The following is a 114,587-nucleotide window of genomic DNA, read 5'->3' as shown; positions in this document are numbered from 1 at the left end:
TACGCGCCAGGCGCCGCCGCAGTGGCGACAGCCCTGCGAGAAGTTCACGTTCCGCGTCCTCGCGCGCCGCTGCCGCCGCCTGCGCACGAGCGGCCACATCACTCGACTGGCGAGCGGCCACGGAACGGGCGATGGCATGTAACGGTGTCGGGTCTTCCCTCCATGACGATGTCCATACCATCCCCTCATTGGGACCGTAGTAGCCATGTCGCTCGATGAAGGTCGAGAGGTCGAGACTGCCGGACCCGAGCGCCCAGATGTCCTCTGCCAAAGCAGATTCACTGACTTCGCCGAATCCAGCGAATACGGACAACGCGAGGTCGGGCCTTCCCGCCTTCTCGGCCAGCGACACCAGACCGCCCTGAACACCTTGCAGGAAGGTGCGCACCCTGATGTGCATGCTCATGGTCCGCCGGAAACACTGTGCGGCCGCGTGCAAGTCAGAGAGCGGATCGTTGCTTCCGACACCATGCAGTACATTGTCGCGCCACCACGTCAGAATCTCGTGATGAAGCTGCTGAAGCTGCGAGTTGGTCCGCCTGTAAGCCCCGGGGAGCTTCCTGAGCATCGCCGGCGCACGATGGTACGAGCCCTTCTCGTCTGGCATCCCCTCTCTCACTGTGCCGCACACGTCACGCTCGAAGTCGTTGGGAGATGCACCCGGCACCGAGCCCATGAAGTTGCGGACGTAGTCGACATTGAGCGCGTGCCGGCCGTAGAAGACGTACGTCTGCCGCAGGTTGGGATCGGTTGGCAGGTACACGTCACGCTTGTTCATGATTCCGAGGTCGCACCATGCCTGCCGGACGGCGAGTTCAAAGTTGTCCCAGACACTCCAGTCCAGGGCGGCAAGGATGCCCGGAGTCACCTCGCCGGTATTTGCGAGTGTCCAGAATCGGTTCGGCTCGGAGGTGCCGTGCACCGTGTCGAACAGCTCTTCCGTAGCAGAAGTGAGGGCACTCATGCCGGTTTGCCGTCAGGTCCGATGCGATTGGTGAACCCTTCGTTCCACGTGAGCCCGTCTGCAAGGGTCCGCGTGTCACCGTCGAGGCGGGTCTGACCGAGTTGCGCTCGATAATTTGCCCACCGAGACTCCGAGAATTCGGTCATACGTCCCGTATTCGGACCCTCGAACGTGTATGTCTTGTCGTCCACCAGCCACGTCGTCTTCGTCGGCCACGCACCGTCCGCCAGCTCGAAGGTGGGATCGGTCTTACTGGTAGCGGTGACCTCACCCGTGCTCTGCACGACGACTCCCGGGCTGAATCCCTCGCGACCCGAGACCAGGTGGCCCCATTCGAATGACCCATCGTCGAACTTGTTGCAAAACACGTGCCACATGATCTGGAAGTCGTTGAAGTATCCATACTCCTTCCATTCCAGGCCGTGGTTCCAGTAGGCGTTGTCGAACCAGATCGGTCCGGAAACGTGCTTGCCCTGGAACTCGCCCTCCATCCAGAAGCACGTAGAGGTGTACAGCAACGGGCGGTCGAGCGAGGGGATGAAGAATTGCACTCCTCGACCGACGGAAGGACCCTCGAGTGAAAGAATGTCACCTTCGTTGTAGACGAGTCTCTCGCGAGTGAACTCCAATTCCATCGGTTGCTCACCGTTCGGCAGAACGTCTTTCGGCAGACGCTGGAAAACCGGGTCGGACCAGCGGCGTGTCTTTCCCTCGAGAACACGTCGCAACTCGCCACGTGCACTGCGGCCCGAGTCCTTGTGCACGTTGAGTTCGTTTGACGCGTCCCCATGCTGGGTCATCACGAAGCAGCCCGAAGTCAAGGACCCGACGAACTTGCGTTCGGCGCAATAGGTCAGTCCGTCGGCATCTCGGAAGAACCCGTAAAGCCACGTCGCCTGCAGGCCTATCCCGTGCTTCGACGCGAGCAGTTCCATATCCTCCGGGTCCGGATCGAAGGCACCTACGACCGGATGCGCACCGAAGTCTCCGAGTTTGTACGAAGTCATTGCTCTCCCTGATACGAAGTGTGATGTTGAGTATCGAGCTAGATGTGATGCTAGTCACGACGAGACCAAAAGTCTAGCCTCAGATCATCGACGGTCCGACTTATGTTGCGCCTGTCCACCACCGCGCCGCTGAACACGGCTCGGCCCGGATGCGATGCCGCGGCCATCCCAGCGCACTTCCCGTCGAGTATCGGCGGTAAATGCTCGCGCCGAACACTTTTCATGATCCTCGACTATCGAACGATTCCCTCGTGCCATGCGACTCTGGACACCGTCGAGGAGACCGGTGGTCGGGTGTGCACACCAGGCGGCCCACCAGAAATCGAAGATCGGAATCGCGCATTTGGTGGAAATCGCCATGATACGGATATAGGGTTCACGTATCACCTCCCGGTCCGGGAACACCCTTCGCCGGCAGGAGCCGATCAACACCCGAACTGCGACAGGGCACACACGCGCGAACCGCATGTTCGCCACGAACAGACAGGACACACACAGTGACGGCAAGAGCAGAGGCAGTAACCCCCGAATTCGGGGAGTTCGACTTCCATACCGTCGTAGGACCATTCCGGCCACGGGTGGCGACAATGTTGCCGACGTCGACCTATCACGGATTAGGAATGCAGGTCCAATACACCTATGCATACCTCGGCGACGACGATGGCAATTCCTATGTCGTGGAGCGGAAGTACATCGGTTCCATGACCGGCGGACTCTACATAATGTGCGACGAGTTCGGAGCCCTCAGCCTTCGACCGGAGACGAGCCAGAGCGCCAGAGGTGAGCTCCGCCGCTTCAGCTCACCCGAGCTTCGGCGATGGTCGGAACCCGTGTTGCAACGCACGCGTGAAGGGGTTGCGCCGCGCGATGAACGGCCACTGACAGTGGAACTGACAGACACCTCGGTACTGTGGGACGAGGGGGACCTCCTGCATCTCGAGGGTGTGCCAGGCGCTCTGGGCGTGCAGGGATATGCGCCCATGCCGACGGATCCATGGTTCTACTCCGAGTACCCCTGCCGCGTTTCCGGAACGGTGCTCGGCCGGCCGTGCCGCGGAATCATGGTCGTCGAAACGGGCTACTGGAGGCATGGGGTCGAGCCGAAGGAAGCGAAGTTCTTCACAGAACTCGAGCACAGCTTCAACGCGTTCGGGAACCTACTGGATGACGGGACGATGCAATGGGGCACGCTGGTCCGTGGCAGTCGGGGAATGTGTGTGGCGGCCGTGGTCGAGGACCTCGACGGCGTAGGTACCGTCGTGTTGTCGAACAATGAGCTCGACTGCCGCTACCGCATCGAAGAATCCGGCCAGATCCATTACGCACAACAGGAGTCGGCGGGACAGGTATGGGAGTACCGCTCCGATAAGACGGGTCACATGGACGACTTCGAGGCCTCACGCTGGGACGGCTATGGGTCGATGGCCGGAATCACCACGCTCCGGGGTGACCCACGCACGGTCGAGTTCGGATATGGCTGGTTCGAGTACTTCCGCGACCGCATTCCCGCAGACAAGAGGATCACGGATTGAGATGGGCGGACGGGAAGTGAATACACGTCGCCAGGCAATCATCGAGGCCGCACGCGTGACGCTGAGGGAGCGGGGCTTCGAGGGAACGCGGATGGACGACATCGCGGGGCAGGTCGGGATTGCAAGGCCCAACCTGTACCGGTATTTCGCCAACAAAGAGGAGCTCGTTCGCGCGCTCCTCGAGGCCGAAATTCTGGCGGTCAACAATCAGCGCCGGCATCGGATACCCGTGTCCGGTCCTGTCCGTGATCTGATTGTCGAGTCCCTACTGGTCGGCGCCGAACTCACAATGAGAAACGAACTGCTCTCCGTGATCTTTTCGGAAGAACTGGGAGAAGTAGCTGCCCGCCTCGTCGCCGACGACAGCAATCTCATGTCGATGGAAGTCGATTATTGGCAACCCATACTCGACCACGGTCGTCGTCGGGAGGAACTGGATTCCGACATGCCCGACGCCCGGATTCTGCACTGGTTCATGACCAACCATTATGTCTTCGTGACACGGCCGGAGTTGATCGACGGTGACATCCGGGCTTGGATCGAGGACTTCGTCGTCAAACCTGTACTGGCTACGCCAAGGCGTCCCGCCCCCGACAGCCCGGAAATGAGAGTGGACTCATGACATCGACGTTACCGACGTTCGATCCTGTCCGTGGGGCGAGCGACCCGGACCGGTTCTGGTCGACCACCAACACCGCCGAGGCGACACCCCGAATCCTGACGCCACTGTGTTGGAGCGTGTGGGGAGCCGGACTGGAATCCGCGTGGCTCAGGTCGATGGGCGATTTCGGGGTCTTGTCACGACACGAACAGATGATGTCGGCTGACATGAATCAGAGATCGACCGCCGCCATCTACGGACGCCAAGCAGTCAACGTCGATGTTTTGCGGGCGGTCCTGGCTCGGTTGCCCGGGGTCAAGCCCGACGATGTCGAGCGCGATCTGCTGGGGAGTGTCCGGGACGGCCTCGAACCTGAGGCGTCTGCGCCGAGACGTATACCAGTGATCATGACGAAGCTGCCGGTCGCCCTTTTGCGCCTCGAATCACGATTTTCGAAGATGTACCGCGACCAGGCTGGATGGTGGCGGCGCGAGGTGTACATGGGAAGCACCGATTCCGGTGCGGCCGGTCAGCCTATCGAAATGCTGCGCAAGGCATCCCATCGTTTCGGTGAGGCGATGTACATCCATTCCCAGGTTCGATTCCTGATTCCTGCAGCCGAGGGCTCGGTGAACAATGCTGCAGCGAGATCCGGCGTGCCGGACCTCGCTGCACGGGCTCTGCGCGGGTACGGCAACGTTGCCGAGACTCAGATGGCTGACGCGCTATGGGAGGTCGCCAATGGTACGGGAAGTCTCGAATCATTCATCGAGACATATGGATTCCATGGCCCGTATGAAGGCAACGTCTACACACGATCGTGGCGCGAGGATGACGCACCACTTCGCAATCTCATCAAGTCGTATCGGAACCGACCGGAACTGGTCCGGCCAACCGATCGCGAATCACACTCGATCACTGAGCGCATTTCTGCCGAAAAGGAACTGCTGGCGGCATTACCGCCGATACGGCGGCAATCTGTACTGTTCATGCTTCGGCGAGCGGCGGGACTCACGCGAAAGCTCGAACTCACCAAAGCCGCGTATCTCATGGCCTTGGACGGATGCCGCGCTGCGGCTCGAGCTCTTGGATCCGATCTCGTGGCGCGTGGTCGACTCTCCGACTGCGACGACGTCTTCTTCCTGACGATCGACGAGCTCGACGAAGTTCTGAATGATACTTCGAGGGACGTTCGAGGCGTGATCTCGTTCCGCAAGGCAGAACGTCGCAAGTACGAGCAGATCACCCTCCCTGTTGCGTTCACGGGTATGCCGCCGGAGGACACCGGATTCGCCGCGGCCGGTCCTGCAACCCCCACATCACTTATCGGAAAGGCCTCAGGAGGCGGCGTCGTCGCAGGAACCGCTCGCGTTGTGACCGATCTGAATGACGATGTCGACCTCGGAAGTTCCGACATTCTGGTCTGCCGATTCACCGATCCCAGTTGGACGCCGATGATGGCGCTGGCATCTGCGCTGGTGGTGGACATCGGCAGCCAGTCGAGCCACGGGGCAGTCGTGGCACGCGAGCTCGGAATCACCTACGTGATCGGTACCGACATCGGGACGAAAGTGATACACGATGGGGACCACCTGGTCGTCGACGGCGTAACCGGGACGGTCACGGTGGATCGCGCACGTCGGGCGACTGACAGCCCTCGAGCGGGAGATTGAGTTGCACTGAGTCCTCTTGCAACGGTTTCGAGGCGCCGCATCCGGCGGGATGCGGCGCCTCGGTCCGCGAGCGGTGGGCGCAAGAGTCGGATCGCCCAAGAATCGCCCGAGTCAGTGCACCGTGACGGTCCCGGCACCACCGTCGACGGTCAGCAGCATGCCGTCCTTGATTCGCTTTGTCGCCTGTCGGACACCGAGAACGCACGGGATGCCGAGCTCCCGGCTGACAATCGCCGCGTGGCTCATGGAGGATCCGACGTTGACGACGACGGCGGCCGCCGAGGTGAAGATCGGCGTCCAACCTGGATCGGTCAGAGGAGCCACGAGAATTTCACCTGGCTCCAGATCCGGTGCGTCCTCGGGGTCGGTGATGAGGCGCGCAATTCCTGTAGCGACGCCTGCACAGGCGGGCAGTCCCGTCAGAACCTCGCCGGACGTCGCGAGCTCGGCGCTGGGGTCTGTCTTCTTAGGCCATTCGCTGACCGGGGGTACTTTGCCTGCCTCCAACATGAAGGGCGGTTCGAGTTCCGACAACTGATCGAACCATTCCCAGCGTTCGACGATCGTCTCGCGGAAGGACTGGGGATCAGCGACGAGTGCGTCGAGTTCGTCCTCACGGATCATGACGATGTCGTCGGGTCGTGCGAAGACTCCCTGTGCTGCATACCTGCGCCCGAGTTCGGCCATCGGCAGCCGGGCTTCGTGGAGAATCCTGATCGTGTTGGTCTTGCTCTGCTCGCGGGCCGGCGAGTAGACGGCCACCGACCGTAGCGCGGCCTCGAGGTTTGCGAGCTGCTCCGGCTGGTCCGCCAGCTTGTCGCGCATCTGGGAAACGCTGAGTTCGCGCTCTTCTCTGAGTCGCTTGCTCTGTTCGACCGGGTTCTTGTCCTCTCCTTGGAGGCGCATGCGGTCGATCATTCCCAACGGGATGGTCGGGAACGCTTCCCAGGTTCGCGCGTTGGCTTCCCATTCCTGAGTGGAGCGCGAACCGAACTCGTACAGGAACTCGTCGAATGCGGCGACGAATTCTTTCGCGTCCGAGTCGGCTGCGGATCGGAGCCTCTCGTCGAGGGTCGCGATCCCCTGATCGAACAGGGCAGTCAGGTTCGCACTCCCCCGCACCAGGCGGCCCAGTTTCCACATGGCGTGATTGGGGGCGGCCGAGGCGATGTTTCCGAGGCCGGCGGTGAGCCGTACCGCGAGCCCCGGATCGCCGAACGGTGCCACTGCGTCTTCCAGGGCGCCGGTGACGATAGAGCCCTCGTACACCATCCGCAGATGGGTGCGGGTGAAGACCGGGTAATGCTCTCGCATCACTGTGCGCTGGTAGGCGACCAGGTCAGCCTCATTCATCGACGCATAGTCGGGGCGTGCCGCGCGCAGTTTTTCCGCGGCCTTTCGGAATTCCTCGATGTCCGGCCGTTCGGTTTCGCTCATCACCCGCTGGACAGTAGCCAGGATCCGATCGGTGTACTCGGGCTTGTCGTCGTCGGGGTGTGGGATGTAGGGCGGCGCTTCCCGGTCTCCGAGATAGGTGCGGTCCATCAGATCTGCTGTTGCACCAGGCATCCGGGCCCCGAAGGTGCGCATGTTGGAGAGGTTCAAGTACACGTATCCGTGCACCAGCCCTTGGATGTCGATGACATCGCCACGAAACTCGTCGAGGTCGAATGCGCCGAATTCGGCGAGCGCCTGCTGCCACTCACGTTCCGAGGGCGGGCCGCCGATCATGCTCCAGAACAACGGTGTCGCAACGGTAGACGACACTTCGCCGACATTTCCGCGGGTGTACACAGGCCACCGCGTACTCAATTCGTTGTCGACTACCCAGGGCCGCGTGATGTCGCCCATGATTCTCCTTCCGGCGACTCCGAGTGGCGCCGCTCACAGAGAATACTAGTGTAATCAACAATCGGATACTAGATCTATTTACCCGTTCTGTCGGCTCATGTCACCACTGCGCCACATGATCGGCAGGTGGGCGAATCCGGCCTCACCGTCGACCTCGATCGCTGCCAGATTCTCCCGATGACCAGGCTCGATCGGATGCCCGTCGCACAGGACAGCACCGGAGTCGACCAGGTCGTAGACGTCGTATTCGGCTACGGCGCCGCGACGAGCGCCGAAGCCCGAGCCGTCGTTGAAACCGCGGTTGTAGCCGCCGCCCCGACTGGCCCAGGCTTTACGCGGGCGTGGCGTCGCACGCATCGTGAGTTCACTGCCACCCTCCAACGTGAGGCGTAGCAGAGCTTCACTCCAACCGCCGGGCACCTTTGTCACGTTGTGGCCGATCGCCGTAACCGCGAGCGAGGAACCGTCATTCGCATAGATACGCCCGTCGACATATGGGGGCCGGCCGTCGGCATACTCGCGCAGTTGGATCAGCCCGTACCGGGTCGGAGTCGAGAAGTTGCACCAGATCGTCAAGCTACCGACGCGGCGTGACAGTGGCGGCGGCTCGAGTCCTCCGACGTCGACGCGAACACCCCAGGAATGGTCTCGGTCGCCCCACCAGTCCTTGACCTCGATGCGCTGGCCCTCGACCTCCACCCAACCATTCCAGGACCCGACCTGGTCGTAACGGGTCTGCTCTTGAATGAGTCGGTGGCTCGCCATTTCTCGATGCTTGGCCTCGAGATGGGGATGGCGGGCGGTGGTGAACTCGAGTTCGGCCCGTACGGGCTGAGACGGTCCATCGATCGTCAATCGGATTATGCGGAACGGTTCCTCCACATTGATTCTGAAGGGTCCGACCTCGGCGTGATGGACGTGGGCCGCATCCGCGATCACGTCGATCTCTGCGGCCAGGCGCAGATTGTGCTGTCGGGATCCGATCAGCACGTTGACGAAGGCGTCTCGCGTCTCCATATTCGGGTACCGGCCCGTGCCGGCGAAGAACGCGCACGCGCCGTCGGGGTCCAACCCCGAGAACCAGTACCGGTCGAAGAATCGGTGGTCCGGTGTCGCCACCACGGCGAAGGGGTCCGAAGTCTGATGGAACAGGCTCTCGTCGAGTGGAGTCAGCACTTGGTGGCTCCCGACGAGAGCATCGAAGACACGGAAAGCGCTGCTCGCGTCAGGAAACGAGGAGCAAGCAGCAGCCCTGAGATGCCGTAGAGCACTTGCTCGGGCCGCTGCAGGAAGATGCTGCGCATCCGGTAGGCAGAGACGGCCCGCCAGAAGTCCTGCCACACGATGTACCACGCGAGCGCGTCGCCAGAAGGTTCCGCTCCGCCTGCTGCAACATACTCGCGCAGAAACTCCGACCACGATTCGTCGTCGAGCGTGGGTCGCAAGTACGCGAGATCTTCGACCGCAAGTCCGATGTGACTACGTTCCCAGTCGAGCACGCCCGACAGTTCCTCACCCTCTAGGAGGAAGTTGTGCGGCCCGAAGTCGCCGTGCACCAGCACCGGCGCGTCAGTCTGTTCGTGGACCGCGGCTTCGAGCCATTCGAGCACCAGGTGGAATACCGGTGCCCACGCGTCGTCACCGTCAGCCCATAGACCTTCGAGGACGCCCCGTCGTTCGGCGAGCGCCTCCCGACGGTCGTCGACGGACACCAACGGCGGCAGCGGGGCCGAATCGATCGCTTCAACGCCGACCCGGTGCTGGCCGGCGACGGCTCGTGCCACCGATGCCAACACCGTCGCCGACGGTGGTTCGAGCCACCCGTTCGGGTCGCCGGCGGGAACGCCGGCGACGGCAGACGTCGCGATCGCCGGGGCACCCAGTATCTCGGCGTCGTACCACCACGGTTCGGCCACCGGACACCCGCGGTGAAACGCCGACCGCAGGACGTCATATTCGGCGCGAAGGCCGTCTGCCCGACGTCCCGGGGCCACTTTGCGCACGACGAATCGTTCGCGGGATCCGTCGGTGTAGGCCGCCGTCGCCATGACCATCTCTTTGGAGAAGCCACCGGACAGTCGTTTCACGTCCTCGACGGAAGTCACCGTGCGCCCGCCTCGCGGATGGTGATCGAGTGCGGCGCCGAGGTTCGCAACGGTCACGGTCAGTTCCGCGGAGGTGCCGTAGTCGATCGGCACCGGTGCACCGTCCAGTTCGTCGCCGACCGACGGCAGCTCGAGTGCGAGAACCTGATCGACGTTCTGGGGCGATGGAGTTGCGGCACGCCTGCGTCCGAGGTCGTCGTCGAGCTCCGCACGCCTCAGCAGAGCACACCCGACCGTCACCAACTCCGCGACCCGACCCGGGTCGGTGCCGACGAGCGCCAGCTCTGTTTGAAGGACTCGAGCCACCTGTGACGTTACCGAATGTCGCACTCCCGCACCGTAGCACCGAACGGCAATAACATCTAGAGTTAGACTATCGATGCTTCGATTATCCGCTCCTGCCCTCACGAGGTGACCAGTGATTGACGAACGCTCTCTCCATCCTGCGGACGAGACCCTGCTCCACCAGGCGCCGTGGCCCTTCCTGTACGCCGCAACCAGCGATCACCGATTCTTCGATCGCTACTGGTTCGCAGGCGTCGACCCCTCTGGCGGTTTCGGATTCGTCGCAGGGCTCGCCGTCTACAAGAACCTGGGCGTTTGCGACGGCTTCCTCTGTATCCTCGAAGGCGACCGACAGCACAACTCCCGGTTCTCCCGCGCCCTGAGCGATGACGTCCTTACCACGGGGGTGGGTGGGCTCAGAGTGGACGTGGTCGAGCCGTATCGGCAGATCACCGTCCGCCTTGACAACCCTGATACGCCGATTGCCGCGGACCTGACCTTCACCAGCGACCATGCGCCGGCGTGCGAGGCTCATTACGTCGACTCGCGCGGTGGACGGGTCGGCCAGGAGATCACGAGATATCACCAGCCCGGCAATTGGGAGGGCTGGATTCAGTACCCCGACAACAAGGTCACGGTGAACAACTGGTGGGGTACCCGTGACCATTCCTGGGGTGTCCGGCCCGGAGTCGGTGGATTCGATCGCTCGGTCGCGGATCCACAGGCCGCCAAAGCCGCATCCCCAACCGTGCCTGCCGCATCGCTGCTGCACATCGCTCTGGTCGTGGAGCACGGAGATCTTTGGGTGTCGCTCCAGCAGCGTGAGGACGGCGAAGGGAGGATCACTTTCAGCGACATCATCGCCATGACACGGGAGGGTCTGCGCCTGCCGGTCAGCGTTTCGGCATTCGACATCACCTTCCACCCCGGAACCCGGCAGTACGACGAGGTACGGCTGGAACTCGTGATCGGTGACGGGCAGGAACTCACCGTCCGCGCTACACCGTTGATCCATGCCTGGGCGTATGCCGGTACGGGATACGACGGCGGCTACAGGGATGGTCGTGGACTCGGCGCCTGGCGCGGAAACGTCGCCGAATACGACGTCTACTTGCATGCCGATCGCGAGCAGGTCCTCCTCGATGGCCGGCCGACTCCGACTGGACATCGGGAGCAACTCGCAAAGATGACGGTGAACGGAATCGATTCCACCGGCTACTGCGCCGTGATGACGCGAGGGGCGCTGCCGCATCGCGGCCTCGCCGAGTGAACGGCGACCCCGCTACGCCCGGGCGTAGCGGGGTCGAATGGCGTTTCGCCCGATATCAGCTGCGGCCTGCAGTCGTGCGATCCGCGAGCATCTCCGGCCGAGGCGTCTGCCAGGGCATGAGCGAACGCACCCCGACACCGCCGTCCACCGGTAGGACCGCACCGTTGACGTAGCGCCCGGCGCTCGAGCTGAGATACAGCACTGCGTGCGCGATATCCTCTGGCGCCCCTGCCCTCGGAAGAGTGGGCTCCCGCCAGGCATCGGGATCCTCCTCGGCCGGGTCTGCGGCCGCTCCGAGCCCTCCACCGTGATCTACCGCAATTCGACCGACACGGATTGCGTTGCAGCGTATGCCGAGATGCCCATAGCTTCCCGCGATCGCACGGGTCATCGACTCGATCGCTCCCTTCCCGGTGGCGTAGGTGTCGAAGCCTGGCATCGCCTGTGCTGCGGCCATGGACGAGATCATGATGATGCATCCGGCACGCGCACCGACCATGTCGCCCAGCGCTTCACGAGTCGGGAGGTAGCTCGACGTGACGGTTCTTTCCATCAGCGTTGCAAACGCAGTCGGCTGCACCGCACCCAACGGACCATCGACATCGCGCGAGTGCAGAAGATCGGTCGGGCCGGCATTGTTGACGAGAACACTGACCGCGCCGTAGCGAGAGCGGACCTCGCCGAACAGATCGGTGACCGAAGCCTCGTCGCTCACGTCCGCCCTGACGAAGTGGACGTCGCCCACCGTTCCCAGTTGCTCGACCGCATGCTGCCCGCGATCGGAATTGCGTCCGCACACGACGACCCTGGCTCCGGCAGCGAGCAGCACCTTCGCGGTCTCGTACCCGATCCCCGCGGTGCCACCGGTGACAACCGCGACTTCACCATCCATGCGAAAGGGAGCGGTGATCATGACGTTGCCTCCTGGCAGTCGATTCAACTCAATGGCACAGCGTGGGGATCCGAAAATGCGGATCCCCACGCAGCGATCAGGTCAGGCGCTGACGGCCCCGTGGCCCATCTCCTGAGCCAGCGACTGCAACTGAGTTGCGGTACCGAGACTGTCCAAGTAGTCGGTGTATCGGCGAATCTTGCCGTCCCGCACCTCGAGAACACCGGCGACACGGAAGTCCATGATCTTCGACCCGTCGCCCCGGTACATCGTGTCCACCCGTTCGGTGAAGACCAGGTCGCCGGCCGAACCGATGTTGATCACGTTGATATCGCAGTAGGCCATTCCGGTTTGTTCGGCGAGCGTGTCGAGGTACTTCAGGGAGTCCTCCAAATTGGGGTGGTGATCGAACCCCACGCTTTCCCACTCCACGTCCTCGGCGAGGTACTCACGATAGGTCTTCTTGAATGACTCCAGGTCAGGCCCCATCCCCTTGAAGAAGTCGAGGACGAATTGTTCCTTGTCGTTGCTGGCCGAGACCATGTCATCTCCTTGAAAGATCGAGAGGTAGATATTCCACTACGAGAGTATCAGCTTAGTGACGTGGATTACAGAGAGAATTTTCGACAGTGACCCGATCACAGGAAGCCCGCGTTACAGCGAACGCCCTTCGCGATCGGCGATCGCCAAGCGGCGCTGCCGATCTCGGATCCCGACTCCAGATGAGTCGGTCAGCCGATGATGCCGGGAATCACCAACGGATTGTCACGGAGAACATCACGGTTGCCGGCCTTCCAGGCCGCCAGCTTGTCGGCGATCGAAGGCGACTGCAGCGCAACACGATCGAAATAGTGGGCGTACCGCTTGACCGCGAGGGCAACCTCCGAATCATCGGTCGCCACCCGAGATAGCAGTGCACCCGCCTCCATATCGTCGGCGGACGGTCTCTGCACCCCGATGAGCTCGGCGCCCTCGTACGCCCCGTCCGTCGACACCGCCATCGCGAAGACGATGTCGATGACTTCCTTCATCGCCGTCTGCGCGCGCTGCGCGAGCCCGGCGGTCGAGGAATCCTCGGACAGGCTGCGCGACAGGGCCACTGCTTCGCAGGCGGCCACCGACATGCCTTGGCCGTACAACGGGTTGAATGCCATGACGGCGTCGCCGATCAGGAGGTGGCCGTCAGGTCGGTGGGTGAGATCCTCCCAGACCCGCCGCCGGCTGCCGCGCACCCGATAGGTGGCAATGTCGGTAAGGAACTCCGCCTTCCGGGCAATCTCCCCCACAATGGGACTCGGCGCGGCGTCGAGATGCGCCATGAACCCGTCGAGGTCTCGGGGCGGATCCTGATTCATCATCCCGAGGCCGGCAATCAGATAGATCCCGTTGTCGGCGGGTACCACCGCGGCGCCCCGGCAGTTGCCGGGATGGGGGTGCGCCAACACCCCTGCCACACCGTCGTCGAAGGCGTCGTCGGGCAGCCGCACCTCGACCGTGGCGTAACCGATGTGTGACCGCATCTCCTTTTCCTGGGGAGCGTCGTACCCGATGTCGCCGAGCCACTCCACCGATCGCGAAACTCTTCCGGTGGCGTCGACGACGAGATCCCCCTCCAGCGTGGTGCCGTCGAGCAGTTCGAATCCCGTTACGCGTGACCGGTCGTCGGTGACCGATATTCCGGTGACGGCCGATGACCGGAGGGTGACATTCGGCAGGTCCAGCACCCTGTCACGCACCACGTGCTCGAGTACGGGTCGGCGCATCATCACAGTTCGAGTTCCGCTGCGCACGCGACCGGCCCAGCCGAAGCGTCCGTAGACGGCCAGGTCGGCGGGTGAGTCGACCATGCGAGCCCCGGCCGCCTCGAAGTCGTCGACGATGCCTGGCAGCAGCTCGGACATGGCGTTCTGACCTGCGCCGAGCAGCGCGTGGACCTGCCGTCCCTGGGGGACTCCGCGTCGAGGTGCCGGTTCGACCGGTATCTCGTCCTTTTCGATGATGGTGACGTGCCGCGCGAACGGGCTCGCCGCAGCGGCAGCGAGCAGGCCCGCCATACCTCCTCCGGCGATGACAACCGAGTCCGGACCCATTGCGCCTCCCAGGCATCTCTCTGCACTTACGTTGACGATCAATAGTCTTGCATGCGACTATCGATGTGACAAGGAACATAGGAGGACGAAAGTGATCATCCACCCCGGAGCGGAAGCACGGACCGACGCAGAGAAGGCAGTCGTCGGGTTTCTCGACGACTGGGGACCTGGCGCCTGGCCGCACATGCGCGACTGCTACGACCACTGGATGACCGAAGACGTTTCCTGGGAGAACACCGGGTCGCCGGCCACCAAGGGGAAGCAGGCAGCGATGGACTTTCTGACCACGCTGCACGACACCCTCGAGATGGAGTACTGCACCGCCGAGCTGCTCAACATCGCCTCGCGCGACAACCTCGTGCTCACCGAGCGGATCGACCGGGTGCACACCGCCGACGGCAGCGTCGCGATCGAAATACCGATCATGGGTTCGTTCGTCGTCGCAGACGGAAAGATCGCACGCTACTCCGACTACAACGCGGACTCGCCTATCCGGGAACGATTCCCGCGGCACACCCACTAATTCTTCGTCGTACAGGGGACTGAACAATGACCGTTGAATCCATGGAGCAGGCTGTTCGTCGACTCGTTGCCATAGAGGACATTCGCCAACTCAAGGCTCGATACTTCCGTTGCGTTGATTTCCGACTCTGGGACGAATTCGCAGACCTGTTCACCGACGACCTCATCGTCGACTTCGCCGAATCGACCTCCTCCCCTCGCGGCAAGCAGGAGTTTCTTGCAAGCGTGGCCAGGCACTTCGAAACCGGCTACTCGGTCCACCACGGACACGTACCCGAGATCGACATTGTCGACGAGACGACAGCAACGGCCATCTGGCCGATGTACGACCGCGTAGAGTCCCCGGCCGGCAGCGGCTATGTATCCCATGAGGGGTGGGGCCACTACACCGAGACGTACCGGCGATGCGACGACGGGCGATGGCGCATCTGTCGCAGTCGACTCTCCCGAATCGAACGACACGAACTTCCGAAACAGGAGACGGGAGTTACCTCGTGACAACAATTGGACTCACACTGCCACAGCTGGGGCCGGTCGTGACGGCGTCGTTGATCCGTGACTTCGTTCAGCAAGCCGACGACATGGGCTTCGACAACGTATGGGTGCAGGACCACTTCCTCTACGCACTCCAGCAGTCGGGCGATTACGGCGGCAGCGCAACCGACCAGCCCGATGTCTACCGTTCAGTGTGGGCGCCCACCGAGTTGCTCGCCGCCGTTGCCACCTGGACGGATCGCCTGCAACTGGGAACCAGTATTCTCGTCGGCGGAAATCACTGGCCTGCGCAATTGGCCAACCGACTTGCCACCGTCGACCGAATCAGCGAAGGCCGCCTGTCCGTCGTAGGCCTGAGCGTGGGATGGTCCGAGGAAGAACATCGGGCCGTCGGAGTCGACCCCCGTACGCGAGGCAAGCGTATGGATGACTTCATTCCCGCTCTCCGTGCGTGCTGGAGCGACGATCCGGTGGAACACCATGGCGCGTTCTTCGACATCGGACCGGCCATCATGCAGCCGAAGCCCACACGGATCCCCCGCTTGATGTCCGGCATGTACTCCAAAGCAGGCCTCGCACGAACTGCTCGCGACTTCGACCTGTGGAATCCCGGTTCCATCCCCATCAGTAATGTGGTGGGTATCCTCGAGGACATCAACAGTCAACGGCCGCAGGACAAGAACCCGGTCGGAGCGATCTACCGACTCGCTCAGCAATCCACCGCCGGCAAACGAATGACCGTGGACGAAATGACCACCCGAGTTGCGGAGTGCGTTGCCGCAGACCTCGAAGGAGTCATCATCGAGACCAACTTCTGCTCCGAAATCACAACATCAACAGGATGGCTCGAGGTTCTCACAAACCTGAAGCCGCTTGTCGAAGCCGCGAAGGGCTGATCACATGATCACCACCATCGAAAGCCTGACCTTGCGCGTCACCAATGTGGCCGAGGTCGCCGACGACGTCATCGAAGTATCGTTCGCAGATCCGGAAGGGCATCCCCTGCCGACCTGGGAGCCGGGGGCTCACATCGAAGTGCACCTGCCTTCGGGCCTGTCTCGTCAATACTCGCTCTGCGGGAACCGAGACGATCGATCGAAGTACACGATCGCCGTTCTGAGGGAAGAGAACGGCCGCGGCGGTTCGAAGGAACTGCACGATGCCGCCGAGGCCGGCGTCGAGCTGAACATCCGCCTTCCGCGGAACAACTTCCACCTGGTCGAGGCGGACTCGTACATCTTCATCGGCGGGGGGATCGGCATCACACCACTCATCCCCATGATCGAGCAGGTGCGCAAAGCGGGGGCACGATGGACTCTCGTTTACGGTGGCCGTAGCGCCAGTTCGATGGCGTATCGCGAGCAGCTCGGTTCACTCGGAGATCAGGTGGATTTGTGGATCGAGGAGGAGCGCGGCTATCCCGATCTGCCGTCCATCCTCGCGAGTGCGCCGGGCGGCGCCGTGATCTATACCTGCGGTCCGAGCGCGATGATCGACGCGGTTGCGGCGGAGTTCTCCGCGCACGACCATCTCGGCGGTCTGCATTTCGAACGCTTCTCGGCCAGCGGGCCCGTGGACACCAGTGGCGATTCGTTCGAGGTGGAACTACGACGAACCGGTGCCACGTTCACCGTCCCCGAAGGAGTCAACATCCTGGACGAGGTGCGAAAAGTGCTCCCCGATCAGCCTTTTTCCTGCGAGGAGGGATACTGCGGCGAATGCGAGACCAAGGTACTCGACGGCGAGCCTGACCACCGCGACGACTACCTGACTCCCGACGAGCAGGACAACGGCGACATGATGATGATCTGCGTGAGCCGCTGCAAGGGAAGAAAACTCGTACTCGACCTATGACAGTTCTGCGTCGCTCGCGTATAGACACGTCGCCGCGCAGTCAGATACTCTAGCAATCAATATTCTAGCAATCGTGCATGAGGAGTTTGCGGTGACAGATCGAGCGGACACAACAACCTGCCCCGCCGCCACATTCGATGACCTGCTAGCGCTGCGTCCTGACGTCGTTCGGTGCCCCTATGGTGCATACGCCGCCCAGCGCGACAGCGACCCGGTCTCATACAATGAGCAGTTGGGCGCTTGGATTGTCACGCGGCACGAAGACGTTCTGGATGTGTTGCGTGATGCCACCCGGTTCTCGAACCGCATGGCCAGCGGGCCCAGTTCGGTATCAGGTATCGCCCAGCAGATACTGCAGAATGCCGATCTCCCGGAGCGCACCCGGCAGCAGGCGGCCCGGCGCATCGAACTGAGCAAATCGCGCGTCCTGCTGTTCTCCGATCCGCCCTTGCACAAGCGTCAGCGCTCACTTGTCAATGCCGCTTTCACGCCTCGCCGGGTAGCAGAACTCGACGGCGCCGTGAAAGAGCTGACCAATCAGCTCATCGACAACTTCGCCGCCGACGGCCCCACCGACGTCGTCGCCGGCTTCAGCATGCCCATTCCGATGACAGTAATTGCGACCCTTCTCGGGGTGCCGCCTTCCCACATGGCGACCTTCAAAGAGTGGTCCAACGCCTTCACCCGTGGCGTCGGCGCACTCTCACACGACACGAATGCCATCATCGAGATCTTCGACCAGGTGGACGCCTTCTACGATTACTTCACCGAGGAACTCGATCGGCGGCGCGAGCATCCTGTCGACGATCTCTTGAGCGACCTGCTGGCTGCGCGACTCGATGGCGAAGCTCCCCTGACTCTCGCCGAGTTACTCCAGATGCTGGTGCAATTCCTGGTCGCCGGCAACGAAACGACGACCAACCTGCTGACCAGTGCACTCTGGATGCTCGCCAAGGATCCCGCGTTGCAGGAATCCCTGCGTGAGGATCACGACAAGATCACCAACTTCCTCGACGAGGTGCTTCGCCTGGAACCGCCCGTACAAGGAATCTGGCGGGTCGCCGTCGACGAGGTGGAGGTCGGAGGCACCCGCATTCCTGCCGACGGCCTCATCTACCTGGTTACCGGTTCCGCAAACCGAGATCCATCGGTGTACAGCGAGCCCGACGAAGTCGATCTCGACACCGCACGGGCCCGCCACCTGACGTTCGGTCGCGGCGAGCACTCCTGCCTGGGTATGAATTTGGCCAAGATGGAGTCCAAGGCGGCACTGACGGTTCTGCTGGAGCGTTGCCATTCCATCGCTCTGGCCGACCCAGACGAGGAAGTGACGTTCCACCGGAGCTTCGTGCTGCACGGCATCGAATCGCTTCCGATTACCTTCTCGTCGCCCTCGCGCTGAGCCTCTCACACTGAGCCCTCGGCGACGAGCCCGACTCTTCAGCCCACACGACAGTGCGAGTCCCGCCCGGGACTCGCACTGTCGTTCATTTATCGCAGGCCGCTTTCATTCGGCACTTCCCGCCTCACGCGGTCGCGGTTTCCGCCGCCTTCGCGCGTGTGAGCACGCTGACCAGGTTCGCGGGACCATCCACCCGGATGTGATCCCCATCGTGGATGACCCTCGTCCCGCTCTGCGTGCCGATCACGAACGGAATGCCCAGTTCGCGGGCGACCACCGCCCCGTGGCTCGCCGACCCGCCAATGTCGATCACCAGGGCGTCAGCCAACGCCATCAGGGGAGCCCAGCTCGGGTCGGTGAATCGACACACCAGAACATCGCCCGCGTCGAGTTCGATTTCCTGGTCCGGATCGACCACAACCCGCGCCCGACCCTCCACGCTTCCGCCGCCGCTCGCAGCGCCGGACAATTCGGTGACATCCACAACGTCGACCTCGACGGCGCCCACGAGCGGTTCCGGCATGCCTCGAAAGGCGACGGGAAGCGCCATTGCCTTGTACTCGGCACGGGTCGCGCGGCGGACCTCGACGACCTCCTGCACGTTCGGTACGCGCCCGCAAACCAATTCCTGGCATTCCTCGATCGTGACGAAGAAGATGTCGTCGACCTGCTGGAGCACGCCGCGTTCCACCAGTTGCGCGCCGAGGTTTCGCGCCGCCGCTCGAGCCGCGTCAATTGCCATGAGATACGCCGCCTTCCCGACCTGCAGCGTTCGGATGATATTTCGCATCCGATGCACCAACCAACGCGTCGCCGGACGGCGAGACCATGGAGTCGCGGCGAGAAGACGGCGTTCCGCCTCGATGCCGACTTCCCGGGCGCGCGCTGCGCGCACCGCGGGTCGTTCGGATCGCTGTGCGTATGCCGCCGCCAATGCACGGATGGGTGCAGGGTTCTCACGCCACACCGTGGTGTAGGGATTTCCTTCATTCGGTCCGTGGTAGCCCCAGCTCTCCAGGAACTCGCCCTCGGTCAGCTCGTCCTGACCCAATCGCCAGAGGTCGTCAGCCATCCTCGTCTCGTTGACATCTCCCACCCCCGACAGCAGTTGATCGGCAAGTGTTGCATCTCCGGCCTTTTCGGCGGCTTGTGCCACCGCGCTCTGCGCGCCCTGGAACACGAACCTCCATACACAGTGAACGGAAAAGATGCGCTGGAACTGATCGCGCGCTTGCACCAGAACATCGATGGGCTCGCTGTTCGATTCTTTCCGCGGGTAGACCGACGCCGTCCAACGCTCGTGCATCTCGTCGTGCAGAGATTTCAACCTCGGGCCGGTTCGCAGCAGAGCGTACGGCGCCTTGAACATGAGCACGGGAACACGGGCGTAGCTCGACTTGAACTGCGGCGCATCCGGTCGCACGCTTCCCATGAGGTCACGCTCGAAGTCGTCGGCATCGACGCCAGGCAGTGCCGACATGATCTTTTTGATGGCGTCGACGTTCAGCGCTTGCCTTCCGAAGAAGCAGGACAGGCCGCGATCGTTTACATCGGGGGAGACGGTGACCTTCTTCTTCGGGAGCACACCGAACGCGTACATCGAATAGAGCCAACCCAGCTCAGCTGACCGTTCCCACACACTCCAGCACATGGGTGACATGACCTCGGGGCAGGCCTCGCCCAGGTTGGTGCTGGTCCAATACCGATCAGGTTCAGACGTTCCGCGAATCGGGTCGGTGACGTTGGTGTACAAGAGCTTCTCCTCATCGTGAGCGCCGATGCTGCCGTGCCGACGAAGGCCGGGACAGCCCTGGGGGCAGCACCCTCCGGCACAGTGATGCCGCACGCTTCTGCGGCGGCGAGTGACGGGCACCACAATTAAACTCTACCCTTTGACTATAGAGCAATAGATTGTCTAGATATCGCATCAACAACAGTCGGGGTCTAGACTTTATTGTGGCGCATGTCATAGAGTCGACCTAGCGACGGTCACCATCCCAGGCTTCCATTCCTCGGACCCTTCATGGCCGAAGCGCACAATCCGCCGTCGTCACAGAGAGGCGCAGTAATGGTTTCAACGCCGCCGAAAGGCGTCACGCAACGAACCACACCCCCCGAAAGGCACGACGAGTCCTCGTCCGACGGGATCACGCCGAAAGGCAAGGCCATCATTGCGACTGCGGTCGTCATCGCAGTCGTCGCCGCCCTGATCATCACCGCGCTCCGGCAGGGACCCGTCCTCGGAAGTGCGGACTTCACAATAGATCCCGAGTTCGGGATCCCCACGCCGCCACACAACACGCCGTACATGTCGACGAACAACATCATCGCCACCGTCTGCATGACTGCAGTAGGACTCATCGGTGTCGGTCTCGGAATCCGCGAGATCAGGCGAACCGGGTCCCTGCTCCCGCTGATGCTCGCACTCAGTGGAGCGGTGATCTGCATACCCGAGGTGTTCTACGACGTCATCGGCGCGGTGTACTTCCCCTGGAGCGAGTCGAACCACGCCTACACCATCCTCGGCCGGGAGATGCCCTGGTGGATCGTCGCGGGTTGGTTCGGATACGGCGCCTTCATGATCTTCATCTACAAAGTGCTCGAGAGTAACCCTCGCACCAAGATGATCTGGTTGATGTGGGCAGGTGCAGCGGCCAGTTCCGTCATGTTCGAGGAGATTCTATTGAGCATGGGGGTCTACCACTACTACGGGAACCAACCGCTCGTCATCATCTCGCAGCTGCCGTGGTGGTGGATTCCGTGCAACTCGGTCGGCGTGTTCCTGGCCGCAGCGATCGCCTACCGTTACCGCGAGCAGCTACGCGGTTGGAAGTCGATATCGATGCTCCTGATCACCCCCCTGTCTGTCACCGCCGTCTACGGTTTCATCGCGATGCCGTCCTGGATCGCTGTCAACGCCGACTATCCTTGGCTGCCCACACAATTGCTCGGCATGTTGACCATCGCATTCGGTGTGGCGGTGTTCGCATTCATCCTCGACACCTTGCTCGGTCGGCCGCCATTCCGGCCCAACTACATTCCTCCTCGAGTTCCCGCGGAAGGCGGAGTGGAGGCACAACGGTAGCGCCGCATCGCCGGCGGGCCCATCCCGTGCCACCGTACCTCGGTGTCGAAAGCCCCTGATCACGCGCCGGTCCCAACGGACCGGCGCGTGTCGTGCGTGTTCGACCGGTTCCCTATGAGGTCTCGATGAATCTCTTGTACAACTTTCCGTTGTCACCCCGCGGGAGATCTTCTACGACGATGATGCGCCGCGGGCACTTGTAGCCGGCAAGTTTCGATCGGCAGTATGCGCTGAGTGTCGATTCGGTCTGCGTCCCGTTCCGAAATTCCTCCCGCAGTAGGACATACGCGGCAACGATCTCGCCGTATTCGGTGTCCGGAAGGCCGACGACCGCGACGTCGGAGACCATGGGGTGCAGCAGCAGAAGATCTTCGACCTCTTGCGGATAGACGTTGACACCGCCCGAGATTATGAGCTGACTTCTCCGGCCGGTCAGGTAGAGGTAGCCGTCACTGTCGAGATGGCCGACGTCCCCCACGGTCTGCCATCCCCCGTCTCGGGGTTGTTGCTCGTCGTCGTTGTACGCGAACCGGGGAGTGCCTTCGAACCAGACGGTGCCGTCCCGGCCGATGGGGCATTCCCTTTCGTCGTCGTCGGTGATGTGAATCGTGCCGACGAGCGCTCTGCCGACCGAACCGGGGCGCGCCAGCGCTTCGTCCGGCCCGATGTGACAATTGCCGTAACTCTCCGATGCTCCGTAGAGTTCGTGGAGCACCGGCCCCCACCAATTCATGATCCGGAGCTTGAGTTCCGGCGGGCACGGCGCGGCTCCGGTTATCGCGACCTTCAGGCTGGACATATCGGCGGAACTCTTGACCGTTTCCGGAAGTCGATCCAGACGGATCAGCATCGTCGGGACGAACTGTGCGTGGGTGACCCGATGCTCGGTGATTGCCTGCAGCGCCTGCATCGGATCGAATCGTTCCATGCAGACGACGGTCCCGCCGAGCTGCGTGATCGCGAGTACGAATCTGAAGGGGGCGGTGTGGTAGATCGGCGCCGGGGACAGGTAGACGGTGTCGATATCGAAGTCGAACAACTCCGTGTATCTACCGAGATGAGGTGGCGCCTCGGCGGGATGGACGACCGGTGCGGAATGTCGTATCGCCTTGGGAGTGCCCGTCGTCCCCGCACTGAACATCACGCGACCACCGAGTTGTTCGTCCGGCAATTCTGTAGCGGAAACTGCTGACAGCAAGGCTGTTTCGTAGTCTTCGACGTTTCCGAGCGCACCGGGAGCGCTCTCGACGTCGCCGCCCAACACCAGGATCGTCTCGACCCCGGGCAGGCGTCGATTTACCGCTGCCTGCACTGCCTCGAGACAGTCCCGAGAGGTGATGACGACCCGCGCGTCGCACGCACCGAGGACGGCACCGAGTTCGTCGCCACCCAGGTGCCAATTGACGGGCGCGATGTCGAATCCTGCGCGGACAGTCGCCCAGATGACCTCCGCCCACTCGATCCTGTTCTCGGCAACGACTGCGACGGTGTCGCCGGCACACAGACCCCGGCGCCTCAGCAGTACTGCAAGGGACGTCGACCGCCGATCAAGCTCTCGATAACTGATCCGAGCCCCGGAACCAGCCATGATCATTGCAGCGCGCTCGGGATGTGATCTCGCGAAAGTTCCTGGATAGCCCACTTACGTAGCTCCACTTCTCGGGACGGCACTTGACGGTAGACCTCACCCCACTACTCTATGCTTCGATTATCTACCACAAGCGTATTCTCGCCGATCGGCACGCACCCTCCAGGACAGGACACCGCATGGACATCGCACACACTGCCGCACTGGTCACCGGAGCAGCCTCGGGCCTCGGTGCCGCCACCGCCAAGCGTCTCGCCGACGCCGGAGCCACCGTGTTCGGACTCGACCTGCCCCAGTCCATCGAACGCGCCGGCGACAACGTCCCCGACGGCGTCACCCTCCTTCCCACCGACGTCACCAGCGGCGACGAGGTCCAAGCCGCGATCGACACCATCGACGAGTCGGGTCTGCCGCTGCGCATCGTCGTCAACTGCGCCGGCGTCGGCTGGGCCGGCCGCATCCTGTCCAAGAAGGGCCCCCACGACCTCGAACTGTTCCGCACCGTCATCACCGTCAACCTGCTCGGCACGTTCAACGTCATGCGCCTCGCCGCCGACGCCATCGCCAAGACCGACACCGTCGACGAGTCCGGCCAGCGCGGCGTCGTCATCAACACCGCCTCCGTCGCCGCCTTCGAGGGCCAGATCGGCCAGATCGCCTACTCCGCATCCAAGGGCGGCGTGCACGGCATGACCGTCCCCGCCGCCCGCGACCTCGCCCAGTTCGGCATCCGCGTCAACACCATCGCCCCCGGCATCATCGACACCCCCATGCTCGCCGGCGTCACCGACGAATACCGCAAGGGCCTCGAAGCCGGCGTCCCGTTCCCCTCCCGCCTCGGACAGCCCGCCGAATACGCACAACTCGCCCAGATGATCGTCGAACACGACTACCTCAACGGTGAGACCATTCGTATGGACGGCGCCCTGCGCATGGCGCCGCGGTAGGCGGCTCCGCCGCCCGTGCGTGGTTAACGAGTCTCTGGACTCCTTTCCCACGCACGGGGCGCGAAGCGCCGGTAGACCCCTGTCGCGGTGGCGACCACGCCGGCGGCACCGTCGACTCTGACTACCGCACTGGTGTGAAAGCGGTCGGCGATGATCTCGTCGATTTTTGCTTCGATCGTGAGCTCTTCATATGCATCGACCGCTTGCTCGCAGTCAATCGAAAGATGTTCGGCAGAAATTGTTTTCGACAAAAGACAGCCGAGCGTCGCCATCGACTCGTCAAGAATCGCGGAAATCAGGCCGAACGGGACCGCGCCGGAGCAATGCAATCTCGATGTCGCCGGCACGAATGAGGTCCGCACGGTGAGGCCGGGGCCGGCGACGTAGCGGAGATCCAGCCCGATCGGATTGTCGGTACCACATCCGAAGCAACCGTTACCATGGCCGGCGCTCGCGCCAGATATCGGCACAGCAGGGCGGTTCCGCGCGGAATTCGCGCGGAACCGCCCTGGACCGACTGAGCGAGCAGACATGTGCGACTAGTGGGCTGCCGCGAGGATCTTGTTGAGCGGGTTGTCATTTCCCGTTTCGCTGGCGGCGAGCCACTGGGTGACTACCTGCAGATCGGGGTGCGTGTCCTTCGACGGGACCTCTACTTCGAGAATTCCGTCGAGAATCTCGCCCGATGTGGCGTCGACCGTGACGTTCCGGCCTACCAGGTCCATGAGCGAGCCTTCACCGCAGCCGACGACACAGGCCCTGTTGAATTCGCGGCTGACCACGGCGGCATGGGAGGTGGCGCCGCCGATCTCCGTGATGATTGCCTTGGCGGCGAGGATTCCATGGACGTCGTCCGGATCGGTTGTCGGGCGCGCGAGGATGACGTCGATTCCCTGCTCCGCCATCTCCTCCGCCTCATCGGCGGTGCCGACAACGATGCCGGTGACCACCCCGGGGCATGCGACTTCGCCGCGAGCGAGGACTGTCGCACCGATACGAGCGGTGGGCGAGAGATGCGGGCGGAGGAAGGCGCTCAGTTGGTCGGGACTGATCATGGACAGTGCCCCCTCCGGCGTGACGATACCTTCCTTCTCGAAGGTGACGGCATGGTGCACGGCCGCGGTCGCCGAGCGTTTTGCCGACCGCGTTTGCAGCAGCCACAGGTGCCCGGACTCGACGGTGAACTCGATGTCCTGCACGTCGCAGAACGTGCGCTCCAACAGCGACGCCGAATCCATCAATTGCCTGTGGACGTCCGGCATGTTTCCGGCGAGGTGACCGAGGGTCAGGGGTGTACAACGGCCGGACACGACGTCCTCACCTTGCCCACGGGGGAGCCATTCACCCAGCGGTGCCGACTGAGCGGTGACGGGGTCACGCGTGAACAACACACCAGTTCCCGAATGGTCGTCCAAATTTCCGAAGACCATGGCCTGAACCGTGACGGCGGTGCCCCCGTCATCGGAGATGCCGTGGTGGCGGCGATACGCCACCGCTCTCGGGGAATGCCAGGAATCGAACACGGCGGCAACCGCGGCCTCGAGCTGATCCCAGGGTTCCGGGGACGGGTCGCTCCCGACGACCTTGCGGAACTGCTCCCTGAAACGGCGGTGGGTATCGGCGGCATACTCCGCATCGGAGGTCTCCTCGCGGAGTGCCTTTTCGACGCTGTCGTTGATGCCGAGGTTGAGAACCGTATCCATCATCCCCGGCATGCTGCGTGGCGCACCGGAGCGAACAGAGACGAGCAACGGCTTGTTCGTCGCCCCGAAGGTACGTCCGAGCGTACTTTCGAGACACGCGATACCGCTCCTCAGCTCTGCCAGTACGTCCTCGGCGAGTTTCCGATCCGAGGCGTAGTACCGAGTGCATTCGTCGGTTCCGAGTACGAACGCCGGCGGAACAGGGAGACCGAGGGTGAGCATCGAGTTGATGCTGAACGCCTTCCCCCCGATGAGCTCGCGCGTCGCATCCGGGCACTGCCCAAGGCGCAAGACGGTCATCTTTCGTCCTTCCTGACTAACTTTTGGGCCATACGGGATGGCGGGTTTCAGACTGCGCGGCCGGCGGCGGCTTCGGATGCGCGGTCCCTGCCGAGTAATCCGATCAATTCTTCGTGCAGCTCGAACCACACGGTGTGGTAGCTGTCGGCGATCGGTCGCGCAATGAACGTGTGGTCACCGCTGCGAACCTGGTCGAGGGCGGTGTCGAAACGGGCGGTGTAATGGGCCAGGCGCTGATTGAGCTCCGCAAGCCTTCCCAGCCAGGGCAGGAAGGACTCGTGAAGCGCGGTCAGCCGGCTCACGATCTCCGAGTCGTAGTCGGCGTCGGTGTGATCGTTGGGGGTATTCGCGTCCTTCATCTGCCAGTCGGTGATGAGGACCTTCAAGTCGTTGTTGTAGGGGTCGAACTCCTCGTAGAGGCTTTCCAGGCGCGCCTGGTCGACCGACGCTCGCTCTGCGGCGGCCAGTTCCGCGAGCCGCTCCTTGCCGGCGGGTGACACCTTCACGTACTGCCCCGATCGGGTGCAGCGTTCGGCGGCGACGGCATCCTCCACGAGCCGCTCGACCGTCGATTCATCGATCCCGGTAGCGGACGCGAGTGCATTGGGCGTCGCACGCCCTTTCAGGCGAAGTGTCTGCAGCAGGCTCAGTTCCTGCGACGTGCCTTCGTGGTTCGAACTTCCGGTGCTCATCGATTCTGCCCTCGTGCTCGGTGTACTTGGCTTACTCGACACATTAATTGTCGGCTCTTAGAGTAAAACCGATCGTACAGCACTGTGCAACAGATCACTACCGGCGATCGGCGGCAGGTCGGGGCCTCGGACTTCGCACTCACCGCTCGCCGACAGAATCCGCACCCAGGGTTTTCCCCTGGATACGATCGAGCAGACGGTGGCGACGAACCGCGTGCTCGAACGTGGGTGCGACGGCAGTTCCGGTCAGCAAGTCGTCGCGGATCTGGGCGTATGCATTCGCAATGTTGTACGCCCGGGGCGCGTCGCCGAATTGATCGCTCGGTGCCAGTTCGTAGCGGCGAGGCGGGGTCATCGCAGCCAGCGCGTCACCCGAACGGGCCCCGCGTAACTCCACGTCGGCCAGCTGCAGGTGCCCAGAGTTTCCGGTCAGCACGAGGTCGCCGGCGGTGCCGTTGATCTCCCAGAGCAAGTTCGTGCCCGCGGACATTCCGCCGCGGAAGTGCATGGATGCGACAGCACCGCTGTCCAGGGCACCCGTGACCGCAATCTGGTCCTCGGCAGTCATCGGTAGCGTTGTTCCGGAATCGCCGTTCGTAACCTGCTGTCGGCGTATCGCCGTCGTGACCGAGAGATCCGCGAACTCCCCCAACACCATCGTGAGGGCATCGACGGTGTGACCAAACGGGATGGTCAGCATCGTCGCGCCGTTGTCACGATCGAGGGTGTACGCGTTTCGGGCATCGATGCTCGCCCCCCAACTACCTCCCGAACCTATGACGCTGGTCGACAGAACCTCTCCGACGAAACCGTCGGCGACCAGATCACGCATGTACCGGATCGTGGGGGCGGAGCGCGCTTGAAGCCCGACGAAGCCCGGCAGTCCACGACTGCGTGCTGCGTCCGCGAGTTGCTCGGTCTCGCCGAGCCCATTGCCCAGGGGCCATTCGCAGAGGACCGCCTTGCCGGCGCCGAGGGCCGTCATGACGAGGTCGCGATGCTCGGGAACCTTCACCGTGACAACAATGAGGTCGATTTCCTCGCATTCTGCAAGCCTCTGTACGTCGTCGAACGCGAGAGCGACCCCGAACTTGTCGCCTGCCGCCTTCGCCGTGGCGGCACTGCTGGAAGCCAGACCACGCAACTCATAACCTGGGAGCCGCGAAAGCGCAGGTACGTGCGCGTTGGCGGCCCACCCTCCCGATGCGCTGAGTCCCACGATACCGACTCCGAGCGAACCGCGATCACTGATAGGAAATCCCATACCGATATCCACTCCTATTCGAGACAGTCTGTCGTCGGCGTGATGCCGCCTCCCTGCCCCGGAGCTGTCGCATTTCGGCCGCCGGGTACCTGCCGATGCGGGAGACGCAGCACCGCCGCACTCCCCATACTATCTATCTGTTGATTATTGATAGCAAGAGTGATTGGCTGTCAGCGACGTACCGATGACGAGCAAGTTTGGAGACATCGTTGACCGACCTCACATCCACAGTGGAACTTCTCGCGGCCGAACGTGACATCGACCGGGCATTGAAGATGTATTGCCGTGGCATCGACCGGCGCGACGCCGAGCTCGTCCGCTCCGTCTATCACGACGATGCGATCGACGACCACGGCGGAGCATTCCTCGGTGGACCCGACGCGTATGTGGAGTGGGTGATGGAGCACCTCCTACACTTCGTCAGCTCGATGCATACGCTGCACAACAGTGTGATCGACGTCGACGGTGACGTCGCCCGCGTCGAAAGTTACTGCGTGGCAAACCACGTGCGTCGCGCCGAAGGCGACGAGTTGACCATGGACGTCTTCGGGTGTCGCTACATCGACCGGTTCGAGAACCGGCCGGAGGCAGGATGGAGGATCGCGCACCGCATCGTCGTTCGCGAGTGGCGTCTCCGTCAGCCGATGCTCTCGGAAGCCGAGCAGCCACGCGGCTTCGCGCGGCCACGGCGCGATCGCACCGACCTCAGCTACATGGATCGACTTCCCGCACGGGGAGAGGATTCCGTCGCGGAAACGCTGTCGGCCTGGTGGCTGCCGTCCGATCTTGCCTGAGCCTACTGTCACCCGAGGAGTGGATCCGTTCATGAACGAAGTCGAACATCCGACCCCGTCACCCGACTCCGCGCCGTCGACGCGCGATCGGATACATCGGGCACTGCTCATCGAGGGACCGCGCACGGAGGTGGTCCTCGTGCGGCATGCCCAACAGACTTCACCTCCCAGGACCGCGCCTCGCGCAGTGCATTTGGATCCTCCACTCTCCGATCTCGGCCGGACCCAGGCGGATGCGGTCGCGGCGTACCTCGAGCCCGAGCCGTTTGCCGCCATCTATTGCAGCGATCTCGAGCGAGCGCATGAGACTGCCCGACGAGTTGCGCAATTCCGGTCGCAACCCTCCGATCCTGTTGTGGTCGAGGGGTTGCGAGAAATCGATGTGTTCGGTTTCGGTGACGAGTCGCGCGCAGATCCGACCCCCGAACAGCTCGCCATTGCGAGCGACGAATTCCTTCGGACACGACGCTGGGAGGCTTTTCCTCACAGCGAACGCAGCGACGATTTCCGCACACGGGTGTACCGGGAGATCGAAAAGCTGGCAATCCGCCATGCCGGAGAGCGATTCGCCGTCGTCGCCCACGGCGGTGTGATCAGCGCGTTCCTGGCTTCGACATTCGAGATTCGTGAAGACATGTTCTTCTACTCGGCCCACACCGCGGTCACCCGCGTATTCCACGGTGACGACCGGTGGGCAATGCACACCGTCAACGAGCTCGGCCACCTGCGGCCCGGCGACCTCGTGACCTATTAGACGGTTCGGTGACGGCCTCAGTGCGACCTGTCGAGGTCGCCGGCCGTCCGGCGTACAGGAGCCAATAGTTCGACGAGAACCCGGGCCGTGTCGGCATCGAGACCAGGCATACCGAAACCACAGCGACCGAGCATCTCCGTCGCCGAATCGACGACCGCCTTGCCTTGCTCGGTAATGGTGACGCACGTGGCTCGCCGATCGCGAGGATGCGCGTGCCGGTAGAGCAATCCACGCGCTTCCAGGCGATCGGTAGCAATCGTCACCGTGGTCGCGTGCACGAGCAGGTGCCATGCCACACGGCTCAGCAACCTGGTCCCCTCGTCGCTCATTTGTAGCGTCTTGAGCATCAGGTAGTCCGTCAGATTCATCTCGAAATGCTTTTTCAACTCATGTTCGAGAACCGACGTCATGTGTTGCTGAAGACGCATGAGTGACCGCATCGCCATGAACATGATTGTGGTCGCGCCCTCGGGATGCTCCCGCGCGAAGGTCAACCAGTCGACCGACTCCGGCTGCGCGGGAACAGCCGGAGTCAGAGTCTCCGCTGCAGCATCGCGGTTGTGGTCCGCAGCCATTGCCGACTCCCCGCTGCTAGTTCGTCATCGAACGGAGACGGTCCGCGAGAACTTCGCCGGCATCCGAGATGATCCGGTCGACGACCTCCGCACACGATGCAACCTCGTGGATGAGCCCCTGCGCCTGACCTGCCCACCACATACCGTCGTCGACGAGGCCGTTCTCGAGGACCTGCGATCGCCCCCGCTTACCCGAGGCAAGGTGTGCGACGTCCTCGAAGGACGCACCGGGCCTCCGCGAGATCTCCACGATCTGCTCGGAGATCTCGTTACGCGCGACACGAGCCGTGTTCCTGAACTCGCGGAACACCACGACAGTCGATCGTTCGTCGTTGGCGACGATCTGCTGCTTGACATTCTCGTGCACGGGCGCCTCGTCGGTGGCGACGAACCGGGTACCCATGTTGATGGCGGAGGCCCCTAGTAGTACTTTGTTAGCTCGGCGTGTCGGCTCGAGTTTTCGTGGCTTTCTCGAGAGCATGCGGGCATGGATACAGCCGCTCTCGACCGTGTCGGGGAACAGTTGGATACGTTTGTCGGTGAGGTGTTCTCGTCGCTGGCGCGTAAGGATCAGCGCGAGAAGGCGGGGCTGTATGCCCGGGGGTTGATGCTCGACGGGCGGCGGAAGTCGATGCAGCCGATGGCGCAGCGGTTGCGGGTCGATCATCAACAGTTGCAGCAGTTCGTGACCACTTCGCCGTGGGATGTCACACCTGTGCGGAAAACACTGTCGCGCAGGGCGTGTGGTCTGATCGACCCGGATGCGTGGGTCATCGACGACACCGGGTTCATCAAGGACGGACCCGCCTCGCCGGGCGTGGCCCGGCAGTACTCGGGCACTCTCGGTAAGGTTGGCAACTGTCAGATCGCGGTCAGCGTGCACGCCGCCTCCGATGCCGCGTCCGCCCCGCTGGACTGGCGGCTGTTTCTGCCCGAGAGCTGGGACGATCAATCGACCACCGACCCCGACGCCGTCGCGGCGATCACCGCCCGCCGGCGACGGTCGGCGATCCCCGACACCGAGCACCACCGTCCCAAATGGGCGATGGCGATCGAGATGATCGACGAGCTGATCGAGTGGGGCCGGATCCCGCCGGTCGTGGTCGCGGACGCCGGATACGGCGACACCACCGCCTTCCGGCTCGCGCTGACCGAGCGGGGCATCGACTACGTCGTCGCCGTCAAGGGCGCGACCAGTGCCCATCCCGGCGACGCGGTCCCGGAGACCGCGGCCTACAGCGGCCGCGGGCGCCCGCCGACGCCCCGCTACGGCCCGCACACGACCTGCAAGGAGCTGGTCGTCGCTGCCGGACGCAAGTCCCTGCGCACCGTGACCTGGCGCAAGGGAAGCAAGACCGACCCCACCAACCCGACCGCGTCGATGCGCTCGCGGTTCGCCGTGTTGCGGGTCCGTCCGGCGAACCGGGACATCCCCCGCGCCGAGGACGGCGCCCTGCCCGCGGTGTGGTTGCTCGCCGAGTGGCCGACCGGAGCGGATGAGCCCACCGACTACTGGCTCTCCACCCTCCCCGAGGACACCCCGCTGCCCGAGCTGGTACGGCTGGCGAAGATCCGCTGGCGCGTCGAGCACGACTATCGGGAGCTGAAAACCGGTCTCGGACTGGATCATTTCGAGGGCCGTTCCTGGCTGGGCTGGCACCACCACGCCACCCTGGTCACCGCCGCCCACCTGTTCCTCACCACCCTCCGGCTCACCGACCCAAAAGCAGCCGGGCAGGACTGACGCTTTACGCCGTTCTCCGCGAACTCCAACGCGCACTTGCCCGTTGGATTGGTACCTGCCCACTGTGCCACCACACCTTCCCTACCTAACAAAGTCCTACTAGGGCAAGTGCTGCAATCAGACCGGCACCGGTGGCGAACCCGCCGCTGGCGACAATCGGGATGGAGAGGGCGCGGGCCGCCGCCGGAATCAAGATCAGACCGGGAATGTCGTCGTCACCGGGGTGGCCGGCGCATTCGAAGCCGTCGATACTGACGGCGTCGACACCCAAAGCTTGTGCCTTCACAGCGTGCCGCACCGCGACCGCCTTGTGGATGACCTTCACCCCGGCCGATTTGAAGGCGGGCAGGTGCGGCGCCGGGTTGCTGCCTGCGGTCTCGACGATCTTGACACCGCTGTCGATGATCACGTCGCGGTACTCGTCGTACGGAACCGGGTCGATGGTCGGCAGAATTGTCAGATTGACCCCGAAGGGCCGGTCGGTCATCTCCCGGCAGCGTGCGATTTCCTTCCCCAGGTCTTCCGGTGTGGGTTGCGTCAGCGCCGTGAGAAAACCGAGCGCTCCCGCATTCGCGACGGCCGAGATCAACTCCGCCGTACCGACAGCGGTCATACCGCCGCAGACGATCGGGTGTTCGATACCGAAGGTGGTGGTGAAGTCGGTGGTGAACATGCACATCCTCAATACTCTGGCTCAGAAATCGGGATCGGGATCGGCGGTCAGCCGGTGTACTCGGCGCGACCGTCGTCGAGGACGACGCGCTGGTTGGTCCCGTCCGGTCCGGCAGCCTCGGTACGGAACACCGCGACACCGGGCTCCGTCGTCCACATCGAGGTTGTCAGTGTCTCGCCGGGAAAGACCGGAGACGTGAACCTCGCACCAATTGCGGTAATGCTCTGCGCCTTACCGTTGCCCAACGCGGTGACGAGGGCACGGCCCGCGACACCGTAGGTGCACAGTCCGTGCAGAATGGGCCGGGGAAAGCCCGCCTTCTCCGTCGCGAACCAGGGGTCGCTGTGCAGCGGGTTCCGATCTCCGGACAACCGGTACAGCAGGGCCTGGTCTTCGCGGGTGGGCAGGCTGATTCGTGCGTCCGGTGCGCGGTCGGGGATCACGACGGCGTCGGCGCGCGTTCCCGGTTCCCCGCCGAACCCGCCGGCGCCGCGGATGATCAGCGTGGTGCGGGTTTCCACCACCGCGGTACCCGTCTCCCGATCGGTCCCCCGGGCGAGCAGAACGATGACGGCGTTCTTTCCTTCGCCCTTGTCCTGGATGTCGGCAACTTCGGATACCACCTCGAGGCTACCGGCCGCCGGCAAGGGTGCGAACAGTCTGATTTCCTGCGATCCGTGAAGGAGCTTGCCCCAGTTGATCTTCCCCACCCTCGACAGTGCACCGAACCCGGCACACGCGATGACGGCGTAGGTGGGAAGAACCTGCTGTGCGACACCGCTGCTGTTCTCTGTGGTGAAGGACAGATCGTCCGTCCCTGCTCCCACACCGAGGGCGTAGAGCAGGGTGTCCCGATCGGTCCAGGTGAACAGTTTCGGTTCAGTGACCGCACCGATGGCTGCGGGGTTGATCGACATCGTTTGCTTCCTGTCTGTCTCGTGCGCCGGAGCGCACGCGGGGTATCAGTTCGGCGCCGGCTCGTAGGTGTTTCCGGCGATGCCGCGGGCAATCAACTCCTGACCGCCCTCCAGCCCCCAGTCCGTCAACACCTCGAGCGTGTGTTCGCCCAACGTGGCAGGCGGACGCTGCACGGCACCTGGGGTTCGGTCGAATCGTGGTGCGGGTGCCGGTTGCCGTACACCGGCGATGTCCACGAAGGTCTGGCGTTCGCGCAGGTGCGGGTGCTCTGCGGCCTCGCCGAGAGTGAGCACCGGGGCGACACAGGCGTCGGTGCACTCGAAGACGGCAGTCCACTCGGCCTGGGTCTTGCTGCGGAAACGTTCTGCGATGTGCTTTCGCAATTCAGGCCAACCGTCGCTTTTCGGACGTCGGGCGAATTGTTCGGGAAGCCCGAGAAGCGTGACGAACTGGCCGTAGAACTTCGACTCGAGTGCGCCGACAGTCATCCATCGACCGTCGGACGTCTCGTACACGTCGTACCAGGGGCGGCCGGTGTCGAGAAGGTTGACTCCTCGCTCGTCCTTCCAGCTCCCCGCATGGAGCATGCCGTGCAGCATCGTCGTGAGTGAGGCGGCACCGTCGACAATGGCAGCATCGACGACCTGACCGCGACCGGAGCTTCGCGATTCCCAGAGTGCGGCGAGCACGCCCATGACGAGATAGGTCGATCCGGCTCCGAAATCGCCGAGCATGTTGACGGGCACCGCGGGCGGCTCGCCGGCGCGGCCGATCGCATTCAGCGCACCGGTCAGGGCCACGTAGTTGATGTCGTGGCCCGCCATCTGCGCCCACGGCCCGGATTGCCCCCACCCTGTCATCCGTCCGTAGACGATGCGCGGGTTGCGGGCAAGGCAGTCTTCGGGCCCGACGCCGAGACGTTCGGCGACCCCCGGACGATAGCCCTCGATGAGGACGTCGGCTTGCTCGACCAGTTGCAACAGGACCGCGACGGACTCCTCCCGACGAAGATCGAGGACAACCGAGCGCCTGCCTCGCTGGAGCACGTCGGTTGCCCCGAGACCGCTCTCGGGTCCGGGCCGATCCACTCGGACGACGTCGGCGCCCATGTCGGACAGCAGCATCGCGGCGAAGGGACCGGGACCGATTCCCCCGAGTTCCAGAACCTTCAGACCTGTCAGAGGTCCGCCGGAGGGCGTGCCGTCTTCCGAGATATGCGCTTGGTCAGGCACTCGCGATCAACTCCGTGTGTCAGGTTTGGCCGTATCACCGATATTCTTTCAACAGATTATCTAACAATAGAGCTTTTGGTCAACGGCCCTCAGAGACGCTCGATGATCGTCGCCGTGGCCATGCCACCTCCGGTACACATGGTGACGAGCGCGGTGGCGAGGTCGCGGCGTTCCAACTCGTCGAGAACCGTCTGGAAGAGCATCGGCCCGGTGCCCCCGATCGGATGCCCCAAGGCAATCGCTCCGCCGTTGACGTTGACGCGGTCCGGGTCGATCTTCAGGTCGCGCATCACCTTCAGCGGAACTGCGGCGAAGGCTTCGTTGATCTCCCACAGATCGATGTCCTGAACCGACATCCCCGCCTGCTCGAGGCAGCGCTCGGACGCCGGTCCCGGTGCAGTCAGCATGATGACCGGATCGGCTGCGGCCACCGCTGCCGATCGAACCGACGCGCGCGCCGTCAGTCCATGAGCCTTCGCGTAATCAGGAGCGGACAGCAACAGAGCACCTGCACCGTCGACGACTCCCGACGAATTGCCCGCATGATGCACATGGCTGACCGCATCGATCTCCGGGTAGGAATCGATGCACATCTGATCGAAGGAGATGCCTTCCGGTTCACGCACTTTGGACCCGCTGCGCGCGAACGACGGCTCCAGCGCGGCCAGCGATTCCATCGTGGTCTGCGGCCGAGGGTGCTCGTCGGCGTCGAGAAGAACCCGACCGGCCCCGTCTCGAACCGGAATCATGCTCCCCGCGAACCGCCCGTCGGCGATCGCCGCCGCCGCCTTCTGCTGACTCTGCAGGGCGAACTGGTCGACGTCCGCGCGGGAAAATCCCTCCACCGAAGCGATCAAGTCGGCGGAGATTCCTTGCGGAACCAAGGCATGCTTCTGCAGGATCGCCGCGTTCCCGCCGTCGAGGCGACCGCTGGTCCGTCGTGGCTGGTACCGCGACATCGACTCCACTCCGCCGGCGACGACGAGCTTCTGCCACCCTGCGGCGATACCCGCGGCGCCGAACATCACCGCCTGCTGCCCCGAACCGCAGAATCTATTGAGCGTCACTCCCGGCACCGTGACCGGCCAGCCGGCCGCGAGCACCGACAGCCGGCCGATGTCGTCACCGTGGTCGTCGCGCTGGTCGCCGTTGCCGATGATGACGTCGTCGACGTCCGCGGCCGCGATCCCGGTGCGCTCGGACAGAGCGGACAGGAGTTGCGCAACCAACTCCTGGGGGTGCACGTCGTGCAGTGCACCGCTCGGCTTCCCCTTACCCCGCGGTGTTCGAACGCCGTCGAGTATCCATGCCTGAGTCATCTTGTCGTGTCCTTGCTGCGAGTGACGTGTGATTCGGCAACCCATCCGTCCGCATGGTTGCTTGCCATAAAACTCTACTCATATACTATTTTCGTGTCGAGCTTTTGTGTGACGGCTCGGCCCCTACCGCTCAATACGCAGATCGGACGGATCATCATGCCGGGACAGATTCCGGTCGTCGATTACCTGGTGCTCGGCGACCCTCCCCATCTCCAAGCGAGGATGTGCGCGCACTGCGATGCGCTCTTCTTCGATCGCCGCAACGCCTGTGCCCATTGTGGTCAGCGTGACTTCACCATGAAGGCCCTCTCGAGCACCGGCCAGCTGCGCGGCTACACCCAGGTCCACCGGGCAGCAGCCTCGATTCCGGTGCCGTACATCTCCGCCATCGTCGAACTCGACGGTGGTGGCGTCGTCAAGGCAAACCTTCTCGACGCCGAACTGGACGACATCACCCCCGGTCTCGCCGTCACCATGACGACATTCGTGGCCGGCGTCGACGACGACGGAACCGAGGCGATCGCATTCGGGTTCACGCCCGCGAAGGAGCACAAGTGAGTAGCGGCGACATCTGGATCATCGGTGCGTCCATGACGCCGTTCGGCCGTCACGACGACAAGGACCTCATCGACCTCGCTGCCGAGTCTGCGCTCGCCGCGCTCGCCGATGCCGACGTATCGATCAACGACATCAACATCCTCACCATGGGTAACGTCTACGAGGCGAACTCCCACAACGGACAGCGGCTGCAGAAGCAGATCGGCCAGACTGGCATCCCGGTCTACAACGTCGTGAACGCCTGCGCGACCGGTGCTACCGCCCTGCGCGTTGCACTGTTGTCGATCAAGGCCGGTGAATCGGATATCGGCCTGGCCGTGGGCGTCGAAAAGATGGGCAAGGGAGGCCTGATCGGCGGTGCCGCCAAGAAGCGCGACGCCAAGAAGGTCTACAGTCCCAGCGGCCGCTACGGCTCGGTTCTCAAGACCGAAGGAATCCTCGGCACTGGAATCATGCCCGGCGTCTTCGCTCAGGCCGGGACCGAATACGCCCTTGCGCACGGGGTCACCGCCACCCATTTCGCCAAGGTCGCCCAGAAGAATCACGCCCATTCCGTGCTCAATCCGCTGGCGCACTATCGCAAAGAGTTCAGCCTCGACGACATCCTGAACGCCGATGTCATCGCGTTCCCCAACACTCTGCCGATGTGCTGCCCCAACACCGACGGCGCGGCCAGCGTGGTCGTGGTCTCCGATGCGAAACTGAAGACCATGGATCCCGATATCCGCAGGCGAGCCATCAAGATCTCGGCGTCGGTACTGACCTCCGACCCCTGGGTGGAAGGCGGCCAGGTGCAGCCCGACGTCAGCACGCTCACCCGAAACGCGGCCACCGCAGCGTATGAACAGGCCGGAGTCGGCCCCGCCGACCTCGACCTCGTCGAACTCCACGACTGCTTCGCGACCGCCGAACTGATCCACTACGACAACCTCGGCCTGTGCGAACCGGGCGGTGCCGGCGACTTCCTGGATTCCGGTGCGCCCTGGCGCGACGGAAAGACCCCGGTCAATGTGTCGGGCGGTCTGCTGTCCAAGGGTCACCCCCTCGGCGCTACCGGAATCGCGAACATCTACGAGGTCGCGACACATCTTCGCGGTGAGGCAGGAGAACGCCAGATTCCCGGGGCGAAAGTCGGGCTCACCCACGTCATCGGACTCGCATCGGCATGTGCCGTTCACATCCTCGAGGCAGGTGTGCACTAATGACCACGATCCAGCCGGCACTTCGCAGCGACATGTCGATCGACGAGTTGCGGACGGCCTTTCGCCGCTGGCTCACCGACCGGGCGGACTCGTTGGAGCAGTTCCGCGCGCTTCCGACGGACGTCGAGGGCATCTTCTCGACTCTCTCGAAGATGCAGCGTGAGCTCTACGAGGCCGGCTGGATCCGATTGGGCTGGCCCGAGGAGCTCGGCGGCCTGGGCGGCGTGACGGCGTTGCGTGCGGTCGTGAGCGAGGAACTGGCAGAGGCCGGTTATCCCCCGCCATTCTCGTTCGCAACCCAGGAAGTGCTGGGGCCCGCCATCGCTCGTTACGCCCGATCCGAACTCGCAACCGAGGTTCTTCCCCGCCTGCTGCGCGGCGAGGAAAGTTGGTGCCAGGGCTTCTCCGAGCCGGGAGCGGGCAGCGACCTCGCCTCACTGCGCACGAAGGCCGTCGACGCCGGTGACCACTGGGTCGTCAACGGCGAAAAGATCTGGACCAGCTGGGCACAGTTCGCCGATCGCTGCATCGTCCTGACCCGCACCGGGGCGGCCGACTCTGCTCATCGGGGGATCACGGCCCTTTTCGTCGACATGGACACACCGGGCATCACCGTGAGTCCGCTGGTCGCCATCACCGGCGAGGCAGACTTTTCCAGCCTCCATTTCGACAACGTGCAGGTGCCGAAGACCCGCACCCTCGGCGAGGTCGGCAGCGGCTGGGCAATTGCAATGTTCATCCTCAGCTGTGAGCGAGGCGCCGCCGCCTGGCAACGGCAAGCATGGATGCGGTGGCGCCTGGACCGGCTCGTCGCGGACGCACCGGGACTCACCGACGCCCGCGCAGGTGAAGCATTCGAGCTCATCACGGCACTGCGCCTGCTCTCTCGACGCACGCTGCGCTCGCTTTCGGCGGGACGAGATCTCGGCGTCCTCCCCTCGTTCGACAAGTACCTGATGTCGACCGCCGAGAAATTCCTGTTCGACTCGGCGCTGCAAGCGATGCCGGAGACCCTCCTCCTTCGAAACGATCGCGAGTCGAAAGACTGGCGCACCGATTACCTGTACTCACGAGCATCCTCAATATATGGCGGCGCGAAGGAAATTCAGCGCAACGTCATCGCCGAGCGGATCCTCGGCCTTCCCCGGGAGAAATGATGGACACAGACGAAAAAGATCTGTTTCGCACCAGCCTGGAGAAAGTGGCCGCATCAGCAGGTCCCGACGCCTGGCCCGCCGCTGTCGCGGACTTCGGCTGGCACGAACTGCTCGAAGAGGATGCGGAAACCGCCGTCAGCATTCTGTCGGACCTGCAAGGCCGATTCCTGCCCCACACATCCTTCGTCGACGACGTGGCACTGGCTGCGACGAGCCGAACCGACTGGAACCGTCACCCCGAGGCACCGGTCACTCGCACAGTCTTCCCCGGACTCGGAACGGCCCGGGTCGGGAGCATCCTCACCGGCGGACCCGCGACGGACTCGGGTGACTGCACCGTAGCGGTGGCGGGAGTCGTCTCGATGGACCCCCGCGCGACCTCGTCCCTGCTCGTTCCCGCACTGGACGGGAGCGCCCTCGCCATCGTGACGGTGCCCTTCCACGACGAGGACCTGACTCTCGAGCCGGCGGGAATCGAGCCGGAATCAGGGTGGACCCGCGTCGCAGGCACCGTGGCGGGCAAGATCGTCGCAACGGGAGCGGAGGCCGCCGACCTCTGGCAGGCCATGCGCGGCGCGGCATACCGGGCCCTGGCGTACGAACTGAACTCGATCGGACGGGAGATGCTCGCGGCCACTGTCGAGCACGTGTCCTCACGAAAACAGTTCGGTCGCGAACTCGGCAGCTTCCAGGCCGTGAAGCATGCGCTCGCCGATACCCGAGTGTGGCAAGAATGCGCCGAGCTCGCCGCCGACGCCGCGTGGGAGAGCGACACCCCGCAAGCACCCATCCTCGCAAAAACACTCTCCGGCCGCTTCTTCCGCAGTGCCGCGGAAAACTGCCAACAGTTGCTGGGAGGAATGGGATTCACCTGGGAGCACAGCTTCCACCGGTACCTCCGCCGCGGCCTGATTCTGGAACAACTGCTCGGCACCTCCGCCGAGCTTCGCGCCGAACTCGGCGCGACGGTCAAGAGCGGCGACATGCCCGTGCTCGCCCCACTGTGATCATGCGGGACGTGGGCTCCACCCGAAACCGGCCGGGCGGTCGGGAATCGACACCCGTACCGGAGAAACGATGACGTCGACAGTGGCCGAGGTGGTCGGCCCCCTCACCCTCGAGGAGATCGCTCCCCACACGTTCCGCGGCCCACAACCCGACGAAGATCGACAGCGGGTCTTCGGCGGCCAAGTCGCCGCGCAAGCCCTCATGGCGGCGTCCCACACTGTCCAGGGTCGCGTACCGCACAGCCTTCACGGCTACTTTCTGCGGCCGGGCAATCCAACCGTTCCAATTGTCTACACCGTCGACTGCCTACGGGACGGCGGAGCGTTCTCGGCGCGCAGAATCACTGCGACCCAGGATGGCACCGCCGTCTTCGAGGCGCTGGTCTCGTTCAGCGCACACATCAGCGGCATCGACTACCAGGAGCAGATGCCTGCTGTCCCGCAGCCGGACAGCCTTGTCCGTATCGAAGCGCAACTCGCTCCGTACGCCGACGAATATGACGGATGGTGGATTCGCCGGCGCCCCTTCGACATGCGCTACGTGAATGCACCGCCACGCGTCGCATTGGATCTCGACGTCGCGCCACCACCGCAGAGCAGACTCTGGCTCCGCCCCGACGGCGAGGTACCGAACGATCCCATCGTCAACAGCTGCCTTCTCACCTTCGTCAGCGACCTGACCTTGCTGGACTCGGTCATGCTGCCGGCGCGCAAGACTTCCCGAGGTCCCGGAATCGTCGCATCCCTCGATCACGCGATCTGGTTCCACCGGTCGGCGAATTTCTCTGATTGGCTTCTCTACGAACAAAACTCACCGAACGGCACGTGCGGACGCGGACTAGCGTCCGGGCGCATCTTCAACCGTTCGGGAGCGTTGGTTGCGACCGTCATGCAAGAGGGATACCTCGGCAAAGGGACGTGACGTAGCCGGCGCTTCGCCGCAACCACAGTCGTTCCCTCCAATGATCCCAACCACATCCACGAAGGGAAACACATGTACCGGCGGCTTTCCACGATTCCCGCTGCGACGGCAGCCCTCACCACCGCATTCTGTTTGACGGCCTGCACCGCGACCCCGGACGATTCCTCACAAAACGCCGATCAGACAGCCACTCGCAGCGAGACGGCCCCGATCACGCTCACCCTGATGCGCCACGCCGAGTCTGCAGGCAACGCTTCCGGACTCATCGACACCTCGGTTCCCGGGCCCGGAATCACCGAGAAGGGCAGACAGGAGGCACAGGCCGCCGCCGACAGATTCTCCGGCCAGGACTTCGACGGTGTGTACGCGTCCTCGATGGTACGCACGCAGGAAACCGCCGAGTACATGGCCCACGACGTGAGCGAGCCCGTCGAGGTGCTCCCCGGTCTCCGAGAAATCGAAGCCGGCCAATACGAGGGCGAGCCGGAAGCCACAGCTCAAAGTACCTATCTCGCAACCCCGGTCAGTTGGTTGCAGGGCCACCGCGACGATCGGATTCCCGGCTCGATCGACGGCAACGACTTCGATCAGCGTTTCGACGACGCCGTGGAGCAGATATTCGACAGCGGGGACACACACCCCATCGCGTTTGCCCACGGCGGCTCGATCATGATCTGGACGTTGATGAACGTGAACAACCCCGATCCCAGCTTGCTGAAGACCAATCCTCTTCGCAATACCGGGTACGTCGTCATCACCGGGACCCCGGACACCGGATGGACCCTGGTGGACTGGAACGGTACGCCGATCGCTCACTGATCCCGCGAGTGCACGACAAGATGGGTGGGCCATGCCGTGTCGGCAAGGCCCACCCATCTCGGGTCGGATCTACACGCGCGCCGCTTGCTCCGTGCGCACCGGCGTGACGGAGACCGGCTTGCGCCAGCGAGCCGCCGCGATCACGATGAGGAGAACACCCAGGACGGCAAGCCCGAGGGGAAGCCATACGCCCAGGACCGACAGCAACGAGCCGTTCTTCGACAAGTCGCCCGCCAATGCAGTGATTTCACTGTCCGCGGTGTGCAACTTCACCGTCGAGAGCGGAAGCACGGGAACATCCTCGCCGTTGACCGGGACGGTCACATACATGCTCTGCGTCTGATTCACATCCAGAGGTGCGCCGAATCGCTGGTCCACTGCCAAAGTCGCGACGTTGGCGCTGCCGAACCCGAGGTCGAGAACTTCGGGCAGGTTGGCGAGATTGTCCTGCAGGACTGCGCGGGATTCGTCGGGGACAACGCCCGCCTGCAGAAGGCCGGCGACGACGGCCTTGGGGAACTGCGACGGGAAGTCCTTGAACTGCGCCAGTACCGCCGGGCTCGCAATGGGACCGGACGCGTTGACCTCGTAGTTGTTCACCTCACGCCCCTCGAGAGTTCCCGAATCGACGAAGGTCGCTGCCTGCCCGGACCGAGTGACGGCGTCGTACAGGAGGTTACCGTCCTTCGCGGGCTCCATCGGGAAGCTGAACGCGATGCCCTCGTGGTCCTCGAATGTGGCCTTGTCGTCCGCAGGCACCAGGGTCTCCTTCTGCTCGTCGGTGAGCGGGACCGGTGCGTAGTCCACGCGACTGACGGCGTAGCTGTGCACGTCCTTCTGCGTCGACCCGTCGGGCAGGGTGATGGTGGTGTTGCTGGTGACGATGGCGGTGTCACCGTCTGTCGCATCCACCGACAGGGATCGGTCGGCGGTGATCGGCATCTCGGGGGTGATCAGATTCGCGAGGTCGTTGGCCGCAAACGCCTGTGGGTTCAGTGCACTCATCGTCCCCTCGTACTTCTGGCTCTGGCTCAGATCGGCCGGAAGCTTCGTCAGTGAGGGGAGAGCAACGAATCTGATCACGCCGGCCGCTACGACGAGCGCCAGGCCGACCACTAACAGCACTATCGATGACCTGCGGATTGACATGCAGAACTCCTCGTGTGGGTGAGCGAAATACGATCGAGACAGCACCGCGAAATCGGGGGGATCCGATTACCGCCGGTGGGTACCGACCCGGATGGTCTGCATCCGTGGGCCCGACTCGACCAGGCGAATTGTGACGCCAGTCACCCACCATAGTCGGTTTATGGACTATTTGTAAGTAGACTTTGCAGGCGAATTGCGGATTCGGACCACGGAGCCCACACCCAGTCTACCGACAAAGCCTCGACAGGTTGATGATCGAACACGTACGGTGCGTACTCCGAGACACATTGCGGTACCGCATGTCCCGACCAATGTGATCAGATCGAATCTCGAGAGTGGCATTCCGATGTGCCACACACACCCGCGGCCTCACCCCACCGAAGGGATTCAAGTGACAAGACAGAACCTGCACTCGCGGAAACAGGCATCGATCGCAATCCTGGCGACCACCGCAACCGTGTGGACGCTCTCGATGACAGCAGCGGCCGCCGCCCCTGCGGCCGGGTTCGTGGAATACCCGGATCCGTTGCACGCGCCGTGTGAGGGCATCTATCACGCATCGAGCGGTCGGATCTATATCGAAGAGATCGTCGATCCGGGGCCGAACGGGAACGTCGGAAGTCTTGGCGTCCTCGATCCGGCGACGGGTGCCATCGATCGCTACCCGCTTCCCGTCCCCGGAACGACCGCCGGCGGCGCCGCATTCGGGCCCGACGGGAACCTCTGGTTCACCTACTTCGGCACCTCCAGCGGGGTGGCCTTCCTCGATCCCGACACCAAGGAGTACAGGACCTTCCCCACTTCCGATCCGACTGCGACACCGACAGATATCTGGCCTGGGCCGGACAATGCGATGTACTTCCCCGAGTCGATCGCACAGAAGCTGGGACGAATCGATTTAGCAACGCACCAGATCAGCGAAATACCGATTCCCGGCGGCGGGTTGAATGTTCCCACCACGATCATCATGCCTGGAGCCGGAAAAAAGATGATGTTCTCCGCGGCCCTTGCCAACCGGATCGTCGAGTACGACACGGCAACTGGAGAATTCACGCAGCACGACGTGCCCACGCCCGGTGCGGTGCCGCAGGGGCTGACGCTGGGCCCTGATGGCGCCATTTGGTTCAGCGAGACGCTGGGAGCGAAGATCGGTCGAATCGATCCCGTGTCCGGTGAGATCACCGAGTACCCGATTGCAACCCCCGAGGTACCGATCCCCTCCATGGGCCCGCTCGTTCTGGGTTCGGACGGCAATCTGTGGTCCGCGAATGGCGGCTTCACGGGAGGAAGCACAATCGGACGGTTCAACACCACAACTCACCGCATCGACTACTTCGATCTTCCCCGTCCAGTATCCGGGCCGTGCGACATCGATTCGGCCGCTGCAGCAGCCGGGAAGCTCGTCATAGGGCAAACGACAGGCGGGGCGGTCGCGATCGCCGAGATCGACGATCTGAACGCGATCAAGTAGACCGTCCACGGACCAGATGCTCTCGGCAACCGTGACACCGGGTGTCCCGCCCATGCCGGCCGGGAATCACTCGATGCCACGGTTGCCGACGCAGCTAGGTGGTCGGCAGTTCCTCAGCCCCGCTGCGCGGCTTGGAGGAATCGCACCGTGGCTTCCGACAGACCACCGTCGACGTACAGCACCTGCCCCGTTACGTACCGGGCGTCCTTCGACGCGAAGAAGGACACCACGTCCGCGATATCTTCGGGCGCGGCCCTGCGGCCCAGCGGCACCAGCGCATTGAACCGTTCCTCACGGGCGGGGTCGGCCGTCGCAGCTGCAGCCCCTTCCGTGGCCACTCCGCCGGGAGCCACGGCGTTGAATCGCACACCGGACTGGGCGAATTCCACCGCACAGAGCTTGGTCAACGACACCACGGCTGCCTTCGACGGTGAGTAGGCGCCGGTCCCCGGTGTCGGCACCTTCGCCGCCATCGACGCGATGTTGACCACCGAGCCGCCGGACGCCGTCAATTGGGGAAGCAGTTGCTGAGTGAGGAGCAGCGGGCCCACCACGTTGACGTCCATCACGCGGCGGAACTGCGCGATGTCGACATCCGCCAGCGACGCTGCGGGGAAGATGCCGGCGTTGTTCACCAGCACATCGAGCTCGTCCACGGTCGCCGCGAGCTCGTGCACTGCGTCCGGGTCCGATATGTCGCACGCCGCCGCTCGACCACCGACGTCCGCGGCCGTCGCCTTCGCCGTCTCTGCATCCAGATCGACGACGATGACGGAGTATCCGTCTTCGGTCAATCGTCGCGCGATCGCGCGTCCGATGCCCTGCCCCGCGCCCGTGACCAACGCTGTACTCACTCGCCACACCTCTCTGAAGAAAATGGTCAGCTCGTCGCGAACGAGCCGTCCGCAACAACAGTCTATTGATAGATAGTGCATTGCGCGACTATTGCGCTTATGCCAGTCTGACACTCCGGCACCCCCGTGGCAATGGCCGCGGAGACAATTGCCGGCGACTCGCTCGACGGTCGGCACGATAAACCTTTACGACATCGTTGATCTGAGTTCTACTGGAACCACCCACTACGAGAGGTGACCGGATGATCACCCCATTGAGCCCACAGGCCGCCGAGACGTGGCAACTCCTCGCAGATCGCGCGGCCGCAGAGCAGAACCCGCGGCTACGCGCGAATCTGGAGGTCGTGGCACGGCATGTGGAGGCCGAAGTTCGAGGCGATGTGCCCACACTGATGGCGACCCTTGTGGCAGAACCGCGGTATCAGGTCTGGGGCGCCTCGGCGAGCGTGGGACCGCAGGGTTATGACGAGGTGGCGAACTTCTACCGGGCGGCGATCGAGATCGGGAAGAACCGGCTCGAGTTCGAGATTTCCCGGGTCATGGTGGACGACGACACAGTCCTCACCGAGGGCATCTTCCGCCACGCATATTCGGGCGCCATGCTGACCGCTCGTGGCCACGACGGTCTACAGGACGATGCGAGCACGTGGTTTCTCGTGGAGTACCAGGCGCTGATCGTCTGGCCGATCAGCGCTGACGGGCTGATCCTGGGTGAAGACATGTATGCAGGCGAAGCGCCCCGAATCGTGCGGCCGCTCGGCGCGGGCGAACTCGATCACCTCGGCCCCGTCGACCGCGCCTGAGCCCTCGCGGCCGCCCGAGGCACACCTTCGACAACTGCTCTGGTGAGACGACTCACACTACGATACGATAATCGTCAAATAGACAATTAGCGACGCCGGATGCGTCCGGCATTCGAAGGACGAGTTGCCGGTCCGCGGTGCGGCGCACCGTGATTCCGGTAGATACCGACTCGGCGCACACTCATGGCTTCGACGCCTGCAACCCCCAGGAGTTCGGCGCAGCCGCATCGGCGGCAGAACCCGAGCACGCCGCTGACAGCACGACATCCCGCATTTGGCGTGCAGCCTGTGCGGAGCCCCGTCGCGCGAAAGGAAGACCATGCTCAGCCCGTACGACGAACTTCCCGTCCACCAGACGTCCCACCCGCTGTCCGTAGTGTCCAACACGGACCCCGGATTCGACGACGGTTACTTCTTCAGTGTGTTCTCCGCCGACAAGGGGATCGTCTGCTTCCAGGGTCTGCGAATCAATCCCAACACCGACATCGTCGGTGGATACGTCGGCTTCATTCGCAATGGAGTGCAAAGGACCGTCCGGTTCAGCCGGACCTGGCGCGAACTGTGCGACACCGCCGTAGGCCCTTATCGCATCGAGGTCGTCGAGCCCTACCGCGACATTCGTCTCATCCTCGACGACAACCCCTCCGGCATCCGATTCGACCTGCATTGGCTGGGTACCTCGCCGGCGTACGAGGAGGCGCACCATCTGGCAACCAATCGCGGGCGGCCGACCACGGACCAGACGAGATACTCGCAGGCAGGAACGGCGCGAGGATGGATCGACATCGACGGTGAGCGAATCGACGTGGACCCGGCGCATTGGTACGGCAGTCGGGACCATTCCTGGGGGCTTTACCACGAGCGTCCCCCGCTTGCACCGAACCCGCGGTTCCTTCCACCACGGGAGGCGGAGGGCATCTCTCGCGCCCTGCGATTCTGGACCCTGTTCGGTTCGGATGAGCTGTCGGGGTTCTACGCCATCCACGAATCACCCGACGGCAAGCAGGTACCGATGAACGACACATTCGGCACTCCCTTCGAAGGCAGGCTTCACATCGGATGGGACAAGGAGACCGTCGATCTAGTTGGTGGCTCACACGAACTCGAACTCGTACCCGGCACGAAGCTGTTGCGAGCCGGGACGGTCACCCTGCACGATGCCGACGGAGGGAAGTGGGTGCAGCACGTCGAGCCGGTGTCACCGCCATGGGTCACCGCCACCATCGGTTACCAGGCCGGCAGCTGGAAGGACGGCGGGTCGATGCGCACCTACCACGGTCCCGGGGTCAGTGTGGAGTGGGACGAATTCGATTTCGCGAAGCAACCTTTCGATCACACGATGTATGACGGCACCGTCTACCGCAATCTGCACGGCAAGGAATACCTGTCTCGGGTGACCACGATCGCCCCCGATGGTCGCCGATGGGTCGGCGCCGGGCATACCGAATTGTTCCTCGACGGCCCCTTCTCCCCGTACGGGTTGCAGTGATGGCACAACTCGGGGAAATCGACTTCGTCGAGCGGTGGTTCCGCGAACGACTCGCCAAGATCGATCCGCAGGCGACCGATATTCGAATCGACTCGGTCGAGCGGCTTTCGCGGGGTGTGTCGCGCGAAACATGGTCGGCGGCCGGCACCGTATGCACTGCCGGAGTATGGACACCGCGGCAGTTCATCGTCCGGCGCGACCACGCCAGTGGGAGTGTCATCCCGACCCCGCTGCAGACCGAGTACGACGTCTACCGGCTTCTGCGTGATTCGGAAATTCCCACGTCAACGGCGCTGTGGTTCGAAGACGACGCCGAGTGGTGCCCGGACGCGAGACCTGCGTACGTTCGCTCGCACGTCTCCGGCGACTGGAGGCTACCCTTCATCGGCAACACCGACGAGGCCTACGACGACGTCCGAATTGCCGCGTCGAAGGAACATCTCGACAAGCTCGCACTCGTGCACACCGCCGACTGGAAAGGTCTCGGGTTCGGCGACATCTTCGCGGTACCGGCCTCTCCGGCGGATTGCGCGGAGAACCTGATTCGCGCAAACCTGGCTCAGCTGGCTCAATTTCAGTTCGAGCCGAGCCCGGCGCTTGCCGAAGGCGTCGCTCGCCTTCTACAGGTGGCGCCGAAGGACTGCCCGCACATCACGCTGTGCAAGGGAACCAACGGTCACGGCGAGGAGGTCTGGTCGGACGGGCGCATCGTGGCGATGTCCGACTGGGAACTCGCCGCGCTCGGTGATCCGGCGTACGACTTCGCCCAGATTCAGGAAATGATCCCCGAAATCGAACGGCACGGACGGCGCCTCTGGGGTCTTCCCGAGGCGCTGGCCTACTACCACGCCCGCACCGGCATCGAGGTCACCGTCGAGCGGATCGATTATTACCGAGACCTGTACGGGCTGCTGCAGTTTCTGTACACACACCACGCGGCCGCCCAGGTCCGACGTCAACAGCGGCCCCCGTTGCGGTTCGTGTGGAACGCCGCCGAGATCGGATTCCACAGTGAAGTGCGTTTGGCCGCCACGTTCGGCAGCGCGCCCGGAAAAGTGAGGTCTTCGCAATGATCTATCCCACCACGGATGTGGTTCTCGCCTCGATCATCGACGCCGTCGAGACCGACATCGCTCCGCACGTGCACGACGAGTACGCCGCGAGTGTGTGCAAGACCGTGGCCCAGATGCTGCGCTCGGTGCGAGTTCGCGCATCCGAAGAAATTCCGGCCCTCCACGCCGGCAACGACGAGTTGCGCAGGATCCTCGCGACGGCCCTGGACCGACAGGATCAGCCCGCAGACGTCCACGCATCCCTCACCGCAGCGCTCGACCAATCCCCCGCACCGCGTCACCCCGACCTGGCGGAGCTTCAGGACGATGCGATCCGCATTCGCGCCGCATTGACCGCCGTCATCGACGCCATACCCGATGAATCACACCCCACCCGTCAGGCGGCGCGAAAATACGTGCGGCACCAACTCGAGCGCGAACAACGCTGGCAGCAGGACGCATTCACTGGCCCGCGACGGTAGCGCAGGGCTCCGAGGTCAGCCACCGGCTGTGAGCAACTGCCGGATCCGGGCAACCTCGGCACCCCGCCCGATCGACTCGACGAAGTCGTCGAAGGATCCGTGATCGCCGCGGAACGCGTCGAGGAACCCGAGCATTACCTCGGGCGGCGTGTACACCATCGATTCTTCGTCTTTGACGATCGTGGCCATTCCCGCGTCGGTGGCGAGAAGGGTCAACACCGCCGCGATCATCTCGCTGCCCTCGGCAAACATGGCACGGTACGCGTCGATCATCGGTTCAGGGGTACGCCATCCCTCCGACTGGGATCTCGTCGGCAGGGTCTCCCACGCCACGAGCGGCATTGCGTACGTTTCCGGGCCCCTTTGTACCACGAGCACATACCTTGCTGATCCACCTCTTTGGGGGTGCGCAAGTCGATGATCGTCCTCAGGCCGATATCGGACAGCTGACGCTGATCGCACCCGACACCATGCTGATACGGCTCCTGACCGTCGAATTACGGGTTCCGGAAATTCGGGACTTGCTTCTTCATCCTGGCGCGGCCGGCGACCCGCGCCTCCTGGCCTTTGAAGCTGACCGACTGGCCCAGCGCCTCCCGGTCGATCGCCTGTCGAAACGACGACTCCGTCGACACATTGACCAGGCTTTTCATCATCGCCAGCGCTGATGTCGGCCCGTCCGCCAATGTTTGCGCCCAGTCCTGGACGAAGTCATCGAGTTCGATGGCGGGTACTGCGCGATTGGCGATCCCGATCTCCGCGGCTTCCTTGCCGGACAGCTGGCGCCCGAAGAACAGGAGCTCCTTCGTCTTCGCGACTCCGATGAGGCGAGGCAGGGACCACGATGCCCCGCCGTCGGCAGAGATTCCGAGATTGGCGAAGGTCTCGCCGAAGACGGCATCGTCTGCCGCCACGACGAGGTCACAACACAGCGCGAAATTGCATCCGAACCCGATGGCGGGTCCGGCAACCTTCGCGACGGTGGGTCGCGGCAGGTCATGGAGGAGCGTGCACAACTGACCCACCCGGCGCATGAAGGACAGTTCGTCCGGCAACAGCGGTGCCCCGAGGTCCATGCCGGAGCAAAACGCGCCACCGGCTCCGGTGACCACGACCGCACGGTCGTCGGGCGTTCGGGCGATCTCCTCCAGAGCCGAGATCGCCTCTTCCACGAGCTCACCGGTGAGCGCGTTCTTGCGCTGCGGACGGTTCAGTGTGAGCGTCACGACCCCCTCGGAGCGGGCGACCAGAACGTCAGACACGCCTCTCTCCCAACCCGGACAACCGAGCTACCCGCTCTCGGTGCTCATCCGCGGTGCCGAGGTACAGTTCGCCGAATTTCGCCCGGCGATAGTACAGGTGTGCGTCGTGCTCCCACGTGAACCCGATCCCACCGAAGACGTGCAGCGTTTCCTCGGCGATGTGCATGAATGCGTCGGCGCACACCGACTTCGACACGCTCGCCGCAATCGCAAATGCGGTCGCATTCTCGGGCCCGGGGCTGTGCAGCCACTTCTCCGCCGCTGATGCTGCGGCATCAGCGGCGGACCGGGCCATCTCCAGCTCGAGCAGCACGTCGACGAGCGTGTGCTTGATGGCCTGGAAGCTGCCGATCTTGCGATCGAACTGCACGCGTTGCTTCACATAGGCAACGGCCTGGTCGAGGCACTGCTGGCCCGCCCCCACCAGCTCCGCTGAGAGCAGGGTGACGGCCAGGTCGAGTCCACCGGCGACGGCCTGCGACGCAGCGTCACCGACGGCCAGGAGTGTCGCCGGAGTATCCTCGAATTCGACGACGCCGAGTGGGCGCACCAGATCGAGCGACTCCAGCGTCCGCCTCTGCAGCCCCGAAACGTCGGCGTTCACCGCGAAAAGGCCTGTTCCGGTGGGAGTAGCGGCGGTGACGAGAATGATGTCGGCGGCCGCGGCATCGACGACGAAGCCCTTGGCTCCGGTGAGGTGCCATTCTCCGTTCTTCTCCGTGGCTGCGGTCGAGCGGGGAGGCAGGAACCATCCGGAGTCGATCTCGTGGAACGCCACCGTCGCGACAACCGCCCCGTCGGCGACCTTCTGCAGCAGCCGTTGGGCGTCTGGTGCATCGCCGCACCCCAGCAGGATCGCCGAGGCCAGTCCCACTGTGGAGAACAGCGGCACCGGGGACAACGCACGGCCCGCCTCCTCGAAAACCGCGGCAGCGTCGGCGACCTGTGCGCCGGCGCCGCCGAGATCCTCCGCAACCAGCAGACCGGCGACGCCGACTTCTTCGGCGAGCGTTCGCCACAGACCCAGGTCGCAACCGTCCCCCGACTCCGCGGTCGATTCCAGCCACCCGCGAACATCCCGGTGTCGTGCGATGACGCTGCGGACGGCGGACCGCAGCTGCTCACGCTCTTCGAACATCACGTCAGACATGAGAGCGAATGCTTTCGCCTGCTCGTGCCCGGATCGCGACCGGCGACTTCGGTATGGTGCGGCTCGGCAGCGCCACGACAGCGGTTCCCGGCATCACGTTGTCTCCCCGCTGGTTTCGGGCGTACGTATCGAGTTCGACGATGTACTCGCCGTCTTCGTCGACGCGTTTTCCCGTCACCGTCCCGCCGAGTTCGATGACGTCGCCGAGGTAGACGAACCCTCGGTATTCCGCGGTCACGTGCTTGACCCAAGCGTTGTCGCCGCACCAGTGCGTGAGCGCCAGGATCTGCCAGCATTGACGCTGGAATCCGACGTCGTACTGGTACGCGACACCCATCGCGTTCGCCGCGGCCTGGTTGTAATGAACCGAGTAGATCGGCTCACGTGCCTTGGTCACCGGATCACGGAACGCCCACGCAGGGTGCGCCGCATAGTCGTGCGCCGCTGATGCGTTCGCCTTCAGCCGCGGAATGGGTGCGCCGCCACCGGCCACGAACGCGACCTCGTCGGTGAGCCCGATCGGGCCCTTCGTCATGGTCGAGACCGCATCACCGATCGTGACGTCCTCCCACCACAGAGGATTCTCACCCCGCGGCCTTTCCGCCACCACTCGGCGTTCGACGTCTTCGATCTCCTCGACGGTCCACCGGTGGGGTACCTGGATGTCGCGCTTCTTGCTCTTGCTCCGCGCGGCGCCCCGTTCGTAATTGACAACCTGCCAGCGGATTTCGGCGACATCCTGGCCCAACTGGTTGACATAGGTGTTGGTGAAGGAGTCGGTGACCATCTTGCCGGCGAAGTTGCTGGGCCGCGGGCCGGTGAATCCGTCGTAGCGGCAGGTGGAACTGATCTTGTCGTTCCAATAGATAGGTGCGGCGAGGTCCATCTGGGTCGCGCAGTGGAAGGCGCCGAGGCCCGGCCAGCCGAACTGGATTCCCGAGAAACAGCCGATCGAGAACGAGGGCGGAGCAACCGGAGCGCCGTAGTCGGAGCGCCGTCCGTGGTCCGCGTCCGTCCAGAGGGGGTTGACGTCCCCGATGCCGCCGGCGAACTTCGCCACCGCGATGCGGGTTGCCTCCTCGTTGTTCACCGAATGATCGATCCGCAACTGCGCGCCGATCTTCGCGGTCATCGAGGCGATCATCGCGTCGTCGATGACCGCTTCGGGCATCCGAGCCTCTTCCGTCTCCGGTGCAGACTGGATGGCGCCGGCGGTCACTTCTTACCTGCGTTCGGGTTCGCGGTCCACTTCTGGCCCGACGGGATTCCGGCGTCCTGTACGGCCTTGGCCAGATCGGAGACGGTCCAACGCCCTTCCGTCTGCAGCTTCCAGGCGGGATCCTTCTCCCACGGCTTGATCCGTTGCACGCGGCTGCCACCGACGAGGAAGACCTCGCCCGTCAGTTCGGATTCCGGCGACGCCAGGAAGACGACGAACGGGGAGACATTCGCGGGGTCCCACCGATCGAACTTTCCGTCGTCCGAGGACAGCGCATCACCGAAGGCGCTGACTGTCAGGCGCGTACGCGCCTGGGGGAGGATGGCGTTGACCCGAACTCCGTACCGCTCCAACTCTTTCGCGCTGACCTGCGTCAGGGATGCGATGGCGGCCTTGGCGGCGGCGTAGTTCGCCTGCCCCGGATTGCCGAAGACCCCCGACTCACTGGAGGTGTTGATCACCGAGCCGTTGACCGACCGTCCCGCCTTGCTCTCTTCGCGCCAGTACCGCGCGGCAGCGCGGGTGACCAGGAACGTTCCGCGGAGGTTGACCCGCACCACGAGATCCCAGTCGTCGTCGTCGATGTTGACGAGAACCCGGTCGCGCAGGATGCCGGCGTTGTTGATGACGACGTCGAGGCGGCCGAACGAGTCGATGGCGGTGTCGATGATCCGCTGGGCACCGGCCGCATCGGCGACGTCGTCACCGTTCGCGACGGCCTCTCCGCCATTCGCGCGGATCTCGGCTGCGACCTCCTCAGCGGGGGTCGACGCCGCGCCGGTACCGTCCTGTCCGCCGCCGAGGTCGTTGACGACGACCTTGGCGCCCTCTGCCGCCAGCAGCAGTGCATGTTCACGGCCGATTCCTCGACCTGCGCCCGTCACGATTGCGACGGAATTGTTCAAGCTTCCCATGTGAAACTCCTCGAGTGTGTATGGATGCCGGGGCCCGCCCGCAGGCCGGCCACGGCGCCGAATGGGCAGTCAGCCCTTGGTCGATGTGCTCGTCGCCGGGGCCGGTTCCTTCGGCAATCCCAGGACTCGCTCTGCAATGATGTTCCGCTGGATCTCGTCCGTTCCTCCACCGAGTCGGAATCCCGGTACCCCCAGCACGAACTCGGACCAGGAGTACGTTCCCCACTCGCCGGTATCGGCGAGCAGTTTCGGTCCCAGCGCCTGGCTCACGAGATGGGCGAGTGCGGCCAAGTTTCGAGTGAGCGCCAGCTTCGACAGAGACATCTCGGGTCCGGGTAGCTGACCGGCCTTCGCAGCGGCCTCCGCACGCGCTCTCATCGCCTTCGCCGCGGCAACGCCGGAATAGACCTTGGCGTATGCCTGACGGATCGACGGATCGAATTGTGCCCCCAGCTGGACGAGCATTCCGGCGAGGCGGTTCATGTCGAACAGCCCGCTTCCGCCGCCCGCGGATCCTCCGATGGCGCCGCGTTCGTGCATGAGCGTCGCGAGAGCAACCTGCCACCCCGCGTCGACCTCGCCGAGCCTGTACGCGTCGTCGACACGAACGTTCTCGAGAAAAACCTCGTTGAAGTCGGCACCACCGGTCATCTGCCGGAGCGGACGTACTTCGACGCCGGGTGCGCGCATGTCGATCACGAATGCAGTCAGGTTCTGGTGGCGGGGGGCCGGTGACGTCCTGGCAAGGAGCAGACCCACATCCGAGTAGTGCGCCCCAGAGGTCCACACCTTCTGTCCGCTGATGATCCAATGGTCGTCGACCCGGGTGGCCTTCGTCTTGACAGCCGCCAGATCCGACCCTGCAGCGGGTTCGCTGAAGAGCTGGCAGCCCACCGCGTCACCCCGGTAGAGGGCCTTCAGCCACCGCTCCTTGGCGGTGTCGGAGCCGAATTGGTCGAGAGTGGGTCCGACCATGCCGAGGCTGACTCCGAGCGGTGAGCGCGACGGCGTCTCGTAGTTCCGCTCGATCTGCAGGTATGCCTTCTCGTACTTCGACGGCAGTCCGCGACCGCCCCATTCTCGTGGACCGCGGATCCATCCGAAGCCGGCGTCGAAGACCGTACGCCGCCACTCACATGCCTCCTCGGCGTCCTCGGCCGTCGCGCCCCGGAAGAGGCTGAACGTGTCGTCGCCCTCACCCCAGGACTCGGCGGTGCGCGGTCGCCGCGGCTGCGCGGCACCGTCGAGGAACTCCTTCGCGGCGGCCCGGAAGTCGTCGAGCGAGGGGATGTCGGTGTCGCCGCCGACGGTTCCGGTTGTCTCGATCGTCTGCATGCCGCTCACATCAGTTCCTCGACACTGCGGACGATCTTCGCCACCGTCGGATAGCCGGACAGCGCGGACGAGAACGGGACGGGCGAGTAGTCACTGCCCACGCGCTGCACGGGTGCCACCAGTTCGTTGAAGAGCTCTTCGTGGATCCGTGAGCTGATCTCGGCGCCCGGGCCACAGAATTGGGTTGCCTCGTGCACCACGACCGCACGGCGCGTCCGCTCCACCGAGGACAGGATGGTGTCGAAGTCGAGGGGAACAAGGGTCCGCAGGTCGATGACCTCAGCCTCGATGCCCTTGGCCGCAAGTTCCTCGGCTGCCTGTGCGACCACGGGTACCTGCGGTCCGTAGGTGATGAGGGTGACGTCTCGTCCGGGGCGCAGCACGTTCGCCTGTCCGAGCGGGATGCTGTAATGCCCGGTCGGCACGTCTTCCTTCTTGCTGTACGCGAGCGAGATGTGCTCGATGTACAGGCACGGGTCTTCCGATTCGAGGCAGGCCGCGAGCAGGCCCTTCGCATCTGCGGGCGAGGACGGCATCACCACGTTGATTCCGGGGGTGTGCATGAACCAGGCCTCGAGCGACTGGGCGTGCTGAGCGCCGAACCGGCTGCTGCCCACGACCGTTCGGACGGTGATCGGCGTCGGCGTGGCTCCGCCCGTCATGTACCGGAACTTCGCGGCGTGATTGACCACCTGGTCCATGCAGACTGCGATGAAGTCGAAGAACATGATTTCGGCGACGGCCCGGTACCCGCCGAGCGCGAGTCCGACCGCGGTACCGACGATCGCTTGTTCCGCGATCGGTGTCGACCGGACGCGCTCGACGCCGTACTTGGTCGAGAGTCCCTTGCTGACCTTGAATACGCCGCCGGTGGGCTCGGCGATGTCCTCACCGAGGAGGATGATCTTCTCGTCGGCGGCCATCGCCACGTCGAGGGCGGAGTTCATTGCTGCCGCCGATGTCATCACGGCGGTCTCGGTGCTGCGTTCGATGGTGGTCACTTCACACTCCGTACCCAGGTGTCGTCGGCAAAAACGTCGGTGAACAACTCGTCCTCGCCGGGGAGCGGGCTGTTCTCCGCGAACTGGAAGGCGTCCGCGACGTAGGCTTCTGCCTCCCGGTCCAGCTCGTCGATTCGCTCGCCGGTCGTCAACCCCTGATCGATCAGCCACGAGCGGAATGTCGGGGCCGGGTCGCGCTTCATGGCAGCCTCCAGTTCGTTCCGGGGGACGTACGAGAAGTCGGCGGTTCCACTGTGTCCTGTCAGCCGGTAGGTGACGCATTCGAGGAAGGTGGGGCCCTCGTTTCGGCGCGCCCGCTCGACGGCGGTTTCGATGGCGTGCAGCGTCGCGAGCGGGTCGAAACCGTCGACACGTTCGGCGTGGATCGAATACGCGGCTGCTCGTTTCGCCAGTTCGACGGAGGGCGCGTACTCGGCGATCGGGGTGTGCTCACCCCATTGGTTGTTCTGGCAGACAAAGACGATCGGGAGCTTCCACAGAGCGGCGAAGTTCATCGCCTCGTGGTACGCGCCGATGGACGTGGCTGCGTCACCGAAAGTGACGACGGTGGCCGCACCGCTCCCGTCGAGCTGATTGGCCAGCGCCAAACCCACTGCGATCGGGAGTCCCGAGCCGACAATGCCGGTGGTCGCGATGAATCCGACCGCGGTGTCGTGGAGGTGCATCGGGCCGCCCTTGCCCTTCGACGTCCCGTCGACCCGGCCGTACAGCTCGGCCATGATCGATCGGAGGGTGACGCCCTTGGCGAGAGCATCGCCGAGGTTGCGGTACGTCGAGACCAATCGGTCCTGCGGGGTCAGTGCCGCGCCGATCGCCGCACACACCGCTTCCATTCCCCGCACGGGGTAGAAGGCAGCCTGGAGTCTGCCGGCCTTCGCCTCCTCCGTCGAGCGCTTGTCGGCGAGGGTCGTGGTGACCATCAAGCGGTACATCTGTTCGAGCACAGCGGTATCCGGTACTGATCCGGCGTCCGTGGTCGTCGTGTGCGACAGCGTCTGTTCTGACATGTCGACCTCTCCGTCGTGTGTGATCACGCCTACCTACCGATCTGCTTGCGGTACAGGTCGTAGAAGTGGCGGATCTTGGTTTCCTGATACGCGCCGAACGTCACTCCCGGTTTGTTCTCCACGAGAGTGTGCAGCCCCTTCTGGACCCAGCCGACGTTGTATTCGTCCTGGAAGAACACCCGCGCCAGCGTCCCCAGTTCGTCAGCGTCGACGAAGGTCTCGTCCAATCCCATTCTGCGGACCTTCGCCGGCGCCGGGCGTTCTCCCTGGAAGGGAGACAGAATGAGGCATTCCATGATGCAGGTTTCGGGGTCGTCGCCGTTGGGCTTGAACCGGTAGCACGTTCGGTTGTAGGCACCCCAGGGGTGGAAGTTCGGGTACACCGTGTAGAAGAAGGTGTCGACACATTCGGAGTCCGACAGGCTCTGCGCCTTGTCTCCCAGGATGCCGGCCATGGCTTTGCGGGTCGCGTCGGCGATCACGGTGCGAGCACGGACGTCGTCGGGCAGCGTCTTGATCGGCGCGTCCTCGAGACCGAGGCCCATCATCGAATCGAAGATCTCTTGCTCGGTCGGCTGCACGGTGAGGTGCGGGCTCGGGGTTCCCCGCGGTGTGACCGCGCGACTGACGTTGTCCCAGTAGTCGTATTGAGAGTTGGCGTCGCCGATGCCCTGCAGCAACTGTGGGTGGGTGGTGACGACGTGGAAGGACTCCATGAACGCCTCCTGCGCCACCTTCCAGTTGCACGGCAGGACCTTCTCGACGTGCGCCTGGGTATACCGGTTCTCGAAGTCCCAGCGCGCGCGAACTGCGCCGGGATCTCTCCGAGGTAATCCAGGAGCGATTCTGCGTCACGGTCCATATTGACGAAGACGAATCCGCCCCAGGTGTCCACCAGCACCTCGGGCAGCCCGAACTTGCCGGGTTCGATCTGCGGGAAGTCCCATTGAGCCGGGACATGTTTCAGAGAACCGTCCAGGCCCCAGCAGAACCCGTGGAACTGGCAACGCAGTTCACGCACACTGCCGGGCTCCTCTCGAAGCTGCCGACCCCGGTGAAGACAGGCGTTGTAGTACCCCTTGATCTCGTCGGGCGCAGTGCGGACGAGGAGAATGGAGATGTTCGCGATGTCGTAGATTTCGGTGTCGCCGACGTTCGGAATGAGTTCCTCGCGACAGGCGAACTGCCACGTCTTGCGCCAGATCTTCTCCTTCTCCAGCTCGTGGATCTCCGGCGAGAAGTAGAAGTACGCAGGGATATCTGCGGTTCCCAGATCGTGCGGCGACTCCATGCGGAGGAAGTCGGGCACTTGCTGGGTGTCGGCGTCCAGCAGGTCCTGGTAACTCACACCCGGCGAGCGGTCGATGCGTGTACGCGGTTCGAGATCGGTCATAGCGTTGATCACACCTCCTTGGCGGACGGGGTCGGGGTCGATGCGTGGCTTCTCCCGAAACCCGAGGCATGTCGGGACACCACTGCCTTCTCGTGTGTGCCGACCCATCGGCACATCTCCGGATCTGCCGTGTGGACTTCGCCGGAGACCCAGACCCCGTATCGGTCGAAAATGCCGGTCTTGCCGTTCTTGTCCACCTCGACGAACGCGTCGGGGAGCGCCGAATAGATATGGCCGTTGAGTGGATGCCGAAGCTTGAAAACCATTGTTACACCACCTTGTGGAAGGTCAGCGGCAGCGCCTTCAATCCATGAAGGACGAAGTTGGGCAGGTACTTCACGTCGTGCGGGGCACAGTCGAGACGGATGTCGGCGAGCTTCGACAAAAGCGTTTCGACGCCGATCCGCGCTTCCATCCGCGCGAGAGGGGCACCGAGGCAGAAGTGCTCGCCTTTCCCGAACGCGAGATGTTGCCGCGACAGCGCACCTTCGAGGTCGAGGTCGTCACCGGCCGGATAGGCGGACCGATCGCGATTCGCCGATCCGTACACCAGCCACAGGAGCGAGCCGGCGGGAATCACGGTGCCACCGATCTCGACATCCGTGGTGGCGGTGCGGAAGAGCCCTTGCACGGGCGATTCCAGGCGAAGGACTTCCTCCACCAGTGCACGAATCTCGGTGTGGTCATGTCGCACTCGCGCCATGAGGCCCGGATCCGTGACGAGTGTATGCATGACCGCGGCCAGCAGATTGGTCGTCGTTTCGTTTCCTGCGACCAGGAATTGGACGAGCATCTGGAGGATTTCGTTGAGCGTCAACGGTTCCTCGCCGTCCAAACGGGCGTGAACGAGATCTGTGAGCAGGTCGTCTCGTGGTCTGGTGCGCCGATCGGTGACCTGTCCGGTGAAGTAGTCGTAGAACTGGTCGACGGCGGAGAACATGTCTTCGAGTTCGTCATTGGTGAGGTTCAGGTTCCCGGTTCCGACGGTGAACGAATCGGACCACCACTTGAAGGTTTCCATCATGGACTCGGGGACTCCGAGGATGTTGGCGATAACGGTCATCGGAAGCTTGACCGCGAATTGCCGGACCAGATCGACGCGGCCGTCGCCGAGGAAGGTGTCGATCAGGTCGTTGGAGATCGTGTGAACTTCCGGCTCGAGAGTGGCGATCCGCCTGGCCGTGAAGCCCTTGTTCACCAGTTTCCGTTGGCGCACGTGCAACGGCGGATCCGCGTTGAGTAGCACCGCCGATCTACTGATCTCGAGGCGCCGTTCGACGTGGGCGCGCAGGGTGTCGGAGGCCTCGGGGTCGTCGGACATCCTGCGGGCGAGCGGAGTAACCGAGGCCGGCCCACTCGCCATGGCCGAGGAGTACGTCACAGCGTCTCGCAGGACCGACACGACGTCGTCGTATCGGGTTACGACGAACGCGTTGAGCCGCTCGACCCACACGGGCGCCTCTTCGCGGGCCCGCGAGTACGTCGCGTACGGGCAGCGGACAGTCTGCGGATTCAATTCGAACAACCCGTCGAATCGAGTCTCGGTCACAGTCATGCTTCCTCCGTGCGAATGGCGACTACCACTGGCGCCGAGATTACTCTAACGATAGAACATTGACAAGAAGAGTGTTTCGGCATCCCGGGCGGCGGAGAACCGCTGCCACCGCCCCCTTGGGGCCTGCAGCTGTTAGCCTGGTTAGTCTAGAGAGCGATTTTCATCAATCTGAGCATCCGTTGTGGGCTCTGAGACAGATGTGACCGAAGGAGATACGACGGTGGCGCAGAAAGTTGCAAAAAAGAAGAGGACGGCACGCAATGCCGAACTGACGGACGTCGAGAAGCTCGATCCCATGCAGTGGATCAAGTTCTACTGGCAGCAGCAGGCCGACGACGACCCCTATCCGTTCCTCGCGATGAGTTCGGTTCTACGCCTGCACCAGCTCATGACGTCGGTGCTGGAGCAGACACTGAAAAAGGGTTTCGAGATGAGCCTTACGGATTACCTCATGCTCAAGACGCTTCAACTGAGCGACACCGGGACCCGCCTGCTCAGCCGCGTCGCATGGCATCTCCTGGTTCATGCGACGACGGTGACGATCGCGACGGATCGCCTCGAGGCCCGCGGGCTGCTGACCCGGCAAGCCCACCCGAAGGACCGGCGCGCCACGCTCGTCACGATCACGGACGAGGGCCGCGCACTCGTGGACGAGGCCACCGCGGCCTTGAGCGAGGTGGATTTCGGACTTCCCGGTCTGACCCGCGATCAGGCAGAAGCGCTGGTGGAGATCGTGGCTCCGATCCGTAAGGAAGCCGGAGACCTCGACCGCGCCCACTGAGGCGCGGATTCGGCACCGTCGGCGCCGATCGTCGACGGCGCTCGACACCACAGTGGGCACATCCGATGAACCCTGGTGCAGCCGAATGCTTTCAACAAATCCGGGGAGCCCGCGCTCTGCGCACGCGGAGGCACCGGCGGCACGGTTGCGCCGACTGTCGTATGCGTTGATCATGCGACCGCCTTCCACAGTGAGCTCCAGCAGGCAGACGAGCACGCCACCGCGACAGCGGTGGTGACTCGGCTGAGAATTTACTTACTGGAGCATCCCTCCAGTAAGTAACCTGCCGCCAAAGATACCTCATCGTGAGGTGTCCCACAACGGCCGCGAGGCATTTGTTCACCTGCTGTGGAGAAGCATGCCGAGCGAGCAATGTGCGTTGTCAACGGCGGTCGTGCTGAAAACCGAGGCGAGCGACGAGACCGCTTGCGCATGCCGGGGCGTCAGAAGGCGTGAGAGTGCCTCCGAGGATGCCGCGAGCAAGTTCGCCGAGAACAGCCACGATTGCGGCGGCGACCACGCTGCGTTCGAGGTCGTCGATGCCGTCGTCCCATGAATCCAGGAGGCGGTTCGCGACGGCTTCGGCGATGACCGCCTCACTCTCCCGCCGCCTGGCCTCGACGGCCGGCGTCACACCCGCTGCGACGACGTAATAGAGCTTTGCGCGTCTCGAGTGGCGGTCTCCGAGCCATTCGAGGAACCGCCCGGCCAGGAGGTCGACGCGTTCGTGGGGGCCGGAAACAGGCACTGCGTTCTCCACCAACGCAACCAGCGCTTCGCCCACGTCTCCGGTCAACTGCTCGAGGACCGCATCCTTGGACGAGAAGTGGTAGTAACACGAAGAGGTCGACATCGCGGCGCGTCGAGCGATTGAGGCCATCGACGCGCCGGAGTAGCCTTTCTCCGTGAATTCGGTGAGCCCGGCCTCGAGCACGACGTCACGTCGCGACGGTCGATGAGCCGATCGTGCCTGCGCACCTGTGCTCATCTCGCCAATCCTTCCACACCCGCATGATCGGTACCCCGTGACGACGACAGACACACCCCGCCCAGCACATCGCCCGTCGAGACTCCCCGAGGTCGTGGAGGCCGCGGTACGCGTCTTCGGACGCAGGGGGCTCAGCGCCGTGACAATGGATGAGATCGCGGCCGAGTGCGGGGTGGCGCCGAGCGCCGTCTACTACCATTTCAGCAGCAAGGACGAGCTGTTCCACGCCGCCTTCGACGCGGTTCGCGACGATATCCAGACGATCACCGGCGGCGACGGATCACCCACAGCCACATTGCGTCAGGTAGTCACCGGCGTCTTCCGCTGGGCGCAGGAACACCCTGAGCGGGCGAACCTCTTGTGGGTCTACTCTGCCGGGGCGACTCCCGCGATGGCCGAAACGTGGGAGTCGTTCATCGACGGCCATGTCGACAACTTGTTCCGATATGCTCCCGACACGGTGGCTCGGCCGATTCGGGCCGACGAACTGTCCCGCCGCGCGGCGCGTGCCGGGGTCGTTGCCGGCAACACGATCGCGCTCGACTGGATTTCAGGTCGCAGGTTTGCAGGCGTCGACGCGGACCGACTGGCAGAGAGCGTTGCATCGATGCTGGAACGGATGTTCACACCACCCGGGCAAAGCGGGGCGACCTGACAACCCGTGTTCGTCGTCAGTCCGTCCGAATCGCTAAGGCCGCGCGGGCGCCGCTTCGTCGTCCCGGCTCCAGTAGGGTGCGCGCAACGCCCTCTTGTTGATCTTTCCTACCGCGCTGCGATGAAGGGTCTCGACGAACTCGACGGACCGGGGGCACTTGTAATGCGAAAGCCGGTCCCGGCAGTAGGCGAGGACTTCGCTCTCCGTCAGGCCCGGATCGTTCCGCACGACCAGTGCCAGTAGCTGCTCCCCCATCTGCTCGTCCGGGATTCCGATGCATGCCACTTCGGCGATCCCGGGATGGGCGGCCAGGACCTGCTCAGACTCGGCGGGGTAGATGTTCACTCCTCCCGAGACGACCATGTCCGAGAAGCGGTCCGTGATGTAGACGTACCCGTCTGCATCCTGGTATCCGATCTCGCCCAATGTGAAAAGTCCCGGCTCGAGGTGCGCGTCCGCGTTGGACGCGTTGTGGTAGACGACGCCGCGGCCTGTCGCATCGCGGAAGTACAGGCGGCCGGTGACTTCGGGCGGTACCGGCTCTCCGTCCGCGTCGACGACCACCACTTCGAAGGGCGAGACGGGCCTGCCGACGGATCCGCGGTGCTCCAACCACTCCTCGGCGCTGATACGGCAGACCGTGCCGACCTCGCTGGCGCCGTAGCTTTCCCACACGACCGGTCCCCACCAGTCGATGATTGCGGCCTTGACGTCCGTGGGGCATTTCGCGCCGACCTGCTGCACGAAACGCAGCGACCCGAGATCGTACTTCGACCGCACCTGGTCCGGCAGCGCGAGAATCCGTTGGAAGTGTGTCGGAACCATGATCGAGGAGCCGATCCGGTCCCTTTCGATCGCCTCGAGCACAGCTTCGGGATCGAACTTGGGCAGCACCGTGACCGGAACGCCGGCCAGGAACAGCCGGGTCCCCACCAATGGGCCGCTGTGATACAGAGGCCCGACCACGAGGTGTCTCCCGTGTTTGACCAGGGAGTTTTCACCGAGCCGCACCAGGTGTTCGGCGATATCGGCGCCACCGGCGAAGGCAGTGGGCGGCAGTTCGGTGCCCTTGGGCCGTCCGGTCGTGCCCGAGGTGTACACCAGCGACGGCAGAGGCGTGAGGTCGGTTCTCGGCTCCACGTCGGACGCGGCGCTCAGCCACTCGTGCCATCGATGAATTGCGGGATCCACGGTCTCCGGAACGTCGCCCCAGACGATGATCGTCGCGATGCCCGCCGCTTCTGCCGCGGCACGGCCGCGCTCCAGCGTGTTGGCGTCGACGAATGCCACGGATGCGCAGGAGTCCTCGAAGATGTAGGCCGCTTCTTCGGCTGTCAAGTGGAAGTTGACCGGGACGGCCGAAGCGCCGGCAAGGGTGATGCCCCCGTATGCAAGGACGGCTTCGGTGGAGTTGCCGGCGAAAACGGCTACGCGCCGGAGCGTACCGAGGTCGAGCGTGTTCAGTCCGTTTGCGATCCGCCGCAGAACCGTGTGGGCCTGGTCCCAGGCCATCTCGGTGTCGCCGCAGCGCAGAGCAGGCTGCGCTCCACCATCCTCTGCGTTTCGCGAAGCAAACGTCATCAGCGCACACTCCTTCTTTCGATCATTGGGAACGGCGCCACGCCGGGAACTACACCGGCGCGGAGCCCACAACTTACTCTAATAAACAACTATCGAGGAAGCAACGTAGTACGCTACGATCGAGACGCACCGAGCCCGAGTGCACGACGTCATCGACGCCACGACTCGCGCACATTCTGAGCGCGAGGTCACCGATGACCGAATTTTCTCGTCGAGTCGAAAGGCTGAAATGGCGGACTACAAGACCGTGAGACTGTCGAAGGACGGTCACGTGGGCGAACTGCAACTGTGCCGTCCCGATGTGCTCAACCGCTTCGACAGCGACCTCCTGGGCGAACTGGGTGGGGCGCTGAGCGAACTCGGGAGGGATCGCGACGTCCGCGCGGTGGTACTCACCTCGACGGGGCGGCACTTCTCCGCCGGAGGAGACACCGAGGCCATGCTCGCGGCCAACAGCGATCTCCGGGTTCTCATGGAGCAGGTCGACGACGGCCGCCAGTTGTTCCGGACTTTCGCCGACTTCCCGAAACCACTCGTGGTCGCCCTGCACGGGCATGTGTTCGGCGTGGCCACCAGTTTGATCCTGACCGCCGACGCGATCGTGTCCACCCCGTCGGTCCAGTTGTCCGACCCGCACGTCCAACTCGGGCTCGTGCCCGGAGACGGCGGCTGCGTGACCTGGCCTGCCAACTTGCCGATGGTCCGCGCGAAGCGGCACCTCCTCTGGGGTGAACCACTCCTCGCCGAGGACGCATACCGGCTGGGCATGGTGACCGAACTGGTCGACTCCGCGGACGAAGTGGTGCCGCTGGCGCGGTCGCTCGCCGCGAAAGTCGCCGAACTTCCCCCGGCCGCAGTCCAGCTCACGAAGCGAGCGCTGAACAAGGGTATGCACGCGCGCATCGACGAGGTCTTCGATACCGCCTTCTACCTCGAAGCCATCAGCGCTTCCACCGACGATCTTCGCGAAGCAGTGAATGCCTTCAAGGAAAAGAGGCCAGGAACATGGCAAGGACGATGACGAACACCGACAGCGCCGAGCGCGACACGCTCGAGCAGGTGTGGGGCAACGACGTTCGTCCGGCCGACTACGCGGGCCATCCCGGGCTGCTCTACGAGCCTCACCCGCGTGCGTTCGACGAACTCCTCCTCGGCACCGAGCGGTGGAGCACTCGCACGTATCTGGTCCAGGGTGACCGTCGCATCACCTTCCGCCAGTTCTCATCCGCGATTACGCCTGCCTGCAAGCACTTTGCCGACCTCGGCGTTCGTGAAGGCGACCGGGTCATGCTCCTCGCCTACAACAGCCCCGACTGGGTTCTCGCGCTGTGGGCGCTGTGGATGATCGGCGCCGTGCCGGTGCTCGGCAACAGATGGTGGAGTCCGCACGAGATCGACAACGCGGTGGACGTAGCGTCACCGCGATGCATCGTCACCGACATGCCCCAACTGCCGGACTCGGTGACCGTACCGACGACACCGGTCGGAGACCTGCGTCGGTTCTTCGAGGCAGGCGACTCGGAATTGTCGCCCCGCCGAGAAGACATCATGCGGGGCGACGAGGACGCGCCGGCACTCATCCTGTTCACCTCCGGCAGTTCGGGCATGCCCAAAGCTGTTGAGCTGTCGCTTCGTTCCGTCATCGCCAATCAGCACAACCTGCTGCTGCGCTCGCGCCGGCTCCCTCAGCACGTCCCCGACGAAGCACCGCAGGCCTCGACCCTCGTCTGCACCCCGTTGTTTCACATCGGTGGAATCTCCAACCTCGTCACCCAACTGATCAACGGCGGCAAAATCGTCCTCAACGCGGGCCGCTTCGACCCGCACCAGGTGCTCACGTTGATCGAGCAGGAGAAGGTGCAGAGCTGGGGCGGTGTGCCCACGATGGCGAGCCGAGTACTCGAGCATCCCGATTTCGACTCGTTCGACCTGTCGAGCTTGCGGTCGTGGCCGTTGGGCGGCGCCCCGGTGACCCCGGGGCTTCTCGAGCGAATGCAGCGGAAGCTGCCCCAGCTTCGGGAGCGGGGGCTGGGCAACACCTGGGGGATGACCGAATCCGGCGGATTCCTGACTGTCGCAGGTAACCGCGATCTCGAACGGTATCCCGGCACTGTGGGCCGCCCCTATCCGGTTGTGGAACTCGAGATCCTCGGACCGGACGAGCGGGGCGTTGGCGAGATCCTGGTTCGCTCCCCAACGGTGATGCTCGGCTACATCGGCATCGACGACGGAACCGTCGACGCCGAAGGCTGGCTTCACACAGGAGATCTCGGGCACACCAACGACGAGGGCTACCTGTTCCTCGACGGCCGAAGCAAGGACATCGTCATCCGCGGGGGCGAGAACATTGCGTGCGCCCACGTCGAGGCTGCGCTGGCCAGTCATCCCGATGTCATCGAGGTCGCGGCGATCGGTCTTCCCCATCCCGACCTCGGGGAGGAACTGGCAGCCGTTGTCGTGTTCCGACCCGGAAGCACTGCTCCCACGTCCGAATCACTGCGCGCATTCCTGACCGGCACGCTGTCGTACTTCGCGATTCCGACTCGGTGGCAGTTCCAGGACACCCCACTTCCCACCCTGGCCGGCGAGAAGACCGACAAGAAGACTCTCGTCGCCCAGTTCCCGACCGACAATGACGAGCGAGGCTGAATCACCGTGGTCCGTCTGACACCGCCCGACGAGTACTTCACCCATCAGGTCTCGTACCCCCACGCGATGGTGGGATCGAGTGATCCCAGCTGGCGCGAGCGGTACTGGATCAGTATCCAGGACGTCGAGAACAAGGACACCGTTCTCAGCATCGGGATCGGGCAGTACCCGAATCAGGATGTACAAGAGGCGTTCGTTGCCCTGTCCTGCAACGGAAAACAGCACAACCTGAGGCTTTCCCGGGCGCTGGCACCCGAGAGTCACGTCATGAAGGTCGGTCCGCTGACCATCGAGGTGATCAAACCCCTCGAGGAACTGCGTTTGACGCTCGAACCGAACCCGTCCGGGATCGAGTTCGACATCACGTGGTCCGGACGAATGGAGCCCACACTCGAGGGTCGCCATTTCCAGGTCAGTCGCTCGAAGGTCACCTACGACGCCGTCCGGTACGTCCAGGTCGGCCGTGCGGCAGGCAGCCTGACCGCGCCCGACTATGCGGCCACGCTGACGCCCGAGACGTGGTGGGGCGAGCGCGACCATTCGTGGGGAACCCGGCCGCTGCCGCGCGCGCAGGGTGCGCCTCCCGGGGAACGCCCCGAGTGGAAGATGCTGATGTTCTGCCCACTTCAGCTACCCGACTTCGGTCTCCACTTCTACTACTACGAGGCAGAACCCGGTCGGCCGGTGCACCTCTCGGCGGCGTTCTCGCGACCGATCGGCGGACCGGAGGGAGATCAGGACGAGCTGATCGTCGGGGTCGACCACGATCTGCGCTGGGTGGAGGGAGCCCCGGCCGCCACTCTGGCCGGGGGTCGCATCACCCTCACACTGGACAGCGGCAAGAAGCTCGAATTCGAACTGACCGCCCACCCCGGCCGCGCGCATCTGCGCGGCGGCGGATACGAGGGCTGGAACGGCTGGTACCAAGGACATTGGAAGGGCGAGAACAGCCTCGAACACGAGGTGTGGGATCTCGACGACAAGGACAACTTCTACCGGTACGCGAAGGCAGGCAGTGACCACCTCGTGGAGGTGCGGCACAACGGCCAGGTCGGGTACGGCGTGATGGAGTACATGGTGCTGCCCGGTTACGCGCGGTACCCGGAAGCCATCCCCCCGAAGCCCGCGAAGGCGAAGGCAAGCGATGAGTAGCGCCGTGTCCACCGAGGAACTGACGATGCCGGAGTTGACCGACGCGTTGCGCGTCTTTCTGAGCCGGCACCTTGCTCCCGGTGCCGACCCCGAGATCGTGGCGCTCTATCGCGCCGGGACCGGAAGTTCCCGGGAGAACTGGCCATTCGATGCCACGTGGACCGAGTCCGGGGAACGATCGACTCATCGACTCCTGATGCGCCGGGATCCGACGAGCGCAGTGGTGGACACGGCCAGAAGCGCCGAGTTCCATCTCCTCGCGGCGCTGGAAGTGACCGCGATTCCCGCGCCGCGGGTGCGCTGGCTCGACGACGAGGGCGCGGACCTCGCCCGGCCGACGATGATCGGTGACCGCTACGACGGCAAGGCGCATCGCGGTGTTCTCCGGGACAAGAATCCTCTGCACCTGACCGCTGGGCAGCAGCTGACGCTGGCTCAGGACATGTGCGATGTTCTGGGGCGGCTGCATTCGCTCGACATCGACGAACTCGGATTGCGGCAGATTTTGCCGGTTCCGGCGAGTTCGCCGGCCGAACACGAACTGGAACGGTGGATCGGCGAGCTCAGCAGCAACGAACTCGAACCACAACCGGGCCTGCGCCTGTGCGCCGAATGGCTTCGGGACCATCTTCCGGCCGCTCCGGACCGCCTCGTGCTCGTCCACGGCGACTTTCGTCCGGCAAACGTGCTGGTCGACCAAGGCGAATTCGGTGTCCTCCTCGACTGGGAACTCGCCCGCCTCGGCGACCCCCTCGACGACCTCGGGTGGTACACGACCCCGCTGTATCGCGGCGAACACTTCATTCCCGGCCAGTGGACCCAGGAGGAATTCCTGGCGCGGTATACCGCCCGAACCGGTATCGACGTATCACCGGCAGCGCTGACCTTCTGGCAGATCCTGTCCACGTTCCGTCTGGCGATCATCGCGCTCAACGGTGTCCGCAATTTCTGCGAGTTGGGATCGGACAGGCCGGCGGCGCCCGTCGATGCGCTGATCGCGAAGGTCGTCGACCAGGTACTCGCGGCGGAGAAAGGCTGAATCATGCGCCCCGCACCACAAGAGATCATCTCGGGAATCTCGAGGATCCTGAAGGAAACCATCGAACCTCAGCTCACCGACGAGCACGCCCTCAGCAGGCTCCGCGAAATCAGGTCTGTTCTCGCACAGGTCGATTGGAACGACACCACGACGAAACTCGGCATCGAGACGGAGTCGATAGCTGCCGTACTGGAGAATTGGCGCGGATGGGCCGAAGCCGACGACGCTCGGGCGGCCGAGTTCGCCACCCAGCGCACTCGACTCGACGAGCTCACCGACGAGTCTCGTCGATCTCCTCGCTACGAAACCTTCGCCGCCCTCGATGCTCGGCATGCGCGGTACGGACAGCTGGTCGTCGACGTCTCGAGTGCCACCTCCCGGTGGGCCCGGGGCGGGGACGGCCGCGCCGAGTCGGCGGAGCCGATCCTGCACAGCCTCCGGCAGCACTACTCCAGTCGACGCGGCTGACCTCCGCCGCTCGACGAGCGGCGCGAGCGAGGCACCCGAGAAACCAGACGCAACAGTGGAGCATCAGGAGAAATGCCGTGACACATGACGATATTGCGGTGCAGGAGACCTCCACCCTCACGGAGGCCTTTCTTCACACCGTGGAGACCTGCGGCGAGCACCTCGCATTGACATGCGGAGCCAGCAGGCGGGACCTGACGTGGGCGGAATACGGACAGGAGGCCGCTGCGCTCGCGGACGGCTTCTCGTCATCGGGCATACGCGCCGGCGATCACGTCGTCCTCATGTTGACCAATCGGGCCGAGTTCTATCTGATCGATACCGCCCTGATGCTCATCGGCGCCATACCGGTGTCGGTGTACAACTCGCCGTCGATCGACCGGCTGAGCTACATCTGGGGGCATTGCGCTCCGGTCGCCGTTGTCGTCGAGGACGACCTTCAGCTCGGTCGGGCACGCGCCGCCGAAGCGAGCAGTAACTACCGTCCCCTGTTGATCGCGGTCGAAGCCGTGTCGGCGGACGACGACGTCGTCATGCTCGCAAGTCTCCCGGTGCGATCGCCGACGACTGTGGCGGAATTGTCGAGCCGACGCAGGCCGGACGAGATTGCCACGATGTTGTATACGTCCGGCACGACGGGGAACCCGAAGGGTGTACCACTCACCCACCGCAATCTTCTGTTTGCCGCTCGAACCCTCACGAGCCGGATGGGCATCAGCCTTCGCGGCCGCCGCCAGCTGTCGTACCTTCCGATGGCGCACATCGGTGAACGATTGGCGACCCACTACGTGCACCTGCTTCAGGGCAGCACGGTGACCTGTTGCGCAAACCTCGAATTGTTCCCGGAGCTTCTGGCCCGGACCAAGCCACACATGCTGTTCGGGGCGCCGCGCATGTGGGAGAAGCTTTACACCCGCATGCAGGATTTGTCGGCGGCGGATTCCACCGTCGGTCCGACCGCCGCGGCTCCCGGCCCCGGCGACGCCCTCCAGCGTCACCTGGACACGCTGGGACTCGGGCAGATCGACATCGCGATCGTGGGCTCGGCCCCCCTTCCCCGGCACATCCAGGAATTCTGGCTTGCTGCAGGCATACCCCTGGCCGACTGCTACGGCCAGAGCGAGACCTGCGGAGTAGGGACCTGGGACCCCAATCGACCCGTACTCGGGACGTGCGGAAAGCCTTTCGACGGAGTCGAGGTCACCATTTCCGATCTCGGCGAGATCCTCATACGGAGTGAAGCCGTGTTCGCCGGTTACTACCGTGACGAGGCCCGAACGCGGACCGTCCTCGACAACGACGGCTGGTTCCACACGAACGACCTCGGCTCGATGGACGCCGACCACAATCTGATCATCCGAGGCCGGATGGACGACCTGCTGGTGCCCACATCCGGGCACAACGTCAGTCCTGCACCGATCGAAGCGCGGCTGCTGCAAATTCCACTGGTGAGCCACGCCGTGCTGTGTGGCAGCGGCAGGCCGTACATCGCGGCGCTGCTGGTGCTCGACACTGACGCCGTCATGAAGTGCGCGGCCGACCTCGGAGTCGCGGAACGGTCGCCGGCGGAGCTCACTTCCGACCCGGCGGTTCGCTCGATCGTCAGCCGTCACCTCGACGACATCAACGCCGGACTGCCGGGAGCGGAGAAGATCAAGTCGTTCGCGCTCGTGTCCGCGGAGAGCGAGTGGGACCCCGACTCCCCGTTGGTCACCGCCACGGGAAAGATTCGGCGGAACAACATCTTGCAGCGATACGCCGAGACCATCGAAGCGATGTACGTCTGACTCGACGCTCCACATTTCTCCCCTACGGTGTTTCCGCCGTAGGGGAGAAATGTTGCGCCGACCCGGCCAATGGTTGAAACCGGGCCCCACCCCGAGGGTGGGTATCGTGGAGGATCGCCCCACGCGTCTGATGGTTGCCCGGAGATCGGAAATCCCCGTGCGATATGACCGTTCGTTCAGTGGGAAGAAGCCAGCGATTCCCTGCGGGCTCGCCACGTCGCCATGTCGCAGTAATCGCGGACTGCCGCGATGAGACCGCTACCGTCCAGTTCGACGACTCCGACACACTCGATGGCGACCTCGCGTCCGGAGAACCAGAACCGGTCCACGCGCTCGAGCCAGATACGGTCGCCGTCGAACGTGGAAGTCACGATGTCCCACTGCACCCGGTCGGAGGCTTCCAGAATTTTCGCGAAGGTGCCTGCGATGGCCTCCCGCCCGCGCGCCGGCTCCTGAGGGACTGCGAAGTGGTAGACGCCGTCCGGTGTGAAGCAGGCCGCGACGGCGGCGGCGTCACGGGCGTGCACTGCGGCGAGGAACGACTCCACGGCGGCCGGCATTGTCATGATGCGGCTCCGGACTTGGCCTTGTGAGCGGCTTCTTCGCCGGCGATCCGGCCGAAGCCACACGCGTTCGCCAAGGAATTGCCGCTGCCCATGTAGGTTTCGCCGAGAATTCCACCGGTGCACTCGCCGGCGGCGTACAGCCCGTCGATGGCCGCGCCGTCTTGCCGCAGCACTCGCGCCTTCTGGTCGATACGGAGCCCGCAGGAGGTCACGTTGACGGTCGCCGGCCGAACTTCGACTGCGTAGAAAGGTGGCGTGCTCAGCGGCAGGAGGAACTTGCCCGCCTTCCCGAAGTCGGTGTCTTCACCCTCGATCGCGAGAGCGTTGTATCGCGCTACCTCACCTTCGAGGGTTTCGACCGGCACGCCGATCGCTTCTGCGAGAGCGGGCAGATCGGAAGCGGCCTTGGCCTTGCCTGTGGCAACGTTCTCGTCGACGAGGTCTGCCGTGTAGTTCTTGGGCCGGAAAGGCGGATGGTTCGGCCACACCTGCTTGTAGCAGTCCCGGTATCGGTCGGCCTGGTCTGCCGGCGGGCGCAGAGCAGCGTCGTCGAAGACGACGAACGCACGATTACCGCGTGCCCGCACCAAGGTGTCGAGGATTCCGTACGGGGCAGTCTCGTCGCAGAATCGGCGACCGGACGCGTCCAGCAGCACGGTCCATCCCGGGAGAAATGCTTCGTTGAGTTTGGCGAAGTGCGGGTCGAGGGTGCGCAGGCCGCGGTCGAAACCGGTGAGCTGGGCTCCGAGTTGTTCGGCGAAGCCGATCGCATCGCCTCGCGACCCGTCCGCGCCGATGTACCACGTCCAGTCCGTCGTCCACGAGGAGGGGAAGTACTTCTGCAGCAGATCAGGATTTGCGCCGAAGCCCCCGGTGGCGATGACGACGGCGTCGGCTGTAATCGTCTCGCCTTCGGCGATCACTCCCGTCACTCGGTCGCCGTCGGTGAGCAGTTGATCGACACGGTGGCCCAGTGCCACATCGACGCCCGCGCGCTGACATGCCGACCACAGGGCGTTGACGAGGGCCTGTCCGCCTCCGTCGACACAGTGCGATCGCGGTTTGCGTTCGTCCCCGCCGAAGATCAGGCGATCGAAGAATGTCACCCCGCGTTCGCTCAACCAGTCGATCGTCTCGCCGCTCCGCGCGGTCAGTCGCTTGACCGGGCCGGCCGCGACGTCCCAGTGGTTGAGCGACATGTACTCCTTGAACAGATCCGACGGATCGTCCTCGACGCCTGCCTTGCGCTGGAGTTCACTGCCGCTACCCATGACGACGCCGCCGGCGAGTCGTGAGGAGCCGCCCACGACGCCCGTGGCCTCGCTGATCAACACCCGCTCGCAACCCTGCTCGACGGCTGACAGCGCCGCGGCGAGGCCTGCTGCGCCGGCGCCGATGACGACGACGTCGAAATCCGAATCGGACACTCTCATGCTCCTTGCGTTCGAACTGCACGTATACCGAGGTCGAAACCCCGCAGGTGCGGGGTTTCGTTCAAACTGACGAGGGTGCGACGCGTGCGACCGGCTCGGATCCGAGCGAAACCGGTATACCCGGGCTCATGGATCGTCAGCCGGCTCGCACCGACCAGTCCACCGATGAAGGCATTGGCGACGCCACCGTGAGAGACGACGAGGACTCGTTCGCCCGGGTGAGCGTCGATGATGCGGTCGAACTCCGCCGTGACGCGCTTCCTGAAGGACGGGACATCCGTGCCCCACGCACTCAGATCGTCCCGAAGAAATGCCTCGTATCGAGGGTCGTTGTTGACGCGAAGATCCTCGAAGTGCAGATATTCGACGGCGTCCCGATCGAATTCGGCGAGATCGGCCCTGGTGACGGGAGTCAGACCCACCGCTTTTCCGATGATGTCCGCAGTGTCGACCGCGCGAATGAGGGGCGAGGTGTAGAGCGCAGCGAAATCCTCGGCAGCGAGGTAGTCGGCGGCTCGGGCCGCCTGTTCGCGTCCTCGATCGCTGAGCCCCGGGTTCGCTCGTGCCGGCCCGGCGGCCGCTCGGTCCGGTTCAGCGTGTCGGACGAGTACCAGCTCCACCGAATCATTCCTCTCGACGTCACAGCGAGCCGGCGGTGAACGCCGCTCGCGGCACATATCTCTATCACTCGATGTTCTACCCATAGAGTAAACGAGAGGGTCCGCAGATGTCCATCCATACTTGCGTTCTCGATATTCTATTGTAAGACTATCTCGTGTGACGTGATGCACATCGCGTCGGCGCACCTATCGGATGCCGCTTCCCTAGAGCAACAGGAGCATCATGAGCACCCTCGACGAGCCGTGGTTGGCAGACACCCCTCCGAGCAAACGGTTCCCCATCTACACCAGGTCCAACATCTCGGAAGTCTTTCCCGACGTGGTCACTCCCCTGGCCGCGACCGGCGAGGTGTGGCGTGGCGCCGAACACGGGTGGCGAAACGGCCTGATCCGCTTCGGGGCGTTCGAGAAGGACGAGTTCGACAGCGAGCACGATGAGATGATCGGAATCTTCGGCGGCTACGGCTACCTGAACGTGTCGGTATCACGGGTCATGGGCGTCCGGATGCCGGGAAGTAATCCGGACCTCGTCGATCAGTCGTATTTCGGCAGTCAGCCCGGGGTTCCGCCCTACGACCCGCGGCCCGAAGACGTAAACCCGGAGCTGACCGCGCGGATGGGCGAGATCATCAACTGGGCGATGACCGCGAACGGACTTCCCGAACTCGAGGAGTACCGCACGCGCGCTGCCGACCTCCGCCGCGAACGGCCGGATCTCGGCGCACTGAGCAACGAAGAGCTCGCGAAGCGCGCCCTCGGCATCCAGGAGTCGCTCTTCATCCCCTGGGTCAGTGACCACTTCTTCCTCATCTACGTCGCCTCCATCCCCGTCGGCGGCCTTACCGCCCTGACCGCCCAGCTCGGCGTGCCGGAACTGCTGACCCCGCTGATCAGCGGCTTCGGCGAGGTGGATTCGGCAGCCCCGTCGCTGGCCATGTGGGACCTCGGACGAGTCGCACAGTCGTCCCCGAGCCTGTCGACGCTGTTCGGCGAGGGCATCAAGGGTCTGGACGCACGACTACGCCAGTCCTCCGACCCCGACGCGATCGCCTTCGTCAAGCAATTCGACGACTTCTTGTACGAGTACGGGTCCCGTGGGGTCAACGAGTGGGAAATGAACACCCCCACATGGCAGACACATCCGGATATCGCGCTCGGCGCGATCGACCGGATGCGTCTGGCCGACGAGTCCAAGGCACCGCGGGCGAATCTGGCACGAATGACGCAGGACCGCGCCGAGGCCGTGGCCACCGTACGCAGCAAGCTCGCCGGTGACGACGCAGCGACCGCGCAGTTCGACGCGCTTCTGCACGCCGCCGAAGTGTTCCTTCCCGCACGCGAGCGGAGCAAAACCTCACTGGTCCGCATGATCGGCGAGGTGAAAGTACCCTTCCGCGAGCTCGGACTCAGGCTCGCCGACGCCGGGCACATCGACCGTCCCGAGGACTTTGCGCTGGTCACCCGGCAGGAGTTCGACGACTTCGTTGCGAATCCGGCCGCATACACCCAGACCATCCGAGACCGTCGAGCACGAATGGAGGAAATGGCCGCACTCGTGCCACCCTTCATTGTGGTCGATGAGCCGCCCGCACCGAGTACGTGGGAACGACGGGACGCTCAGGCAGCGAATACCGCCACCGAGGGCGTCGTGCTGCAGGGTGTCGCCGCCTGCGCCGGCGTTGCGACAGGTCCGGCTCGGGTCATCCACGATCCCAGCCAGGCCGACGAACTCGAACCCGGCGAAATCCTCGTCGCCCCCGGCACCGACCCCTCCTGGACACCGCTGTTCGTTTCGTCGGCAGCAGTGGTCGTCGATGTCGGTGCGCCGATGAGCCACGCCGCAATCGTCAGCCGCGAACTGGGAATTCCGTGCGTCGTGTCCTGCACCGACGCCACCCGAAGAATCACCAACGGCACCATCATCACCGTTGACGGTGCGGCCGGGACCGTGACTGTCGGGCAGTAGCAGCCTGCCCGTCGAAGGGTCCGTGCGGCGCTCCGATGGCCCGCACGGACCCTCTTCGACCAAATGTCAATAGACGCCAAGACACAGTGCCGCACCCAGACGCGCCCAGTCGCGATTGGCGCAACCGTCGGAACAGTACACTCCCGCCACCGGCCTGGAGCTGAACAACTCGCGGCCGCAGAAGCGGCAGAACAACTCCCGCAGCGCGCGTCTCGCCTTCATCGCCCGTCGAACTTCCGCGATCACGAGAGGCACCCTGACACCGAATGTGAAACACACACTCACTCCTCGTTTTTGGCAAGCAGTCGAACAAACTCCATCGATTATCCAGCTTCCGACAATCGCTTTCAAGAGTACTCTGGGTTGACATCAAGTGTCGCAATCGAGTCGAATGCCCGATGATCTGGTTCCGCCGGTGCCCGGCGAACTCCAACGAGAGGAATCCCCTGTGGCCGAACAGATGACGATGCTCGAACGCCTCACTGCTATCGAGGACATCAAACAACTGAAGGCTCGCTACTTCCGTTTGCTGGATCAACACGAATGGGATGACTTCGCAGCGCTGTTCAGCAGCACGCTCGTTGTCGAGATCGCCGAATCGACCAGCGGGCCGAAGGATCGAGACACGTTCGTCCAGTCGGTACGATCACATCTCGACAATGCGGTGACGGTGCACCAGGGCCACACCCCGGAGATCACGATCATCGATGCCGACCACGCTTCCGGGATCTGGGCGATGTTCGATCTGGTCGAACCCCCAGCCGACAGCGAGTTCCCTCTGCTGACGGGATACGGCCACTACCTGGAGGACTACGTTCGGGAAGACGGGGAATGGCGGATCTCCCGCCTCGAGCTGACACGTATCAAGCGCTCCACGAGCTTCGAACGCGCCACGCACTGATCCAGAGGAGGCTGATGACGAGGCTCCTGTCGCGCTCCACTCGCGCTATCGCTCGACCACCGACACCGAACTATCGATTGTCGGCGATATTGACGACGTAGGCAGTGTGGGTGGACGGGTCGACCGTCCCATCGAGGAGCGGCCCCTCCCGGGAACCTGCAATGCGATCCGGAAGACAACGTTCCCGCTTTCCAGGAGAATGCTCAGTCATGGCCGACCCACTGATCGAAGAGCTCACCGAACGCATCGGACAGGCCGTCGCCCGCGCCGCCAAGAACGGTGATCCCCTGTTCGGCACCGTTGAACTCACCATCTGCGAACTCACCGAATTGCTCGAACACATCAAACGACTGTCGCCCACAGCGGAGTAGGTTCCCACCACGGTCTCGCCCACAGATTCTCGGTGCGCCAAACTGTTGTCGATCCGCCGGCGGCTCAGCAGTCTGGCACCCGTGCACTGGTCTGATATCGGCGAGCTGGTTGCGGAACGGCCCGGCCGATGCCCTCGTTCCGTACATCTGGCTCATCGGGTTCTGCCAGTGCCGGGACCACTTCCACGGCTCCTGAACGACGGCGGCCTGATCAAGTGTTCGGATCCGTGAGAGTAAATCTCGCACGGCAGGAATAACAGCTTCCTGATGAAGGTTGCGCAACTCATGACCAAATCTGTTGTCGCGCAATCATACGGAACACCCGAGGCCCTGGCCGTGGTCGATGTGGAGGTTTCGCCACCCGGATCGGGGGAGGTGCTCGTCGACGTCAAGGCGATCGGCGTCAATCCCTTCGACTACAAGCTCTACAGCGGTGCCTTCGGGGACGATCCCGACAAGCTGCCGGTCAAGGTCGGCGGCGAGGCCGCCGGCGTGGTCGCGGCCGTCGGGACGGGAGTCACCGAGATCGCGGTGGGCGACGAAGTGATCGTCAGCCCCGGCACCGGCCTCTACGCCGAGAAAGTGGTCGTGCCCGTCTCCGCGATCACCCGCAAACCGGCCGGCCTCGGCTGGGAGCAGGCCGCCGGCCTGCTGCTGGTAGGTGGCACCGCGGTCGACGCCCTGGACACCATCCGCGTCGGTTCCGGTGACACTGTCCTGATCCACGGCGCGTCCGGCGGCGTCGGTGCCCTCGCCGTGCAACTCGCGGTCGCCAGCGGCGCGACGGTCATCGGCACCGCGGGAGCGGCGAACCAGGACTACGTCCGGAACCTCGGAGCAACTCCCGTCCTCTACGGCGACGGTCTCGAGGATCGGGTGCGGGAGGTCGCACCCCAGGGCATCGACGCGGCCCTCGACACCGTCGGAACCGACGAGGCCGTCGACGTGTCGCTGGCGTTGGTCAAGGACAAGACCCGGATCGTGACCATCGCCGCGTTCGGTCGGGCGCAGGACGACGGTTTCGCGTCGGTCGGCGGCGGCAACCCGGCAAGCGCCGAGGCTCGGCTGAAGGCTCGCGCCGAACTGGTCGAGCAAGCCGGCGCCGGACACCTGACGGTCACCATCGCCAAGACGTTTCCCCTGACCGATGCCGCGCAGGCCCACACCGAACTGGCGAAATCTCACCCCGCGGGGAAGTTCATCCTGATCCCGTAAAGACGCGGGACCGTGCCCCTGCGCGGCGACTCTAATTGGCCATCAACAGCGCAGGGGTGCGGCGCGTAGAATTTGGCGGGTGCAGACCTGCCGCGAGCTGCTGCTCACCCGTCGCCGCACAGTGGACCTGTGTCGTGTCGGCGGTTCTTGTTGCCTTTGGCGTCGCTGACCGCATTTCTGCGTCGTTTTCGATTCGCCCTGCGGCCACTTGCTGACTTCCCGTCTTTTTCGGTGATCGACTCGATCGCGTTCCATCGCATTCTTTCGGCCATCCGACACACTTCGTGGAGCACAGTCAATGTCCACCACACCCGCAACAACACCCACAACCTCGACGACGACCGCCGTCGACCAGGTCGACGTCCGCGGCCCCCGGTTCGCCGCCTGGATCACGACGGCGGTTCTCGTTGCCGTCCTGCTCGCAGCATCCTTCTCGGCCGTCGTCGCCGGTGTGATCCTGGCTGTTCAGACCGTCGTGTTCGCCGTCAGCGCCGCCGTCGGACCGCGGCGCAGCCCCTACGGCCGGATCTTCGGAAAGCTGGTCGCCCCACGCATCAGCCCGCCGAGCGAGCGTGAACCGACCGCGCCACTGCGCTTCGCCCAACTGGTCGGCTTCATCTTCTCAGCGGCGGGCCTCCTCGGATTCGCGTTGAGCGCGCCCGTCGTCGGTTGCGTCTTCACCGGCTTCGCGCTGTTCGCGGCGTTCCTCAACGCGGCCTTCGGCATCTGCCTCGGCTGCCAGATCTATCCGCTAGTAGCCCGATTCCGACCGTCCGCATCCGCCGACCACCCGACCTCCGATGGAAAACCCCGGCAAGTTCACAGTGAAGGAAGAACATGGCTCGCTCCGACGTCCTGGTCTCCACCGACTGGGCTCAGCAGAACCTGAACGCGCCCAACGTCGTGTTCGTCGAGGTCGACGAAGACACGTCCGCGTACGACATCGGCCACATCGAGGGCGCCGTCAAGCTCGACTGGAAGAAGGATCTGCAGGATCAGGTCCGCCGCGACTTCCTCGACCGCGAGCAGTTCTCCGCTCTGCTGTCGGCCCGCGGGATCGCCAACGACGACGAGGTCGTCCTCTACGGAGGCAACAACAACTGGTTCGCGGCGTACGCCTACTGGTACTTCAAGCTCTACGGCCACGACAATGTCAAACTGCTCGACGGCGGCCGCAAGAAGTGGGAACTCGAGGAACGCCCCCTCTCCGAGGACACCGTCACTCGGCCGACCAGCACGTACCGGGCGTCCGAACCGGACCTGTCGATCCGCGCGTTCCGCGACGAGGCCGTCGACGCGATCGGTGTGCTGAACCTGGTCGACGTCCGATCGCCCGACGAGTTCACGGGCAAGATCCTCGCGCCGGCGCACCTGCCGCAGGAGCAGAGCCAGCGTCCCGGCCACATCCCGGGCGCACTGAACGTTCCGTGGAGCAAGGCGGCGAACGAGGACGGCACGTTCAAGTCCGACGAGGAACTCACCGCGATCTACGGCGAAGCCGGCCTCGACGGATCCCGGGACACCATCGCCTACTGCCGGATCGGTGAGCGCTCCAGCCACACCTGGTTCGTGCTCAAGGAACTGCTCGGCCACAAGAATGTCAAGAACTACGACGGCAGCTGGACCGAATACGGCTCGCTCGTCGGCGTACCGATCGAACTGGGCAAGTAGCGGAGCGCGGGAACAAGCACATGAGCGCAGCACCGACGCAAACCCACACCATCCCCGCCGGCGTCGACCTCGGCAAGGAAACCGCCATCACCGGCAAAGTCGTCACGAGAGACGGGCAACCTGTCGGCGGAGCGTTCGTTCGACTCCTCGACGGCACAGGCACGTTCACCGCCGAGATCGTCGCCTCCGGCACCGGGGACTTCCGTTTCTTCGTCGCACCGGGCGACTGGACCGTGCGGGCCCTCTCACCCGTCGGCAACGGCACGGCCTCGGTGAAGCCCACGACCAGCGGCCTCCACACCGTGGACATCACCCTCACCGCATAACATTTCGCGCCGAACACCCCGAGAACCGCGACTCAGGACCCCTCGCCCTGCGATTCCACGACCCACGCCGCGATCTGCGCGCGCGAGTTGAATCCCAGTTTCGTGAGCAGGTGCTCCACGTGCCCCTGCGCGGTGCGAGGCGAGATGACCAGTCGAGCCGCAATCTCCTTGTTGGTCAGTCCCTCGGCGATGAGGGCGGCGACTTCACGCTCCCGCTTCGTCGGTTTCGGGGACGGACCGGTGGAGGCCGACGACGGTAAGACCTGCTCGCCCAGTGCGTAGGCGACGGCTGCGTCGAACCCGAGCGCCTCGCCTTTTCGTCGGGCGGCGGCGAACGCCGATTCGGTCATCGCCTGCCGGGTCGCGCGTTCGCACTCGTCCTGGTACACGCTCAGTCCGGGCACCAGCACCGTCGAACTGCCCACCGAGCGGGTGAGCGCCTCGGCGGCTCCCATCAACACGACGGCCCGTTCCATGTTCTGTTCCTCGGCGGCGATCCAGGCGAGTGCCTGCAGGCACACACTGGAATTGAGCCGGTCGTTCACCCGGCGGTCCACCTGGAGCGCCTGCCCGAGGAGACGCACCGCCCGGGCCGTCTCCCCCTTCTGCCACACGGCGACGGCCAGAGCCCACAGCGAATACGACCGGTACACCGATTCGCCCTGCGCCTCGGTGATCGCGAGGACGCGCTCGTGGCATTCGACGGCACGTTCCGTGTCGTTCAACAGGTCGTAAATCATGCCGAGACCCACGACGGCGGCCACCTCGAAGACGTCGTTGCGTGCCGTGAACACATGTATGGCCTTCTCGAGATGTGCGCGCCCCTCGGGAAGGCGGCCCGCGAACAAGGCCGCGTATCCGATCGCGTAGTCGAGGTGCGCGCGCACCTCCGGGTCGGGCGTCCGAGCGGCGAGCGCCCGCGCTTCCTCCGCAAGGGTGTCCGACACCGAAATGTCGCCCTGCACTCCGGCCAGCACGGCGGCACCGTACAGGGCTTTGGCGCGGTCGATCGTGGGCTCGGACGGCTGGCGGGTAAGGAAACGACCGAGCCACCGGCGCCCCTCGACGAACAGCCCCCGGGCCAGCCAGAACGGGTACAACGCGGCCGCGATCCGAGTTCCGACGTCCGGGCTGTCGGACACGCAGAAGTCCAGCGCTTCACGGATGTTAGGTAGTTCCCGGGACAGTTTGGCGATCAACGGAAGTTGCCGAGAGCTGATCCATTCGGATTCCGCTTCGACCGCGAGGCGGTCACACCAGTCCCGGTGACGACGGCGCAGTTCGGTGTACACGCCACTCTCCTGCGCCTTTTCGCGCCCGTAGGCGCGCACGGTCTCGAGCATCCGGAACCGCACCGCGGTGCCCGACTCCTCCCTCGTCAGGATCGACTTGTCGACGAGGAAGGTCACCGTGTCGAGGAGGTCGTCGACGTCGTCACCGTCGCAGACCTGTTCCGCCGCCTCGAGTTCGAACGTGCCCGCGAACACGGACAGCTGCGCCCACATCCGTTGTTCCACAGGGGTGCACAGGTCATAGCTCCAGTCGATGCACATCCGCAGCGTCTGCTGCCGCGACGGCGCATCTCGGCTGCCGCGGGTCAGCAGCAGGTAGCGGTCGGTCAGGCGTTGCAGGATCTGGTCGGGCGTCATCGCGCGCAGTCGCGCCGCAGCCAATTCGATCGGCAACGGCAACCCGTCCAGCCGCTGACAGATCCGGGCGATGGTGACCTTGTTGTCCTCGGTGAGTTCGAACCCGGGGACTGCGGCGACACCGCGTTCGACGAACAGGGTGACCGCGTCGTTGCGGGGCAGCCCTTTCGGGAGGTGATCGGGATCCGGGACGGGCAGTGGAGGGATCAGCAGCGCCGCTTCCCCGCCGATGCCGAGCGGTTCGCGACTCGTCGCGAGGATCCGCAGTTGCGGGCACGCGCGAAGCAGGATTTCGGCGAGTTTCGCGGCCGCGGCCACCACCTGCTCGCAGTTGTCCAGCACGAGCAGCAGGTCCCGCGCGGAGAGGAACTCGACGAGCACCTCGTGGGGGTGTCGCGCCGACTGGTCCCGCAGCCCCAGGGCAGCGACCACCACCCCGGCCAGCAGCGAATCATCCAGTAGTTCACCCAGTTCCACCAGAGTCACGCCGTCCGCGAAGTTCCGTTGCGCCTTGGTGGCAGCACGGATAGCGAGCCGGGTCTTCCCCACCCCGCCGATTCCGGTCAACGTCACCAGCCGCGACGTCGACAGCAGATTCGTCGCCTCCGCCAGTTCCGTACGGCGGTCGACGAAGCTGGTCAGCTCCAGCGGGAGTCCACCCGTCCGGCCCGAGTCCGCGGGTGCTCCGGCGGGCCGGCGCCACGCGCCTTCTCCCCCGGAACCGGCGCCCGGTTCCGGCGTGCTGCCTTGCACTGCAGCCGTTCCCGCATACATCGCCATCTCGTCGACCGGAAAGCCGTGACGCAGTTGCGCCTCGCGGAGTTGCCTGCCCAATTCCACGGCGGACGGGCGAGCGCCGGGTTCGGACGACATGGCACGTTCGATGACCGCGCTGATGTCCTCGGATACGCCGTGCTCGCGCGGGTTCGGGACCGGCTCGGACGCGATCCGCAGGAACTGCGCCACCAGCTGTTCACCGCTGCGGCGTTCGAACGCCGCGTGCCCGGTGATCGCCGCGAACAAGGCGGCACCGAGGCCGTAGACGTCGGCGGCAGGGCTGGGAGCGTCGCCCGCCACGACCTCGGGGGCGGTGAATGCCGGCGACCCCGTCACGATGCCCGCGCTGGTCTCGAACCCGCCCGCGATGTGGGCGATGCCGAAATCGGTGAGTGCCGGCTCGCCGTAATCGGTGATGAGGATGTTCGCCGGTTTGACGTCGCGATGGAGGATTCCGAGGCGGTGGGCGGTCTCCAGGGCGCCGGCCATCTTCACCCCGAGCCGCAGCGCCTCGTCCAGCGGGAGCGGTCCGTGGCGGCGGATCCGTTCGTCGAGCGAACCCTGCGCCTGGTACGGCATCACGATGTAAGGCCTGCCGTTGTCGGTGACACCGGCGTGGAGAACGTTGACGATGTTGGGGTGACCCGTCAGCCGGCCCGCCGCACGCTGCTCCCGCAGGAACCGGGCCCGGTTCTCCTCGTCGAGGTCGGCCGTGAGGACCTTGACCGCCACGGTGCGGTCGAGCGCAGTTTGAGTGCAGCGGTACACGACCCCGAATCCGCCGCGGCCGATCTCGTGGGCGTCCTCGAATCCGGCCGTCGCCAACTCCGCCGTGACCGAACCGGACACGTCGCGCTGGGTGGCGAACGGATCGACGTCAGTCATCGACTACATCGATTCGTCCCATTCGAAACACGGTCGACGCATGCCACACTGCCCACCTCTCGACGTTGTACCCCAGGATATCGCCGTCCGCCCCCGCCGATGGCCGACTTGCGTTCTACCCGAGTACGGACGGGAACGCGAAACGATAACCGGCCGGTCGGTTCGATCGGACGGTCCTCGAGTTTCCGCTACAACTGGACACTCGCCCAGTCGTTTTCAGGGATCGACTCGGACGAATCGTTGCTTCCAGCGGTGAATAGTCCCGCACAGATCGGGTACCCGACACCTACGCTGTTCCGCGGGCCCGGCGGCCCCACGGACCAGCGAGGCCCCCTGACCGGTCACCCCTCGGCTGGAGGGCCACAGCCGCCCGCGGCCGAGGAGCCCCCCTCTTCCTCGCCTGCGGGCGGCACCATGCCGTGATATGCCTTCTCCCCACTCCGCCAACGGTAATGCTCTCGATCAGCTGTGGCTGTGCAGCGGGGTTCCCGCGAGGGCGAGGTGCGCCTCGCCGAGCGCCTCGGCCTGGGTGGGGTGCGCGTGCACGAGTCCGGCGACCTCGTTCGGGTAGGCGCCCCAATTGACAATCAGTTGGGCCTCGCCGATGAGTTCACCCACGCGTTCTCCAACCATGTGGATACCGACGACCGGCCCCTCCGTGGCTCCGGCGCGCACGAGTTTGACGCCGCCGCTGGTTCCGAGGATCTGGCTTCGGCCGTTGCCGGCGAGGTCGTAGACGACGGTGGCGACGTCACCGTGGCGTTCGCGTGCCTGCGCTTCGGTGAGCCCGACCGACGCGACCTCGGGGTTCGAGTACGTCACCCGGGGAATTCCGCTGTCCTCCACCGAGGTCGGGCTCAGTCCGGCGATCGTTTCGGCGACGAAGATGCCCTGCTGGAATCCGCGGTGCGCGAGTTGCGGCCCGGCCACGATGTCGCCGACCGCGTACACGTCCGGCTGGGAGGTGCGCAGGGAATCGTCGACCGTGACGAACCCGCGGGGGTCTACGTCGATGCCGTGCTCGGTGAGTCCGAGGCCGGCGGTGCGGGGTCCGCGGCCGACCGCGACGAGCAGCAGGTCGGCCTCGATCGTGTCGCCCGACTCCACGGTGACGCTGACCGTGCGCTCGTCCTGAACGGCTTTAGCGAACCGGGTGCCGGTCATGACCGTGATGCCGCGCTTGCGCAGGGCCCGGGTGAGTTGCTTCGAGGCCCATTCGTCCTCGGCGGCGATCAGCCGGGGCAGCGCCTCGACGATCGTGACGTCCGCGCCCAGGGATGCCCAGATGCCGGCGAACTCGACGCCGATCACACCGCCGCCGAGTACGACGACGCGACGCGGAAGTTCGGGGAACGTCAAGGCTTGGTCGCTGGTGAGGATTCGGCCGCCGATCTCGAGTCCTGGCAGACTCCGGACCTCCGAGCCGGTCGCGAGGACCAGTGATCGGCCGGTGATCGTGCGGTCACCGACGTGGACGGTGCGGCCTCCGCCGTAGCGGCCGGTGCCCTGGACCACCTCGATCCGGTGACTGCTGACCAGACCCTGCAGGCCCTTGTAGAGGCGTTCGACGATCGCGTTCTTGTACGCGTGGACCCCGTCGAGGTCGATCCCGCCGAGTGTCGCACCGATCCCGAGGGCCGACGCGTGGGAGACGGTGTCGGCGACCTCGGCGGCGTGCACGAGCGCCTTGGTGGGGATGCACCCGCGGTGCAGGCACGTGCCGCCGACCTTGTCCTCTTCGATCAGCGTGACGGATTTGCCCAGTTGCGCGGCACGGAAGGCGCAGGCGTACCCGCCGGATCCACCGCCGAGGATCAGAACGTCCGGTTGGTCGAGCATGGGGAAACTCCCTGGGTCGGGCACGCCATGGGACGTGCAGGAACGGTCGAAGTGGACCGGATGTCAGCTCAGCGCGATCAGCGTCATCGGGTCCGCCAGGATCTGGCCGACGGCGGCGAGGAATCGCGAGCCCTGCTCGCCATCGACCAGTCGATGGTCGAACGACAGGCTCAGCGTCGTCACCGACCGCAACGCGATCTCGCCCCGGTATTCCCACGGCTGCCTGCGGATCGCCCCGAAGCACAGGATCGCCGCCTCGCCGGGGTTGAGGATGGGCGTGCCCGCATCGACACCGAACACACCGACGTTGGTGATCGTGATCGTGCCGTCGGCCAGGTCGGCCGGTCCGGTCTTCCCGTCCTTGGCGGTGGTCGTCAGATCCGACACGGCGATCGCGAGGTCGCGCAGACCGAGGGTGTGCGCGTTCTTGATGTTCGGCACCATCAGTCCGCGCGGGGTGGCGGCCGCGATGCCGAGGTTCACGGACCGCTTGACCACGATTTCCTGCGCGTCCTCGTCCCAGAACGAATTCAGGGTCGGGTTGGTGCGCAGCGCCACGAGCAGGGCCTTGGCCACCAACGTCAGCGGTGTCAGGCGCACGTCGGTGAAGTGCGTCGTTTCACGCACCTGAGCGAGCAGTTCGATGGTCGGCGTGACGTCGACCGTGACGAACTCGGTGACGTGCGGGGCGGTGAACGCGCTGCGGACCATCGCCGCGGCGGTGTGCTTGCGGACGCCCTTGATCGGGATGCGTTCCTCGTCGGCGTCGGGCGTTGCCGTGGCCGTCGGCGTCGGCACCGGGGTGGCGTCGCGATGGCGTTCGAGGTCGTCCCTGGTCACTTCACCGTGCACCCCGGTGGCGTCCACCTCGGTGAGATCGACTCCGCGTTGCTTCGCGGCGAACCGCACGGGCGGCGACGCCAGCGGACGCGTCGGGTGCGGGGTCGCGGTGACGTCGACCCGGGTCCCCGCCGCCGGACGCCGCGTCCGGCGCCTGCTGGACGACTCCTCGGCCACGCCGTAGCCGACGAGGACCGGGGTCCGCTCGGCCGGGGGCGCAGGGGCGGGCGATTCTTCGCCGGCGATCTCGACGTCGATGAACGGGCTGCCGACGTCGACGGTCGTCCCCGCCGCCGCGTGCAGCGCGACCACCGTTCCGGCGTACGGCGAGGGCAACTCCACGGAGGCCTTCGCCGTCTCGACCTCGGCGATGTTCTGGTTGAGCGTCACGGTGTCACCCACCCCGACCAGCCAGGTCAGCAGTTCGGCGTCGGTGAGGCCCTCGCCGAGGTCGGGCAGCAGGAATGTCTTGACAGTGGGCATGAGAACTCCTGGTCCTTACGCGGTGAAGGTGCGGTCGACGGCGTCGAGGATGCGGTCGACGTCCGGCAGGAAGTGCTGTTCGAGTTTCGCCGGCGGGTAGGGGACGGTGAACCCGCCGACGCGGGCGACCGGCGCTTCGAGGTGATAGAAGCAGCGCTCACCGATGCGGGCGGCGATCTCGGCGCCGATCCCGAGGAACACGGGCGCCTCGTGGGTGATCACCAGGCGTCCGGTGCGTTGCACGGACGCGGCGACGGTGTCGACGTCGAGCGGGGAAATGGACCGCAGATCGATCACTTCGACCGACCGGCCCTCGCCGGCGGCGACCTTCGCCGCCTGCAGTGCCGTCGTCACGAGCGGCCCGTAGGCGACGACGGTGACGTCGGTGCCCGGGGCAACCACCCGGGCCCGGTGCAGCGGCCCCGGCTCGGCGGCCGGGTCGATCTGCCCCTTCTCCCAGTAGCGCCGCTTGGGTTCGAAGAAGAGCACCGGATCGTCCGAGGCGATGGCCTGCTGAATCATCGTCTGCGCGTCGGATGCGTTGCTGCAGGTCACCACCCGCAAACCCGCGGTCGCGGCGAAGTACCCCTCGGGGGACTCGGAGTGATGCTCGATGGCGCCGATGCCGCCGCCGTAGGGGACGCGGATGGTGATCGGCATCTTGACGTTGCCGCTGGTGCGGTAGTGGAGTTTGGCGACCTGCGAGACGATCTGGTCGAAGCCGGGGTAGATGAACCCGTCGAACTGGATCTCACACACCGGTCGGTAGCCGCGCATCGCGAGACCGACTGCGGTGCCGATGATCCCGGACTCGGCGAGAGGGGTGTCGATGACGCGATTGGGGCCGAAGTCCTTCTGCAGTCCGTCGGTGATGCGGAAGACACCGCCGAGTTTGCCGATGTCCTCACCCAGGAGCACGACCTTCGGGTCGTTCTCGAGGGCGCGGCGCAACCCGGCGTTGAGGGCCTTGCCGAGCGGAAGCGTGGTCGAGGCGGCGGTGCTCATGCGTCGGTTCCTTCGAAACTGTCGAGGTAGGCGGCGAACTGACGCCGCTCTTCGTCGACGAGGGGATGGGGTTCGGCGTAGACGTTGTCGAACAACGACATCGGCCCGGGCTCGACGGTCTCGAGGCATCCGCGGCGCAAGGCGGCGGCGGTGTCGTCGGCGCGCTGCTGCACCGCGGCGAGGTAGTCGTCGTCGATCGCACCCGTCGAGTCGAGGAGGGCACGGATCCGGTCAAGGGGGTCCTTGCGTTTCCATTCCTCGTCGAGCGCGGCCGGGCGGTACCGGGAAGGGTCGTCGGAGGTGGTGTGCGGGCCCATCCGGTAGGTGACGGCCTCGATCAGCGTCGGTCCGCTGCCTTCCCGTGCCCGTTCGAGCGCGGCCCGGGTCACGGCGATCACGGCGAGGACGTCGTTGCCGTCGACGCGCACGCTCGGGACGCCGAAGCCCCGGCCCCGCGCGGCGATGCTCACCCGCGATTGCAGACTGACCGGTTCGGAGATCGCCCACTGGTTGTTCTGGCAGAAGAACACCACCGGTGCGTTGAAGCTCGCAGCGAATCCGAAGGCCTCGGAGATGTCGCCCTGACTGGTCGCGCCGTCGCCGAAGTACGTGATCGCGGCGCCGTCCGAGCCGTCGAACTGCATGCCGAGCGCGTACCCGGTGGCGTGCAGCGCCTGCGCGCCGACGATGATCGCCGGGGTTGTCATGTTGTAGTCGAACGGGTTCCAGCCCGAGTGCGTCGACCCCCGCCAGAACCGGAGCATGTGGGTGGGATCGACGTCGCGGCAATACGCCACCCCGTGTTCGCGGTAGCTGGCGAAGACGAAGTCGCCGGGATCGAGTGCGCGCGCCGACCCGACCTGCGCCGCTTCCTGCCCCAGCAGCGGCGCCCAGAGCCCCAGTTCGCCCTGACGCTGCAGCGCGGTCGCCTCCGCGTCGATGCGCCGCACCACGACGAGGTCCTCGTACAGCGCGCGCACCGCGGTAAGATCCACGTCTTCGACGTACCGGGAGTAGTCGGGATGGGCCACTCGCGCACCGGTTTCGGTGACCAGTTGCACCACATCGTCGTTGTCGAACACGAAAACCTCCGAAAGGGGATGGAACGGGAGGCACCGCCGCCCACGTGTGACCGTTTCGGTCAGAATGATGCGTTCATGCAAACATCGGGATCCAGCATGCGCAAGTGCTGCATCTCAAATTAAGCAGAATGCCCAACTCTCGACACGGAGAGTGTGGGATACTGCGCTACATGACGAGACTCGATCGAACCGACGCCCGCCTGCTGCTCGCCCTGTGCGACGCTCCCCGCGCAACCGGCGTCCAACTGGCCACCCTGCTGGGGATGGCGCGGAATACCGTGCAGGCAAGAATGTCTCGCTGGGAGGAGCAGCACGTGCTCGCACCCGTCGACCGCTGCGTGTCACCCCGCGACCTGGGGTACCCCTTGCAGGCGTTCGTCACCGCGGTGGTCGACCAGCACCGCCTCGAGGACGTCATCGAACACCTGCGGGACATCGCCGAGGTGGTCGAGGTCGTCGGCATCTCCGGAGCCGCCGACCTGCACATCGGCGTGGTCGCCATTGATGCCGACGACCTGTACCGCGTCGCCGGCCTCATCCTCGCCGTGCCCGGGATCGAGCGCACCACGGTGTCCGTCGCCATGCGCGACGCCATCCCCTACCGGACCCGCCCACTGCTCGAGCGGATCGCCGAGGAGCGCTGACCCCGGGCGCACGCTCAACGACTCGCGGTGACCACGCGGGTGTCGGCGTTTTCGTCACTGCGCGTGGTACTTACGCGGGATCTGAGGACGAGAACCAGCATCACGGCGACGAGCATGACCGCCCCCACGACCCACAGTCCGGCGCGGGAGTTCCCGGTGGCGTCGAACAGCCACCCGGTGACGTACGGGGCCCCGAAACCGCTCAGGTTGCCCACCGAGTTGACGACGGCGATGCCCGCCGCGGCACCCGCACCGGTCAGGAACGTGCTGGGCAGGTACCAGAACACGGGCAGTGCGCAGAACACACCGACCGCGTTGACGGTGACCGCGATCATCGTCGTGAGCGGCGACTGCATGTACAGAGCAATGGGGATGGACACGGCTCCGATGAGAGTGGGCACGGCGACGTGCCAGATCCGCTCGCCCGTCCGGTCGGAGTGCCTGCTCCACAACACCATTGCGACCGCGCCGACCGCGAACGGAACCGCGACGATCAGTCCGGTGGTGAACAGCGAGAAATCGGTGGCGAACGTCTTCTTGAAACCGGCGACGATGCTGGGCAGGAAGAAGCTGAGCGAGTACAGCCCGTAGGTGATCCCGAAGTAGACGAGACCCAGCATCCACACACGCGCATCCGTGAGTGCCCGACGCACCGATCCAGTGATGTGGGAACCGGATTCCGAAGCCTCCGATTCGAGTTCACGCGTGAGCCACACCTTTTCGTCCTCGTCCAGCCACTTGGCCTGCGACGGCCGGTCCGTGAGGTAGAACCAGGTGACCACCGCGAGCAGGACGGCGGGTATCCCCTCGATCAGGAACATGACGCGCCAACCGGACAGACCGGATATGCCGTCCCAGTATTGGATGATGGCGCTCGACAACGGTGCCCCGAGCGCCGACGACACCGGGAGCGCGAGGAGGAACAGACCCATCAGCCGGACCCGGTAGGCGCGGGGGAACCACAGGGTCAGGTAGAGCAGGACTCCCGGGAAGAAGCCCGCCTCGGCGATACCCAGCAGCATGCGCAGCCCGTACAGCGCTCCGGAGTTCGGAACGAAGGCCATGGCCGCCGCGATGATTCCCCACGTGAGCATGATCCGGGCGATCCAGCGGCGGGCCCCGAACCTGTGCAGCGCGAGATTGCTCGGCACCTCGAACAGGAGATACCCGATGAAGAACAGCCCGGACGCCAGGCCGAACATGGTCTCGGTCAGCCCGAGTTCCGCGCTCATGGTCAGCTTCGCCAGCCCGATATTGGTCCGGTCGAGGTAGTTGACGAAATAGGCCAGGCCGAGGAACGGAATGAGCCGCCGGGCGACCTTCCGGACCACCCTCGCCTCGATCTCGGGTTTCTGCAGTACAGACGACATGAATGTCTCGGCTTTCTGAAGAGTGGGCACACCCGGCCGGGCGACGTGACGTGACGTGACGTGGACCACTGTATGGGCCGGATCCGCTCGAAACTATGGAGAAACTACACATGCGACGCCCGGATGAATGGAGGGATCCTCAGCCGGGCACCTCCCCGGAAACTCGCCTCATCGTGGTTGCAACATTCGCAGAACGATCCGTCGAATGTTGCAAGATTACTCAGCTGCAACATATTTCACTGTTCCGATCGGCGACGTAGCGTTGCGGGTGCCCCACAACGAGGCTGTGGGCGAGCGGAATGAGTAGTGAGGGCGGGAATGCGATGACGACCATGACGACCGGCGTGGCAGAGGTGGCCGCGGGACCCGAGGCCCCGGACCTGATCATCGAGAATGCGGACGCGGTGGTGACGGTCACCTTCAATCGGCCCGGCAAGCTTAACTCGTTGACACCGCAGATGTACGAGGACCTCGGGCGAGTGTGCGAGCGGGTGAACGCGGACCCGACGGTACGGTTGCTGGTCGTCCGCGGCGCCGGCCGGGCGTTTGCCGCCGGCTCCGACATCGCGCACTTCCGGACGTTCACCGATGGTGCGGACGGGGTGGCATACGAGGACCGGTTCGTGCAGGTGCTCGAACGCCTGGAGCAGGTGCGGGTGCCGACGTTGGCGGTGATCGACGGGGCCTGTGTGGGTGCGGGACTGATCGTCGCGGCGGCGTGCGACGTGCGGGTCGCGACCACGCGCTCCTACTTCGGGTTGCCGATCGCCCGCACCCTGGGCAACGCGCTGTCCGCGTATCCGTTGGCGCTGCTCACCGACAGATTGGGCTCGGCCCGGTTGGCGTCGATGGTGGCACGGGCGACGATGCTGCCGGCCGCCGAGGCCGCCTCGATCGGATTCGTGATCGAGCCCGCCGGCCTCGGGCTGTTCGACGACCTGGTGACGGAGGTGACCGGGCAGCTTCTCGCGGCGGCGCCGTTGACGGTGGTCGCAACCCGTGAGGTGCTGCGCCGGATCCGCACGGCCGGGTTGCCGGAGTCCGCGGATCTGATCCGTGCGGTGTACGGCAGTGCTGATTTCCGGGCCGGGGTCACCGCGTTCCTGCAGGGTGGGCGCGCGGAGTGGTCCGGGTCCTGAGCAGACAGTGAGCGGATCTGGGCGTTCGATCTCCCCGCTCGATGATGTGCGCCGCAGGTCCGCCGGCGAGCGTCCCAAGAGGTGCATTCACAGCCGTTGTCCGGTGAGAGCGATGAGCGGTTCCACCAGGGCATCCGCAGCGTCGGCGAGGTGTACAGGTGCGATAGGTTTCTGCCATGGCACGGGACGTCGCGAGAACGGTGCGGGGAATCACCCTTCAGCAGTTGCGGTACTTCGTGGAGGTGGCCGCCGAAGGATCCATCAGTGCCGCGGCGGACCTGCTTTATGTCGCGCAACCGACCATGTCGGCCGCGCTGAAAGACCTCGAACGTCGCGTGGGACGTACGCTCTTCGTTCGCTCGCCCCGTGGGGTGACGCTCACCGAAGACGGGGCGGAATTTCTCGGCTACGCGCGCCAGGTGGTCGAGCAATCGGAACTCCTGGAACAGCGGTATCTTGGCCGCGGGCCTTCGCGCCGGCTCTTGGCCGTATCAACTCAGCACTACTCATTCGTCGTCGACGCCTTCGCCCGCATGGTGAAAGCGTCTGAGGCCGCGGAGTACGCGTTCAGTCTTCGAGAGACCCGCACGTGGGACATCATCGAAGATGTTCGCACGCTGCGAAGTGAGCTCGGTGTGCTCTATCGCAACGAGTTCAACGCAAACGTGATCAACAAGCTGATTCGCGAAGCAGGGCTGGTCTTCACGCCGCTGTTTCTGGCGTCGCCACATATCTTCATCGCCCGCACGAACCCTCTCGCGGGACGAAAGAGTGTGGCGCTGAGTGATCTTGAAGATTTGCCCCGGCTCACGTTTGACCAGGGTGTGAACAACTCCTTCTATCTCGCTGAAGAGATCCTCTCCACCCTTTCATCGAAGCAAGACATTCGGGTGAGCGATCGAGCGACCATCTTCAACCTCATGATCGGTCTGGGCGGGTACACCATCTCTACCGGCATCGTCTCGGACGATCTCGATCCGTCTATCGTCGCTGTTCCGCTCGACGTGGACGATCGCATCGAGATCGGTTGGATCGGTCATGCCTCGGTGTCGTTGACCGCCCAGGCTCAGCGCTTCGTGGCGGAGATGCGCGACGTCGTTTCGGGGTTCGGAGTCGATCTGCTGGCATAGTCATTGGCTATATCCAGCTATCGCCCGCGGTAATTAGGCTATGACGCCGGGGCTACCTACACTGACTTCCACGCCACTTCGGACAGTCGGCTCCCGGGGTCTTCGGCCTGAAAGATCGGCCCTGGACCTTCGGGAGATTCTGTTGAAGTGCTGCGAAAACTCAGGCAGTGAACCCGTGCGGCGACGCGCTCGTCGCTGCACTCACCGCAAGTGATTGGGGCAACTGATCAGCATGACGAACGACTGTGTTTTCAGCATCAGCACGACGCGCTTCGATGAGGACTACACCCCGACGACCAACTCGCGCAGCACGACAAACTTCGCGAATCTCGCACGCGGCGAGGATCGTCGGCAGAATCTGCGCAACGCGGTGACGATGATGAACACCCGTGTCAACGAGGTGGTGCACTGGGACAATCCGCGTGGTGACCGCTACGCACTCGAACTCGACATCGTCTCGGTGGACCTGCATCTCGCGTCGGCCGGCGATGACGCCGCGTTTCCGGTGATCGAAGTGCTCGACGTTGACATCGTCGATACCACCACGGGCGCCCGAATGGAGGGCATCGTCGGAAACAACTTCTCCTCATACATTCGCGACTACGATTTCAGCGTTCGGCTCCCGGGGCACCAAGCGACGGGAATCCCCAGCGACTTCGGCGATCTGCACGGGCAGGTCTTTCAGCGTTTTGTTGAATCGGACGAGTATCGCGAACGGTTCTCGCAGCCACCAGTCATCTGCATCAGCGTTTCGACGTCCAGGACGTACCGCCGACTCACGAATTACCACCCGATTCTTGGGGTGGAGTATGTGGCAGAGGAGAAGTCGCTCACCGATCAGTACTTCGGGAAGATGGGGCTCAGGGTTCGCTACTTCATGCCTCAGGGGTCCGTCGCTCCATTGGCCTTTTACCACCGCGGTGACTTGCTCAACGACTATTCATTCCTCGCACTCGCGGGAACGATCGCGACGATGGAGACGTTTCAGAAGATCTATCGTCCCGAGATCTACAACGCGAACACTGCGGCGTCGGAGGTGTACCAGCCGAGTCTCGACAACGGCAACTATTCACTTCCGCAAGTGAGCTACGACCGTGTCGAGCGCACTCAGCTCGCGACCACACAGGGAAAGTTCACCGAGGTGAATCTCATGAAACCGTATGGCCCTGTTCTTGAACGGTGGGCTACCAAGCAATCCGCCTGACCGTGCGAGACCGAAAGGTACCAGAGATGAACACACTCCTGCCCACCTCGATCGTCGGTAGCCTGCCCAAGCCCTCGTGGCTTTCGGAGCCAGAGAAGCTCTGGTCGCCGTGGAAGTTGCGAGACGACGAACTGCGCGAAGGGAAACTCGACGCCCAGACGCTTGCAGCACATGAGCAGCGTCGTGCCGGGCTCGACATCATCAGCGATGGTGAACAGACGCGTCAGCATTTCGTGACCACGTTCATCGAGCACCTCAGCGGCGTTGACTTCGACCGGCGCGAGACCGTGCGAATTCGTGACCGCTATGATGCGAGCGTCCCGACGGTTGTCGGCGCGGTGAGCCGCGAAAAGTCAGTGTTCGCAGCGGATGCGACGCGTCTTCGAGCAGCGGCCGACCAGCCGATCAAATGGGCCCTGCCTGGCCCAATGACAATGATCGACACGCTCTATGACGACCACTACAAGAGTCGCGAAAAGCTCGCATGGGAGTTCGCGACTATCCTGAACCAAGAAGCAAAGGACTTGGAAGCGGCAGGCGTCGACATAATCCAGATCGATGAGCCCGCGTTCAACGTGTTCTTCGACGAACTGAAAGACTGGGGAGTAGCGGCGCTCGAGCGCGCGACCGAAGGGCTGAGCTGCGAAACTGCCGTTCACATCTGTTACGGCTACGGCATCAAAGCCAACACCGACTGGAAGGCAACGCTCGGGGCCGAGTGGCGCCAGTACGAAGAGTCGTTTCCACTGCTGCAACAGTCATCGATCGACATCGTGTCGCTGGAGAGTCACAATTCGCGGGTACCTGTCGACCTGATCGAACTGCTTCGGGGCAAGAAGGTCATGCTGGGTGCGATCGATGTGGCGAGCGACACCATCGAGACGCCCGAAGAGGTTGCCGCAACCCTTCGTCGCGCACTCCCGTTTGTTGACGCAGACAAGCTCTACCCGAGTACCAATTGCGGTATGGCGCCACTGGGCCGACGCGTCGCACGAGACAAGATGGTCGCGCTCGCCGCTGGGGCTGAACTTCTGCGACGTGAGCTGGCCTAGCGACTCCGACGACTCGGCGGCACCCGAGTACAGCTGGAGAACTGATGCTTCGTAACGTCGCTGAACGAGGCGCTCGAAGCGGTTCCGGCGCAGCCCCCTGTGAGTACTTGTTAACCGCCGGCGGTTAACAAGTACTCACAGGTCAGAGGTCGGCGAGATGCCGTGAGAACTGCGGCCGGTACGTGACGGTCGGGTAGCCGGTGACGGGATCGACGGCGACCCCCGCCCGCACCCGGTACACCTGCTCGACGAGCGCCTCGGTGATCACCGTGGCGGGACGGCCGGCGGCGACGATGCGGCCGGCCTCGAGCACCACCACGCGATCACAGAACATCGCGGCCAGATTGAGATCGTGCAGGGCGATGTAACTGGTGAGGGGAAGTTCGGCGACCAGGGACAGGATGTCGAGCTGATGCTGGATGTCCAGGTGGTTGGTCGGTTCGTCCAGCAGCAGTTCGTCCGGTTCCTGCGCGAGGGCCCGCGCGATCTGGGCGCGTTGCCGTTCCCCGCCGGACAGGGTGTGCCACAGCCGGTGCGACTTCGACGTCATGCCGGTGTGCTCGAGCGCCCGCTCGACGGCCGCGGCGTCCGCCGACTCGTCGCCGCCGAAGACCCCGCGGTGCGGGATCCGGCCGAGCCGGACCACGTCGAGCACGGTGATGTCGACCTCGGTGTCGGAATGCTGATCGACCATCGCCACCCGGCGCGCGACCTGCCGTCGCCGGAGGGTCCTGATGTCGGTGCCGTCGAGCAGGACACTGCCGGAGTCGGGTTCGGCGATCCCGCTGAGCAGTCGCAGGAGCGAGGACTTGCCCGAGCCGTTCGGGCCGAGCAGCCCGATGGTCTCACCGGCCGCGGGGTCGACGGTCACCCCGTCGAGCACGAGGTGTCCGCCGCGGCTCCAGCCGAGGTTCTTCGCGTGCAGCGTCATCGGCTGGTCCGCATGCGGAAGAGGATGACGGCGAAGGCCGGGACGCCGATCAGGGCGGTGACGACGCCGACCGGAACCTCTTGCGGTGCGAACACGGTGCGCGCGATCGCGTCCACCCACACCATGAAGATGGCGCCGACCACGGCAGTGGTGGGGAGCAGCCGGCTGTGCCGGGGACCGACAAGGAACCGTGCGGCGTGCGGCAGGACCAGTCCCACGAACCCGATCGCGCCTGCGGCGCTCACCAGGGCGGCGGTGACGAGTGCGGTGACGGTCAGCAGGAGGATCCGGATCCACCGGACCGGCACCCCGAGTGCGGCGGCCGCGGTGTTTCCGAATGTGAAGGCGTCCAGCGCGGACGACTGGGTCAGGCACACCAGCAGTCCGACGAGAGTGACTGCCCCGCACAGGGTGACGTCGGCCCAATCGGCGCCGGAGAGCGAGCCGAGCAGCCAGAACAGCACACCGCGGGTCTGCTCGGCGTCCGCGGACGAGATCACGATGAACGACGTCAACGCCGAGAACAGTTGTGTCCCGGCCACTCCCGCGAGCACCACCCGGGACGTGCCACCGCCTGCGCCGGCGGCGAGCAGCATCACCAGGGCGAACGAAAGCACCGCGCCCGCGAACGCCCCCGCCGACAGCGACACCGCGCCGGCGCCGAGACCGAGGACCGCGATCAGCACCGCCCCGGTGGACGCCCCCGACGAGATGCCGAGCACGAACGGGTCGGCGAGCGGATTGCGCAGCAGCGACTGCATGATCGCCCCGCACAGCGCCAGTCCCGCGCCGCAGACGGCGGCGAGGAGGGTGCGGGGCAGTCTCAGCTCCCAGACGATGCCCTCTTTGATGCGGCTGATGTCGGCGCTCCCGAATCCGAGACGCTCGAACACGACGGCGTAGACGTCACCGACCGACAGGCTGGCGGGTCCGATAGTGATGACGACGGCGATCGACGCCGCCAGCACCGCGAGGCCGCCGAGCAGGTATGCCCCGAGCAGCGGCCGGGAGTCGAATCGTGTGGCCACCACGGTCAGTTCGCCAGTCCCCACTGCTTCAGCGCGGCCGCCGTCTTCTCCACGCCGTCGATGGTGCGGATCGACGGGTTCAGGTCGGCACCGTTGACGACGATGTACCGCTTGTCACGAACGGCGGTGAGCCGCTGGGTGACCGGATTCGACTCGAGGAACGCGATCTTGCTGTCGAGGGCATCTCCGTCGATGCTGCGGCGGCTCAGATCCGCGAGGACGAGGGCGGTGGGGTCGCGGTCGAGGACGCTCTCCCAGCTGACCTGGGGCCATTCGTTGGTGGTGTCGGCGAAGATGTTCCCGGCGCCGACGGAGTTGGTGATGATGCCGGAGGATCCGCAGCAGCCCGCCATGTACGGGGTGTTGGTGTCGGCGAACCAGTACGCCAGGGACACCCCGGAGGCCTCGACCTCCCTCGACGCGGCGTCGAACCGCTGCTGCAGTTCCGTGACGAACTGCTCACCGCGGTCTCGGACGTCGAAGATGGCGGCGAGTTCGCGGATCTCCTGGTAGACGGTGTCGATGCGCAGCGGTTCGGTGCGTGCCCCGTCCGCGTTGACGCTCTCGTCGGTCTTGCCCTGGCAATCGGTGGGCGAGAGATAGCTGGGGACGCCCAACTGGTCGAACTGGCTCCGGTCGGCGACACCGCCCGGTCCGAGGGTGCCGCCGAACGAGGCCGACACGAAATCGGGTTCGGTGTCGAGAACCACCTCGAAGGACGGCTTGTTGTCGGCGAGCCGCGGGACCTTCGCGTTGTCGGCGGCGAGATTGTCGCGGACGGGGTCGGTCCAGGTGGCGGTGCCCACCATCCGGTCGGCGAGGCCGAGGGAGAGCAGGATCTCGGTCGAGCCCTGATTGAGCGACACCGCGCGCTGCGGTGGTGCGTCGATGGTGACGGTGTGCCCGCAGTTCTCGACGGTCATCGGGTACGCGGAGGATTCCGAAGCCTGCTCGGGCGCCGGTTCGTCCGGGGACGCCGAGCATGCGGAGACCAGTAGGGCCGAGCCGACAGTGAGAGCAGCGAGGTGCCGCCAAGACGTGCGCATGAAGAGCGAACTCCTTCATCAGGGCCCAGTCGCGGAGCCGAGGATCACCGAACTCGATCGGGAGTAGTCGGGCTCCGCTCCCCTTCGGGGACCGTTACCGTTGCGCGTCAGCCCCGGATTCACACCGGGTTCCCTCGCCGATCGTGGCCGCACGGACGGCCTCGGACACCATAACCCCCTGTGAGTACTTGTTAACCGCCGGCGGTTAACAAGTACTCACAGGTGCGAAGCGCATCACGGAACGCTGCGCGACGCCGGTGTACTCCGACAGCGGGCGGATCAGGGCGTTCGATTCTCCCTGCTCGATGATGTGGGCGGTCCACCCGGTGATGCGGCTCATCACGAAGATGGGGGTGAACACCTCGATGTCGAAGCCCATCAGGTAGTAGGCGGGCCCGGTGGGGAAGTCGAGGTTCGGTTTGATTCCGGTGGCCTCGTTCATCGTCTTCTCGAGGATCTCGTACATCTGCACCCACCTGTCGCCGTCGGTGCGGGCGGCGACGTCGAGGAACGCCTGCTTCATGGTGGGAACGCGGGAGTCGCCGTTCTTGTAGACGCGGTGCCCGAAACCCATCACCTTGTCCTTGGCGGCGAGCTTGCCGAGCAGCCACTGCTCGGCAAGGGCGGGGTCGCCGATCTCGAGCATGTGATGCATGACGGCCTCGTTGGCGCCGCCGTGCAGCGGCCCCTTCAGCGCCCCGATGGCGGCGGTGACGGCGCTGTAGATGTCCGACAGCGTCGAGGTCACCACCCGGGCGGCGAAGGTGGACGCGTTGAAGGAGTGCTCGGCGTAGAGGATCAGCGACACCTCGAACGCCTTGACCAGCTCCGGGGCCGGCACCTCCCCGAAGCACATGTGCAGGAAGTTCTCCGCGAACCCCAGATGACTGTGCGGGGCGATCGGGTCGAGGCCGCGGCGGCGGCGGTGATCCGCGGCCACGATGGTCGGCAGCACCGCCATCATCCGCAACGCCTTGGCCCGGTTGGCGCCAGGGGTGTTGTCGTCCTCTTCCGGGTCCTCGGCGCCGAGGTAGCTGATCGCGGTGCGCACCACATCCATCGGGTGGCAGTTCTCCGGCAGCTTCGTCACCAGCGACAGCAGCGACCGGTCGGCCCGGCGGGCGGCCCGCTCACGCTGGGTGAACAGGGCCAGCTGCGCGTCGGTGGGCAGTTCCCCGTTCCACAGCAGATACGCGACCTGCTCGAAGCTGCAATGTGCCGCCAGATCCTGCACCGCGTAGCCGCGGTAGGTCAGCGAATTGGTCTCCGGCACCACCTTCGAGATGGCGGTGGTGTCGACGACGACACCGGCCAGTCCCTTGTAGATGGTGGGTATCGCGGTTTCGGTCATCACTGGCTCCCCGTGAGTGTGAAGTTGAAGACTCCGGAATCGAACTCGTTGTAGCGCTCGTACTCGAGCACCTCGTACAGACGCGACCGGGACTGCATCCGGCCGAGCAGCCCCTCCTGGGTGCCCTTGTCGTGGATCTCGCGCAGCCCGGCCTCGATCGCACCCATCGCCAACCGCAAAGTCGTGACCGGGTAGATCACGGCGTTGTAGCCGATGTCCTGCAGCGTCTGCGCCGGGATCAACTCGGATTTGCCGAATTCGGTCATGTTCGCAAGCAACGGAATGTCGACGGCCGCCCGGAACTTCGCGAATTCCTCCTCGGTGTGCAGGGCCTCGGTGAAGATCAGGTCGGAGCCGGCAGCGGCGTACGCCTTCGCCCGCTCGATCGCCGCGTCGATACCGTCGATCCCGGCGGCGTCGGTGCGGGCGCAGATGACGAAGTTCGGATCCCGCCGGGCGGACACCGCGGCCCGCAGTCGGCGCACCATCTCGTCGGTCGGCACGATCGCCTTGCCGTCGAGGTGACCGCACCGCTTGGGGTTGACCTGATCCTCCAGGTGCAGGCCCGCGATACCCGCGTCCTCGAAGGCGAGGACGGTGCGGGCTGCGGACATCGGCTCACCGAATCCGGTGTCGGCGTCGACGAGGACGGGAAGGTCCGTGACCCCGGCGATCTGTGCGCTGTGCGCCGTGACCTCGGTGAGCGTGGTCAGCCCGATGTCGGGCAGGCCGAGGCCGGCGGAGAACGCACCACCGGAGACGTAGACGCCCTCGAATCCGATCTCCTGGATGAGCTTCGCGGTCAGCGGGTTGATCGCTCCCGGCAGCCGGGTGATGCCCTCCGACGTCAGGCTCGCCCGGAAGGCTGCGCGCTTGTCGGCCGCGGACGTCGCGGCGGCGATGAGGCCGGCCATCAGAAGAGGCCCTTCGGCGACTTCGGCGAGCGACCCAGCACCTCGTCCGACACCGTGAAGGTGAGCTGGTCCAGCTCGTCGGCCTTCAGCTCGGGGGTGCGCTGCGCTGCGTCGAGGAAGCGATCCTGCTCGGCCTGCGCAACGACACCCTCGGCGAGGGTGCGGAACTTCGCGATGTACTGGTCACGCGCGAACGGCCGGGCGCCGAGCGGGTGGGCGTCGGCGACGGCGAGTTCGTCGACGATCACCTCACCGCTCTTCAGGGTGATCTCGGCGCGGGCGCCGAAGGCCTTCTCGTTCGGGTCGGTGGAGTGGTAGCGGCGGGTCCACTCCGGGTCCTCGGCGGTGGAGATCTTCTTCCACAGCTCGATCGTGTCGGGACGCTGCGCCCGCTCGGGGGCGTAGGAGCGTTCGTGGTGCCAGGTGCCGTCCTGCAGCGCGACCGCGAAGATGTACATGATCGAGTGGTCGAGCGTTTCGCGCGACGCCTTGGGATCGAACTTCTGCGGGTCGTTGGAGCCGGTGCCGATCACGTAGTGGGTGTGGTGGCTGGTGTGCAGCACGATCGACGCGATCTGGTCCAGGTCGCCGATGCGCTCGCGCATGCGGCACGCGAGGTCGATCGGGGCCTGGCTCTGGTACTCGGCCGAGTGCTCCTTGGTGTAGGTGTCGAGGATGCCGCGCTTGGCCTCGCCGGGACCGGGCAGCGGCACGTTGTATTCCGCCTTCGGGCCGCCGAGCAGCCACGCGATGACACCGTCCTCGCCCTCCCAGATCGGCGACGGTGCGCCCTCGCCGCGCAGTGCCCGGTCCACGGCCTCGACGGCCATCTTGCCGGCGAAGGCCGGGGCGTACGCCTTCCAGCTGGAGATCTCGCCCTTGCGCGACTGCCGGGTGGCGGTGGTGGTGTGCAGGGCCTGGCCGATCGCCTGGTAGACGGTGTCGGTGTCGAGGCCCAGCAGGGTGCCGATCCCGGCGGCCGCGGAGGGGCCGAGATGCGCGACGTGGTCGATCTTGTGCTCGTGCAGGCAGATCGCGCGGACCAGGTCGACCTGGATCTCGTAGCCGGTGGCGAGGCCGCGGATCAGGTCGTTGCCGTTACGGCCCGTGTGCTGGGCGACCGCGAGGATCGACGGGATGTTGTCACCGGGGTGCGAGTACTCGGCGGCGAGGAACGTGTCGTGGAAGTCGAGCTCCCGGACCGCGACGCCGTTCGCCCACGCCGCCCACTCGGGCGAGAAGGTGCCACCGACACCGAACACGGTCGACCCGTGTTTGCTCGATGGCGACTGGCTGTAGGGGTGCGACTGTGCCTGCGCCCGCGCGTTCGCGACCGGGCGGCGGGTCAGGGAGGCCGCGGCGACGGCGGCGTTGTCGATGATCCGGTTGACGATCATCTCCGCGGTGTCCGCAGGCACCTCGACGGGGTCGGTGGCGACCTCGGCGATCTTCCACGCCAGGTGCTCCTCGCGCGGGAAGTCCTCGGCGGAGCGGTGCGTGCGTACGAGATGGGTCTTCACAGGTGTTCCTCCGGGCATCGTTGAGCTGTCTCGCTTTCGCACGCTACACAGACGCATCTACCAGCGAAATACGCCGCAAATGCCTACTTTTGCGGATCGAATCCTGCAAATTTGCGAACTTTGTGTAAGCGGCGGGTGCTACCTTTTCGGGTATGCAGAAGATGTATGCCGGTGGTCGGCTTCGGCGGCTGCGCGAGGAGCGCGGGCTGACCCAGTCGGCGCTCGCGAAAACGCTCGGGCTGTCCACCAGCTACGTCAATCAGCTCGAAAACGACCAGCGCCCGCTGACGGTCCCGGTGCTGCTGCGTCTCAATGCCGAACTCGATCTCGACATGTCGTTCTTCGCCGCCGACACCGACGCCCGGCTGCTGGCCGACCTGCAGGAGGTGTTCGGGGAGAACCCCGAGGCCGCCGACCTGTCCACCACCGACATCGACGAACTCATCTCCCGAGTCCCGGCCGCAGCCCGGGTACTTGTCGGGTTGCACCGGAGGCTACGCGGCGCCACCGCGCAACTCGAGCAGTTCTCCACCGGCGTCGAAGGCACACTGGCGGACCCGTCGACCGCGATGCCCTACGAGGATGTCCGCGACTTCTTCTACGACCAGCGCAACCACATCCCCGAACTCGACATCGCCGCCGAAAACCTGTTCACCTCACGGGATTTGACCCTCGGCGGCATGGATCTGCAACTGAGCCGGCTGCTGCACGACGAACACGACATCACCGTCACCATCCGCACCGACGACCCCGACCGGCCCGGCCCGAAACGCACCTTCGACCCGCAGACCCGGGTGCTGACCCTCGCCCGGCGGCTCGCACCCGGACAACGCGCCTTCCAACTCGCCACCCAGCTGGCGTTTCTCACCCAGGCCGAGACGATCGACCGGATCGTCACCCGGGCGGAATCGCTGCCGGCCCAGTCGAGGGACCTCGCCCGGATCGGGCTCGCGAACTACTTCGCCGGCGCCCTGATCCTGCCCTACACCCCGTTCCTGGCCTCCGCGGAAGCACTGCGCTACGACATCGACCTGCTGTCGATGAAATTCGAGGTCGGCTTCGAAACCATCTGCCACCGCCTCTCCACCCTGCAGCGCCGCGGCCGGCGCGGGGTGCCGTTCTTCTTCGTCCGCACCGACCGCGCCGGCAACATCTCCAAACGCCAGTCCGCCACCGCCTTCCACTTCTCGAGGGTCGGCGGCAGCTGCCCACTGTGGGTGGTGCACGACGCGTTCGCCACCCCGGGACGGATCCGCACCCAGATCGCGCAGATGCCCGATGGGCGCTCCTACCTGTGGCTGGCCCGCACCACCGACGAGAGCACCCCCGGCTACCTGTCCCGGAAGCGGGACTTCGCGATCGGCCTGGGCTGCGACCTCACCTACGCGAGCAAACTCGTCTACTCCCACGGCCTGCAGATCGACGACCCGTCCACCGCCGTCCCCATCGGCCCCGGTTGCAAGGTCTGCGAGCGCGCAGGCTGCGCCCAACGCGCCTTTCCGCAACTCGGACGCACCATCAACGTCGACGAGAACAGCGCCGCCACCATCCCCTACACCCCCGGCGCCCGCTGAACGCGGCCCACCCTTCAACCGAACCGCCGCAGAGGTAGAGCGCCCGTGACCGACGGAGAAGAGATCACCGGTTCGCCGTCGCGCGCACCACCGGGACCGGACTACCGTCGAAAGGGAATCGCATCACCATTCCACTGAGGAGGGGTCATGACTTCGACCCGGGAACTGTTCGACACCATGATCGCCAAATCCGGCTTGAGCAGTGACGTACTCGCCGCCGCCGTGGACGCCCTGCAGGAGGGCGAGGAAATCGTGGCGGCCTGCTCGATGGGCATGCTCGGTGCGCAGGATGCGCTGCAACTGGCCCCCGCCATCAGCCGGGACCTCGACTGCGCCGACATCCTCGGCGTCACCCGCCGCATCCTGACTCGGGGCAGCGGTCCGGACCACACCCTGATCACCGCCCAACTCGAAGCCTGCCTGCTCGCCTGCGAACGTAGCCACGAGTTGTGCAGCCGACACGCCGACCACCACGCTCACTGCCGGATGTGCGCGGACGCGACGCGCCGCTGCGCCGACATGTGCCGCCAGGTCCTCACAGCAATTCACGTCTAGGAATCCGCCGCTGCGCTACCCGGTGGCAGGGTCGTGCGCAGGTCTCATCGTCCCGGGAGCTCGATCGCGAGGTCGTGGTGGAAGAGATCACCGGGATCCCACGTCGCCTTGATCCGTTGCAGCCGTGGGTAGTTGTCGCCGTAGTACAGGGTGGACCAGGGCACCGGGGAGGTGTTCCAGCGCGGATCCCGGAGGTCGGTGTCGGGGTAGTTGATGTAGCTGCCGGCGTTGGCGTGGTTCGGTGCGGGGACACCGCCGGTGTCGGCGTAGATGTCGCGGAACATGTTCCGTGACCATTCGAGGTGCGCGGCTTCGTCCGCGGGGTTGCGCCAGGCGGCGACGAAGACCGCCTTCATGAACGAGTTGCGGGTCGGCATCGCGGTGGCGTCGGCGGGGCGGGCGTTGATCGCGCCGCCGGCGGGGAAGAACTCCACACCGGAGTCGGGGCTCTGGAAGCGCGGATCGGTCAGGTACCGGTGCAGCGTGCGCAGCTGCTCGGGGGTGTAGGCCTGGCGCAGATTCGCGCTCTTGTACTTTCCCAGGAACGGTGCCCGGCCGCGGGGTGCGGACAGCCGCGTCGACACGTCCAGGAACGGGCCCTCGGTCGCGGGGATCACCACCGGCGGCGGCCACACCCCGTCGCTCACCGCGGCGACGAACTCGTCGAGCAGTCCCCGGGCGCCCGGCAGGCCGGCGTCGAGACGAGGAGTGAGCTGGCAGGACCCGCCGAGGAACGCGCTGGCGAAGAACTGCGCGTACAGGCTCGCGAACCGCGACCCCGGTTCGCTGTTGCGTTCGAAGAAACGTTGAAAATTCCCGACGAATCGGACGAAGGATTCCTCGGTCGCGGTGGGGAGGACGATCTGGCTGGTGATCAGATTTGCCGGGGGTGCCGGCAGGATCCGCGCGGGATCGGACCCCTCCGCATCGTGCGAGCGCAGCAGGTACCTGGTCACCACACCGAAGTTTCCGCCACCACCACCGGTGTGCGCCCACCACAGATCCGGATTGGGACCGTCGCGGGTGGCGAGCACGGCCGACGCCGTCCCGGTGGCGTCGACCACCACGATCTCGACGCCGTGGATGTGGTCGACGACCGACCCGAACAATCGCGACAGCGGACCGAAGCCGCCGCCGGCGGCGTGCCCGCCCATGCCGACCCCGAGGCAGCTGCCGCCGGGGATCGTCACACCCCAGCCCCGGTGCAGCTGCTCGTACACGGTGCCGAGGTCGGCACCCGCTCCGACCGAGAAGGCCCGGTGCGCCGGGTCGTAATCAATGCCGGTGAGCCGGTGCAGGTCGACGATCACCTCGGTCGCAGGGTTGTCGACAAAATCGTCGACGCAGTGCCCGCCCGAGCGGACCGCGATGCGCAGCCCGTCGTCGACCGCCCGCTGGACCGCGGCGACGGTCTCTTCGGTGGTGGTGGGCACGAAGATGGCCTGGGGGTGAGCGAGAAAGCGCGGGTTGTATCCACGCTGCGCAAGGTCGGCGAACCCCGGATCGGCGGGCGTGAGCTCGACTGCGGCAACAGGCACACGGGGATCGGCGCGGGCGGTCGGGGGCCTGACGCCGGTCGCGACGGCCCCGGCGAGCGCCGCACCGCCGAGGAGCAGGCGTCGGCGGGACAGTCCGGGCATCGCGTCAGTGTACGGCTCGGTGGCGCCTGGACTGTGGGAATCGACGCGAACCCCGGGTCCGGGGTACTAGTCCCGGTAGTAGCAGCGGTACTCTCGCGGGGTGAATTCACGGACCGAGGTGCTCGCGCAGGTGCGCGGCGCCGTCGTGGGTTCTTCCTCCGGGGCGGTCAGCATCGCCGCCCACGGCATGGCCGGTGGCGGTATGCCACCGAATGAGGCGTCGGTGGTGCTGCTGCTGGTCGCCTGCGCCGCGGTCGGCGCGGCCGTCGCCGCCCTCCGGATCACCGGTCGGGACGGGCTGGTCCTCGTGGCGGCACTGGCCACCGGGCAATTGATCGGGCACACCACCCTCGGGTTGGCCGGCGAGCACGCCCACGGCCTGGGACTGTCCACCCCGATGATCGCCGCCCACCTCGCCGCGATCGCGGTCTCCGCCGCGCTGGTGCGCGGCGCCGAACGCGCCTGCCTTCGAGCACTGGCGGCCGTCACCCGCATCGTCCTCGCGATTCTGACCCCGGCGCCGGTGCGTACCGCAACCTGGTCGGCGACCCCCGTCTATCGGGCGAAGCTGTCGCTCCGGCTGCTGGTCGGCTCGGCCGCCGGCACCCGCGGTCCGCCCGCCCTCGTCTGAGTCCCCTGTCGTGCTCCGCCCGTTCTGCGATGTGACTGCGTCGCGGAACGACGGGTGTCCATGGTTCGACTCCCCTCCTCTTCCGCCGTTCCCGCACCACCACCCCTGTGGGTGAGCTGCGGCACGCGCGTTCTTTGGTCGGCGCCAGCAGGATTCGTTGAGCGAGTCCGGGCGACGACCCCATCTGGAGGCGACACCGCCCTCCCCCACCCGAATGATGGGCTCGGGGTCGGAAGCGGCGGTCGCCCCACCACCGAATCGAGATATGCCCATGTCCCTTCCCGAACTCGAACGCGACACTCCCGTCGCCGACACCGCACCGCCGACCTCGTCGCAGGCGGCGGCGAAGGACTCGTCGCCGCCGCGCAGCTTCCGGCCGCTGATCATGCGGCTGCACTTCTACGCCGGGATCCTGGTGGCCCCGTTCCTGATCATCGCCACGATCAGCGGCCTCCTCTACGCTCTGGCACCCTCCGTGGAGCAACTCGTCTACCGCGACCTACTGCACGTCGACTCCACCGGTCCCGCGGTGCCGATGGCCGACCAGGTGCGCGCCGCCCAGCAGACCCAGCCCGACCTCACCGTTGCGGCGGTCCGGCCGGCCGCCTCGGAGGGCGAGACGACGCGGGTGCTGTTCACCGACCCCAGCCTGGGTGAATCCGAACGCCGTGCGGTGTTCATCGACCCGGCCACCGCCCGGTCGGTGGGCGAGTCGGTGGCGTACGGCAGCAGCAGCGCACTGCCGATGCGGACCTGGATCTCTCAGCTGCACCGGCACCTGCACCTCGGCGAGCCGGGGCGGATCTACAGCGAACTCGCCGCTTCCTGGCTGTGGGTGATCGCCCTCGGCGGGGTCTACCTGTGGGTGCAGCGCTACCGCACCACCCGCCGTGCCCGCGGCGCCGACGCCGCCCGGCTGTTCACCCTGGATCGGTCGTCCCGCGGCCGGGCCCGCACCCTGAGCTGGCACGGGGTGGCCGGCATCTGGATCGCGGTCGGCCTGGTGTTCCTCTCGGCGACCGGCTTGACCTGGTCGAAGTATGCGGGTGAGAACGTCAGCGAACTGCGCACCGCCTTGAGCTGGACGACCCCGAAGCTGGACAAGAAACTGGCTGCCACACCCACCGACAGCAGCGGGTCGGACGGTCACGACGGGCACGGTGGCGGGCACACCCCGGCGGCCGCAGATCCCGGTCTGCTCGATCGGAACGTCAGCGAACTGGACACCGTCCTCGATGTCGCCGCGAGCAACGGGGTCACCGGTGCCGTCGAGGCCGGCATTCCTGCCGACGCGGGCACCGCGTTCACCGTCACCGAGACGCGCCAGCCCTGGCAGTTCTCGACCGATTCGGTCGCGGTCGACGGTGCCACCGGGACTGTCACCGATGTGCAGCGGTTCGCGGACTGGCCGCTGGCCGCGAAGCTCACCTCCTGGGGGATCGCCCTGCACATGGGCCTGCTGTTCGGGCTGCTCAATCAGCTCGCCCTCGCCGCGCTGGCGGTGGCGTTGCTGACGGTGATCGTCCGCGGCTACATCCTGTGGTGGCGCCGCCGCCCGACGCGGGGCACCCGCCGGGTCGGGCGTCCGCCGGTGCGCGGGGCGTGGCGTCGTATCCATCCGGTCGCCGCGGTCGCGGTGGTCGTCGGGACGGTGGCGGTGGGCTGGTTCGTGCCGCTGCTCGGGCTGTCGCTGGCGGCGTTCCTGCTCGTCGACGTGGCCGTCGGTGCGATCGGCCGGGCCCGGGAGAACCGCCCGCCGTCGGCGAACACCGCCGTGCCGCAGTGATGGTCGACTCCGACCTGTCGGAGTACCGCGACGATCTGGTCGCGATCGAATCCCGGGTGGCGCGCGAGGTCGAGACCGGGTGGCGCGGGCCGGCGATCGCGGCCGCCGTCACCGTCCTCGTCGTCGGTCTCGCCCTGCCCCACACCGGGACCGGGGCGGTGCCGGGGTGGTCGGTCGCCACCGCCGCACACTCCGGTGCCGGGGTCCCGCTCCGGGTGTTCACCGGATTCGCGATCGTCTTCGGCGTCGTGGTGTCCGCGGTCGCGGTGACCACACGCCGGTGGGTGGCGGCGTGGATTGCGATGGCAGGCACCGGTCTCGGCACCCTGCTGGGGATGTTCGCGTACTGGTCCCAGCAAGCCATGCCCGGCACCGCCCCGCGTGGCGGTGCCGGGATCGGGCTGATGCTCACGTGGGCTGCGATGGCCGCGTTGGCCGTCCTGTGGATCCCGATCGTCACCTCCCGCAGCAATATCCTGCCCCCGCCCGGCGACACCGACCGCCCCTGACACCGCTACCCGCACCGACGCCTGACCCGCACTCGGTGCGGGGCCCGGTACACCCGCATGCCCTGCGCATGCCCACACATCATGGAGAATTGACATGTCTTCCTTCACTCTTCGGCGTCTCGCCGCCGGTAGCGCCTGCGCGGCCGTGCTGCTGACCGGATGCTCCTCGACCACCGACGACGCCCCGGCGACCGAGGCGGATGCGGTCACTGTGTCCGACCAGTGGGTCAAGGCCGCCGACACCGGGATGAGCGCGGCGTTCGCACAGCTGACCAACTCCGGCGGCCAGGACGTGCGGATCGTGTCGGTGTCCAGCCCTGCCTCCACCCGAATGGAACTGCACGAGATCGCCGCCGGCGCGGACGGCGCCACCGTGATGCGGGAGAAGCAGGGCGGCGTCACCATCGCGGCGAACGGTACCCACGCCCTCGCCCCGGGCGGTGACCACCTGATGCTGATGGACCTGACCGCACCGCTGACCCCCGGCGCGACCACCACCTTCACCCTCACTTTCGAAGACGGATCGACCGCCGACTTCGACGCGCAGGTGCGTGACTTCTCCGGAAACCAGGAGAACTACGACCCCTCCGGCGGCCACGACGCCGCCCCCGCCCCGGCGGCGACCGCACCCGGTCACGGTGGCTGAGCCGCAGACACCACCGACCCGCGGCCTGAGTCGGCGGCACCTGTTCGGAGCAGGTGCCGCCGCGCTCGGGGCCGCCGGACTCGGCTGGGGCGCACAGGAGATCGTCGACCACAGCACCACCGGGACCGACACCGACGGCGGGCTGACCGAACCGTTCCACGGCCCACATCAGGGTGGGATCGCCACCCCTCCACAGGCGCACGCCCAGTTCGTCGGCCTGGACCTGCGGGAGAACGCCGACCGCGCCATGGTCGCCGGGCTGCTGACGGTGTGGACACAGGACGCGGCCCGGCTGACCGCCGGCACCCCCGCGCTGGCGGACACCGAACCCGAACTCGCCGCCACCCCGGCCCGGTTGACCGTCACCGTGGGTCTGGGTCCCGGGATGTTCAGCGCCGCCGACGTCACGGACCGGCAGCCGTCGTGGCTACGGCCGCTACCCTCGTTTCCGATCGACCGCCTCGACGAGAATTCTTGGGGGCAAACGGATCTGCTGCTTCAGGTGTGCGCCGACGACCCGGTGACGGTGGCGCACGCGGTGCGGGTTTTGATCAAGAACGTGCGCTCACTGGTCACGGTTCGGTGGTCCCAACGCGGGTTCCGCAATGCTCGCCGCAGCCACCCCGACGGCACCACGATGCGCAACCTGATGGGGCAGGTCGACGGCACCGTCAACCCGGCCCCGGCCACCGAGGAGTTCAACCGCCTGGTCTGGGACGACGGCAGTCGTCATCGGTGGCTGACCGGTGGCACGTCCCTGGTGCTGCGTCGGATCCGGATGGAACTGGACACCTGGGAGGAAATCGACCGGCCCGGGCGGGAATTGACGGTCGGGCGCACACTCGATACCGGGGCGCCGCTGACCGGCACCGCCGAACACGACGACCCCGACTTCACCGCCACCGACACGTTGGGCATCCCGGTCATCCCGCCGGGCTCGCACATTGCCCGCGCCCACCACACCCACGACGGGGAACGGTTCCACCGCCGCGCCTACAACTACGACGACCCACCCCAGCCCGGGCAGGTGTCGAACTCGGGGTTGATCTTCGCCTCCTACCAACGCGACATCGACACCCAGTTCCTGCCCGTCCAGCAGCGACTCGCCGAGTTCGACGCCCTCAACCAGTGGACCACCCCGATCGGCTCCGCCGTCTACGCCCTGCCACCGGGCACCGGCCCGGACGGCTACCTCGGCGACACCCTGCTGGAGGCCACGGCCTGAGCACCTGCCGCGCCTCCTCCGCGAGGTGCAGCGCGCACACCGTCCCCGACCGCCCGGGCCGGCAACGGCCCGGACACAGGAGAACGCATCCGTGATGAACGCACCCACGTACGCCCCCACCACACCGGCCGCGCAGCTGCTCAGCTCCGGCCACCGCTGCCCGCGGCCGAGTCACATGATCGGTAACACGCCGGTCCTGTGGGTGGGTGAACCCTTCACCACCGCAGGCACCGGATTCTGGGCGAAACTCGAAGGGTCGAACCCCGGCGGAATGAAGGACCGCCCCGCCCTGCACATGGTCGAGAAGGCCCGCGCCCGCGGCGACCTGAAACCTGGCGCCAGAATCATCGAATCCACCAGCGGCACCCTCGGATTGGGTCTGGCACTGGCCGGCATCATCCACCAGCATCCGGTCACCGTCGTCACCGATCCCGGCCTCGAACCGATCGTGGCCCGCATGCTGGCCGCCTACGGCGCCGACATCGACCTGGTCACGGAACCCCACCCCGACGGCGGGTGGCAGCAGGCCCGCCGCGACAGAGTGCAGGCGCTGCTCGCAATGCAGCCTGACGCCTGGTGCCCTGACCAGTACCGCAATCCGGACAACGTCGCCGCCTACGAACCGCTGGCGCTCGAGCTGATCGCCCAACTCGGGCGCGTCGACATCCTCGTCTGCTCCGTCGGCACCGGCGGGCATTCCGCCGGAATCGCCCGCACCCTCCGCCAGTTCTGCCCACACCTGAGGCTGATCGGGGTCGACACCATCGGCTCCACCATCTTCGGGCAACCCGCAGGCACCCGGCTGATGCGCGGCCTCGGCTCGAGCATCTACCCGGACAACGTCGACTACGACGCGTTCGACGAAGTCCATTGGATCGCGCCGCACGAAGCGGTCTGGGCGTGCCGCGCCCTCGCCTCGACGCACCACGCCAGCGGCGGATGGAGCGTCGGAGCCGTCGCCCTGACTGCTGGATGGGTCGCGCGCATCAACTCACCCGAGACACGGGTGGCCGCCATCTTCCCGGACGGCCCGCAACGCTACTTCGACACCGTCTACAACGACGACTACTGCCGCCGCCACGGCCTTTTCGACGCGCCGCCGCCCACGGTCCCGTCGACCATTCCGCACCCTACGCAGAGCGTGGTCGAGCGGTGGACCCGCTGCACGACCGTCGTCGACCCGTCGGAGTGCCGCGCATGATCGAACTCGCATCCCGGTTCCGCACGTTCGGACGGTCGAGTCAGGTGTTGATGGTCAATCAGTTCTCCATCAATGTCGGCTTCTACATGCTGATGCCCTACCTCGCCGGGTATCTCGCCGGCCCGCTCGGGATGGCCGCCTGGGCCGTCGGGCTGGTCCTCGGAGCGAGGAACTTCTCCCAACAGGGCATGTTCCTCGTCGGCGGTACCCTGGCCGATCGCCTCGGATACAAACCGCTCATCATCGCCGGCTGCCTGCTCCGCACCGGCGGCTTCGCCCTGCTGGCGGTTGTGAGCAACCTTCCCGCGATCCTGATCGCCTCGGCGGCAACCGGATTCGCCGGCGCCCTGTTCAACCCTGCGGTACGCGCCTACCTCGCCGCCGATTCCGGAACCCGGCGTGTCGAGGCGTTCGCCGTGTTCAACGTCTTCTACCAGGCCGGGATCCTGCTCGGCCCGCTCGCCGGGCTCGCCCTGACCGTGTTCGACTTCCGGATCACCTGCCTCGTCGCCGCCGCGGTCTTCGGGGTCCTGTCTGTCGTGCAGATCTGGGCCCTGCCCCCCGCCCCCCACCCGAGCACCACCGGCGAACGGACCGCAGTCCTCGCCGACTGGCGCACCGTCGCCACGAACCGCCCCTTCGTGCTGTTCTCGCTGGCGATGATCGGGTCCTACGTGCTGTCCTTTCAGATCTACCTCGCGCTACCCCTGCAAGCCCGCCGGCTCGTCGGCGAGGACTCCTCCGACACCGCATTGGTGACCGCGCTGTTCGTCATCTCCGGTCTGGTCGCGATAGCCGGGCAACTCCGGATCACCGAGTGGTTCGCCACCCGGTGGGGACCGACCCGCAGTCTGGTCATCGGAATGGGCATCCTCGCCGCCGCCTTCATCCCACTGGTCCTGTTTCCCGCCGCAACCACGGCGGGCACCGCGGCTGCCATCGCCGCGCTGCTGATCTGCGCCGCACTCCTCGCACTGGGCACCGCTGCACTGTTCCCGTTCGAGATGAACACCGTCGTCACGCTGTCGCGAGACCGAATCGTCGCCACTCACTACGGCTTCTACAACACCGTCGTAGGAATCGGCATCATGCTCGGAAACCTCGCCACCGGCACCATCTTCGGGTTTCTCCAGGACGAGAACCTGCCCGCACTCGTCTGGGCCGCCTTGGTCGGAATCGGTGCAGTCTGCGTTCTCGCCCTGCACCTGCTGCGCCGGTACGGACAACTCACCGTCGACACCGCGGACGCATCCGACGACGCCGCACACAGGTAGTGCCGGCACCGAATGCCGTGCCCGTGTGAATGCACCTACGAGAAGATCTTCCCGGGGTTCAGGATTCCGTGCGGGTCGAGGGCGTGCTTCACCGATCGGTGCATGTCCAGCACGACCGGATCGAGTTCCTGGGCGAGTCCTTCCATCTTCAGCAGACCGACACCGTGTTCGCCGGTGACGGTGCCGCCGAGTTCGAGTGCGGCGTCGATGATCTCCGCGAAGGCCGCTTGCGCGCGGGCGCGGGCGGGCTCGTCGTCGCGGGGTGTGATGAGCAGCGGGTGCAGGTTTCCGTCGCCGGCGTGTGCGATGTTGGCGATCGTGGTGTCGTGGGCGATGCCGATCTGTTCGATGCGTGCAAGCATCTCGGGGACGGCCCGTTTCGGTACGCACACGTCTTCGGTGAGGACCGGTCCGAGCCGCTCCATCGCGGGGTAGGCCAGGCGGCGCGCGGCGAACAGTGCATCCGCCTCCTCCTGGTCGGTGGATACGGCCGACCAGGTGGCTCCGGCTTCGTCGAAGCACGACAGCATCTTCTCCGCCTCCTGGTCGCCGATGACGCCGGCGGTGTCGATGCGGCCGAGGAGGACGACGTTCGCCTCCACCGACAGTCCCATCTTCTTCCACGCGTCGACGGCGATGAGGCACTGCTTGTCCACCAATTCGAGCGCCGACGGGGTGAGTCCCGCCGCGGCCACCGCGCTGACGGCCCGGCCCGCGTCGACGATGGAGTCGAAGTAGCCGGCCACCGTGCGCTGCGGGTCTTGCAGCGGGCGCAACTTGACGGTGATTTCGGTGATGACGCCGAGTGTTCCTTCGGAGCCGACCATGAGACCTGCCAGGTCGTACCCGGCCACCCCCTTGGCGGTCTTGCGTCCGAGGCGCACGAGTTCACCGGTGCCGGTGACGATCTGCATGCCGAGCACGTAGTCGCGGGTGACGCCGTACTTGACGCAGCACAGTCCGCCCGCGTTGGTGGCGACGTTCCCTCCGATCGTCGACCACGGCGCGCTGGCCGGGTCCGGCGGATACCAGAGTCCGTGTTCGGCGCAGGCGGCGCGCAGATGATCGTTCACCACGCCGGGTTCGACGACGGCGTACCGCTCGAGGGGATCGATCTCCTTGATCGCGTTCATGCCCTCGAGCGCGAGGACGACGCAGCCGTCGGTCGCGTTCGCTCCGCCGGACAGCCCGGTGCCGGCGCCCCTGGTGACGACGGCGGTGTCGTGCTCGAGGCAGGCGCGCACGACGGCCTGGACTTCGAGCGCCGTCCGGGGCCGGACGACGGCGAGGGGCGCGGCGTACGGCGCCCATTCCGCCTCGTCGTGCTGGTACCGGGCGACGACGTCGGGGTCGCGCACGACACGGTCCGCCGGAAGGGCTGCCAACAATGCATCCATCAACATGACGAGAACCAGTCCTTTGCGGGCGAGAAGGTGATGATTCAAACGTAGCTGTGATCCGGATCTCGGCCAATGTAGATTCCATCTATCGTATCCAGGTATCCATGGATGGAGACACCAGTGAGTACTGCCGAT

The 114,587-nt window shown here is 65.1% G+C and carries 104 protein-coding genes and 4 pseudogenes (2 of these 108 only partly in view); 55 read left to right on the top strand and 53 right to left on the bottom strand.

All coding sequences use genetic code 11. The features are described 5' to 3' along the window. Positions 1-964 carry the 5' portion of a PEP-utilizing enzyme gene (locus tag JWS13_RS27385; RefSeq protein ID WP_206008459.1) on the bottom strand. The gene continues 674 nt to the left of window position 1, outside the view, so only the first 964 of its 1,638 coding nucleotides appear in the window; the start codon lies at positions 962-964; its stop codon lies beyond the left edge, outside the window. Next, positions 961-1,971, bottom strand: coding sequence for a hypothetical protein (locus tag JWS13_RS27380; protein ID WP_206008458.1), 1,011 nt, complete (start codon positions 1,969-1,971; stop codon positions 961-963). Before JWS13_RS27380 ends, JWS13_RS27385 begins: the two co-directional genes overlap by 4 nt. Positions 1,972-2,558: 587 nt before the next feature. Between JWS13_RS27380 and JWS13_RS27375 the strand changes: the two genes are divergently transcribed. From JWS13_RS27375 to JWS13_RS27365, 3 genes are read left to right on the top strand one after another with little or no spacing between them, the layout of a single operon-like run. Further along, positions 2,559-3,503 carry a hypothetical protein gene (locus JWS13_RS27375; RefSeq protein WP_206008457.1) on the top strand — a complete coding sequence of 315 codons (945 nt, stop codon included), beginning with the start codon at positions 2,559-2,561 and terminating at the stop codon, positions 3,501-3,503. Position 3,504: 1 nt separating this feature from the next. Further along, positions 3,505-4,125 carry a TetR/AcrR family transcriptional regulator gene (locus tag JWS13_RS27370; RefSeq protein WP_206008456.1) on the top strand — a complete coding sequence of 207 codons (621 nt, stop codon included), beginning with the start codon at positions 3,505-3,507 and terminating at the stop codon, positions 4,123-4,125. Beyond that, complete coding sequence (locus JWS13_RS27365) at positions 4,122-5,777, top strand: PEP-utilizing enzyme (RefSeq protein WP_206008455.1); 1,656 nt, start codon at positions 4,122-4,124, stop codon at positions 5,775-5,777. The genes JWS13_RS27370 and JWS13_RS27365 overlap by 4 nt, the downstream gene beginning before the upstream one ends. A 111-nt stretch (positions 5,778-5,888) precedes the next feature. Here JWS13_RS27365 and JWS13_RS46100 read toward each other — a convergent pair whose 3' ends face one another. The 3 genes from JWS13_RS46100 to JWS13_RS27350 all read right to left on the bottom strand — a co-directional run bounded on the left by JWS13_RS46100 (position 5,889) and on the right by JWS13_RS27350 (position 10,039). After that, entirely contained in the window at positions 5,889-7,628 is a 1,740-nt protein-coding gene (locus tag JWS13_RS46100) for a PEP-utilizing enzyme (protein ID WP_206008454.1), read from the bottom strand. Between the two features lie 78 nt (positions 7,629-7,706). After that, complete coding sequence (locus tag JWS13_RS27355; RefSeq protein ID WP_206008453.1) at positions 7,707-8,804, bottom strand: Rv3169 family protein; 1,098 nt, start codon at positions 8,802-8,804, stop codon at positions 7,707-7,709. After that, on the bottom strand, positions 8,798-10,039 hold the full coding sequence (locus JWS13_RS27350) for a phosphotransferase family protein (RefSeq protein WP_206008452.1): 1,242 nt from the start codon (positions 10,037-10,039) through the stop codon (positions 8,798-8,800). The genes JWS13_RS27355 and JWS13_RS27350 overlap by 7 nt, the downstream gene beginning before the upstream one ends. A 112-nt stretch (positions 10,040-10,151) precedes the next feature. Here JWS13_RS27350 and JWS13_RS27345 point away from each other — a divergent pair, with 112 nt between their 5' ends. Continuing rightward, positions 10,152-11,288, top strand: coding sequence for an Rv3169 family protein (locus JWS13_RS27345; protein ID WP_206008451.1), 1,137 nt, complete (start codon positions 10,152-10,154; stop codon positions 11,286-11,288). A gap of 55 nt (positions 11,289-11,343) precedes the next feature. Here JWS13_RS27345 and JWS13_RS27340 read toward each other — a convergent pair whose 3' ends face one another. The 3 genes from JWS13_RS27340 to JWS13_RS27330 form a co-directional block, all read right to left on the bottom strand. After that, positions 11,344-12,201, bottom strand: a complete 858-nt coding sequence (locus JWS13_RS27340; RefSeq protein ID WP_206008450.1) for an SDR family NAD(P)-dependent oxidoreductase — start codon at positions 12,199-12,201, stop codon at positions 11,344-11,346. 81 nt (positions 12,202-12,282) lie between these two features. Further along, complete coding sequence (locus JWS13_RS27335) at positions 12,283-12,723, bottom strand: limonene-1,2-epoxide hydrolase family protein (RefSeq protein ID WP_206008449.1); 441 nt, start codon at positions 12,721-12,723, stop codon at positions 12,283-12,285. A 188-nt stretch (positions 12,724-12,911) separates the two neighbouring features. Continuing rightward, positions 12,912-14,270 (bottom strand): FAD-dependent oxidoreductase, encoded by a 1,359-nt coding sequence (locus JWS13_RS27330; RefSeq protein ID WP_206008448.1) that lies wholly within the window; start codon positions 14,268-14,270, stop codon positions 12,912-12,914. 91 nt (positions 14,271-14,361) lie between these two features. On the opposite strand from JWS13_RS27330, the gene JWS13_RS27325 reads away from it, so the two are divergent. The 5 genes from JWS13_RS27325 (at position 14,362) to JWS13_RS27305 (ending at position 18,543) form a co-directional block, all read left to right on the top strand. Further along, entirely contained in the window at positions 14,362-14,793 is a 432-nt protein-coding gene (locus JWS13_RS27325) for a limonene-1,2-epoxide hydrolase family protein (RefSeq protein WP_206008447.1), read from the top strand. A 26-nt stretch (positions 14,794-14,819) separates the two neighbouring features. Next, complete coding sequence (locus JWS13_RS27320) at positions 14,820-15,290, top strand: nuclear transport factor 2 family protein (RefSeq protein WP_206008446.1); 471 nt, start codon at positions 14,820-14,822, stop codon at positions 15,288-15,290. A 38-nt stretch (positions 15,291-15,328) separates the two neighbouring features. Further along, positions 15,329-16,183: a TIGR03619 family F420-dependent LLM class oxidoreductase gene (locus tag JWS13_RS27315; RefSeq protein WP_241032333.1), complete on the top strand. Its 855-nt coding sequence runs from the start codon at positions 15,329-15,331 to the stop codon at positions 16,181-16,183. Positions 16,184-16,187: 4 nt separating this feature from the next. After that, entirely contained in the window at positions 16,188-17,141 is a 954-nt protein-coding gene (locus tag JWS13_RS27310; protein WP_206008445.1) for a PDR/VanB family oxidoreductase, read from the top strand. Positions 17,142-17,214: 73 nt separating this feature from the next. Next, positions 17,215-18,543, top strand: coding sequence for a cytochrome P450 (locus JWS13_RS27305; protein ID WP_241032332.1), 1,329 nt, complete (start codon positions 17,215-17,217; stop codon positions 18,541-18,543). A gap of 124 nt (positions 18,544-18,667) precedes the next feature. On the opposite strand, the gene JWS13_RS27300 is transcribed toward JWS13_RS27305, so the two are convergent. Then, the gene (locus JWS13_RS27300) at positions 18,668-20,296 is read right to left on the bottom strand and encodes a PEP-utilizing enzyme (protein ID WP_206008444.1); all 1,629 of its coding nucleotides are present in this window, start codon (positions 20,294-20,296) and stop codon (positions 18,668-18,670) included. Positions 20,297-20,611: 315 nt separating this feature from the next. Here JWS13_RS27300 and JWS13_RS27295 point away from each other — a divergent pair, with 315 nt between their 5' ends. Continuing rightward, on the top strand, positions 20,612-21,628 hold the full coding sequence (locus JWS13_RS27295; RefSeq protein ID WP_241032331.1) for a hypothetical protein: 1,017 nt from the start codon (positions 20,612-20,614) through the stop codon (positions 21,626-21,628). Positions 21,629-21,740: 112 nt separating this feature from the next. Here JWS13_RS27295 and JWS13_RS27290 read toward each other — a convergent pair whose 3' ends face one another. Further along, positions 21,741-23,270, bottom strand: coding sequence for an AMP-binding protein (locus JWS13_RS27290; protein WP_206008443.1), 1,530 nt, complete (start codon positions 23,268-23,270; stop codon positions 21,741-21,743). A gap of 125 nt (positions 23,271-23,395) precedes the next feature. Between JWS13_RS27290 and JWS13_RS27285 the strand changes: the two genes are divergently transcribed. Next, entirely contained in the window at positions 23,396-24,163 is a 768-nt protein-coding gene (locus JWS13_RS27285; protein ID WP_206008442.1) for an SDR family NAD(P)-dependent oxidoreductase, read from the top strand. 23 nt (positions 24,164-24,186) lie between these two features. Here JWS13_RS27285 and JWS13_RS27280 read toward each other — a convergent pair whose 3' ends face one another. The 4 genes from JWS13_RS27280 to JWS13_RS27265 all read right to left on the bottom strand — a co-directional run bounded on the left by JWS13_RS27280 (position 24,187) and on the right by JWS13_RS27265 (position 28,122). Then, positions 24,187-24,633, bottom strand: coding sequence for a hypothetical protein (locus tag JWS13_RS27280; RefSeq protein WP_206008441.1), 447 nt, complete (start codon positions 24,631-24,633; stop codon positions 24,187-24,189). 69 nt (positions 24,634-24,702) lie between these two features. Then, the gene (locus tag JWS13_RS27275; RefSeq protein WP_206008440.1) at positions 24,703-26,166 is read right to left on the bottom strand and encodes a pyruvate, phosphate dikinase; all 1,464 of its coding nucleotides are present in this window, start codon (positions 26,164-26,166) and stop codon (positions 24,703-24,705) included. Positions 26,167-26,213: 47 nt separating this feature from the next. Then, positions 26,214-26,858, bottom strand: a complete 645-nt coding sequence (locus JWS13_RS27270; RefSeq protein WP_206008439.1) for a hypothetical protein — start codon at positions 26,856-26,858, stop codon at positions 26,214-26,216. A 139-nt stretch (positions 26,859-26,997) separates the two neighbouring features. After that, positions 26,998-28,122: a Gfo/Idh/MocA family protein gene (locus JWS13_RS27265; protein ID WP_206008438.1), complete on the bottom strand. Its 1,125-nt coding sequence runs from the start codon at positions 28,120-28,122 to the stop codon at positions 26,998-27,000. Positions 28,123-28,331: 209 nt separating this feature from the next. Here JWS13_RS27265 and JWS13_RS27260 point away from each other — a divergent pair, with 209 nt between their 5' ends. Then, positions 28,332-28,916: a nuclear transport factor 2 family protein gene (locus tag JWS13_RS27260; RefSeq protein WP_241032329.1), complete on the top strand. Its 585-nt coding sequence runs from the start codon at positions 28,332-28,334 to the stop codon at positions 28,914-28,916. Positions 28,917-29,046: 130 nt separating this feature from the next. After that, positions 29,047-29,670, top strand: a complete 624-nt coding sequence (locus tag JWS13_RS27255; protein WP_241032328.1) for a histidine phosphatase family protein — start codon at positions 29,047-29,049, stop codon at positions 29,668-29,670. Positions 29,671-29,687: 17 nt separating this feature from the next. Here the strand turns inward: JWS13_RS27255 and JWS13_RS27250 are convergent, their stop codons facing one another. Both JWS13_RS27250 and JWS13_RS27245 read right to left on the bottom strand, forming a co-directional pair. Continuing rightward, on the bottom strand, positions 29,688-30,245 hold the full coding sequence (locus tag JWS13_RS27250; RefSeq protein ID WP_206008436.1) for a MarR family winged helix-turn-helix transcriptional regulator: 558 nt from the start codon (positions 30,243-30,245) through the stop codon (positions 29,688-29,690). Positions 30,246-30,261: 16 nt separating this feature from the next. Beyond that, positions 30,262-30,669: pseudogene (locus tag JWS13_RS27245) on the bottom strand (NAD(P)H-dependent flavin oxidoreductase); the annotation flags it as partial. Between the two features lie 63 nt (positions 30,670-30,732). On the opposite strand from JWS13_RS27245, the gene JWS13_RS27240 reads away from it, so the two are divergent. Continuing rightward, positions 30,733-31,989 (top strand): IS701 family transposase, encoded by a 1,257-nt coding sequence (locus JWS13_RS27240; RefSeq protein WP_206004005.1) that lies wholly within the window; start codon positions 30,733-30,735, stop codon positions 31,987-31,989. A gap of 100 nt (positions 31,990-32,089) precedes the next feature. Here the strand turns inward: JWS13_RS27240 and JWS13_RS27235 are convergent. The 4 genes and pseudogenes from JWS13_RS27235 to JWS13_RS27220 all read right to left on the bottom strand — a co-directional run. Continuing rightward, positions 32,090-32,662: pseudogene (locus JWS13_RS27235) on the bottom strand (NAD(P)H-dependent flavin oxidoreductase); the annotation flags it as partial. A gap of 47 nt (positions 32,663-32,709) precedes the next feature. Continuing rightward, positions 32,710-33,579 (bottom strand): MaoC/PaaZ C-terminal domain-containing protein, encoded by an 870-nt coding sequence (locus JWS13_RS27230; protein WP_206008435.1) that lies wholly within the window; start codon positions 33,577-33,579, stop codon positions 32,710-32,712. Between the two features lie 45 nt (positions 33,580-33,624). After that, positions 33,625-34,812 carry a CaiB/BaiF CoA transferase family protein gene (locus JWS13_RS27225; protein ID WP_087560133.1) on the bottom strand — a complete coding sequence of 396 codons (1,188 nt, stop codon included), beginning with the start codon at positions 34,810-34,812 and terminating at the stop codon, positions 33,625-33,627. Positions 34,813-34,901: 89 nt separating this feature from the next. Then, on the bottom strand, positions 34,902-36,131 hold the full coding sequence (locus JWS13_RS27220) for an acetyl-CoA C-acetyltransferase (protein WP_206008434.1): 1,230 nt from the start codon (positions 36,129-36,131) through the stop codon (positions 34,902-34,904). Between the two features lie 156 nt (positions 36,132-36,287). Here JWS13_RS27220 and JWS13_RS27215 point away from each other — a divergent pair, with 156 nt between their 5' ends. From JWS13_RS27215 to JWS13_RS27190, 6 genes are all read left to right on the top strand, one after another. Beyond that, entirely contained in the window at positions 36,288-36,689 is a 402-nt protein-coding gene (locus JWS13_RS27215; RefSeq protein ID WP_206008433.1) for a Zn-ribbon domain-containing OB-fold protein, read from the top strand. Continuing rightward, positions 36,686-37,891, top strand: coding sequence for a thiolase family protein (locus tag JWS13_RS27210; protein WP_206008432.1), 1,206 nt, complete (start codon positions 36,686-36,688; stop codon positions 37,889-37,891). The genes JWS13_RS27215 and JWS13_RS27210 overlap by 4 nt, the downstream gene beginning before the upstream one ends. Beyond that, positions 37,891-39,048 carry an acyl-CoA dehydrogenase family protein gene (locus tag JWS13_RS27205; RefSeq protein ID WP_087560136.1) on the top strand — a complete coding sequence of 386 codons (1,158 nt, stop codon included), beginning with the start codon at positions 37,891-37,893 and terminating at the stop codon, positions 39,046-39,048. Before JWS13_RS27210 ends, JWS13_RS27205 begins: the two co-directional genes overlap by 1 nt. 44 nt (positions 39,049-39,092) lie before the next feature. Then, positions 39,093-40,055, top strand: a complete 963-nt coding sequence (locus tag JWS13_RS27200) for an acyl-CoA dehydrogenase family protein (protein WP_241032327.1) — start codon at positions 39,093-39,095, stop codon at positions 40,053-40,055. 82 nt (positions 40,056-40,137) lie between these two features. After that, positions 40,138-40,977 carry an acyl-CoA thioesterase gene (locus JWS13_RS27195; protein ID WP_241032326.1) on the top strand — a complete coding sequence of 280 codons (840 nt, stop codon included), beginning with the start codon at positions 40,138-40,140 and terminating at the stop codon, positions 40,975-40,977. Between the two features lie 72 nt (positions 40,978-41,049). Then, positions 41,050-41,796 (top strand): histidine phosphatase family protein, encoded by a 747-nt coding sequence (locus JWS13_RS27190; RefSeq protein WP_206008429.1) that lies wholly within the window; start codon positions 41,050-41,052, stop codon positions 41,794-41,796. 69 nt (positions 41,797-41,865) lie between these two features. Here the strand turns inward: JWS13_RS27190 and JWS13_RS27185 are convergent, their stop codons facing one another. Next, a complete protein-coding gene (locus JWS13_RS27185; protein ID WP_206008428.1) occupies positions 41,866-42,945 on the bottom strand; it encodes a porin PorA family protein in 1,080 nt (359 codons plus the stop codon). Between the two features lie 193 nt (positions 42,946-43,138). Between JWS13_RS27185 and JWS13_RS27180 the strand changes: the two genes are divergently transcribed. Beyond that, complete coding sequence (locus JWS13_RS27180; RefSeq protein ID WP_241032325.1) at positions 43,139-44,416, top strand: Vgb family protein; 1,278 nt, start codon at positions 43,139-43,141, stop codon at positions 44,414-44,416. A gap of 113 nt (positions 44,417-44,529) precedes the next feature. Here the strand turns inward: JWS13_RS27180 and JWS13_RS27175 are convergent, their stop codons facing one another. Further along, positions 44,530-45,270: an SDR family NAD(P)-dependent oxidoreductase gene (locus JWS13_RS27175; protein WP_206008427.1), complete on the bottom strand. Its 741-nt coding sequence runs from the start codon at positions 45,268-45,270 to the stop codon at positions 44,530-44,532. 242 nt (positions 45,271-45,512) lie between these two features. Here JWS13_RS27175 and JWS13_RS27170 point away from each other — a divergent pair, with 242 nt between their 5' ends. From JWS13_RS27170 to JWS13_RS27155, 4 genes are all read left to right on the top strand, one after another. Next, complete coding sequence (locus JWS13_RS27170) at positions 45,513-46,073, top strand: nuclear transport factor 2 family protein (protein WP_206008426.1); 561 nt, start codon at positions 45,513-45,515, stop codon at positions 46,071-46,073. Between the two features lie 319 nt (positions 46,074-46,392). Next, on the top strand, positions 46,393-47,562 hold the full coding sequence (locus JWS13_RS27165; protein ID WP_206008425.1) for an Rv3169 family protein: 1,170 nt from the start codon (positions 46,393-46,395) through the stop codon (positions 47,560-47,562). Next, entirely contained in the window at positions 47,562-48,635 is a 1,074-nt protein-coding gene (locus tag JWS13_RS27160; RefSeq protein ID WP_206008424.1) for a phosphotransferase, read from the top strand. The genes JWS13_RS27165 and JWS13_RS27160 overlap by 1 nt, the downstream gene beginning before the upstream one ends. Next, a complete protein-coding gene (locus JWS13_RS27155; RefSeq protein WP_206008423.1) occupies positions 48,632-49,096 on the top strand; it encodes a hypothetical protein in 465 nt (154 codons plus the stop codon). The genes JWS13_RS27160 and JWS13_RS27155 overlap by 4 nt, the downstream gene beginning before the upstream one ends. 15 nt (positions 49,097-49,111) lie before the next feature. On the opposite strand, the gene JWS13_RS27150 is transcribed toward JWS13_RS27155, so the two are convergent. The 12 genes and pseudogenes from JWS13_RS27150 to JWS13_RS27100 all read right to left on the bottom strand — a co-directional run bounded on the left by JWS13_RS27150 (position 49,112) and on the right by JWS13_RS27100 (position 59,953). Next, positions 49,112-49,369, bottom strand: coding sequence for a hypothetical protein (locus tag JWS13_RS27150; protein ID WP_206008422.1), 258 nt, complete (start codon positions 49,367-49,369; stop codon positions 49,112-49,114). A gap of 224 nt (positions 49,370-49,593) precedes the next feature. Further along, a complete protein-coding gene (locus tag JWS13_RS27145; RefSeq protein ID WP_206008421.1) occupies positions 49,594-50,358 on the bottom strand; it encodes an enoyl-CoA hydratase/isomerase family protein in 765 nt (254 codons plus the stop codon). Beyond that, positions 50,351-51,508 carry an acyl-CoA dehydrogenase family protein gene (locus JWS13_RS27140; protein ID WP_206008420.1) on the bottom strand — a complete coding sequence of 386 codons (1,158 nt, stop codon included), beginning with the start codon at positions 51,506-51,508 and terminating at the stop codon, positions 50,351-50,353. Before JWS13_RS27140 ends, JWS13_RS27145 begins: the two co-directional genes overlap by 8 nt. Then, entirely contained in the window at positions 51,501-52,679 is a 1,179-nt protein-coding gene (locus JWS13_RS27135; RefSeq protein ID WP_241032324.1) for an FAS1-like dehydratase domain-containing protein, read from the bottom strand. The genes JWS13_RS27140 and JWS13_RS27135 overlap by 8 nt, the downstream gene beginning before the upstream one ends. Positions 52,680-52,723: 44 nt before the next feature. Further along, positions 52,724-53,641 (bottom strand): SDR family oxidoreductase, encoded by a 918-nt coding sequence (locus JWS13_RS27130; protein ID WP_206008418.1) that lies wholly within the window; start codon positions 53,639-53,641, stop codon positions 52,724-52,726. A 69-nt stretch (positions 53,642-53,710) separates the two neighbouring features. Next, on the bottom strand, positions 53,711-54,976 hold the full coding sequence (locus JWS13_RS27125; RefSeq protein WP_241032599.1) for an acyl-CoA dehydrogenase family protein: 1,266 nt from the start codon (positions 54,974-54,976) through the stop codon (positions 53,711-53,713). 5 nt (positions 54,977-54,981) lie between these two features. Beyond that, on the bottom strand, positions 54,982-55,977 hold the full coding sequence (locus tag JWS13_RS27120; protein ID WP_087560151.1) for an alpha-ketoacid dehydrogenase subunit beta: 996 nt from the start codon (positions 55,975-55,977) through the stop codon (positions 54,982-54,984). After that, positions 55,974-57,005: a thiamine pyrophosphate-dependent dehydrogenase E1 component subunit alpha gene (locus tag JWS13_RS27115; protein ID WP_241032323.1), complete on the bottom strand. Its 1,032-nt coding sequence runs from the start codon at positions 57,003-57,005 to the stop codon at positions 55,974-55,976. Before JWS13_RS27115 ends, JWS13_RS27120 begins: the two co-directional genes overlap by 4 nt. Positions 57,006-57,034: 29 nt before the next feature. Further along, positions 57,035-57,721 (bottom strand): RHO alpha subunit C-terminal catalytic domain-containing protein, encoded by a 687-nt coding sequence (locus JWS13_RS45590; RefSeq protein WP_241032322.1) that lies wholly within the window; start codon positions 57,719-57,721, stop codon positions 57,035-57,037. A 287-nt stretch (positions 57,722-58,008) separates the two neighbouring features. After that, a pseudogene (locus tag JWS13_RS45585) lies at positions 58,009-58,296 on the bottom strand (aromatic ring-hydroxylating oxygenase subunit alpha); the annotation flags it as partial. A gap of 110 nt (positions 58,297-58,406) precedes the next feature. After that, positions 58,407-58,664, bottom strand: a complete 258-nt coding sequence (locus tag JWS13_RS27105) for a hypothetical protein (RefSeq protein ID WP_206008415.1) — start codon at positions 58,662-58,664, stop codon at positions 58,407-58,409. A 2-nt stretch (positions 58,665-58,666) separates the two neighbouring features. Beyond that, positions 58,667-59,953: a cytochrome P450 gene (locus JWS13_RS27100; RefSeq protein WP_241032321.1), complete on the bottom strand. Its 1,287-nt coding sequence runs from the start codon at positions 59,951-59,953 to the stop codon at positions 58,667-58,669. A gap of 220 nt (positions 59,954-60,173) precedes the next feature. Between JWS13_RS27100 and JWS13_RS27095 the strand changes: the two genes are divergently transcribed. Continuing rightward, on the top strand, positions 60,174-60,734 hold the full coding sequence (locus JWS13_RS27095) for a MarR family winged helix-turn-helix transcriptional regulator (protein WP_206008414.1): 561 nt from the start codon (positions 60,174-60,176) through the stop codon (positions 60,732-60,734). A gap of 382 nt (positions 60,735-61,116) precedes the next feature. On the opposite strand, the gene JWS13_RS27090 is transcribed toward JWS13_RS27095, so the two are convergent. Beyond that, complete coding sequence (locus JWS13_RS27090; protein WP_206008413.1) at positions 61,117-61,722, bottom strand: TetR/AcrR family transcriptional regulator; 606 nt, start codon at positions 61,720-61,722, stop codon at positions 61,117-61,119. Here JWS13_RS27090 and JWS13_RS27085 point away from each other — a divergent pair. Then, a complete protein-coding gene (locus JWS13_RS27085) occupies positions 61,715-62,377 on the top strand; it encodes a TetR/AcrR family transcriptional regulator (RefSeq protein WP_338050678.1) in 663 nt (220 codons plus the stop codon). The genes JWS13_RS27090 and JWS13_RS27085 overlap by 8 nt on opposite strands. Before the next feature lie 33 nt (positions 62,378-62,410). Here the strand turns inward: JWS13_RS27085 and JWS13_RS27080 are convergent, their stop codons facing one another. Next, a complete protein-coding gene (locus JWS13_RS27080) occupies positions 62,411-63,958 on the bottom strand; it encodes an AMP-binding protein (protein WP_206008411.1) in 1,548 nt (515 codons plus the stop codon). Positions 63,959-64,229: 271 nt separating this feature from the next. Between JWS13_RS27080 and JWS13_RS27075 the strand changes: the two genes are divergently transcribed. The 6 genes from JWS13_RS27075 (at position 64,230) to JWS13_RS27050 (ending at position 71,053) form a co-directional block, all read left to right on the top strand. Continuing rightward, on the top strand, positions 64,230-64,979 hold the full coding sequence (locus JWS13_RS27075; RefSeq protein ID WP_241032319.1) for an enoyl-CoA hydratase/isomerase family protein: 750 nt from the start codon (positions 64,230-64,232) through the stop codon (positions 64,977-64,979). Then, the gene (locus JWS13_RS27070) at positions 64,976-66,607 is read left to right on the top strand and encodes a class I adenylate-forming enzyme family protein (RefSeq protein ID WP_206008409.1); all 1,632 of its coding nucleotides are present in this window, start codon (positions 64,976-64,978) and stop codon (positions 66,605-66,607) included. The genes JWS13_RS27075 and JWS13_RS27070 overlap by 4 nt, the downstream gene beginning before the upstream one ends. 6 nt (positions 66,608-66,613) lie before the next feature. Beyond that, positions 66,614-67,759, top strand: coding sequence for an Rv3169 family protein (locus tag JWS13_RS27065; protein WP_206008408.1), 1,146 nt, complete (start codon positions 66,614-66,616; stop codon positions 67,757-67,759). Beyond that, complete coding sequence (locus JWS13_RS27060) at positions 67,752-68,798, top strand: phosphotransferase family protein (RefSeq protein WP_241032318.1); 1,047 nt, start codon at positions 67,752-67,754, stop codon at positions 68,796-68,798. Before JWS13_RS27065 ends, JWS13_RS27060 begins: the two co-directional genes overlap by 8 nt. A 3-nt stretch (positions 68,799-68,801) precedes the next feature. Further along, positions 68,802-69,266, top strand: a complete 465-nt coding sequence (locus JWS13_RS27055; protein ID WP_206008407.1) for a hypothetical protein — start codon at positions 68,802-68,804, stop codon at positions 69,264-69,266. A 77-nt stretch (positions 69,267-69,343) separates the two neighbouring features. Then, positions 69,344-71,053, top strand: a complete 1,710-nt coding sequence (locus JWS13_RS27050; protein WP_206008406.1) for an AMP-dependent synthetase/ligase — start codon at positions 69,344-69,346, stop codon at positions 71,051-71,053. A 176-nt stretch (positions 71,054-71,229) separates the two neighbouring features. Here JWS13_RS27050 and JWS13_RS27045 read toward each other — a convergent pair whose 3' ends face one another. From JWS13_RS27045 to JWS13_RS27035, 3 genes are read right to left on the bottom strand one after another with little or no spacing between them, the layout of a single operon-like run. Continuing rightward, positions 71,230-71,619 (bottom strand): nuclear transport factor 2 family protein, encoded by a 390-nt coding sequence (locus JWS13_RS27045; RefSeq protein ID WP_206008405.1) that lies wholly within the window; start codon positions 71,617-71,619, stop codon positions 71,230-71,232. After that, positions 71,616-73,052 (bottom strand): FAD-dependent oxidoreductase, encoded by a 1,437-nt coding sequence (locus JWS13_RS27040; protein WP_206008404.1) that lies wholly within the window; start codon positions 73,050-73,052, stop codon positions 71,616-71,618. Before JWS13_RS27040 ends, JWS13_RS27045 begins: the two co-directional genes overlap by 4 nt. Beyond that, the gene (locus JWS13_RS27035; protein WP_241032598.1) at positions 73,049-73,729 is read right to left on the bottom strand and encodes a histidine phosphatase family protein; all 681 of its coding nucleotides are present in this window, start codon (positions 73,727-73,729) and stop codon (positions 73,049-73,051) included. Before JWS13_RS27035 ends, JWS13_RS27040 begins: the two co-directional genes overlap by 4 nt. Positions 73,730-73,895: 166 nt before the next feature. Here JWS13_RS27035 and JWS13_RS27030 point away from each other — a divergent pair, with 166 nt between their 5' ends. The 7 genes and pseudogenes from JWS13_RS27030 to JWS13_RS27000 all read left to right on the top strand — a co-directional run bounded on the left by JWS13_RS27030 (position 73,896) and on the right by JWS13_RS27000 (position 80,122). Further along, entirely contained in the window at positions 73,896-75,638 is a 1,743-nt protein-coding gene (locus JWS13_RS27030; protein WP_206008403.1) for a PEP-utilizing enzyme, read from the top strand. A 448-nt stretch (positions 75,639-76,086) separates the two neighbouring features. Further along, on the top strand, positions 76,087-76,539 hold the full coding sequence (locus tag JWS13_RS27025; protein ID WP_206008402.1) for a nuclear transport factor 2 family protein: 453 nt from the start codon (positions 76,087-76,089) through the stop codon (positions 76,537-76,539). Between the two features lie 209 nt (positions 76,540-76,748). Continuing rightward, positions 76,749-76,910, top strand: coding sequence for a hypothetical protein (locus JWS13_RS27020; protein ID WP_206008401.1), 162 nt, complete (start codon positions 76,749-76,751; stop codon positions 76,908-76,910). A gap of 285 nt (positions 76,911-77,195) precedes the next feature. Then, on the top strand, positions 77,196-78,125 hold the full coding sequence (locus tag JWS13_RS27015; protein WP_206008400.1) for an NADP-dependent oxidoreductase: 930 nt from the start codon (positions 77,196-77,198) through the stop codon (positions 78,123-78,125). 298 nt (positions 78,126-78,423) lie between these two features. Further along, a pseudogene (locus JWS13_RS27010) lies at positions 78,424-78,903 on the top strand (DUF4395 domain-containing protein); the annotation flags it as partial. 59 nt (positions 78,904-78,962) lie between these two features. Next, positions 78,963-79,796: a sulfurtransferase gene (locus JWS13_RS27005; protein ID WP_206008398.1), complete on the top strand. Its 834-nt coding sequence runs from the start codon at positions 78,963-78,965 to the stop codon at positions 79,794-79,796. 20 nt (positions 79,797-79,816) lie between these two features. Then, a complete protein-coding gene (locus JWS13_RS27000; RefSeq protein WP_206008397.1) occupies positions 79,817-80,122 on the top strand; it encodes a DUF1416 domain-containing protein in 306 nt (101 codons plus the stop codon). A gap of 32 nt (positions 80,123-80,154) precedes the next feature. Here the strand turns inward: JWS13_RS27000 and JWS13_RS26995 are convergent, their stop codons facing one another. From JWS13_RS26995 to pdhA, 5 genes are all read right to left on the bottom strand, one after another. Further along, on the bottom strand, positions 80,155-83,433 hold the full coding sequence (locus JWS13_RS26995; RefSeq protein WP_206008396.1) for a protein kinase domain-containing protein: 3,279 nt from the start codon (positions 83,431-83,433) through the stop codon (positions 80,155-80,157). Positions 83,434-83,895: 462 nt separating this feature from the next. Further along, positions 83,896-85,272, bottom strand: coding sequence for a dihydrolipoyl dehydrogenase (gene lpdA, locus JWS13_RS26990; protein ID WP_206008395.1), 1,377 nt, complete (start codon positions 85,270-85,272; stop codon positions 83,896-83,898). Positions 85,273-85,335: 63 nt separating this feature from the next. Continuing rightward, the gene (locus JWS13_RS26985) at positions 85,336-86,595 is read right to left on the bottom strand and encodes a dihydrolipoamide acetyltransferase family protein (protein WP_206008394.1); all 1,260 of its coding nucleotides are present in this window, start codon (positions 86,593-86,595) and stop codon (positions 85,336-85,338) included. 15 nt (positions 86,596-86,610) lie between these two features. Continuing rightward, positions 86,611-87,600 carry an alpha-ketoacid dehydrogenase subunit beta gene (locus tag JWS13_RS26980; protein ID WP_206008393.1) on the bottom strand — a complete coding sequence of 330 codons (990 nt, stop codon included), beginning with the start codon at positions 87,598-87,600 and terminating at the stop codon, positions 86,611-86,613. Continuing rightward, positions 87,597-88,682 (bottom strand): pyruvate dehydrogenase (acetyl-transferring) E1 component subunit alpha, encoded by a 1,086-nt coding sequence (pdhA, locus tag JWS13_RS26975; protein ID WP_206008392.1) that lies wholly within the window; start codon positions 88,680-88,682, stop codon positions 87,597-87,599. The genes JWS13_RS26980 and pdhA overlap by 4 nt, the downstream gene beginning before the upstream one ends. Positions 88,683-88,852: 170 nt before the next feature. On the opposite strand from pdhA, the gene JWS13_RS26970 reads away from it, so the two are divergent. Then, entirely contained in the window at positions 88,853-89,326 is a 474-nt protein-coding gene (locus tag JWS13_RS26970) for an Lrp/AsnC family transcriptional regulator (RefSeq protein ID WP_206008391.1), read from the top strand. Positions 89,327-89,340: 14 nt separating this feature from the next. Here JWS13_RS26970 and JWS13_RS26965 read toward each other — a convergent pair whose 3' ends face one another. Next, positions 89,341-90,696, bottom strand: coding sequence for an MFS transporter (locus tag JWS13_RS26965; RefSeq protein ID WP_206008390.1), 1,356 nt, complete (start codon positions 90,694-90,696; stop codon positions 89,341-89,343). 323 nt (positions 90,697-91,019) lie between these two features. Here JWS13_RS26965 and JWS13_RS26960 point away from each other — a divergent pair, with 323 nt between their 5' ends. From JWS13_RS26960 to JWS13_RS26945, 4 genes are all read left to right on the top strand, one after another. Next, positions 91,020-91,835, top strand: a complete 816-nt coding sequence (locus tag JWS13_RS26960; protein ID WP_241032317.1) for an enoyl-CoA hydratase — start codon at positions 91,020-91,022, stop codon at positions 91,833-91,835. Positions 91,836-92,011: 176 nt separating this feature from the next. Next, positions 92,012-92,965, top strand: a complete 954-nt coding sequence (locus JWS13_RS26955; protein ID WP_206008389.1) for a LysR family transcriptional regulator — start codon at positions 92,012-92,014, stop codon at positions 92,963-92,965. 232 nt (positions 92,966-93,197) lie between these two features. After that, a complete protein-coding gene (locus tag JWS13_RS26950) occupies positions 93,198-94,169 on the top strand; it encodes a putative oxygenase MesX (protein ID WP_206011737.1) in 972 nt (323 codons plus the stop codon). A 26-nt stretch (positions 94,170-94,195) separates the two neighbouring features. Continuing rightward, the gene (locus JWS13_RS26945) at positions 94,196-95,221 is read left to right on the top strand and encodes a methionine synthase (RefSeq protein ID WP_206008388.1); all 1,026 of its coding nucleotides are present in this window, start codon (positions 94,196-94,198) and stop codon (positions 95,219-95,221) included. 142 nt (positions 95,222-95,363) lie between these two features. Here JWS13_RS26945 and JWS13_RS26940 read toward each other — a convergent pair whose 3' ends face one another. From JWS13_RS26940 to prpD, 6 genes are all read right to left on the bottom strand, one after another. Continuing rightward, entirely contained in the window at positions 95,364-96,152 is a 789-nt protein-coding gene (locus JWS13_RS26940) for an ABC transporter ATP-binding protein (RefSeq protein WP_206008387.1), read from the bottom strand. Further along, positions 96,149-97,204, bottom strand: a complete 1,056-nt coding sequence (locus tag JWS13_RS26935) for a FecCD family ABC transporter permease (RefSeq protein ID WP_374229581.1) — start codon at positions 97,202-97,204, stop codon at positions 96,149-96,151. The genes JWS13_RS26940 and JWS13_RS26935 overlap by 4 nt, the downstream gene beginning before the upstream one ends. Further along, positions 97,186-98,226: an ABC transporter substrate-binding protein gene (locus JWS13_RS26930; protein ID WP_206008386.1), complete on the bottom strand. Its 1,041-nt coding sequence runs from the start codon at positions 98,224-98,226 to the stop codon at positions 97,186-97,188. The genes JWS13_RS26935 and JWS13_RS26930 overlap by 19 nt, the downstream gene beginning before the upstream one ends. 205 nt (positions 98,227-98,431) lie before the next feature. After that, positions 98,432-99,577: a bifunctional 2-methylcitrate synthase/citrate synthase gene (locus tag JWS13_RS26925; protein WP_206008385.1), complete on the bottom strand. Its 1,146-nt coding sequence runs from the start codon at positions 99,575-99,577 to the stop codon at positions 98,432-98,434. Then, on the bottom strand, positions 99,577-100,491 hold the full coding sequence (prpB, locus tag JWS13_RS26920) for a methylisocitrate lyase (RefSeq protein WP_206008384.1): 915 nt from the start codon (positions 100,489-100,491) through the stop codon (positions 99,577-99,579). Before prpB ends, JWS13_RS26925 begins: the two co-directional genes overlap by 1 nt. Then, on the bottom strand, positions 100,491-102,011 hold the full coding sequence (gene prpD / locus JWS13_RS26915) for a 2-methylcitrate dehydratase PrpD (RefSeq protein WP_206008383.1): 1,521 nt from the start codon (positions 102,009-102,011) through the stop codon (positions 100,491-100,493). Before prpD ends, prpB begins: the two co-directional genes overlap by 1 nt. 152 nt (positions 102,012-102,163) lie before the next feature. On the opposite strand from prpD, the gene JWS13_RS26910 reads away from it, so the two are divergent. Together JWS13_RS26910 and JWS13_RS26905 are read left to right on the top strand one after the other, a co-directional pair. Continuing rightward, entirely contained in the window at positions 102,164-103,585 is a 1,422-nt protein-coding gene (locus JWS13_RS26910) for a short-chain fatty acyl-CoA regulator family protein (RefSeq protein WP_206008382.1), read from the top strand. Between the two features lie 147 nt (positions 103,586-103,732). Then, positions 103,733-104,140: a four-helix bundle copper-binding protein gene (locus JWS13_RS26905; protein ID WP_206008381.1), complete on the top strand. Its 408-nt coding sequence runs from the start codon at positions 103,733-103,735 to the stop codon at positions 104,138-104,140. A 44-nt stretch (positions 104,141-104,184) separates the two neighbouring features. Here the strand turns inward: JWS13_RS26905 and JWS13_RS26900 are convergent, their stop codons facing one another. Next, on the bottom strand, positions 104,185-105,780 hold the full coding sequence (locus tag JWS13_RS26900; protein WP_206008380.1) for an FAD-binding oxidoreductase: 1,596 nt from the start codon (positions 105,778-105,780) through the stop codon (positions 104,185-104,187). A 100-nt stretch (positions 105,781-105,880) separates the two neighbouring features. Between JWS13_RS26900 and JWS13_RS26895 the strand changes: the two genes are divergently transcribed. The 7 genes from JWS13_RS26895 (at position 105,881) to JWS13_RS26865 (ending at position 113,052) form a co-directional block, all read left to right on the top strand. Further along, entirely contained in the window at positions 105,881-106,411 is a 531-nt protein-coding gene (locus JWS13_RS26895; protein WP_206008379.1) for a hypothetical protein, read from the top strand. 271 nt (positions 106,412-106,682) lie between these two features. Next, positions 106,683-108,197, top strand: a complete 1,515-nt coding sequence (locus JWS13_RS26890; RefSeq protein ID WP_206008378.1) for a PepSY-associated TM helix domain-containing protein — start codon at positions 106,683-106,685, stop codon at positions 108,195-108,197. Continuing rightward, positions 108,197-108,706: an Rv2732c family membrane protein gene (locus JWS13_RS26885; RefSeq protein WP_476748556.1), complete on the top strand. Its 510-nt coding sequence runs from the start codon at positions 108,197-108,199 to the stop codon at positions 108,704-108,706. Before JWS13_RS26890 ends, JWS13_RS26885 begins: the two co-directional genes overlap by 1 nt. Positions 108,707-108,800: 94 nt before the next feature. Then, entirely contained in the window at positions 108,801-109,352 is a 552-nt protein-coding gene (locus tag JWS13_RS26880) for a copper chaperone PCu(A)C (protein WP_206008376.1), read from the top strand. Continuing rightward, complete coding sequence (locus tag JWS13_RS26875; RefSeq protein WP_206008375.1) at positions 109,345-110,577, top strand: Dyp-type peroxidase; 1,233 nt, start codon at positions 109,345-109,347, stop codon at positions 110,575-110,577. The genes JWS13_RS26880 and JWS13_RS26875 overlap by 8 nt, the downstream gene beginning before the upstream one ends. Positions 110,578-110,752: 175 nt before the next feature. Beyond that, a complete protein-coding gene (locus tag JWS13_RS26870; protein WP_206011735.1) occupies positions 110,753-111,778 on the top strand; it encodes a PLP-dependent cysteine synthase family protein in 1,026 nt (341 codons plus the stop codon). Next, the gene (locus JWS13_RS26865; RefSeq protein WP_206008374.1) at positions 111,775-113,052 is read left to right on the top strand and encodes an MFS transporter; all 1,278 of its coding nucleotides are present in this window, start codon (positions 111,775-111,777) and stop codon (positions 113,050-113,052) included. The genes JWS13_RS26870 and JWS13_RS26865 overlap by 4 nt, the downstream gene beginning before the upstream one ends. 35 nt (positions 113,053-113,087) lie before the next feature. On the opposite strand, the gene JWS13_RS26860 is transcribed toward JWS13_RS26865, so the two are convergent. Continuing rightward, on the bottom strand, positions 113,088-114,455 hold the full coding sequence (locus JWS13_RS26860; protein WP_206008373.1) for an FAD-binding oxidoreductase: 1,368 nt from the start codon (positions 114,453-114,455) through the stop codon (positions 113,088-113,090). 105 nt (positions 114,456-114,560) lie between these two features. On the opposite strand from JWS13_RS26860, the gene JWS13_RS26855 reads away from it, so the two are divergent. Next, positions 114,561-114,587, top strand: partial view of a helix-turn-helix domain-containing protein gene (locus JWS13_RS26855; RefSeq protein ID WP_206008372.1) — the start only. The gene runs 1,845 nt beyond the window's last position; only the first 27 of its 1,872 coding nucleotides appear in the window; it begins with the start codon at positions 114,561-114,563; its stop codon lies beyond the right edge, outside the window.

Origin of the sequence: Rhodococcus pseudokoreensis (genome assembly GCF_017068395.1) — a bacterium.
Taxonomy (GTDB): domain Bacteria; phylum Actinomycetota; class Actinomycetes; order Mycobacteriales; family Mycobacteriaceae; genus Rhodococcus_F; species Rhodococcus_F pseudokoreensis.
Note: the sequence above shows the minus strand (reverse complement) of the source record. Positions and strands in the feature narration are given on the sequence as shown.

Excerpts from the sequence above, each read along its gene's own strand:
- JWS13_RS27140 (WP_206008420.1), bottom strand. The coding sequence starts at position 51,508 with ATGTCTGACGTGATGTTCGAAGAGCGTGAGCAGCTGCGGTCCGCCGTC.
- JWS13_RS27070 (WP_206008409.1), top strand. The coding sequence starts at position 64,976 with ATGACGAACACCGACAGCGCCGAGCGCGACACGCTCGAGCAGGTGTGG.
- JWS13_RS26995 (WP_206008396.1), bottom strand. The coding sequence starts at position 83,433 with ATGACTGACGTCGATCCGTTCGCCACCCAGCGCGACGTGTCCGGTTCG.
- JWS13_RS27020 (WP_206008401.1), top strand. The coding sequence starts at position 76,749 with ATGGCCGACCCACTGATCGAAGAGCTCACCGAACGCATCGGACAGGCC.
- JWS13_RS27240 (WP_206004005.1), top strand. The coding sequence starts at position 30,733 with ATGGATACAGCCGCTCTCGACCGTGTCGGGGAACAGTTGGATACGTTT.
- JWS13_RS26930 (WP_206008386.1), bottom strand. The coding sequence starts at position 98,226 with ATGCGCACGTCTTGGCGGCACCTCGCTGCTCTCACTGTCGGCTCGGCC.
- JWS13_RS27270 (WP_206008439.1), bottom strand. The coding sequence starts at position 26,858 with ATGAGCACCGGAAGTTCGAACCACGAAGGCACGTCGCAGGAACTGAGC.
- JWS13_RS27375 (WP_206008457.1), top strand. The coding sequence starts at position 2,559 with ATGTTGCCGACGTCGACCTATCACGGATTAGGAATGCAGGTCCAATAC.
- JWS13_RS27295 (WP_241032331.1), top strand. The coding sequence starts at position 20,612 with ATGGTTTCAACGCCGCCGAAAGGCGTCACGCAACGAACCACACCCCCC.
- JWS13_RS26900 (WP_206008380.1), bottom strand. The coding sequence starts at position 105,780 with ATGCCCGGACTGTCCCGCCGACGCCTGCTCCTCGGCGGTGCGGCGCTC.
- JWS13_RS27115 (WP_241032323.1), bottom strand. The coding sequence starts at position 57,005 with ATGTCAGAACAGACGCTGTCGCACACGACGACCACGGACGCCGGATCA.
- JWS13_RS27090 (WP_206008413.1), bottom strand. The coding sequence starts at position 61,722 with ATGAGCACAGGTGCGCAGGCACGATCGGCTCATCGACCGTCGCGACGT.
- JWS13_RS27055 (WP_206008407.1), top strand. The coding sequence starts at position 68,802 with ATGCGCCCCGCACCACAAGAGATCATCTCGGGAATCTCGAGGATCCTG.
- JWS13_RS27230 (WP_206008435.1), bottom strand. The coding sequence starts at position 33,579 with ATGTCGATCAACCCCGCAGCCATCGGTGCGGTCACTGAACCGAAACTG.
- JWS13_RS26965 (WP_206008390.1), bottom strand. The coding sequence starts at position 90,696 with ATGTCGTCTGTACTGCAGAAACCCGAGATCGAGGCGAGGGTGGTCCGG.
- JWS13_RS27310 (WP_206008445.1), top strand. The coding sequence starts at position 16,188 with ATGATCACCACCATCGAAAGCCTGACCTTGCGCGTCACCAATGTGGCC.
- JWS13_RS27035 (WP_241032598.1), bottom strand. The coding sequence starts at position 73,729 with ATGTGCCGCGAGCGGCGTTCACCGCCGGCTCGCTGTGACGTCGAGAGG.
- JWS13_RS27265 (WP_206008438.1), bottom strand. The coding sequence starts at position 28,122 with ATGGGATTTCCTATCAGTGATCGCGGTTCGCTCGGAGTCGGTATCGTG.
- JWS13_RS26955 (WP_206008389.1), top strand. The coding sequence starts at position 92,012 with ATGGCACGGGACGTCGCGAGAACGGTGCGGGGAATCACCCTTCAGCAG.
- JWS13_RS27005 (WP_206008398.1), top strand. The coding sequence starts at position 78,963 with ATGGCTCGCTCCGACGTCCTGGTCTCCACCGACTGGGCTCAGCAGAAC.
- JWS13_RS26860 (WP_206008373.1), bottom strand. The coding sequence starts at position 114,455 with ATGTTGATGGATGCATTGTTGGCAGCCCTTCCGGCGGACCGTGTCGTG.
- JWS13_RS27220 (WP_206008434.1), bottom strand. The coding sequence starts at position 36,131 with ATGACTCAGGCATGGATACTCGACGGCGTTCGAACACCGCGGGGTAAG.
- JWS13_RS27250 (WP_206008436.1), bottom strand. The coding sequence starts at position 30,245 with ATGGCTGCGGACCACAACCGCGATGCTGCAGCGGAGACTCTGACTCCG.
- JWS13_RS27100 (WP_241032321.1), bottom strand. The coding sequence starts at position 59,953 with ATGACTGTGACCGAGACTCGATTCGACGGGTTGTTCGAATTGAATCCG.
- JWS13_RS26880 (WP_206008376.1), top strand. The coding sequence starts at position 108,801 with ATGTCTTCCTTCACTCTTCGGCGTCTCGCCGCCGGTAGCGCCTGCGCG.
- JWS13_RS26925 (WP_206008385.1), bottom strand. The coding sequence starts at position 99,577 with ATGACCGAAACCGCGATACCCACCATCTACAAGGGACTGGCCGGTGTC.
- JWS13_RS27185 (WP_206008428.1), bottom strand. The coding sequence starts at position 42,945 with ATGTCAATCCGCAGGTCATCGATAGTGCTGTTAGTGGTCGGCCTGGCG.
- JWS13_RS26980 (WP_206008393.1), bottom strand. The coding sequence starts at position 87,600 with ATGAGCACCGCCGCCTCGACCACGCTTCCGCTCGGCAAGGCCCTCAAC.
- JWS13_RS26945 (WP_206008388.1), top strand. The coding sequence starts at position 94,196 with ATGAACACACTCCTGCCCACCTCGATCGTCGGTAGCCTGCCCAAGCCC.
- JWS13_RS26870 (WP_206011735.1), top strand. The coding sequence starts at position 110,753 with ATGATCGGTAACACGCCGGTCCTGTGGGTGGGTGAACCCTTCACCACC.
- JWS13_RS27340 (WP_206008450.1), bottom strand. The coding sequence starts at position 12,201 with ATGATCACCGCTCCCTTTCGCATGGATGGTGAAGTCGCGGTTGTCACC.
- JWS13_RS27015 (WP_206008400.1), top strand. The coding sequence starts at position 77,196 with ATGACCAAATCTGTTGTCGCGCAATCATACGGAACACCCGAGGCCCTG.
- JWS13_RS26890 (WP_206008378.1), top strand. The coding sequence starts at position 106,683 with ATGTCCCTTCCCGAACTCGAACGCGACACTCCCGTCGCCGACACCGCA.
- JWS13_RS26865 (WP_206008374.1), top strand. The coding sequence starts at position 111,775 with ATGATCGAACTCGCATCCCGGTTCCGCACGTTCGGACGGTCGAGTCAG.
- JWS13_RS27080 (WP_206008411.1), bottom strand. The coding sequence starts at position 63,958 with ATGACGTTTGCTTCGCGAAACGCAGAGGATGGTGGAGCGCAGCCTGCT.
- JWS13_RS27165 (WP_206008425.1), top strand. The coding sequence starts at position 46,393 with ATGCTCAGCCCGTACGACGAACTTCCCGTCCACCAGACGTCCCACCCG.
- JWS13_RS26940 (WP_206008387.1), bottom strand. The coding sequence starts at position 96,152 with ATGACGCTGCACGCGAAGAACCTCGGCTGGAGCCGCGGCGGACACCTC.
- JWS13_RS27060 (WP_241032318.1), top strand. The coding sequence starts at position 67,752 with ATGAGTAGCGCCGTGTCCACCGAGGAACTGACGATGCCGGAGTTGACC.
- JWS13_RS27190 (WP_206008429.1), top strand. The coding sequence starts at position 41,050 with ATGTACCGGCGGCTTTCCACGATTCCCGCTGCGACGGCAGCCCTCACC.
- JWS13_RS26970 (WP_206008391.1), top strand. The coding sequence starts at position 88,853 with ATGACGAGACTCGATCGAACCGACGCCCGCCTGCTGCTCGCCCTGTGC.
- JWS13_RS27155 (WP_206008423.1), top strand. The coding sequence starts at position 48,632 with ATGATCTATCCCACCACGGATGTGGTTCTCGCCTCGATCATCGACGCC.
- JWS13_RS27335 (WP_206008449.1), bottom strand. The coding sequence starts at position 12,723 with ATGGTCTCGGCCAGCAACGACAAGGAACAATTCGTCCTCGACTTCTTC.
- JWS13_RS46100 (WP_206008454.1), bottom strand. The coding sequence starts at position 7,628 with ATGGGCGACATCACGCGGCCCTGGGTAGTCGACAACGAATTGAGTACG.
- JWS13_RS27135 (WP_241032324.1), bottom strand. The coding sequence starts at position 52,679 with ATGCCCGAAGCGGTCATCGACGACGCGATGATCGCCTCGATGACCGCG.
- JWS13_RS27380 (WP_206008458.1), bottom strand. The coding sequence starts at position 1,971 with ATGACTTCGTACAAACTCGGAGACTTCGGTGCGCATCCGGTCGTAGGT.
- JWS13_RS26985 (WP_206008394.1), bottom strand. The coding sequence starts at position 86,595 with ATGCCCACTGTCAAGACATTCCTGCTGCCCGACCTCGGCGAGGGCCTC.
- JWS13_RS26960 (WP_241032317.1), top strand. The coding sequence starts at position 91,020 with ATGACGACCATGACGACCGGCGTGGCAGAGGTGGCCGCGGGACCCGAG.
- lpdA (WP_206008395.1), bottom strand. The coding sequence starts at position 85,272 with ATGCTCGACCAACCGGACGTTCTGATCCTCGGCGGTGGATCCGGCGGG.
- JWS13_RS27205 (WP_087560136.1), top strand. The coding sequence starts at position 37,891 with ATGACCACGATCCAGCCGGCACTTCGCAGCGACATGTCGATCGACGAG.
- JWS13_RS26885 (WP_476748556.1), top strand. The coding sequence starts at position 108,197 with ATGGTCGACTCCGACCTGTCGGAGTACCGCGACGATCTGGTCGCGATC.
- JWS13_RS27320 (WP_206008446.1), top strand. The coding sequence starts at position 14,820 with ATGACCGTTGAATCCATGGAGCAGGCTGTTCGTCGACTCGTTGCCATA.
- JWS13_RS27285 (WP_206008442.1), top strand. The coding sequence starts at position 23,396 with ATGGACATCGCACACACTGCCGCACTGGTCACCGGAGCAGCCTCGGGC.
- JWS13_RS27215 (WP_206008433.1), top strand. The coding sequence starts at position 36,288 with ATGCCGGGACAGATTCCGGTCGTCGATTACCTGGTGCTCGGCGACCCT.
- JWS13_RS27330 (WP_206008448.1), bottom strand. The coding sequence starts at position 14,270 with ATGGGTCCGGACTCGGTTGTCATCGCCGGAGGAGGTATGGCGGGCCTG.
- JWS13_RS26905 (WP_206008381.1), top strand. The coding sequence starts at position 103,733 with ATGACTTCGACCCGGGAACTGTTCGACACCATGATCGCCAAATCCGGC.
- JWS13_RS27160 (WP_206008424.1), top strand. The coding sequence starts at position 47,562 with ATGGCACAACTCGGGGAAATCGACTTCGTCGAGCGGTGGTTCCGCGAA.
- JWS13_RS27370 (WP_206008456.1), top strand. The coding sequence starts at position 3,505 with ATGGGCGGACGGGAAGTGAATACACGTCGCCAGGCAATCATCGAGGCC.
- JWS13_RS27045 (WP_206008405.1), bottom strand. The coding sequence starts at position 71,619 with ATGACAATGCCGGCCGCCGTGGAGTCGTTCCTCGCCGCAGTGCACGCC.
- JWS13_RS27030 (WP_206008403.1), top strand. The coding sequence starts at position 73,896 with ATGAGCACCCTCGACGAGCCGTGGTTGGCAGACACCCCTCCGAGCAAA.
- JWS13_RS27000 (WP_206008397.1), top strand. The coding sequence starts at position 79,817 with ATGAGCGCAGCACCGACGCAAACCCACACCATCCCCGCCGGCGTCGAC.
- JWS13_RS27130 (WP_206008418.1), bottom strand. The coding sequence starts at position 53,641 with ATGGGAAGCTTGAACAATTCCGTCGCAATCGTGACGGGCGCAGGTCGA.
- JWS13_RS26910 (WP_206008382.1), top strand. The coding sequence starts at position 102,164 with ATGCAGAAGATGTATGCCGGTGGTCGGCTTCGGCGGCTGCGCGAGGAG.
- JWS13_RS27125 (WP_241032599.1), bottom strand. The coding sequence starts at position 54,976 with ATGCAGACGATCGAGACAACCGGAACCGTCGGCGGCGACACCGACATC.
- JWS13_RS27275 (WP_206008440.1), bottom strand. The coding sequence starts at position 26,166 with ATGACCGTCTTGCGCCTTGGGCAGTGCCCGGATGCGACGCGCGAGCTC.
- JWS13_RS45590 (WP_241032322.1), bottom strand. The coding sequence starts at position 57,721 with ATGGAGTCCTTCCACGTCGTCACCACCCACCCACAGTTGCTGCAGGGC.
- JWS13_RS26950 (WP_206011737.1), top strand. The coding sequence starts at position 93,198 with ATGACGAACGACTGTGTTTTCAGCATCAGCACGACGCGCTTCGATGAG.
- JWS13_RS27170 (WP_206008426.1), top strand. The coding sequence starts at position 45,513 with ATGATCACCCCATTGAGCCCACAGGCCGCCGAGACGTGGCAACTCCTC.
- JWS13_RS27365 (WP_206008455.1), top strand. The coding sequence starts at position 4,122 with ATGACATCGACGTTACCGACGTTCGATCCTGTCCGTGGGGCGAGCGAC.
- JWS13_RS27105 (WP_206008415.1), bottom strand. The coding sequence starts at position 58,664 with ATGGTTTTCAAGCTTCGGCATCCACTCAACGGCCATATCTATTCGGCG.
- JWS13_RS27040 (WP_206008404.1), bottom strand. The coding sequence starts at position 73,052 with ATGAGAGTGTCCGATTCGGATTTCGACGTCGTCGTCATCGGCGCCGGC.
- JWS13_RS27150 (WP_206008422.1), bottom strand. The coding sequence starts at position 49,369 with ATGATCGACGCGTACCGTGCCATGTTTGCCGAGGGCAGCGAGATGATC.
- prpB (WP_206008384.1), bottom strand. The coding sequence starts at position 100,491 with ATGGCCGGCCTCATCGCCGCCGCGACGTCCGCGGCCGACAAGCGCGCA.